Source organism: Dickeya parazeae Ech586 (assembly GCF_000025065.1).
In the GTDB taxonomy this organism is placed as follows: Bacteria; Pseudomonadota; Gammaproteobacteria; order Enterobacterales; family Enterobacteriaceae; genus Dickeya; species Dickeya zeae.
Window position 1 is genome coordinate 1,326,445 of the sequence record NC_013592.1, and the last position, 115,343, is coordinate 1,441,787.

General features: G+C 52.9%; 101 protein-coding genes and 2 tRNA genes (2 of these 103 only partly in view). 79 read left to right on the forward strand and 24 right to left on the reverse strand.

Annotation, left to right across the window (positions count from 1 at the left end; all coding sequences use genetic code 11):
* From odhB to aroG, 20 genes are all read left to right on the forward strand, one after another.
* A protein-coding gene (gene odhB / locus DD586_RS05970) for a 2-oxoglutarate dehydrogenase complex dihydrolipoyllysine-residue succinyltransferase (protein ID WP_012883909.1) crosses the window boundary here: on the forward strand, window positions 1-772 show its 3' portion. It extends 449 nt beyond the left edge of the window; the window shows 772 of its 1,221 coding nt (coding positions 450-1,221); the start codon falls outside the window, past its left edge; the stop codon is at window positions 770-772.
* A 138-nt stretch (window positions 773-910) separates the two neighbouring features.
* The gene (gene sucC, locus DD586_RS05975) at window positions 911-2,077 is read left to right on the forward strand and encodes an ADP-forming succinate--CoA ligase subunit beta (RefSeq protein ID WP_012883910.1); all 1,167 of its coding nucleotides are present in this window, start codon (window positions 911-913) and stop codon (window positions 2,075-2,077) included.
* Window positions 2,077-2,949, forward strand: coding sequence for a succinate--CoA ligase subunit alpha (gene sucD, locus DD586_RS05980; protein WP_012883911.1), 873 nt, complete (start codon window positions 2,077-2,079; stop codon window positions 2,947-2,949). Before sucC ends, sucD begins: the two co-directional genes overlap by 1 nt.
* Window positions 2,950-3,644: 695 nt before the next feature.
* Window positions 3,645-5,210, forward strand: a complete 1,566-nt coding sequence (gene cydA / locus DD586_RS05985; protein WP_012883913.1) for a cytochrome ubiquinol oxidase subunit I — start codon at window positions 3,645-3,647, stop codon at window positions 5,208-5,210.
* 12 nt (window positions 5,211-5,222) lie between these two features.
* The gene (cydB, locus tag DD586_RS05990) at window positions 5,223-6,362 is read left to right on the forward strand and encodes a cytochrome d ubiquinol oxidase subunit II (RefSeq protein ID WP_012883914.1); all 1,140 of its coding nucleotides are present in this window, start codon (window positions 5,223-5,225) and stop codon (window positions 6,360-6,362) included.
* 16 nt (window positions 6,363-6,378) lie between these two features.
* Complete coding sequence (cydX, locus tag DD586_RS21245) at window positions 6,379-6,492, forward strand: cytochrome bd-I oxidase subunit CydX (RefSeq protein WP_012883915.1); 114 nt, start codon at window positions 6,379-6,381, stop codon at window positions 6,490-6,492.
* Window positions 6,492-6,782 (forward strand): cyd operon protein YbgE, encoded by a 291-nt coding sequence (ybgE, locus tag DD586_RS05995; protein WP_012883916.1) that lies wholly within the window; start codon window positions 6,492-6,494, stop codon window positions 6,780-6,782. The genes cydX and ybgE overlap by 1 nt, the downstream gene beginning before the upstream one ends.
* A gap of 134 nt (window positions 6,783-6,916) precedes the next feature.
* Window positions 6,917-7,321, forward strand: coding sequence for a tol-pal system-associated acyl-CoA thioesterase (ybgC, locus tag DD586_RS06000; protein ID WP_012883917.1), 405 nt, complete (start codon window positions 6,917-6,919; stop codon window positions 7,319-7,321).
* Entirely contained in the window at window positions 7,318-8,004 is a 687-nt protein-coding gene (gene tolQ / locus DD586_RS06005; RefSeq protein WP_012770580.1) for a Tol-Pal system protein TolQ, read from the forward strand. Before ybgC ends, tolQ begins: the two co-directional genes overlap by 4 nt.
* 12 nt (window positions 8,005-8,016) lie before the next feature.
* On the forward strand, window positions 8,017-8,442 hold the full coding sequence (gene tolR, locus DD586_RS06010; protein WP_012883918.1) for a colicin uptake protein TolR: 426 nt from the start codon (window positions 8,017-8,019) through the stop codon (window positions 8,440-8,442).
* A gap of 77 nt (window positions 8,443-8,519) precedes the next feature.
* Entirely contained in the window at window positions 8,520-9,719 is a 1,200-nt protein-coding gene (gene tolA / locus DD586_RS06015) for a cell envelope integrity protein TolA (RefSeq protein WP_012883919.1), read from the forward strand.
* Between the two features lie 130 nt (window positions 9,720-9,849).
* Window positions 9,850-11,136: a Tol-Pal system beta propeller repeat protein TolB gene (gene tolB / locus DD586_RS06020; RefSeq protein ID WP_012883920.1), complete on the forward strand. Its 1,287-nt coding sequence runs from the start codon at window positions 9,850-9,852 to the stop codon at window positions 11,134-11,136.
* 39 nt (window positions 11,137-11,175) lie between these two features.
* Window positions 11,176-11,682, forward strand: coding sequence for a peptidoglycan-associated lipoprotein Pal (gene pal, locus DD586_RS06025; RefSeq protein WP_012883921.1), 507 nt, complete (start codon window positions 11,176-11,178; stop codon window positions 11,680-11,682).
* Between the two features lie 9 nt (window positions 11,683-11,691).
* The gene (cpoB, locus tag DD586_RS06030; RefSeq protein WP_012883922.1) at window positions 11,692-12,504 is read left to right on the forward strand and encodes a cell division protein CpoB; all 813 of its coding nucleotides are present in this window, start codon (window positions 11,692-11,694) and stop codon (window positions 12,502-12,504) included.
* A 173-nt stretch (window positions 12,505-12,677) separates the two neighbouring features.
* A tRNA-Lys gene (locus DD586_RS06035) sits at window positions 12,678-12,753 on the forward strand.
* 29 nt (window positions 12,754-12,782) lie between these two features.
* Window positions 12,783-12,858 (forward strand) — tRNA-Lys (locus DD586_RS06040).
* Window positions 12,859-13,117: 259 nt separating this feature from the next.
* Window positions 13,118-13,834, forward strand: a complete 717-nt coding sequence (locus tag DD586_RS06045) for a DUF554 domain-containing protein (protein WP_023639246.1) — start codon at window positions 13,118-13,120, stop codon at window positions 13,832-13,834.
* 202 nt (window positions 13,835-14,036) lie between these two features.
* The gene (gene nadA / locus DD586_RS06050; RefSeq protein ID WP_041164327.1) at window positions 14,037-15,083 is read left to right on the forward strand and encodes a quinolinate synthase NadA; all 1,047 of its coding nucleotides are present in this window, start codon (window positions 14,037-14,039) and stop codon (window positions 15,081-15,083) included.
* A 32-nt stretch (window positions 15,084-15,115) separates the two neighbouring features.
* Complete coding sequence (pnuC, locus tag DD586_RS06055; RefSeq protein WP_012883925.1) at window positions 15,116-15,841, forward strand: nicotinamide riboside transporter PnuC; 726 nt, start codon at window positions 15,116-15,118, stop codon at window positions 15,839-15,841.
* 303 nt (window positions 15,842-16,144) lie between these two features.
* Window positions 16,145-17,197 (forward strand): 3-deoxy-7-phosphoheptulonate synthase AroG, encoded by a 1,053-nt coding sequence (aroG, locus tag DD586_RS06060; RefSeq protein WP_012883926.1) that lies wholly within the window; start codon window positions 16,145-16,147, stop codon window positions 17,195-17,197.
* A 74-nt stretch (window positions 17,198-17,271) separates the two neighbouring features.
* On the opposite strand, the gene gpmA is transcribed toward aroG, so the two are convergent.
* From gpmA to modE, 12 genes are all read right to left on the reverse strand, one after another.
* The gene (gene gpmA / locus DD586_RS06065; protein WP_012883927.1) at window positions 17,272-18,024 is read right to left on the reverse strand and encodes a 2,3-diphosphoglycerate-dependent phosphoglycerate mutase; all 753 of its coding nucleotides are present in this window, start codon (window positions 18,022-18,024) and stop codon (window positions 17,272-17,274) included.
* 152 nt (window positions 18,025-18,176) lie between these two features.
* Entirely contained in the window at window positions 18,177-21,305 is a 3,129-nt protein-coding gene (locus tag DD586_RS06070; protein WP_012883928.1) for an efflux RND transporter permease subunit, read from the reverse strand.
* Window positions 21,302-22,813, reverse strand: coding sequence for an efflux RND transporter periplasmic adaptor subunit (locus DD586_RS06075; protein ID WP_012883929.1), 1,512 nt, complete (start codon window positions 22,811-22,813; stop codon window positions 21,302-21,304). Before DD586_RS06075 ends, DD586_RS06070 begins: the two co-directional genes overlap by 4 nt.
* Complete coding sequence (locus DD586_RS06080) at window positions 22,810-24,069, reverse strand: TolC family protein (RefSeq protein ID WP_012883930.1); 1,260 nt, start codon at window positions 24,067-24,069, stop codon at window positions 22,810-22,812. Before DD586_RS06080 ends, DD586_RS06075 begins: the two co-directional genes overlap by 4 nt.
* Window positions 24,070-24,081: 12 nt before the next feature.
* Entirely contained in the window at window positions 24,082-24,486 is a 405-nt protein-coding gene (locus tag DD586_RS06085; RefSeq protein ID WP_012883931.1) for a copper-binding protein, read from the reverse strand.
* A gap of 73 nt (window positions 24,487-24,559) precedes the next feature.
* A complete protein-coding gene (locus DD586_RS06090; protein WP_012883932.1) occupies window positions 24,560-25,015 on the reverse strand; it encodes a hypothetical protein in 456 nt (151 codons plus the stop codon).
* A 114-nt stretch (window positions 25,016-25,129) separates the two neighbouring features.
* Complete coding sequence (galM, locus tag DD586_RS06095) at window positions 25,130-26,200, reverse strand: galactose-1-epimerase (protein ID WP_012883933.1); 1,071 nt, start codon at window positions 26,198-26,200, stop codon at window positions 25,130-25,132.
* Window positions 26,190-27,341, reverse strand: a complete 1,152-nt coding sequence (gene galK, locus DD586_RS06100; protein WP_012883934.1) for a galactokinase — start codon at window positions 27,339-27,341, stop codon at window positions 26,190-26,192. The genes galM and galK overlap by 11 nt, the downstream gene beginning before the upstream one ends.
* Window positions 27,338-28,408, reverse strand: coding sequence for a galactose-1-phosphate uridylyltransferase (gene galT, locus DD586_RS06105; protein WP_012883935.1), 1,071 nt, complete (start codon window positions 28,406-28,408; stop codon window positions 27,338-27,340). The genes galK and galT overlap by 4 nt, the downstream gene beginning before the upstream one ends.
* 106 nt (window positions 28,409-28,514) lie before the next feature.
* Window positions 28,515-29,531, reverse strand: coding sequence for a UDP-glucose 4-epimerase GalE (gene galE / locus DD586_RS06110; RefSeq protein WP_012883936.1), 1,017 nt, complete (start codon window positions 29,529-29,531; stop codon window positions 28,515-28,517).
* Between the two features lie 255 nt (window positions 29,532-29,786).
* On the reverse strand, window positions 29,787-31,256 hold the full coding sequence (gene modF / locus DD586_RS06115) for a molybdate ABC transporter ATP-binding protein ModF (RefSeq protein WP_012883937.1): 1,470 nt from the start codon (window positions 31,254-31,256) through the stop codon (window positions 29,787-29,789).
* 82 nt (window positions 31,257-31,338) lie between these two features.
* Window positions 31,339-32,130 (reverse strand): molybdenum-dependent transcriptional regulator, encoded by a 792-nt coding sequence (gene modE / locus DD586_RS06120; protein ID WP_012883938.1) that lies wholly within the window; start codon window positions 32,128-32,130, stop codon window positions 31,339-31,341.
* A 196-nt stretch (window positions 32,131-32,326) separates the two neighbouring features.
* On the opposite strand from modE, the gene DD586_RS06125 reads away from it, so the two are divergent.
* The 4 genes from DD586_RS06125 (at window position 32,327) to modC (ending at window position 35,131) form a co-directional block, all read left to right on the forward strand.
* Complete coding sequence (locus tag DD586_RS06125) at window positions 32,327-32,476, forward strand: AcrZ family multidrug efflux pump-associated protein (protein ID WP_023639258.1); 150 nt, start codon at window positions 32,327-32,329, stop codon at window positions 32,474-32,476.
* 135 nt (window positions 32,477-32,611) lie between these two features.
* Complete coding sequence (gene modA, locus DD586_RS06130) at window positions 32,612-33,397, forward strand: molybdate ABC transporter substrate-binding protein (RefSeq protein WP_012883940.1); 786 nt, start codon at window positions 32,612-32,614, stop codon at window positions 33,395-33,397.
* Complete coding sequence (modB, locus tag DD586_RS06135) at window positions 33,384-34,073, forward strand: molybdate ABC transporter permease subunit (RefSeq protein WP_012883941.1); 690 nt, start codon at window positions 33,384-33,386, stop codon at window positions 34,071-34,073. Before modA ends, modB begins: the two co-directional genes overlap by 14 nt.
* Complete coding sequence (gene modC / locus DD586_RS06140) at window positions 34,073-35,131, forward strand: molybdenum ABC transporter ATP-binding protein ModC (RefSeq protein ID WP_012883942.1); 1,059 nt, start codon at window positions 34,073-34,075, stop codon at window positions 35,129-35,131. The genes modB and modC overlap by 1 nt, the downstream gene beginning before the upstream one ends.
* Window positions 35,132-35,148: 17 nt before the next feature.
* Here modC and DD586_RS06145 read toward each other — a convergent pair whose 3' ends face one another.
* Window positions 35,149-35,970 carry a pyridoxal phosphatase gene (locus tag DD586_RS06145; protein ID WP_012883943.1) on the reverse strand — a complete coding sequence of 274 codons (822 nt, stop codon included), beginning with the start codon at window positions 35,968-35,970 and terminating at the stop codon, window positions 35,149-35,151.
* Window positions 35,971-36,145: 175 nt separating this feature from the next.
* On the opposite strand from DD586_RS06145, the gene pgl reads away from it, so the two are divergent.
* Window positions 36,146-37,141, forward strand: a complete 996-nt coding sequence (gene pgl / locus DD586_RS06150) for a 6-phosphogluconolactonase (RefSeq protein WP_012883944.1) — start codon at window positions 36,146-36,148, stop codon at window positions 37,139-37,141.
* A gap of 61 nt (window positions 37,142-37,202) precedes the next feature.
* Here the strand turns inward: pgl and DD586_RS06155 are convergent, their stop codons facing one another.
* The 4 genes from DD586_RS06155 to metG all read right to left on the reverse strand — a co-directional run bounded on the left by DD586_RS06155 (window position 37,203) and on the right by metG (window position 42,514).
* Window positions 37,203-38,453, reverse strand: coding sequence for an LVIVD repeat-containing protein (locus DD586_RS06155; RefSeq protein WP_012883945.1), 1,251 nt, complete (start codon window positions 38,451-38,453; stop codon window positions 37,203-37,205).
* 24 nt (window positions 38,454-38,477) lie between these two features.
* Window positions 38,478-39,554, reverse strand: a complete 1,077-nt coding sequence (locus DD586_RS06160; RefSeq protein ID WP_012883946.1) for a sugar ABC transporter substrate-binding protein — start codon at window positions 39,552-39,554, stop codon at window positions 38,478-38,480.
* Between the two features lie 247 nt (window positions 39,555-39,801).
* On the reverse strand, window positions 39,802-40,233 hold the full coding sequence (locus DD586_RS06165) for a VirK family protein (RefSeq protein ID WP_012883947.1): 432 nt from the start codon (window positions 40,231-40,233) through the stop codon (window positions 39,802-39,804).
* A gap of 250 nt (window positions 40,234-40,483) precedes the next feature.
* Window positions 40,484-42,514 (reverse strand): methionine--tRNA ligase, encoded by a 2,031-nt coding sequence (gene metG, locus DD586_RS06170; RefSeq protein WP_012883948.1) that lies wholly within the window; start codon window positions 42,512-42,514, stop codon window positions 40,484-40,486.
* A gap of 281 nt (window positions 42,515-42,795) precedes the next feature.
* On the opposite strand from metG, the gene apbC reads away from it, so the two are divergent.
* The 4 genes from apbC to asmA all read left to right on the forward strand — a co-directional run bounded on the left by apbC (window position 42,796) and on the right by asmA (window position 47,390).
* Entirely contained in the window at window positions 42,796-43,905 is a 1,110-nt protein-coding gene (gene apbC, locus DD586_RS06175) for an iron-sulfur cluster carrier protein ApbC (RefSeq protein WP_012883950.1), read from the forward strand.
* A gap of 312 nt (window positions 43,906-44,217) precedes the next feature.
* A complete protein-coding gene (udk, locus tag DD586_RS06180; RefSeq protein ID WP_012883951.1) occupies window positions 44,218-44,859 on the forward strand; it encodes a uridine kinase in 642 nt (213 codons plus the stop codon).
* A gap of 102 nt (window positions 44,860-44,961) precedes the next feature.
* The gene (gene dcd / locus DD586_RS06185; RefSeq protein ID WP_012883952.1) at window positions 44,962-45,543 is read left to right on the forward strand and encodes a dCTP deaminase; all 582 of its coding nucleotides are present in this window, start codon (window positions 44,962-44,964) and stop codon (window positions 45,541-45,543) included.
* Window positions 45,544-45,575: 32 nt separating this feature from the next.
* The gene (asmA, locus tag DD586_RS06190; protein WP_012883953.1) at window positions 45,576-47,390 is read left to right on the forward strand and encodes an outer membrane assembly protein AsmA; all 1,815 of its coding nucleotides are present in this window, start codon (window positions 45,576-45,578) and stop codon (window positions 47,388-47,390) included.
* A 185-nt stretch (window positions 47,391-47,575) separates the two neighbouring features.
* On the opposite strand, the gene DD586_RS06195 is transcribed toward asmA, so the two are convergent.
* The gene (locus DD586_RS06195; RefSeq protein WP_012883954.1) at window positions 47,576-49,165 is read right to left on the reverse strand and encodes a TerC family protein; all 1,590 of its coding nucleotides are present in this window, start codon (window positions 49,163-49,165) and stop codon (window positions 47,576-47,578) included.
* Between the two features lie 1,454 nt (window positions 49,166-50,619).
* On the opposite strand from DD586_RS06195, the gene DD586_RS06200 reads away from it, so the two are divergent.
* The 25 genes from DD586_RS06200 to DD586_RS06320 all read left to right on the forward strand — a co-directional run bounded on the left by DD586_RS06200 (window position 50,620) and on the right by DD586_RS06320 (window position 80,040).
* Window positions 50,620-51,756, forward strand: a complete 1,137-nt coding sequence (locus DD586_RS06200; protein ID WP_012883955.1) for a polysaccharide export protein — start codon at window positions 50,620-50,622, stop codon at window positions 51,754-51,756.
* An 18-nt stretch (window positions 51,757-51,774) separates the two neighbouring features.
* Window positions 51,775-52,209, forward strand: a complete 435-nt coding sequence (locus tag DD586_RS06205; protein ID WP_012883956.1) for an arsenate reductase/protein-tyrosine-phosphatase family protein — start codon at window positions 51,775-51,777, stop codon at window positions 52,207-52,209.
* Window positions 52,210-52,225: 16 nt separating this feature from the next.
* On the forward strand, window positions 52,226-54,397 hold the full coding sequence (wzc, locus tag DD586_RS06210; RefSeq protein WP_012883957.1) for a tyrosine-protein kinase Wzc: 2,172 nt from the start codon (window positions 52,226-52,228) through the stop codon (window positions 54,395-54,397).
* Between the two features lie 207 nt (window positions 54,398-54,604).
* Window positions 54,605-55,759: a glycosyltransferase family 4 protein gene (locus tag DD586_RS06215; protein ID WP_012883958.1), complete on the forward strand. Its 1,155-nt coding sequence runs from the start codon at window positions 54,605-54,607 to the stop codon at window positions 55,757-55,759.
* Between the two features lie 290 nt (window positions 55,760-56,049).
* Window positions 56,050-57,252, forward strand: coding sequence for a glycosyltransferase (locus tag DD586_RS06220; RefSeq protein WP_012883959.1), 1,203 nt, complete (start codon window positions 56,050-56,052; stop codon window positions 57,250-57,252).
* A 328-nt stretch (window positions 57,253-57,580) separates the two neighbouring features.
* Window positions 57,581-58,438, forward strand: a complete 858-nt coding sequence (locus DD586_RS06225) for a glycosyltransferase family 4 protein (RefSeq protein ID WP_226511625.1) — start codon at window positions 57,581-57,583, stop codon at window positions 58,436-58,438.
* A 75-nt stretch (window positions 58,439-58,513) separates the two neighbouring features.
* Entirely contained in the window at window positions 58,514-59,431 is a 918-nt protein-coding gene (locus DD586_RS06230) for a glycosyltransferase family 2 protein (RefSeq protein WP_012883961.1), read from the forward strand.
* A gap of 25 nt (window positions 59,432-59,456) precedes the next feature.
* Window positions 59,457-60,863, forward strand: a complete 1,407-nt coding sequence (gene wcaJ, locus DD586_RS06235; RefSeq protein ID WP_012883962.1) for an undecaprenyl-phosphate glucose phosphotransferase — start codon at window positions 59,457-59,459, stop codon at window positions 60,861-60,863.
* A gap of 24 nt (window positions 60,864-60,887) precedes the next feature.
* A complete protein-coding gene (rffG, locus tag DD586_RS06240; protein ID WP_012883963.1) occupies window positions 60,888-61,952 on the forward strand; it encodes a dTDP-glucose 4,6-dehydratase in 1,065 nt (354 codons plus the stop codon).
* 25 nt (window positions 61,953-61,977) lie between these two features.
* Entirely contained in the window at window positions 61,978-62,847 is an 870-nt protein-coding gene (rfbA, locus tag DD586_RS06245) for a glucose-1-phosphate thymidylyltransferase RfbA (protein WP_012883964.1), read from the forward strand.
* Window position 62,848: 1 nt separating this feature from the next.
* A complete protein-coding gene (rfbC, locus tag DD586_RS06250) occupies window positions 62,849-63,385 on the forward strand; it encodes a dTDP-4-dehydrorhamnose 3,5-epimerase (RefSeq protein ID WP_012883965.1) in 537 nt (178 codons plus the stop codon).
* Complete coding sequence (rfbD, locus tag DD586_RS06255; RefSeq protein WP_012883966.1) at window positions 63,382-64,239, forward strand: dTDP-4-dehydrorhamnose reductase; 858 nt, start codon at window positions 63,382-63,384, stop codon at window positions 64,237-64,239. Before rfbC ends, rfbD begins: the two co-directional genes overlap by 4 nt.
* Window positions 64,240-64,319: 80 nt before the next feature.
* Window positions 64,320-65,240: a glycosyltransferase family 2 protein gene (locus DD586_RS06260; protein ID WP_012883967.1), complete on the forward strand. Its 921-nt coding sequence runs from the start codon at window positions 64,320-64,322 to the stop codon at window positions 65,238-65,240.
* Entirely contained in the window at window positions 65,237-66,508 is a 1,272-nt protein-coding gene (locus tag DD586_RS06265) for an oligosaccharide flippase family protein (RefSeq protein WP_012883968.1), read from the forward strand. Before DD586_RS06260 ends, DD586_RS06265 begins: the two co-directional genes overlap by 4 nt.
* A 30-nt stretch (window positions 66,509-66,538) precedes the next feature.
* On the forward strand, window positions 66,539-67,471 hold the full coding sequence (locus DD586_RS06270) for a glycosyltransferase family 2 protein (protein ID WP_228669754.1): 933 nt from the start codon (window positions 66,539-66,541) through the stop codon (window positions 67,469-67,471).
* A gap of 206 nt (window positions 67,472-67,677) precedes the next feature.
* Window positions 67,678-69,105 (forward strand): mannose-1-phosphate guanylyltransferase/mannose-6-phosphate isomerase, encoded by a 1,428-nt coding sequence (locus DD586_RS06275; protein WP_012883970.1) that lies wholly within the window; start codon window positions 67,678-67,680, stop codon window positions 69,103-69,105.
* 14 nt (window positions 69,106-69,119) lie between these two features.
* Window positions 69,120-70,493, forward strand: a complete 1,374-nt coding sequence (gene cpsG, locus DD586_RS06280; protein ID WP_012883971.1) for a phosphomannomutase CpsG — start codon at window positions 69,120-69,122, stop codon at window positions 70,491-70,493.
* A 105-nt stretch (window positions 70,494-70,598) separates the two neighbouring features.
* On the forward strand, window positions 70,599-71,606 hold the full coding sequence (locus DD586_RS06285; RefSeq protein WP_012883972.1) for an NAD-dependent epimerase: 1,008 nt from the start codon (window positions 70,599-70,601) through the stop codon (window positions 71,604-71,606).
* Window positions 71,607-71,840: 234 nt separating this feature from the next.
* Window positions 71,841-73,007: a nucleotide sugar dehydrogenase gene (locus tag DD586_RS06290; protein ID WP_012883973.1), complete on the forward strand. Its 1,167-nt coding sequence runs from the start codon at window positions 71,841-71,843 to the stop codon at window positions 73,005-73,007.
* Window positions 73,008-73,093: 86 nt separating this feature from the next.
* On the forward strand, window positions 73,094-73,993 hold the full coding sequence (locus tag DD586_RS06295) for a sugar phosphate nucleotidyltransferase (protein WP_012883974.1): 900 nt from the start codon (window positions 73,094-73,096) through the stop codon (window positions 73,991-73,993).
* A gap of 295 nt (window positions 73,994-74,288) precedes the next feature.
* Window positions 74,289-75,695 (forward strand): NADP-dependent phosphogluconate dehydrogenase, encoded by a 1,407-nt coding sequence (gndA, locus tag DD586_RS06300; protein WP_012883975.1) that lies wholly within the window; start codon window positions 74,289-74,291, stop codon window positions 75,693-75,695.
* A 376-nt stretch (window positions 75,696-76,071) separates the two neighbouring features.
* Entirely contained in the window at window positions 76,072-76,362 is a 291-nt protein-coding gene (locus tag DD586_RS06305; RefSeq protein WP_012883976.1) for a hypothetical protein, read from the forward strand.
* Between the two features lie 115 nt (window positions 76,363-76,477).
* Window positions 76,478-77,110 (forward strand): YjbF family lipoprotein, encoded by a 633-nt coding sequence (locus DD586_RS06310; protein ID WP_012883977.1) that lies wholly within the window; start codon window positions 76,478-76,480, stop codon window positions 77,108-77,110.
* A 9-nt stretch (window positions 77,111-77,119) separates the two neighbouring features.
* Window positions 77,120-77,899 (forward strand): capsule biosynthesis GfcC family protein, encoded by a 780-nt coding sequence (locus DD586_RS06315; RefSeq protein ID WP_012883978.1) that lies wholly within the window; start codon window positions 77,120-77,122, stop codon window positions 77,897-77,899.
* Entirely contained in the window at window positions 77,899-80,040 is a 2,142-nt protein-coding gene (locus DD586_RS06320; RefSeq protein WP_012883979.1) for a YjbH domain-containing protein, read from the forward strand. Before DD586_RS06315 ends, DD586_RS06320 begins: the two co-directional genes overlap by 1 nt.
* 96 nt (window positions 80,041-80,136) lie before the next feature.
* On the opposite strand, the gene DD586_RS06325 is transcribed toward DD586_RS06320, so the two are convergent.
* Window positions 80,137-81,252, reverse strand: a complete 1,116-nt coding sequence (locus DD586_RS06325; protein ID WP_228669756.1) for a hypothetical protein — start codon at window positions 81,250-81,252, stop codon at window positions 80,137-80,139.
* A gap of 355 nt (window positions 81,253-81,607) precedes the next feature.
* Between DD586_RS06325 and DD586_RS06330 the strand changes: the two genes are divergently transcribed.
* Together DD586_RS06330 and DD586_RS06335 are read left to right on the forward strand one after the other, a co-directional pair.
* Window positions 81,608-83,122, forward strand: a complete 1,515-nt coding sequence (locus tag DD586_RS06330; RefSeq protein ID WP_012883981.1) for a hypothetical protein — start codon at window positions 81,608-81,610, stop codon at window positions 83,120-83,122.
* Between the two features lie 609 nt (window positions 83,123-83,731).
* The gene (locus DD586_RS06335) at window positions 83,732-84,796 is read left to right on the forward strand and encodes a diguanylate cyclase (protein ID WP_012883983.1); all 1,065 of its coding nucleotides are present in this window, start codon (window positions 83,732-83,734) and stop codon (window positions 84,794-84,796) included.
* Window positions 84,797-84,802: 6 nt separating this feature from the next.
* Here the strand turns inward: DD586_RS06335 and DD586_RS06340 are convergent, their stop codons facing one another.
* Window positions 84,803-85,699, reverse strand: a complete 897-nt coding sequence (locus DD586_RS06340) for a GntR family transcriptional regulator (protein WP_012883984.1) — start codon at window positions 85,697-85,699, stop codon at window positions 84,803-84,805.
* 232 nt (window positions 85,700-85,931) lie between these two features.
* Here DD586_RS06340 and DD586_RS06345 point away from each other — a divergent pair, with 232 nt between their 5' ends.
* Both DD586_RS06345 and DD586_RS06350 read left to right on the forward strand, forming a co-directional pair.
* A complete protein-coding gene (locus DD586_RS06345; RefSeq protein ID WP_012883985.1) occupies window positions 85,932-86,390 on the forward strand; it encodes a hypothetical protein in 459 nt (152 codons plus the stop codon).
* A 179-nt stretch (window positions 86,391-86,569) separates the two neighbouring features.
* Window positions 86,570-87,349: an SDR family oxidoreductase gene (locus tag DD586_RS06350; protein ID WP_012883986.1), complete on the forward strand. Its 780-nt coding sequence runs from the start codon at window positions 86,570-86,572 to the stop codon at window positions 87,347-87,349.
* A gap of 64 nt (window positions 87,350-87,413) precedes the next feature.
* On the opposite strand, the gene DD586_RS06355 is transcribed toward DD586_RS06350, so the two are convergent.
* The gene (locus tag DD586_RS06355) at window positions 87,414-88,481 is read right to left on the reverse strand and encodes a VirK/YbjX family protein (protein WP_323740340.1); all 1,068 of its coding nucleotides are present in this window, start codon (window positions 88,479-88,481) and stop codon (window positions 87,414-87,416) included.
* A 275-nt stretch (window positions 88,482-88,756) separates the two neighbouring features.
* Window positions 88,757-89,242: a Dps family protein gene (locus DD586_RS06360; RefSeq protein ID WP_012883989.1), complete on the reverse strand. Its 486-nt coding sequence runs from the start codon at window positions 89,240-89,242 to the stop codon at window positions 88,757-88,759.
* A gap of 789 nt (window positions 89,243-90,031) precedes the next feature.
* Here DD586_RS06360 and DD586_RS06365 point away from each other — a divergent pair.
* Window positions 90,032-90,370 (forward strand): hypothetical protein, encoded by a 339-nt coding sequence (locus DD586_RS06365; RefSeq protein WP_012883990.1) that lies wholly within the window; start codon window positions 90,032-90,034, stop codon window positions 90,368-90,370.
* A gap of 77 nt (window positions 90,371-90,447) precedes the next feature.
* Here DD586_RS06365 and DD586_RS06370 read toward each other — a convergent pair whose 3' ends face one another.
* Window positions 90,448-91,905: an AMP nucleosidase gene (locus DD586_RS06370; protein ID WP_012883991.1), complete on the reverse strand. Its 1,458-nt coding sequence runs from the start codon at window positions 91,903-91,905 to the stop codon at window positions 90,448-90,450.
* 428 nt (window positions 91,906-92,333) lie between these two features.
* Here DD586_RS06370 and DD586_RS06375 point away from each other — a divergent pair, with 428 nt between their 5' ends.
* The 15 genes from DD586_RS06375 to DD586_RS06440 all read left to right on the forward strand — a co-directional run bounded on the left by DD586_RS06375 (window position 92,334) and on the right by DD586_RS06440 (window position 108,643).
* The gene (locus tag DD586_RS06375; protein WP_012883992.1) at window positions 92,334-92,852 is read left to right on the forward strand and encodes an Hcp family type VI secretion system effector; all 519 of its coding nucleotides are present in this window, start codon (window positions 92,334-92,336) and stop codon (window positions 92,850-92,852) included.
* A 164-nt stretch (window positions 92,853-93,016) separates the two neighbouring features.
* Window positions 93,017-95,053 (forward strand): type VI secretion system Vgr family protein, encoded by a 2,037-nt coding sequence (locus DD586_RS06380; RefSeq protein ID WP_012883993.1) that lies wholly within the window; start codon window positions 93,017-93,019, stop codon window positions 95,051-95,053.
* Between the two features lie 9 nt (window positions 95,054-95,062).
* Window positions 95,063-96,430 carry a PAAR domain-containing protein gene (locus DD586_RS06385; protein ID WP_012883994.1) on the forward strand — a complete coding sequence of 456 codons (1,368 nt, stop codon included), beginning with the start codon at window positions 95,063-95,065 and terminating at the stop codon, window positions 96,428-96,430.
* Window positions 96,430-97,209: an ankyrin repeat domain-containing protein gene (locus DD586_RS06390; RefSeq protein ID WP_012883995.1), complete on the forward strand. Its 780-nt coding sequence runs from the start codon at window positions 96,430-96,432 to the stop codon at window positions 97,207-97,209. The genes DD586_RS06385 and DD586_RS06390 overlap by 1 nt, the downstream gene beginning before the upstream one ends.
* The gene (locus DD586_RS06395) at window positions 97,206-97,970 is read left to right on the forward strand and encodes an ankyrin repeat domain-containing protein (protein WP_041164333.1); all 765 of its coding nucleotides are present in this window, start codon (window positions 97,206-97,208) and stop codon (window positions 97,968-97,970) included. The genes DD586_RS06390 and DD586_RS06395 overlap by 4 nt, the downstream gene beginning before the upstream one ends.
* Window positions 97,971-98,115: 145 nt before the next feature.
* Window positions 98,116-99,084: a DUF4123 domain-containing protein gene (locus DD586_RS06400; RefSeq protein WP_012883997.1), complete on the forward strand. Its 969-nt coding sequence runs from the start codon at window positions 98,116-98,118 to the stop codon at window positions 99,082-99,084.
* Complete coding sequence (locus tag DD586_RS06405; RefSeq protein ID WP_012883998.1) at window positions 99,081-99,998, forward strand: DUF4123 domain-containing protein; 918 nt, start codon at window positions 99,081-99,083, stop codon at window positions 99,996-99,998. The genes DD586_RS06400 and DD586_RS06405 overlap by 4 nt, the downstream gene beginning before the upstream one ends.
* A 17-nt stretch (window positions 99,999-100,015) precedes the next feature.
* Window positions 100,016-104,989, forward strand: a complete 4,974-nt coding sequence (locus DD586_RS06410) for an HNH/endonuclease VII fold putative polymorphic toxin (protein WP_012883999.1) — start codon at window positions 100,016-100,018, stop codon at window positions 104,987-104,989.
* A gap of 2 nt (window positions 104,990-104,991) precedes the next feature.
* Entirely contained in the window at window positions 104,992-105,381 is a 390-nt protein-coding gene (locus DD586_RS06415) for an Imm50 family immunity protein (protein ID WP_012884000.1), read from the forward strand.
* Window positions 105,382-105,695: 314 nt separating this feature from the next.
* Window positions 105,696-106,280 carry a hypothetical protein gene (locus tag DD586_RS06420; protein ID WP_012884001.1) on the forward strand — a complete coding sequence of 195 codons (585 nt, stop codon included), beginning with the start codon at window positions 105,696-105,698 and terminating at the stop codon, window positions 106,278-106,280.
* A 117-nt stretch (window positions 106,281-106,397) separates the two neighbouring features.
* Window positions 106,398-106,787, forward strand: a complete 390-nt coding sequence (locus DD586_RS06425; protein WP_012884002.1) for a DUF2750 domain-containing protein — start codon at window positions 106,398-106,400, stop codon at window positions 106,785-106,787.
* A 207-nt stretch (window positions 106,788-106,994) separates the two neighbouring features.
* The gene (locus DD586_RS06430; RefSeq protein ID WP_012884003.1) at window positions 106,995-107,291 is read left to right on the forward strand and encodes a hypothetical protein; all 297 of its coding nucleotides are present in this window, start codon (window positions 106,995-106,997) and stop codon (window positions 107,289-107,291) included.
* A 123-nt stretch (window positions 107,292-107,414) separates the two neighbouring features.
* On the forward strand, window positions 107,415-107,879 hold the full coding sequence (locus DD586_RS06435; protein WP_012884004.1) for an SMI1/KNR4 family protein: 465 nt from the start codon (window positions 107,415-107,417) through the stop codon (window positions 107,877-107,879).
* A gap of 127 nt (window positions 107,880-108,006) precedes the next feature.
* Window positions 108,007-108,096 (forward strand): hypothetical protein, encoded by a 90-nt coding sequence (locus DD586_RS22115; protein ID WP_228669775.1) that lies wholly within the window; start codon window positions 108,007-108,009, stop codon window positions 108,094-108,096.
* Between the two features lie 10 nt (window positions 108,097-108,106).
* Complete coding sequence (locus DD586_RS06440; RefSeq protein WP_012884005.1) at window positions 108,107-108,643, forward strand: SMI1/KNR4 family protein; 537 nt, start codon at window positions 108,107-108,109, stop codon at window positions 108,641-108,643.
* Between the two features lie 291 nt (window positions 108,644-108,934).
* Here the strand turns inward: DD586_RS06440 and DD586_RS06445 are convergent, their stop codons facing one another.
* The gene (locus tag DD586_RS06445; protein WP_012884006.1) at window positions 108,935-109,462 is read right to left on the reverse strand and encodes a DUF6882 domain-containing protein; all 528 of its coding nucleotides are present in this window, start codon (window positions 109,460-109,462) and stop codon (window positions 108,935-108,937) included.
* Window positions 109,463-109,775: 313 nt separating this feature from the next.
* Between DD586_RS06445 and DD586_RS06450 the strand changes: the two genes are divergently transcribed.
* From DD586_RS06450 to tssF, 5 genes are all read left to right on the forward strand, one after another.
* Window positions 109,776-110,933, forward strand: a complete 1,158-nt coding sequence (locus tag DD586_RS06450; protein WP_012884007.1) for a M20 aminoacylase family protein — start codon at window positions 109,776-109,778, stop codon at window positions 110,931-110,933.
* Between the two features lie 1,139 nt (window positions 110,934-112,072).
* Window positions 112,073-112,576, forward strand: a complete 504-nt coding sequence (gene tssB / locus DD586_RS06455; protein WP_012770486.1) for a type VI secretion system contractile sheath small subunit — start codon at window positions 112,073-112,075, stop codon at window positions 112,574-112,576.
* Between the two features lie 31 nt (window positions 112,577-112,607).
* Window positions 112,608-114,086 carry a type VI secretion system contractile sheath large subunit gene (gene tssC, locus DD586_RS06460; RefSeq protein WP_012884008.1) on the forward strand — a complete coding sequence of 493 codons (1,479 nt, stop codon included), beginning with the start codon at window positions 112,608-112,610 and terminating at the stop codon, window positions 114,084-114,086.
* 6 nt (window positions 114,087-114,092) lie between these two features.
* A complete protein-coding gene (gene tssE / locus DD586_RS06465) occupies window positions 114,093-114,524 on the forward strand; it encodes a type VI secretion system baseplate subunit TssE (RefSeq protein ID WP_012770484.1) in 432 nt (143 codons plus the stop codon).
* A 2-nt stretch (window positions 114,525-114,526) separates the two neighbouring features.
* Window positions 114,527-115,343 carry the 5' end (the start) of a type VI secretion system baseplate subunit TssF gene (gene tssF / locus DD586_RS06470; protein WP_012884009.1) on the forward strand. 950 nt of this gene lie beyond the right edge of the window, so 817 of the gene's 1,767 nt are visible here — the first part of the coding sequence; the start codon lies at window positions 114,527-114,529; the stop codon falls past the right edge of the window.

Here is a 115,343-nt window from a genome sequence, read left to right on the forward strand (position 1 = left end):
GGCGGGTCAGAAGCCAGCCAGCAAAGCGGTTGAAGCACCGGTGGCAGCACAACCTGTTGCCGCGCTGGGAGGTCGCAGCGAGAAACGTGTTCCGATGACCCGTCTGCGCAAGCGCGTTGCTGAGCGTCTGCTGGAAGCGAAAAACAGTACCGCTATGCTGACCACGTTCAACGAAGTCAACATGCAACCGATTATGGATCTGCGCAAGCAGTATGGCGAAGCGTTTGAAAAACGTCATGGCGTGCGTCTGGGCTTCATGTCCTTCTACATCAAAGCTGTCGTGGAAGCACTGAAGCGCTATCCGGAAGTGAATGCGTCTATTGATGGCGAAGATGTGGTCTACCATAACTATTTCGACGTCAGCATTGCGGTATCCACCCCTCGTGGTCTGGTAACGCCGGTGCTGAAAGATGTCGACTCGCTGGGTATGGCCGAGATCGAGAAGAAAATCAAAGAGCTGGCGGTGAAAGGCCGCGACGGTAAGTTGACCGTTGAAGAGCTGACGGGTGGTAACTTCACTATTACCAACGGTGGCGTGTTTGGTTCTCTGATGTCGACCCCGATTATCAACCCGCCGCAGAGCGCGATTCTGGGGATGCATGCTATCAAAGATCGCCCAATGGCAGTGAATGGCCAGGTGGTCATCCTGCCGATGATGTATCTGGCGTTGTCCTACGATCATCGCCTGATCGATGGCCGCGAATCAGTCGGTTTCCTGGTTACTGTTAAAGAAATGCTGGAAGACCCGGCTCGCTTGTTGCTGGATGTCTAACCCGTTGTAGTAAAAGGCGGCTGGCCTGCGTCCTGCCGCCTTTATTATGTGCTATGCAGGCCGTTGCCTCTGTGCGGCGGCGTTATCCACGACAGAGAGTCTCTGGACTTATCTTCAAACTTAAATGGATAGAACATCATGAACTTACATGAGTATCAGGCAAAACAGCTCTTTGCTCGGTATGGTTTACCGGCACCCACCGGTTACGCCTGCACAACACCGCGTGAAGCGGAAGAAGCTGCCTCCAAGATTGGTGCTGGCCCGTGGGTTGTTAAGTGTCAGGTGCATGCTGGCGGCCGTGGTAAGGCTGGCGGTGTGAAACTGGTGAACAGCAAAGAAGAGATTCGCGCCTTTGCTGAAAACTGGTTGGGTAAACGTCTGGTTACCTACCAAACGGACGCTAACGGTCAGCCGGTTCATCAGATTCTGGTGGAAGGTGCAACGGATATTGATAAAGAGCTTTATCTGGGTGCTGTAGTCGATCGTGGTACCCGCCGTGTGGTATTCATGGCTTCCACCGAAGGTGGTGTTGAAATTGAAAAAGTGGCCGAAGAAACGCCACATCTGATTCATAAAGTCGCTCTGGATCCCTTGACCGGGCCTCAACCGTATCAGGGACGCGAACTGGCGTTCAAGCTGGGGTTAAGCGGTAAGCAGGTTGCGCAGTTCACCAAAATCTTCATGGGGTTGGCGACACTGTTCCTGGAACGTGACCTGGCGCTGGTTGAAATCAACCCGCTGGTTATCACTAAACAAGGTGACCTGGTGTGTCTGGACGGCAAGCTGGGTGCTGACGGTAATGCCCTGTTCCGCCAGCCGGAACTGCGCGAAATGCGTGACCACTCCCAGGAAGATGCCCGTGAAGCACATGCTGCTCAGTGGGAACTGAACTATGTCGCACTGGATGGCAACATCGGTTGTATGGTGAATGGCGCTGGTCTGGCGATGGGAACCATGGACATCGTGAAGCTGCACGGTGGTTCACCGGCTAACTTCCTCGATGTGGGTGGTGGCGCGACCAAAGAACGTGTAACCGAAGCATTCAAAATCATCCTGTCTGATGACAAGGTGAAAGCGGTACTGGTCAATATTTTCGGTGGTATCGTTCGTTGTGACCTGATTGCCGACGGTATTATCGGTGCGGTAGCGGAAGTGGGCGTGAATGTTCCGGTCGTTGTGCGTCTGGAAGGCAACAATGCTGAATTGGGTGCGCAGAAACTGGCGGATAGTGGTTTGAACATCATTGCTGCGACCAGCCTGACGGATGCGGCTCAGCAAGTGGTTGCAGCAGTGGAGGGTAAATAATGTCCATTCTGATCGATAAAAACACCAAAGTCATCTGTCAGGGTTTTACCGGCAGTCAGGGTTCATTCCATTCTGAGCAGGCGATTGCCTACGGTACGCAGATGGTAGGTGGTGTAACGCCAGGTAAAGGCGGTACGGAACATCTGGGGCTGCCCGTATTTAATACGGTACGTGAAGCAGTAGAAGCCACGGGTGCGACGGCGTCTGTTATCTATGTACCGGCTCCGTTCTGTAAAGACTCCATTCTGGAAGCCATTGATGCGGGTATCCAACTGATCATCTGTATCACCGAAGGTATCCCGACGCTGGATATGCTGACGGTGAAAGTGAAGCTGGAGCAAAGCGGTGTGCGTATGATCGGTCCGAACTGCCCAGGTGTGATCACCCCAGGGGCCTGTAAGATTGGTATCATGCCAGGCCACATCCATTTGCCGGGTAAAGTGGGTATTGTATCTCGCTCCGGTACGCTGACTTATGAAGCCGTAAAACAGACTACAGATGCTGGTCTGGGTCAGTCGACTTGCGTGGGTATCGGTGGCGACCCGATTCCTGGCTCCAACTTTATCGATATTCTCAAGCTGTTCGAACAGGATCCGCAGACCGAAGCTATCGTGATGATCGGTGAAATCGGTGGTACTGCTGAAGAAGAAGCGGCAGCCTACATTAAAGAACACGTCACCAAACCGGTCGTGGGATATATTGCGGGTGTCACCGCGCCGAAAGGCAAGCGTATGGGCCATGCGGGTGCGATTATCGCTGGTGGTAAAGGTACGGCAGATGACAAATTTGCTGCGCTTGAGGCCGCGGGCGTTAAGACAGTACGCAGCCTGGCTGACATCGGCGATGCGGTAAAAGCAGTGCTGACACGTTAAGCGGAATGCACTGAATATAGTGTTTCATTACCTTCAAAGTTCGACATGTTTGGCCACCTCAGGTGGCCTTTTTTATATTTGAACCTTGTCGCAAAAATGTAGCTTCATGGGAATATATTTAATCAATCTGGCAACAATAAAATAACACATGGTGTATAAATTAAAAGTTTCCATATTTTAGATCAACCAATGCTATTTTTATTTAAAACAAAAAATACATTATTAACGGCACGCTTCAGAAACCAGACGATTACATCAGATTAACATTTAATGATGTGTAAAATAAAAGGCGATGTTTATTAACATATGGGGCGATAGTTGTTTTAGATCAAAAATCTAAACTGGATATCTGTTCGGAAATAAGATTAAATTGCGGTGGGTCAATTATGCCCTTGAGGGCCCGTAACGTGGCGATTGGCGTAAAATCAAAAAACTCAATCCGCATCACGTAAAAACCTATTTATTGTAAGGTTGTAGAGGCGTAATATAACTATACTCATATCTGAGTATAGTATTCGTAATTCTGTAATTTTTTCTTCGGCTTACTTTTCAAATGCGTCGTGATGACGTGGTGGCGCATATTGAGGCCTGTGCTAAAGCAATTGTTGTGTTCTTTAGGTTACTAACTGCCGGGTATTTAGTGGCTTGTCTGTACAGCGAGCTAAAGACCCTCCTGCGAGGAGCAAGGAGTTAAGATGTTTGATGTAGTCGAACTGTCACGTTTACAGTTTGCCTTGACCGCGATGTATCATTTCCTGTTCGTGCCTTTAACGCTGGGGATGGCGTTTTTGCTGGCGATCATGGAAACCGTGTATGTCTTGTCTGGCAAACAAATCTACAAAGATATGACCAAGTTCTGGGGCAAGTTGTTTGCGATTAACTTTGCCCTTGGTGTGTCTACCGGTCTGACCATGGAATTCCAGTTCGGTACTAACTGGTCGTATTACTCTCACTATGTCGGCGATATCTTCGGTGCACCTCTGGCAATCGAAGGATTGATGGCGTTCTTCCTGGAGTCTACCTTTGTCGGGCTGTTCTTCTTTGGCTGGGATCGACTGGGCAAAGTGCAGCACATGGCGGTAACCTGGCTGGTGGCGTTGGGGTCCAACTTGTCTGCATTGTGGATTCTGGTGGCCAACGGCTGGATGCAGAACCCAGTTGCTTCGGATTTCAACTTCGAAACCATGCGCATGGAGATGGTGAGCTTTGCTGATCTGGTATTGAACCCGGTTGCACAGGTGAAATTCGTTCACACCGTCGCGGCAGGATATTGTACCGGTGCCATGTTCATTTTGGGTATCAGCTCCTACTACCTGCTGAAAGGGCGTGATGTCGCTTTTGCCAAACGTTCCTTTGCGATTGCAGCAAGCTTTGGTATGGCGGCCGTACTGTCTGTTATCGTGCTGGGCGACGAGTCTGGTTACGAGATGGGCGACGTACAGAAAACCAAGCTGGCGGCTATCGAAGCAGAATGGGAAACCCAACCTGCACCTGCTGCGTTTACCTTGTTCGGTGTTCCGAATCAGGAAACAATGGAGAACAAGTACGCAATTCAGATCCCTTACATGCTGGGCCTGATCGCTACCCGTTCTACCGACAAGACGGTGACGGGTCTGAAAGAACTGATGGAGCAGCATGAAGTTCGTATCCGCAACGGTATGAAGGCTTACCATCTGTTGCAGCAACTGCGCTCCGGTAACACCGACCCGGCTGTACGCACTGAGTTCCTGAAAAACAAACAGGATCTTGGTTATGGTCTGTTGTTGAAACGGTATACCCCGAATGTGGCGGATGCCAGCGACGCGCAGATTAAGCAGGCGGTTAAAGATTCTATTCCGCGTGTAGCCCCACTGTACTTCTCCTTCCGCATTATGGTGGCGTGTGGCGTACTGATGCTGTTGATTATCGGCCTGTCTTTCTGGACGGTGCTGCGCAACAAGATTGGTCAGAAACGCTGGCTGCATCGCATCGCGCTGTATGGCATCCCGTTGCCGTGGATTGCTGTTGAAGCGGGTTGGTTTGTTGCGGAATACGGTCGCCAGCCGTGGGCGATTGGTGAAGTGTTGCCGACTGCTGTCGCTAACTCCTCGCTAACTGCGGGAGACATCCTGTTCTCCATGGGACTGATTTGCGGTCTGTATACGCTGTTCCTGGTGGCTGAAACATACCTGATGTTCAAGTATGCGCGTCTGGGTCCAAGCAGTCTGAAAACAGGTGCTTATCACTTCGAACAGCCGATCGCGGCTCAGGAAGTACGGTAACAGGAGTCCACTATGTTTGATTATGAAGTCTTGCGTTTTGTCTGGTGGCTGCTGATTGGTGTGCTGCTGATCGGTTTTGCCGTCACCGATGGTTTTGACATGGGCGTCGGTGTGCTGGTACGCCTGATGGGGCGTAATGATGTAGAGCGCCGCGTGATGATTAACAGTATCGCGCCGCATTGGGACGGTAACCAGGTGTGGTTGATCACGGCTGGTGGTGCGCTGTTCGCTGCCTGGCCGATGGTGTATGCCGCTGCGTTTTCCGGTTTCTACATCGCGATGATTCTGGTTCTGGCATCGTTGTATTTCCGTCCGGTCGGCTTTGACTACCGTTCGAAAATCGAAGATCCGCGCTGGCGCAATATGTGGGACTGGGGCATTTTCATCGGTAGTTTCGTTCCGCCGGTGGTTATCGGTGTCGCATTCGGTAACCTGCTACAGGGTGTTCCGTTCCATGTGGATGAGTATCTGCGCTTGTACTACACCGGTAACTTCTTCCAGTTGCTCAATCCGTTCGGCTTATTGGCAGGTATTGTCAGCCTGAGCATGATTGTGGCACAGGGGGCGACTTATCTGGTGATGCGTACTTCCGGCGACCTGCTGTTCCGTGCCAAAAAAGTCGCTCAGTTCGCTTCGTTGGCGCTGACGGTGACGTTTGCTCTGGCGGGTGTCTGGGTTGTTTATGGCATTGATGGTTATGTACTAACGTCGGTCATTAATACGGCTGGCGAGTCTAACCCGCTGCATAAAGAAGTAGCTCGTCAGGCTGGTGCCTGGTTGGTCAACTACAATAGTCACCCTGTGCTGTGGGCTATTCCGCTGCTCGGTGTGGTGTTGCCGCTGGTGACTGCGCTCATGGCGCGGGCAGGAAAGGGAGCGATGGCATTTTTGTTCTCCTCCCTTAGCATCGCCTGTGTGATCCTGACTGCTGGTATTGCCATGTTCCCGTTCATCATGCCGTCAGTGACCGTACCGAATGTCAGCCTGACCATGTGGGATGCAACCTCCAGCCTGCTGACGCTTCGAGTGATGACTGTGGTGGCGATTATCTTCGTCCCGATCGTGCTGTCTTACACCATTTGGTGTTACTACAAGATGTTCGGACGCATCACTAAAGAGCATATCGAGCAGAATTCTCATTCGTTGTACTAAGTAAGGAGCCTGATTTATGTGGTATTTTGCCTGGATATTGGGAACGCTTCTTGCTTGTTCGCTGGGCGTGATTACTGCTCTGGCACTGGAACAGAGCGAAGCAACCAAGACGAATAAAGATAAACTGTAATGATGGTTATTGATCGTCTTTACCGCTGTATGGATAAGGGCCCGTTACGGGCCCTTTCCCTGATCATGGCGTTATTACTGGCTGGATGTGTTTTCTGGGAGCCTGCGCGTTTTGCCGCTCGCACCAGCTCACTGGCAGTCTGGCAGGGAATCGTGCTGATTTGGGCGGTGTGTACGGGGGTCGTGCATGGTGTAGGGTTTCGTCCGCAGAGAATGCGCTGGCGAGCCTTCTTTTCCCCCCTTCCAGCCTTTGTGATCCTGGCCGCAGGATTGTATTACTACTTCCTGTAGGATAGCTTTTCATTCCTTTTGGTTATGGGTTGTCCGCAACCCATAATTATTTACCTTCCTGTACATAGAACCCATTCCCAACTTTATCCCTCTTGCGTATAGTAGCGGGGTTTATCGCATTACCGGGATGTAGAGTGAGTAATAAAGTGTTCCGCTGGCCAGTGCGTGTCTACTATGAAGATACAGATGCAGGTGGCGTGGTTTATCACGCGCGTTATGTGGCCTTCTATGAACGAGCCAGAACTGAAATGTTGCGCGCGCACGATTTTCATCAGCGCGTACTCATGAATGAACATATTGCCTTTGCTGTACGTAAAATGACGATTGAGTATCTTGCCCCGGCGCGTCTTGACGATTTACTGGAAGTGCAAAGCGAAATCGTTACGATACGCGGCGCTTCCCTGACATTCGCACAGCGCATTCTTGACTCGTATGGCACCCTGCTGAGCCATGCCGAGGTTTTAGTCGCATGTATCGATCCATTTCAAATGAAGCCGGTTGCGCTTCCTAAGTCTATTGTCGCGGAGTTTAAGCAGTGACTGACATGAATATTCTTGATTTGTTCCTGAAGGCTAGCCTTCTGGTTAAACTTATCATGTTAATTTTAATCGGTTTTTCCATTGCCTCTTGGGCGATTATCATTCAGCGTACCCGTATTCTGAATGCTGCGACGCGTGACGCCGAAGCGTTTGAAGACAAATTCTGGTCGGGTATTGAGCTGTCTCGCCTTTATCAGGAAAGTCAGACTCGACGTGAGAATCTGACGGGTACTGAGCAAATTTTTTATGCGGGCTTCAAGGAGTTCGCGCGGTTGCATCGGGCCAATAGCCATGCACCGGAAGCGGTGGTGGAAGGGGCCTCCCGTGCCATGCGCATTTCCTTGAACCGTGAGCTGGAAACATTGGAAACGCATATTCCTTTCCTCGGCACCGTCGGGTCTATCAGCCCGTATATCGGTTTGTTCGGTACCGTATGGGGGATTATGCATGCGTTCATCGCGCTGGGTGCGGTGAAGCAGGCGACACTACAGATGGTGGCGCCGGGTATCGCCGAAGCATTGATTGCTACCGCTATCGGTCTGTTCGCCGCAATCCCGGCCGTTATGGCATATAACCGCCTGAACCAGCGTGTGAATAAACTGGAGCAGAATTACGACAACTTCATGGAAGAGTTTATTGCTATCCTGCACCGTCAGGCTTTCTCCAGCGAAGGCAACCGTTAATCAGGAGGTGATATGGCTCGTGCGCGTAGCGGCCGCCGGTCGCTGAAATCCGAGATTAATATTGTTCCTCTGCTGGACGTGTTGTTGGTGCTGTTGTTGATCTTCATGGCAACTGCGCCAATCATCACTCAGAGCGTGGAAGTGGATCTGCCGGATGCAACCGAATCCAAGACCGTATCCAGCAACGATAATCCGCCGGTGATTGTCGAGGTATCCGGTGTAGGGCAATACAGTCTGGTGGTTGATCATAATCGTATGAATCAATTGCCTGCGGAGCAGGTGGTGGCTGAAGCTCAGTCTCGCCTGACCGCAAACCCGAAAACGGTCTTTCTGATCGGGGGTGCCAAAGATGTTCCTTATGATGAGATCATTAAGGCGCTGAATTTGTTGCATCAGGCCGGTGTCAAATCTGTCGGGTTGATGACGCAGCCGATTTGACCGGCGAGTCCGTGAATGATGACATCTGAGAAGGATAGGCATCATTTGTCTGGCAAAACTGTTTTTGGGAATCCTTTGTGTTAAAGGCAAACGAACGAAACGATAAGCTAAAGCGAGCCGTCATAATCTCGGTCGTTTTGCACGTTATTCTGATTGCGTTGCTGATTCTGAGTTCACTGAACCAGAAGATGGATGACGCCAGCGGTGGTGGTGGCGGTTCATCCATTGACGCGGTGATGGTTGACCCCAGTGCGGTGGTCGATCAATACAATCGTCAGCAACAGCAGCAGAGTGACGCCCGCCGCGCTGAGCAGCTGCGTAAAAAACAGGCAGATCAGCAGGCTGAAGAGTTGCAGGCGAAACAGGCTGCCGAACAACAGCGGCTAAAAGAACTGGAAAAAGAACGCCTGCAGGCACAAGAAGAAGCGAAACAACAAGCGCAGGAACAGGCGCAACAGCAAAAACAGGCGGAGGAAGCCGCCCAGAAAGCGAAGGAACAGCAAAAACAAGCGGAAGCGGCTGCCGCGAAAGCTAAAGCAGAAGCAGAGCAGCAGGCTAAGGCTGCCGCCGCAGCGAAGAAGCAGGCTGAAGACGAAGCGAAAAAACAGGCTGCTGCTGACGCGAAGAAGAAAGCGGAAGAAGAGGCAAAAGCTAAGGCAGCGGCAGCGGCTGCTGAAGCCAAGAAGAAAGCTGAAGACGACGCCAAGGCTAAAGCGGCTGCTGAGGCTAAGCAGAAAGCTGAAGACGATGCCAAAGCTAAGGCGGCAGAAGCTGCTAAGGAAAAAGCCGCGGCTGAAGCGGCTAAGAAAGCTGAGGCCGCTGCTGCTGCCAAGAAAGCGGCAGACGACAAGAAGAAATCTGCTGCGGCTGCTGCCAAACAGGCTGGTGAGGTTGACGACCTGCTGGGGGGGCTTGCTTCATCGAAGAATGCGCCAAAAGGTGGTGGCAATGCAGCCGGTAGTAATGCACCGGCCGGGGCAGGTAATAATAAGAAGAGCGGGGCATCAGGCGCTGCGCTGGATAGTTACGGCAGCCAGGTTCGCACCGCGATTCAGAGCAAATTTTATGACTGGGAGTCCTACAAAGGACGCACCTGTACGTTACGCATCCGACTGGCGCCTGATGGCCTGCTAATCGATGTGAAGAGTGAGGGCGGCGATGCGGCATTGTGTCAGGCGGCAATTGCTGCGGCCAAGCAGGCTCGGATACCGAAGCCACCCAGCTCTGATGTATATGAGGCTTTCAAGAACGCACCGATAGACTTTAAACCGCAGTGATCCGGTTGCCAGTTGGCGGAGTTTACGACTATGACTTCACTGGTCACCGTGCACATCGTGTTTGTTGATATGGGTTTGTTAAACGCTGCCAGGTTATCGTAGGCTCTGGAGCCGGGATAAGGGAGATGAGATGAAGCAGGCATTAAAAATTGCATTGAGTTTTCTGATGCTGTGGACGGCTGTGTTGCATGCAGAAGTCCGTATTGAAATTACTCAGGGGGTCGACTCCGCACGGCCGATCGGCGTAGTTCCGTTTAAATCGACGGGTGGCGCAGTTCCTGAAGAGATCGGTAGCATTGTTGCTGCAGATTTGCGTAACAGCGGTAAATTCAACCCTATCGATCCAAGCCGTATGCCACAACAGCCGGGTACAGCGGCTGAAGTAACGCCGTCTGCCTGGACCGCTTTGGGGATTGACGCGGTAGTCGTAGGGCAGGTGCAGCCGACAGCGGATGGCTATCTGGTTTCCTATCAACTGGTAGATACTTCCGGCAATGCAGGCAGCGTGCTGGCGCAGAACCAGTTCAAAGTGACCAAGCAGTGGCTGCGTTATGCCGCGCATACCGCCAGTGATGAAGTGTTCGAGAAGCTGACGGGCATCAAGGGTGCTTTCCGTACTCGTATTGCTTATGTGGTGCAAACCAATGGTGGCCAGTACCCGTATGAATTGCGTGTAGCGGATTACGACGGTTACAACCAATTTGTGGTTCACCGCTCTCCAGAACCGTTGATGTCACCGGCCTGGTCGCCGGATGGCAGCAAACTGGCCTATGTGACCTTCGAGAGTGGTCGCTCTGCACTGGTAGTGCAGACGTTGGCCAATGGTGATATCAGACAAATTGCCTCTTTCCCTCGTCACAATGGCGCACCGGCATTTTCGCCTGATGGGTCTAAACTGGCATTTGCTCTCTCCAAGAGCGGTAGCCTGAATCTGTATGTCATGAATCTGGGCTCTGGCCAGATTTCTCAGGTGACAGATGGTCGCAGTAATAATACTGAGCCGACCTGGTTCCCTGATAGCCAAACGCTGGCCTATACTTCTGACCAGGCCGGTCGTCCCCAGATTTATAAAATCGGTATCAACGGCGGTGCTCCTCAGCGTCTGACCTGGGAAGGCGCCCAGAATCAGGATGCTGAAATTAGCAGCGATGGTAAATTCCTGGTGATGGTCAGCTCCAATGGTGGCGCTCAGCACATCGCCAAACAGGATCTGGTAACGGGTGGCGTTCAAGTGTTAACGGACACGTTCCTGGATGAAACGCCGAGTATCGCACCCAACGGCACCATGGTAATCTACAGCTCCAAACAGGGACTGGGTTCCGTGTTGCAACTGGTTTCGACCGACGGGCGTTTTAAAGCGCGTCTTCCGGCAACCGATGGTCAGGTGAGATTCCCTACCTGGTCGCCGTATATGTAATCAAAAATATGTACAATAACCTATTTAAAGGACATAGAAATGCAATTCAATAAAGTGCTGAAAGGCCTGATGTTGGCTCTGCCGGTGCTGGCTGTTGCCGCATGTAGCTCCAACAAACACGCTAACAATGACCAGTCCTCCCTGAACGGCGGCGCGGGTATGGAAAACAGCGGTAACATGTCTTCTGCTGAGCAGGCTCGTCTGCAGATGCAGGAACTGCAGCGCAACAATATCGTTTACTTCGATCTGGACAAATATGACATTCGTCCTGACTTCGCTCAGATGCTGGATGCCCACGCTGCTTTCCTGCGTAGCAACCCGTCTTACAAAGTGACCATTGAAGGTCATGCGGACGAACGTGGTACGCCGGAATACAACATCGCACTGGGCGAGCGTCGTGCTAATGCTGTGCAGATGTATCTGCAGGGTAAAGGCGTGTCTGCCGATCAGATCTCCGTGGTTTCTTACGGTAAAGAGAAACCTGCCGTTCTGGGTCATGACGAAGCTGCATGGTCCAAGAACCGTCGTGCCGTTCTGGTATACTAAGAGAATCGCATGAGCAGTAACTTCAGACGTCACATGTTGAGTCTGTCGTTACTGGTTGGCGTAGCGGCCCCCTGGGCCGCTACTGCCCAGGCGCCAATCAGTAATGTCGGCTCAGGCTCGGTAGAAGATCGAGTCACTCAGCTGGAGCGTATCTCCAACGCTCATAGTCAGTTATTAACCCAACTTCAGCAACAACTCGCCGACACTCAGCGCGATATCGATGGCTTGCGCGGCCAAATCCAGGAAAATCAATATCAGCTGAATCAGGTCGTTGAGCGTCAAAAGCAGATCTATCAGCAAATTGATAGCCTGGGTTCTCAGAGCGGCGGTCAATCCTCTTCTGGTGCGTCATCGGCAGGTAATGCCGCGGCGTCTGCACCAGCGGCAGCAAGCGATGCAGGAGCCGCAAGTAACACTGGTACAAGTTCCGCAGCGCCAGCTATGACGGGCGATGCGAATACCGATTACAACGCAGCTGCTTCATTGGTGCTGGAAAAGAAACAGTATGATCAGGCAATTGCGGCGTTTCAGAATTTCGTTAAGCGATATCCTGATTCAACCTACCAGCCGAATGCGAATTACTGGTTAGGACAATTGTTCTACAACAAGGGTAAAAAAGACGACTCGGCGTATTATTTCGCTAACGTTGTCAAAAATTACCCTAAATCACCGAAAGCACCGGAAGCCATGTTCAAAGTTGGCCTTATTATGCAGGAAAAAGGTCAGACTGATAAAGCCAAGGCAGTCTACCAACAGGTGATAAAGAACTACCCCAATACTGATGGTGCAAAACAAGCTCAGAAGCGTTTGGATAGTTTGTGATTCCCTTTCTGGCACAAAAACTGCGCGATGTGCGTGGTTTTTGCGCTGGAGAGTTCAAGGGATAAGCAGTTGAGCTTTTTTTTCGGAAAATGTGTTGCACAGAAAAATTATATTAGTAATATATGCCGCCGTTGCCAAGGCGATGCTGAATCGCTAAAAGCAGTCGAATGTTTGGGTCGTTAGCTCAGTCGGTAGAGCAGTTGACTTTTAATCAATTGGTCGCAGGTTCGAATCCTGCACGACCCACCAAACAATCTCTGTGTAGCATATCCCGTAGCGGGTCGTTAGCTCAGTCGGTAGAGCAGTTGACTTTTAATCAATTGGTCGCAGGTTCGAATCCTGCACGACCCACCACCGCTAAATAAATCCCCCCTTTTTAATTCCGCTCGCTGTATTGCAGGTATAACACTGTCGTGCAGGTGAGAAGCTGCGTTCAGGTTCTACCTCATCCTTCCAGATGCTCTGACTGGCTTTTGTTATATCTCTTTTTGCTTCAACCCGGCTCAATCACACCGTAGCATTTGGCGTATAGTAATGGCTTCTTTTTTTACGGCTGGTGATATCCCTTCATAGTCCTGTGTGTCGAAGGATTCGCCTTGAGAGATAATTGATGATGATTGGTCCGGTTATCAATGGCGCGGCTATTTTGATTGGTGGCGCATTGGGTGTGGCGTTACGCCGCTTTATTCCTCAACGTATGCGTGATGGGTTACCGCCCGCGTTTGCGATGGTATCGATTGCTATGGGTGTGACGCTGGTGGTGAAAGTTCACCAACTCCCGGCAGTGGCGCTGGCGATTATTCTGGGGGTTGGGATTGGCGAGTTGCTGCGTCTTGAAGCCGGTGTTCAGAAAGGGGCGATAATGATAGAGCGCCTGTTGAGTCGGTTTGTACCATCGCCAGAGAACAAGTTACCCCAGGATGTGTATACCCAGAATTTTACCGCCTTGATTGTCTTGTTCTGCGCCAGTGGTACCGGTGTGGTCGGTGCCATGACGGAAGGATTGACCGGCGACTATCAACTGCTCATCATTAAATCGGCGCTCGATATTTTCACGGCACTGATTTTTGCGATTACGCTGGGTGTTGCGGTGATGTCGATAGCCATTCCTCAGGTGCTGGTACAGGCGCTGTTGTTTTTCTCTGCCAGGCTTATCATGCCGTTTATGAACGATATCACGATGGGTGACTTCGCGGCGTGCGGTGGCATTGTGATGATGGCTGTCGGATTGCGTATTGCGCAGATAAAAACCTTTGCGGTGGTTAACTTCCTGCCTGCGTTGGTGCTGATTATTCCCTTCTCCTTATATTGGCACCGCATTTTTTCCTGATGGCGTCGGGCGGCTTTTCTGGCCGCCTTGTGCATCAACTGAACTATATCTTTAATAAATTAAACACATCTGGCATTTCTGAAATTTCTTAGTGAAGAAAAAGCAGACTTTATGATGTTATTGCGATATTTTGTTTAGTATATAAAACACGTTTCTCGTAAATGACGTCGCCTTAACGCCTGCAACTGCACGGAATCCCATGATGAGCCTGTTTTTTGAACCATCCGCTATTGATTACCCTTTTCCCGCTAAACCCAGACGGCTATCCGAAGAGGAAAAGCAACAGTATCGCCACCGGATTAAACACCAACTAAAAGCACGCAATGCGGTGCTGGTGGCACACTATTACACCGACCCCGAGATTCAGGCGCTTGCCGAAGAAACCGGCGGTTGTGTTGCCGATTCACTGGAGATGGCGCGGTTTGGCCGCACTCACCCCGCGACTACACTGGTCGTCGCCGGTGTGCGGTTTATGGGGGAAACAGCAAAGATACTTAGCCCGGAAAAAACTGTCCTGATGCCAACGCTCGAAGCGGAGTGCTCGCTGGATTTAGGGTGCCCGGTCGAGGCATTCAGCGCTTTTTGCGATAGCCACCCTGATCGCACGGTAGTGGTGTACGCCAATACATCGGCGGCGGTTAAAGCCCGGGCGGATTGGGTGGTGACGTCCAGTATTGCGGTAGAGCTTATCGAACATCTGGATAGTCTGGGTGAAAAGATCATCTGGGCACCGGATCGTCATCTTGGGCACTATGTGCAAAAGCAAACGGGTGCGGATGTGCTGTGCTGGCAGGGTGCTTGCATTGTGCATGATGAATTCAAAACGCAGTCGTTAAGGCGAATGAAGGCTCTGTATCCGCAGGCGGCGGTGTTGGTTCATCCAGAGTCGCCCCAAAGCGTCGTTGAGATGGCGGATGCCGTAGGGTCGACCAGTCAACTGATTCAGGCGGCAAAGCGGTTGCCTCATCCAGAACTGATTGTCGCGACCGACCGCGGCATTTTCTACAAAATGCAGCAGGCGTGCCCGGAAAAGGTATTGCTGGAGGCGCCAACGGCTGGTGAAGGGGCTACCTGCCGCAGTTGCGCGCATTGCCCGTGGATGGCGATGAATGGGCTTGAGGCGATTGCTACGGCTCTGGAGCAGCCTCAGGTGTCCAACCATAGCATTGAGGTGGATGGCGCTATCCGTGGGCGTGCCTTGGTGCCACTGAATCGAATGCTGGAGTTTGCAGCTACACTCAGGTCATAGTCATTACCATTCAGGATCATTCAGGAGTAGAGATGGATTTTTTTAGTACCAGCAATATTCTGGTTCACATCCCGTTAGGGGCTAACGGTTATGACCTGTCATGGGTTGAAGCGTTGGGGACGTTATCCGGTCTGGTATGTATCTGGCTGGCGAGTCTGGAAAAGACCAGCAATTATTTGTTTGGGTTGGTCAATGTGTCGCTGTTTGCATTGATCTTCTTTCAGATTCAGCTATACGCCAGCCTGTTGTTGCAGATTTTCTTTCTCGCCGCCAATGTGTATGGCTGGTATGCCTGGAGCAGAACGACCGAGGACGAGGGCGCGGCGTTGCAGGTTCGCTGGTTATCGCGTCGACAGGCTCTATGGTGGAGTGTTGCGTGTGTGGCTGCGATTGTGCTGATGTCCCGATATATCGACCCATTTTTCTTCCTGTTGAGCCGTATTGCCGTGGCGGCAATGCAGAGTGTGGGGATGGATGTGTCGATGCCGACGTTGCAGCCGGATGCGTTTCCTTTCTGGGACTCAGCCATGACGGTATTGTCAGTGGCGGCTATGCTGCTGATGACCCGTAAGTATGTTGAGAACTGGCTGTTGTGGGTCATCATCGACATTATCAGCGTGGTGATTTTCGCTTATCAGGGTGTGTATGCCATGTCGTTGCAGTATATGGTGCTGACGCTGATTGCGCTGAACGGCACCTGGCTATGGATAAAAGGTGCCCGGGATAATCACTCGCAGCCGCTTGCTCGAGCGGTATAAGCGGTAATCAGACATGCGAGCGCCTGCTCGCATGTATTGTTCTTGCTCGCATGTATTGTTCTGCGCCAGAGGACCGTGGCCATTGGCTGATGCCTGTGGCTGACCTACCCAGTCTTTTTCTCACGCAACGTGAATCGTGGCCGTTACTATGGTGGAATAGCGCTGAGTATGATTTGCGCCAGGTGTTAGCTGCTTGACTTCTATTCGCCAGCCTGCAATATGAATAGCGACGTTGTTATTTTTCGTTTTTACTCCGGGTCGACAGGGGATGATCGTCTGTTGCTATGGAGACATGGACCCATTATGAATTACCAGAATGATGATTTGAGAATTAAAGAAATTAAAGAACTGCTCCCCCCCGTTGCACTGTTGGAAAAGTTTCCAGCCACTGAGCGTGCAGCACAGACCGTATTTAATGCCCGCAATGCTATTCATAAAATCCTGAAAGGCAATGATGATCGCCTGCTGGTGGTGATTGGGCCTTGTTCCATCCATGATCCGAAAGCGGCTAAAGAGTACGCGGCGCGTTTGCTGAAACTGCGTGAAGAATTGCATGGCGATTTAGAAGTCGTGATGCGCGTCTATTTTGAAAAGCCGCGTACGACGGTGGGCTGGAAGGGGCTGATTAACGATCCACACATGGATAACAGCTTCCAGATCAACGATGGCCTGCGCATCGCCCGTCAGTTACTGTTGGATATCAACGATACCGGTTTACCGGCTGCGGGTGAGTTTCTGGACATGATCACGCCGCAGTATGTGGCTGATTTGATGAGTTGGGGGGCTATCGGTGCCCGGACGACGGAATCCCAGGTGCACCGTGAGCTGGCATCCGGTTTGTCCTGCCCGGTGGGCTTTAAGAATGGTACTGATGGCACCATCAAGGTGGCGATTGACGCTATTAATGCCGCTCGTGCGCCGCACTGCTTCCTGTCGGTAACCAAGTGGGGCCATTCGGCGATCGTCAATACCAGCGGTAACCACGACTGCCATATCATTCTTCGCGGCGGTAAAGCGCCTAACTACAGCGAAGAGCATGTGCAGGCGGTGAAAGTGGGTCTGGAAAAAGCGGGCCTGCCAGCACAGGTGATGATCGATTTCAGCCACGCTAACAGCTGCAAGCAGTTCAAAAAGCAGATGGACGTGTGCGAAGACGTATGCCGTCAGGTAGCGGGTGGCGAGAAAGCGATCATGGGCGTCATGGTGGAAAGCCATCTGGTGGAAGGTAACCAGAGCCTTGAAAGCGGCGAACCGCTGGTTTATGGCAAGAGTGTTACCGATGCCTGCATCGGCTGGGATGATACCGATAGCCTGCTGCGCCAGTTGGCGGCGGCGGTACGTCAGCGTCGCGGCTGACAGCCTTTGTCCTGGCTATAAAAAACCCGGTTTTAACCGGGTTTTTTCTTTTTACATCAAGCGTATCAGACGAATTACTTCGCTTTACCCTGATTAGCGACGGCGGCTGCTTTTGCAGCGATTTCGTCGGCGTTGCCCAGGTAGTAGCGTTTGAGCGGCTTGAAGTTTTCGTCGAATTCGTAAACCAGCGGTACGGCAGTCGGGATATTCAGCTCCAGAATTTCTTCTTCGCTCATGTTATCCAGATATTTCACCAGTGCACGCAGAGAGTTACCGTGTGCAGCGATGATCACGCGCTCGCCTTTTTTGATACGCGGCAGAATGTTTTCATTCCAGTACGGTACTACGCGTTCGATGGTCAGCGCCAGGCTTTCGGTCAGCGGCAGTTCTTTGTCGCTCAGTGACGCGTAACGCGGGTCGTGGCCCGGGAAACGTTCGTCGTCACGGGTCAGTTCCGGCGGGGTGACCGCGAAGCCGCGACGCCACAGTTTCACCTGGTCGTCACCGTATTTCTCAGCGGTTTCCGCTTTGTTCAGGCCCTGCAACGCACCGTAGTGACGTTCGTTCAGTTTCCAGCATTTTTCTACTGGCAGCCATGCCTGGTCCAACTCGTCCAGCACGTTCCACAGGGTGTGAATGGCACGTTTCAGCACAGAGGTGTAGGCAAAATCAAAGCTGAAACCTTCTTCTTTCAGCAGTTTACCTGCCTGTTTGGCTTCATTGACGCCTTTTTCGGACAGATCAACATCCATCCAGCCGGTGAAGCGGTTTTCGTTGTTCCACTGGCTCTCACCATGTCGCACCAGTACCAGCTTAGTTACAGCCATAGCTTAACTCCTTCATATACTAAGATTTCTATGATAACTGCGCTCATTATAGGGCCGGAGAGCGGTTATCGGCAATCGCTAGTCACCCAGCCGCCTGATTTATATGCCGCCACAATGGCGATAAAACAAGCGGCTTTATCGTTTCAGCTTGTCTATTTCTCCACCCTATTGCGGTGGAGCAACAAAAACAGCGCCGGAATCACCAGCATCGACAGCAGCGGTGCGCTGACCATGCCGCCTATCATGGGCGCGGCAATGCGTTGCATGATTTCCGAACCGGTGCCGCCGCCCCACATGATGGGCAACAGCCCGGCCATGATGGTGGCAACCGTCATCATTTTCGGACGTACACGCAACACCGCGCCTTCACGGATAGCGGCCATCAACTGCGCGTTGCTCAGCGTTTGTCCCGGCAGGCGGTGTTTTTCCACCGCGTGGTTCAGGTACAACAGCATGATCACCCCGAACTCTGCCGCTACCCCTGCCAGTGCAATGAATCCTACCGCACCGGCGACAGATAAATTATAGCCGAGCAGATACAACAGCCAGACACCGCCGATCAGCGCAAAGGGTAGTGTACCCATAATCAGCAGCGCGTCTTTGATCTGGCCGAAAGTCACGAACAACAGGATAAAAATAATCAGCAGGGTGAAGGGGATCACCAGCTTCATGGTTTCCGTCGCGCGCTCCAGATACTCGAATTGACCAGACCAGCTGAGCGAGATGCCCTGTGGCAATGAGACCTGCTGCGCCACCTGGCGCTGCATCTCTTCCACGGCAGATTTCAGGTCACGTCCACGCAGGTCGACATAAATCCAGTCGGATAACCGACCATTTTCGCTTTTTAACATCGGTGGTCCTTCGCTGACACGGATATCGGCCAGTTCGGAGAGTACCAATCGAGCGCCGCTTTGCGTCACCACCGGTAGATTTTTTACCGCCTCGAGTGAGTCACGGATTTCTCGTGGGTAACGTACATTGATGGGGTAACGCTGGCGACCTTCCAGCGTTTCACCGATATTTTCCCCACCGATCAGTGTCGCGACCATCGACTGTAATTCCTGTACCGATACGCCGTAGCGAGCAGCCCGCCGTCGGTCGATATCAATGTCGATGTAGCGCCCGCCCGCCACGCGTTCTGCCAGCGCCGATGTCACGCCGGGCACGCCTTTTACCACGCGCTCTATCTGTGCGGCGACTTGCTCTATCGCATGTAAGTTGTCTCCGTTGACCTTGATGCCGACCGGGCTTTTTATGCCCGTCGCCAGCATGTCGATCCGGTTTCGAATGGGCGGTACCCACACATTCGCAATGCCGGGAAGGCTGACGGTGCGATCCAGCTCGGCGACCAGTTTGTCCATGGTCATACCGGGCCGCCACTGCTCTCGCGGTTTCAAACGGATGGTGGTTTCCAGCATGGTCAGCGGTGCCGGGTCGGTGGCGCTGTCAGCACGACCGGCTTTGCCGAACACGCTATCCACCTCCGGTACGGTTTTAATCAGCCTATCGGTTTGTTGCAGTAACCTTGCCGCTTCGCGTGGTGAAATACCGGGCAGGGTGGAGGGCATATACAGCAGGTCACCTTCGTCCAGCGGCGGCATAAATTCACTGCCGAGACGAGAAAGCGGATACAACGTCAGTACCAGCAGGGCCAGCGAAACCGCCAGTGTGGTTTTGGGAAAGCGTAGTACCTGCTGTAATACCGGTTGATACAACGCTATCAGCCAGCGATTGAGAGGATTAGCCTGTTCGTCGGGGATACGACCGCGTACGAAATAGCCCATTAGCACCGGCACCAGGGTGACACCAAGACCGGCAGACACCGCCATTGCATAGGTTTTGGTGAACGCCAGCGGCGAAAACAGGCGGCCTTCCTGTGCTTGTAGTGAAAACACCGGGATAAACGACAAGGTGATGATTAACAGGCTGCAAAACAGCGCTGGCCCTACCTCTGTCGCGGCTTGTGTTGCGAGTTGCCACCAGGTGGTGCTATCCGGTTCAGTGTCTGGGTGCTGATGTCGCCACTGTTCGACCACCTTGTGCATATTCTCGATCATCACAATCGCAGCATCGACCATCGCACCGATGGCGATAGCTATCCCGCCCAACGACATGATGTTAGCGTTGATACCCTGATAGCGCATGATGATGAACGCCCCCAGAATCCCCAACGGCAGGCTGATGATTGCCACCAGCGAAGACCGAAAGTGAAACAGGAACAACGAACACACCAGCGCGACCACCGCAAACTCTTCCAGCAGTTTATGGCTGAGGGTGGTAATGGCGCGTTCGATCAGCGGCGAGCGATCATACGTGGTGACGATCTCGACGCCAGCGGGCAGGCTTTGACGAATCTGTTGTAAGCGGGCATGAACGGCGCGCAGTGTTTCCAGTGCGTTTTTACCGGAGCGCATCACAATCACGCCGCCCGCGACTTCGCCTTCGCCATTAAGCTCGGCAATGCCACGGCGCATTTCCGGGCCTTGTCGTAAGGTGGCGACATCCTGCAAGAGTATTGGAATGCCGTCTCGTCGGCCTACCGGCACGTTGAGAAAGTCTTCCGCTTTTAGCAGGTATCCGGACGTTCTGACCATGTACTCAGCTTCGCCCAGTTCGATAACGGACCCACCGCTTTCCTGATTCGCTGCCCGCAGCGCATCGATCACCTGCTGGTGCGTGACGTTAAGGGCGCGCAGTCGCTCCGGGTTCAGTACCACCTGATACTGACGAACCATACCGCCGATGCTGGCGACTTCCGCCACATTGGGGACGGTTTTCAGCTCATATTTCAGCAGCCAGTCCTGAATGGCGCGCAAATCAGCCAGACTGTGTTGACCGCTGCGATCAACCAGGGCGTATTCGTAGATCCAACCGACCCCGGTAGCGTCCGGGCCTAGTGAGGCTTTCGCCTCGGCGGGCAGGGTCGATTGCACCTGACTCAGGTACTCCAGTACGCGGGAACGCGCCCAGTAAGGGTCGGTGCCATCCTCGAACAAGACGTAGACATACGCGTCGCCGAACATGGAAAAGCCGCGTACGGTTTTCGCACCGGGTACCGACAGCATGGTGGTCGTTAGCGGATAGGTGACCTGATTTTCCACCACCTGTGGTGCTTTACCGGGATAACTAACCCGGATAATCACCTGTACGTCGGAGAGGTCAGGCAGGGCATCCAACGGTGTTTTCTGCAGTGAAATGACTCCCCAGGCGGCCATCATCAGGGTGGCGATCAGCACCAGAAAGCGGTTTTTTATCGACCAGCGAATCACTGACGCGATCATTGGTGACCTCCGTGAACTGCCGTATCAACGGGCTGGATAGCGAGCAAATGCGCACCGTTATCATCCAGTCGAAAACGGAATGTCACCGTCATGCCGGGCTGGAGAGTCGCGGGCAGCGTATTACCGTCGAAGGTGAAATCCATGGTCATCGGCGGCCAGTTGAGCGCTGGCACGGCGTCGTGGGCAAGGGTGACCTGTTTGCCCTTGATGGCTTTGATGACACCTCGGGTCTGGTAGTCACTAGCGGCTGTGGCAGCGGGCGGTGTAGCCTGGTCTTGAGTGTTATCGCTAAACGCGCTGAATGCACTGCGCAGGCTGGCTTCGGAGTCGATCAGGAACTGGCCGGAAATCACGACATTATCGCCATCGGCAAGGCCGGAGCGGATTTCTGCCCAGCCATCCTGAATAATGCCTACCTCAACCGGACGTGGGGTGAAATAGCCCTTACCATCGCTCAAGAGCACCCGATTCTGTCGGCTGCTGACCAGTAGCGCTTGTTGCGGAACCATTAACGTCTGACGAGCCGTACCGGTAGCCAGCCGTACCGTCAGGTACATACCGGGTTTGAGGCGTTGCTGGCGATTATCCAGCACGACACGGGCTTTCAGCGTGCGGGTGGCTGTGTCGAGTTGCGGCAACAGTTCGGCAATACGTCCACGAAAGGTTTCACCCGGCCAACTGTCGCTGGTGGCGAGCATCTCGTCACCGATATGCAACGCTGACGCCTGTGCGGCCGGATACTCCACTTCAACCCAGATCGGGTCGAGACTGGCCAGTTCAAACAACGGCTGCGCCGGTGTTAACTGGCTGCCGCTGCGCACATCCAGCCGGTTGATGTAGCCGCTCTCTGGCGCAGTAATCGCCAGACGTGGTTGCGGTTTGCCACTACGCTCCACCTGCCGGATGACGCTTTCCGGCATGAACATCAGGGCTAGCTTTTGTCGTGCGGCCTGACTGAGCCCGGTGTCTCCCAACTGGCGTACCGCCAGATATTCCTGCTGAGCCGCGGCCCAGCTTGGGTTCCACAGTACCGCCAGCGTTTCGCCTTTCTGTACCGGCTGTTGTACCGCGCTGACGTTAAGCTGTTCCACCACGCCGCCGCTGGGGGCGACCACAGTGCGTAGCGTGCGTTCATTCAGCGCCACGGTGCCATAACCGACTGCCTGAGGTCGTAGTTCCCGGCGCTCAACCCGAGCGGTGCGTACACCAAGGTTCTGTTGCTGGCGTGGGCTGACCATCACACCGCCGTTATCCTGAACCTCATCGGCGTAGCGCGGTACCAACGGCATATCCATAAAGGGTGATTTGCCGGGTTGACTGAAGCGTTTATCCGGCACCATCGGGTCGTACCAATAGAGAACCTTACGCTCGCTGTTGGCATCGGGCGTGGTGGCATGCTTCGCTGTCGCGGTGGTGAGATGGCTACTGCGGTAGTCACCCACGGAGTAACCGGCTATGGCCGCCACCAGCGCTACGGCAATCAAACTGACAGTAAAAGTACGGTTCATTTTGCGGCGGTTCCTTGTGGCGTCAGGTAACGAAGGGTGGCCCACAGGGCCGCCATGTCACGGGCGGCGTTCTGTGCGGCGATACGGCTATCCAGCAATGCACGACGGGCTTCCAATATGCTGACCAGATCGCTGTTGCCGCTCTGATACTGGCTTTGCAGCAGTCGTATGCGCTGTTGCTGCAACGGTAGTACGTCGTCGGTTTGGCGATGCCAGCGGGACTGGGCAGCCTGATACTGTGCCAGCAGTGTGTCGAGTTGCGCCCGGTGCTCTCGTTGGACGAGGGTGACCCGGTCGCGCGCCTCCATACTGAGCGCCACATCGGCGGCGTGATCTTTGTTCTGCCTGCTGGATTGGAACAGCGGCAAATCCATGCTGATCTCGACGCCAGCCATATCGTCGAAACTGTTGCCGCGACGGCCGTAATACACTTCGACGCCGACATCCGGGATGGCTGCCACCGCAGATTGCGCCGCCCGGGCCTGTGCCAGCCGGGTTTCCTGTTCGGCCTGGGTTATTTCCGGGTGCCGGGCGATAGCAGCGTACAAGACCGCTGGTTCGGCAGGCAGGCGCTCGAAGCGCGGTAACGGCCCCTGTGTGGTGACCTCGTTGATGCCGGTCAGCCGGGTGAGCCGGGCCTGCGCGATGGCAACATCCCGCTCGGCATCTGCCAGCTTGTCTTGCATCGCCGAAAGTGTCAGCCGGGCATCCAGTACCCGGGCCGATTCTCCCCCTGCGGCCACGCCGGCTTTTTGAATGGCAATCTGACGCTGACTTTCTTGTACCAGTGCAGCGACGTCTTGCCGTGTCTGGCGAGCGAGCGCCAGTTCCAGCCAGGCCTGGGCCGTATCACGCTGCAACTGGGCACGCAGGGTGTCACTGTTGCTGCGAACCGTGTCGGCTTGCGCCTGAATGGTTTGCGCCTTACGTTCACGCTTGGTGGCGCTGACATAGGTTTGCATGATGCCGATGCGTTGCATGGTCATGCCCTCGCGTGTCAGACGACGGGTGTTATTGCCGCCAAGCGGCACGTTTTCGATGCCGTATTTCAGTTGTGGATCCGGCAGTTGTGTGGCGGAGTCGGCCATGTTTTGCAGCGCGTTCATCTGGTGCTGGTTGGCAGACAGATCGGCGGAATACTGTTCCGCCGCCTGCAGTGCGCCATCCAGATCCAATGCTGCCGCGAATGATGCGGCAGGCAGCCACAACAACATCGCCAGCCACGCGCACGAAGCGCGGAGCGTGCGTATGTGCATGGTGGTCTCCGGTCAGTTTTGCTGCGGTTTGATGTCGGTCAGGGTGTAGCCGTCAGCACGTTGCACGAAGCTGAAACGGACCGAACTGCCCGGTTGCAACGGTGTCGAGTTATCGTTTGCTGGCAGACGGAAGGTCATGGTCATCGCTGGCCAGCGCAACGCGGGAATGGCCTCATGTGCCAGCGTAACGCTGTCGGCGTTCCATTGTTTGACGATACCGGTAGCGTGGTAGACGGTTGCCGATTCGGTCGGCGCAGGTGACATAGCCATATTGCTATGCTGCATATCGCTATGCTGCATGCTGCCAGTCATCGAGTGAGACATGCCGTTCATCTCACCGGTCATGGACTGGGGCTGTTCGGCCAATAAGGGGGCAGAGAAGAGTAAGGCAGCAATGGTAATAGAAAGTGTACGCATGATAATAGCTCCATAAATACGATAAATAACAAGTCATTGCGTGAAAACGCACAGAGGTTGTTTATCGCGGAGGCTATTCTCTGAATCGGCAAAAACGAATTTCGGCGGGCGGACCGGCGACAGGTGGTGTAAACCAGCGGTTGCTGCCGATAGTAACAGGTTGCGATGGTTGCACGGGCAGCAGTTCGCTGCTGACGGGCAACGCTAGCAACGATAACGACGGTAAATCCTGGCTGGCGGTGTCAGGCTGACAGTGTTTTTCACACAGTGGGCCGACGCTCGCTGTCGTTTGAACATCATACACGGCCGACATGTCTGGCATGGCGGCGTCCGGCTGCATACGGTGGGTATCATGCTGAATATTTACGGGGGCTGCCACCGGTGCCGCGATGAAGGGGATATCGCAACGGTGGCTGGCGATAGCCAACTGAGCGTTCAGCAAGAGCCAGCATAACGCCAACATCCAGCCCCATCTGCTTTTATAGCGCAGATGCCGCAGGCTGAGTGGATGAGGGCGCGAGGCTGTCATGAAGCAATGTCCTTATAAAAAGTGCAGCCAGTGTAAAAGGCACTATCCACGCCGGACAAGCAGGAATTTGCACAGATTTGTAAAGAGCCAGCGGTGCTGGCTCTCTGGTGTGCGTCAGTCAGCCGGAGTGACGATAAATGCGTAGCGGGTCAGTGAGCGGTAGCGCTTGCCCGGTTTTAGCCAGCAGTCAGGCTGCGGCCAGTTCGGGTGGTTGGGGCTATCTGGCAGAAATTCGCTTTCCAGCGCCAGCCCGGCGTAGTTGGCATAAAGCGGCCCATCGCGTGACGGCGTGCCCGCCAGAAAGTTACCGCTGTAGAGCTGTAGCGCCGGCGCGCTGGTGTACACCAGCATCTGCACTTTGCCGTCCGCTGACCACAGGCTGGCCGCCGGGCTTTCGCTGGAACCGCCGGTACGGTGCAGCAAAAAGGCGTGGTCATAACCTTGAACCGCCTGCTGGTCGGCATCGGCCAGAAAGTCCTGTATCAAGGTTTTGCGCTGGCGAAAATCGAAACTGCTGTGTGCCACTTCCCGTAATCCATCACCGGGGATACCATCCTGATTGACCGGCAGATAGTAATCCGCCATCAGTTGCAGTTGATGGTGACGCACATCGGTTAGTTCGCCGTCGAGGTTGAAATAGGCATGATTAGTCAGGCATACCGGGCAGGGTTGATCGACCTCGGCCTGATACTCAATATCCAGCGCATTCTGATCGGTGAGTTGATAACTGACTCGTGCGGTCAGCGCACCGGGGAAGCCCTGATCACCATCCGGCGAAAATAGCTGGTAAGTAACCTGATCGTCACGTTGTTCCACGACCTGCCAGCGGCGGGCATGAAAACCGTCCGGCCCGCCATGCAACTGGTGATCGCCCTGATTAGCCAGCAAGTGAATGGGGGTGTCACCCTGATGTACGGTGGCGTTGGCGATGCGGTTGGCGTAACGCCCCACCGATGCGCCCAGATAGGCAGACTGATGCGGGTACTGATCAGGCGCACAGCCCAATAGCACTTCTCGCATCGTTCCGTCGGGCAACGGTAACTGACAAGAGAGCCAGGTGGCTCCCCAGTCCATCAGCGTTACCCGCGTACCGTGGCGATTTTGCAGTAGGGTCAGCTGAAATGGCTGACCATCTGGGGCGAGCGCCGTGTGTGGCGCTCGTGGTTCAACAGGGTCATTCGACATAACCGGCTCCTGACGAGGCGTGGCAAACGTAACAGGTCGGTTGTAATCCGGTTTTTGCCGGATACTCCCGCATCACGGCATTTTGCACCGCTGTTACTTGCTGTTGTGGGATCAACGCCACGATACAGCCACCAAATCCACCGCCAGTCATGCGTACACCACCTTCATCGCCGATCACCGCTTTGACTATCTCCACCAGCGTGTCGATAGGCGGCACCGTGATTTCGAAGTCATCCCGCATCGAGGCATGAGACGCGGCCATCAGTTCGCCCATCTGGCGCAGGTCACCCCGCGTCAGCGCATCGGCTGCCGCCAGTGTACGGGCGTTTTCGGTAATGATATGACGTGCGCGACGTGCAACGACTTCATCCAGACCGGCTGCTTTGGCAGCGAAATCGGCCTCACTGACGTCACGCAGCGCTTTAACCTGAAAATAGCGCGCGGCAGCTTCACACTGCTGGCGACGCGTATTGTACTCGCTGTCTACCAGACCACGTTTGACGTTGGAGTTGATTATCATCACCGCCACGTTGTCCGGCATCGATACCGCACGGGTTTCCAGCGAACGGCAGTCGATCAGTAACGCGTGGTTGCGTTGGCCTTGGGCTGAAATCATCTGATCCATGATGCCGCAGTTACAGCCGACGAACTGGTTTTCCGCCTCCTGGCCGTTGAGTGCCAGCGCCACATTGTCCAGTGGCAACTGGTATAACGCCTGAATGGCTTTACCGACCGCCACCTCCAGAGAGGCCGACGAACTCAGGCCAGCGCCTTGCGGCACGTTGCCGCTTATCACCAGATCTGCCCCGCCAAAGGCATCGCTACGGGTTTTCAGGTGCTTGATGACGCCGCGCACATAGTTTGCCCACTGCCACTGCGGATGATGGTCGATCGGCGCATCAAGCGAAAAGCTGTCTTGCTGGTTGTCGTAGTCCACCGCGATGACTCGGATTTGCCGGTCGTCACGTGGGGCGGCGCTGATGATGGTGGAATAGTTGATGGCACAAGGCAGCACAAAGCCGTCATTATAGTCGGTGTGCTCACCTATCAGGTTGACCCGTCCCGGCGCCTGAACGGTAAGGGTTGCCGGGTAACCGAACTGTTGCTGGAAAACCGCCTGGGTGCGTGCTGATAAGGTCATGCCTGAACTCCTGAATCACGAAGGTGACTGCTGTCACGGTAATGAATGTCACTAACGGCGCGCAGCCGTTCAGCCGCCTGCTCGGCGGTTAAATCACGCTGGGTTTCCGCCAGCATTTCATAACCCACCATGAATTTACGCACCGTGGCGGAGCGCAGCAGCGGCGGATAAAAATGGGCATGCAACTGCCAGTGTTGGTGGTCGCCGTCAGTAAAGGGCGCGCCGTGCCAGCCCATGGAATATGGGAATGAAGTCTGGAACAGGTTGTCGTAACGGCTGGTCAACTGTTTTAACGCCAGCGCCAAATCCTGACGCTGTGCTGGGGTGATGTCCGGCAGGCGCAAGGTGTGGGCTTTGGGCAGTAACAGGGTTTCGAAAGGCCAGGCTGCCCAGTAGGGGACTACCGCCAGCCAGTGTTCGGTTTCCACCACATGGCGTGCGCCGTCCTGCAATTCGCGTTGCAGGTAATCGACCAGCAGGGGAGAACCGTGCTGATGGAAATAGTCACGTTGCAGTCGGTCTTCCCGTTCCGCTTCGTTGGGCAGGAAATCGTTGGCCCATATCTGGCCATGCGGATGTGGGTTAGAACATCCCATCGCCGCGCCCTTGTTTTCAAACACCTGTACCCATGGGTAGGTTTGCCCCAGTTCGGCGCTCTGTTGTTGCCAGGTCGCGACCACCTGTTCGAGTGCGCTGAGCGGCAGTTCCGGCAGGGTTTTACTGTGGTCTGGTGAAAAACAGATGACCCGGCTGGTGCCGCGCGCACTTTGGCAGCGCATCAGCGGGTCATTGCTTTCCGGGGCTGGCGGTGTGTCTGCCATCAGTGCGGCAAAATCGTTGGTGAACACAAAGGTACCCGGATAGTCAGGGTTGGTATCGCCGGTGACCCGCACGTTGCCGGGGCAAAGAAAACAGGTGGCATCGTGCGACGGCAGCGGGTCGGATGACACGCTCTCCTGTTGCCCCTGCCACGGACGTTTGGCACGGTGTGGCGACACCAGCACCCACTGCCCGGTCAGTGGGTTGTAGCGACGATGCGGATGTTCAACGGGATCAAAATACACCATTCGGATACCTTACTTTCTTAATCTAAAAAAGAGTCGTCATCAACACAGTGGTTTTACCGTGGTTTCCGCTAAAGGAAACGAACTGCAAAACAGGGTGACGCTGCTATCAGTCTGAAAAGCCGTTTGGATGGCGGGATTGCCAGCGCCAGGTATCGGCCGCCATTTCATCCAGTGTCCGGCTGACGCGCCAGTTAAGCTCGCGCGCGGCTTTTTCCGCATCGGCCCAGTAAGCAGGCAAGTCGCCGTCGCGACGTGGTGCAAAATGGTAGGGCAACGGCTTGCCGCAGGCGCGACTAAAGGCTTCCACCACTTGCAGTACGCTGTAACCCACGCCTGCGCCCAGGTTATAAATGTGTACGCCTGCTTTTCCGTGTAGCGTATTCATGGCGGCGACATGGCCGTCTGCCAGGTCTACCACGTGGATGTAGTCGCGCACGCCGGTGCCATCAACGGTCTGATAGTCATTGCCGAAAATCGCCAGCGACTCACGACGGCCTACCGCGACCTGCGCAATGTAAGGCATCAGGTTGTTAGGCACGCCCTGCGGGTCTTCACCCATTTCACCTGACGGATGTGCGCCCACCGGGTTGAAATAGCGCAACAGCACCACGCTCCAGTCCGGTTCCGCACGCTGCAAGTCTTGCAGGATCTGCTCTACCATCAGTTTGCTGCGGCCATAAGGGCTTGCGGGGGTACCGGTGGGGAAACTTTCCTGATACGGGATTTGCGGCTGGTCGCCGTATACGGTAGCCGACGAGCTGAAAATCAGTGTTTTAACACCGGCATGCTTCATGGCTTCCACCAGCGTCAGCGTGCCGTAGACGTTGTTATCGTAATAGCTGATGGGTTCCCGTACTGACTCGCCCACTGCTTTAAGACCGGCGAAGTGGATCACCGCGCCGATATCGTGCTCAGAAAAAATCGTCTGCAACAGGCTGCGATCGCGGATATCGCCCTGATAAAACACCGGCGTCTGCCCGCTGACGTGGGTAATCGCCTGCGCCACGCTGGCTTTGCTGTTGCACAGGTTGTCGAGAATAACCGGCTGATGACCGGCGGCGATCAGTTGTACACAAGTATGGCTTCCTATGTAACCGCTACCACCTGTAACCAATACTTTCATAATGACCTCTGTTGCAGAAAACTGAGTGGAAAAATAGCACGACCATGGCAGGAAAAAGGTGATCAACGCCGTAAATAGCGATATTAGGGCTGTTGGTTCACGCCACACCTCTTCCCTGGATGATGAAAGAGCAGCATAACGCGATGTGCGCTCAGATGAAAATAGATTGCACTGGTGTGGTAGCGTTATCACTAATGTGCTTATTATTGCCTGTGAGATGACGGTTTCGCGTAGCGCGAAACCGTATATGCAAGATTAGCGGCTTTCCGTCAGGTAACGGTAGCCATCGCCGTCGGGTACGAAGGTCAGACGGTGGGTGATACAGTCCGGCGCATCTTCCGCATGGTGGGAAACAAACAGTAATTGGGTTTGTCCCTGACCGATCAAGATATCCAGCCAGCGGCGAATGAGCTGACGGTTGAGCGGGTCTAGCCCTTGTAACGGCTCATCGAGGATCAACAAGGCCGGGTGTTTGACCAGCGCCCGGACAATCAACGCCAGTCGCTGTTGTCCCCAGGACAAGGACTGGAATGGCGCATCAGCCACACTATCTGGCAGGCCGAGCAGCGACAACCATTCGGCGACCAGAAAACGCTGGCGGTCCGATACCGCCTGATAAATGCCGATGGAGTCGAAGAACCCGGAGAGAATAACGTTGCGCAGGCTGGTGCTGACGCGATACTCCAGATGCAGGCTGCTGCTGACGTAGCCGATGTGGCGTTTGATGTCCCAGATGGTTTCGCCGCTACCGCGCCGACGGCCAAATAGCGTCAGGTCATTGCTGTAGCCCTGGGGGTGATCACCGGTGACTAAGCTGAGCAGGGTGGATTTACCCGCGCCATTCGGGCCGACTATCTGCCAGTGCTGGCCGGGCAACACTTCCCAGCTTAAATCGTCCAGAATGCGGCGATCGTTATAGCTCACCACACCGTGCAACAGCCGAATGCGGGGTTGATCCGGTGGCAGCGTTGGCCGCTGAGTCGGGTCTTCCGCTTCAGGTAGCGCGGTATCGGCCAGTGTTTCGCTGTGCGCCAGTTGTGATACCAGCACATCGGACAGTACCGCTTCGCGTGGGCCTTGCCGGGTCAGCGTACAATCTGCCAGTACGCCGACCTGCCCGATAAAGGCCGGAATATCTTCAAAGCGGTTGAGAATGAGCACCAGTGCCTGACCTTGAGCCGCCAGTGACGCTAGCAAATCGGTCAACTGTGCACGTGAAGCCACATCCAGCCCGTCGAACGGTTCATCCAGAATCAGCAAGTCCGGCTGCGCCATCAACGCCTGACACAGCATGGTTTTACGGGTTTCGCCGGTAGAGAGGTATTTGAAGCGACGCGGTAATAAATGGGCGATGCCGAATTGTGTCGCCAGCTGGTGGCAGCGCCCGGCATCGCGCACACTGTCCTGAATGACTTCGGCGGTGGTACGCCCGGTATCGTCTTCGTCGACACTGAGCATATCGGTGTTGTTGCGCAGCCATTCCTGCGACACCAACTGTTGCAACTGTTCGAATGACAAGCGTGCCACGCGCTGAAAGTCGCACTGACGTTGCCCTGACAGCAACAGCAGTTCACCACTGAGCGCGCGCGCCAGCGCCGATTTTCCACTCCCGTTAGCGCCGACAAACGCCCAGCACTGTTCCTGATGCAACGTAAGTTCATCCAGACGCATCATCCGGGTATCGCTTAACCGGAACTGTGCCTGATGGATGTGCAGCAATGACATGATGATTCCCTTTACGAAATGACAGACCCTTTACGGGTAAAGGGAAGCCAGCGGCTTGTCAAGCGGCGTGGTATCAGATGTGTTAACACAGGGTAGCGATAATCACCTGGTCGGCATTAAAACTGGCATAGACCGCCATCTCCGGTTGCAGGCCTTGCCGTGTCACGTCATCGTTGGCTAAGGTGGCGCAGACGACTTCGCCGCCTTCCAGTGTCACCAGCACTTCACTTTGTGTCTGGCCGGGTTGCAGGTGGCTGATGCGGCCCGGCAACACATTGTCGTGCTCGGGGACAGAGGCGGTTTGTGGGGTAACGGCTACCCACGGCGCTTTTATTAGCGCCAACACGTCTTTACCGCCGGTGAGTTGCAGCCTGTCGGCACTCTGCTGGGTTAGGGCGGCCTGAATGCGGGTATGACCATCCGCCAGCAGAATAGACAAATGCTGTTGTACCTGCTGCTGATCACGCTCCAGAACAGTGCCGAAAAACTGATTGCGGGCGCTGGTTTGCAGTGAAAAACGGGCGATGGCCGCCAGCAGACTGTCCAGCGGCAGGGTATCATCCTGTAGCACATCGAACGCTTTTTGTTGAATCTGCCCCAACAGGTCATAGAGTTGCAGCAACCGTTCGCCGTAGCGCGTCAGCACCGCACCGCCGCCGCCTTTGCCGCCGGTGGTGCGTTCAACGATGGTCTGCTCTGAGAGCTGGTTCATTTCGTTAATGGCATCCCAGGCGCTTTTGTAGCTGATATCAGCCAGACGCGCTCCCTGACTAATGGAGCCGGTCTGCTGCACCTGCTTGAGCAGAGCGATGCGACGCGGGTCAGCAAAGAGCCGTTGCTGAAGTTTTAAGGTAAGAAGAATTTCTGCTTGCATGGTCACATCCATATCTGGGCGGCTAATCATTTGTATTGTCATCGTTTTGCGTCAAACAGGCAAACCGCACAAATGGCCGCTCTAATTCCGGCGATTCAGGTAAACTCATCGACAGCAATAGGGTTAGAATAGTCTATCCTGAATCAATCAGATGCTGGCGGCGCAACGGCCAGCGACGGTGAAAGACGAGGTCGATATGTTGGAATTGTTGAAAAGCCTGGTGTTTGCGGTGTGCATGGTGCCGGTCATGATGGCACTGATTCTGGGGGCTATTTATGGGCTGGGTGAAGTGTTCAACCTGTTTTCCGCCATCGGCCACCGCGAATCCTCCGCCGCACGCAAGTAATCCTTTCTCTGAGTTCCTGTTTTGACGAATCCGGCATTTGCCGGATTTTTTTGCTTAAGAACAATGACAACGCGGCTAAGATTCGGTATTTATCGTTATGTGATTAACTACATAACGATAATCTCTGGAGATAAAATGAAACAGCAATGGACTTACTGGCTGACCGCCGCCGCGTTGACACTGGGTATGAGTGCGAATACTGCACTGGCGCAGGAGAAGGTGACGGTGTTTGCCGCCGCTTCGTTGACCAATGCATTGCAGGATATCGCTGCGCAATACCAAAAGGAAAAACAGGTTTCTATCGTTGCATCCTATGCGTCGTCATCAACGCTGGCACGTCAGATTGAACAGGGCGCGCCTGCGGATCTGTTCATTTCCGCTGATCAGCAGTGGATGGATTATGCCCAGGGTAAACAGTTGGTTGAGAACGAAACCCGCTACACGCTGCTGGGCAATCAACTGGTGGTGATTGCACCCAAATCCGCTGAGACAAAAGGTTTTAAAATAGACGAGAAAACCGACTGGAAAGCGCTGCTGAAAGGCGGCCGTTTGTCTGTCGGTGACCCGGACCATGTACCGGCCGGTATCTACGCTAAAGAAGCCTTACAAAAATTAAACGCCTGGGACGCTTTGTCGCCGCTGATGGCGCGCGCCAATGACGTGCGTGCCGCCATGGTGTTGGTCGAACGTGAAGAAGCGCCGCTGGGGATCGTTTACGGGTCAGACGCCGTCGCCAGTACCAAAGTGAAAGTAGTCGGTATCTTCCCGGATAACACTCACAAACCGGTGGAATATCCGATGGCTATCGTTAAAGGGCATAACACGCCAGCGGTTAACGCCTTCTTTGATTACCTGAAAACGCCGCAGGCTGCCGTCGTGTTTAAACAATACGGATTTACGCCGGTTAATGCTGCTCAGTGATTACGAATGGCAGGCGGTGTCGCTGAGCCTGAAGGTTTCGCTGGTAGCGGTCAGTTGCAGTTTGCCGCTGGGTATTCTGGCCGCCTGGGTGTTGGCGCGTTGCCGCTTTGTCGGAAAATCGTTGCTGGATAGCGTGATTCACCTGCCGCTGGTGTTGCCGCCGGTGGTGATCGGCTATTTGCTGTTGATTGTCATGGGGCGCAAAGGCGTGGTGGGCAGTTGGCTTTACCACTGGTTTGGCTTTAGCTTCAGTTTTAGCTGGCATGGCGCAGCGCTGGCGTCGGCGGTCGTGGCGTTTCCGTTGATGGTGCGTGCCATTCGGCTGGCGCTGGAGGCGGTGGATACCCGGCTGGAACTGGCGGCGCGTACACTGGGTGCCGGGCGCTGGCGAGTCTTTTTCACCATTACGCTGCCGTTGACGTTGCCGGGGATTATTGTCGGCACCGTACTGGCGTTCGCGCGTTCGCTGGGGGAATTCGGTGCCACCATCACCTTTGTGTCTAATATTCCAGGCGAAACCCGCACCATTCCCAATGCCATGTATACGCTGATTGAAACGCCGGGGGCGGAAATGCAGGCCGCCCGGTTGTGTGTTATCGCCATCGGGTTGTCGCTGGTGTCACTGTTGTTGTCGGAATGGCTCACCCGCTGGAGCCGTAAACGGTTGGGGGGATAATGCTGCAACTGGATTTTACTCAGCAATTGGGAGACCTGACGCTCAGCGTCACCGCCCAGCTTCCCGCCAGTGGCATTACTGCCGTGTTCGGTGTCTCGGGGGCCGGGAAAACCTCGCTGATTAATGCCATTGTCGGCCTGACCCGGCCGGATAGCGGGCTTATTCAGCTTAATGATCGGGTACTGTCGGATCGCGCGCAAGGGGTGTTCCTGCCGCCGGAAAAGCGTCGTATCGGTTACGTGTTTCAGGATGCGAGGCTCTTCCCGCACTACCGGGTGCTGGGAAATTTACGTTACGGTATGGCCGCCTCGATGCAGGCACAGTTTGACGATATCGTGCAGTTGCTTGGTATCGGGCATTTGCTCAAACGCTACCCGTTGACCTTGTCCGGCGGTGAGAAACAGCGGGTGGCGATTGGTCGCGCGTTACTGACTGCGCCGGAACTGTTGCTGATGGACGAGCCATTGGCATCGCTGGATGCGCCGCGTAAACGCGAACTGTTGCCATATCTGGAGCGCCTGGCTCGCGAAGTCAACACGCCGATTCTGTATGTCAGCCACAGTCTGGAAGAAGTGGTGCGGCTGGCGGATAGGGTGCTGGTATTGGATAAAGGGCAGGTGAAGGCGCAAGGCTCGCTGGAAGAGGTATGGGCCAGCAACGCTCTGCGCGCCTGGTTACCACGAGAAGAGCAGAGCAGCATTTTGAAGGTGACGGTGATGGAGCATCATCCGCATTACGCGATGACGGCGCTGTCACTGGGCGAACAGCCGCTGTGGGTGGGGCGTGTTGATGCGCCGCAGGGCGATGAGCTGCGCATTCGCATCAATGCGGCTGATGTGTCACTGGTGACGCAACGTCCGGCAGTTAGCAGTATTCGTAATGTGCTGTCGGCTCGTGTGGTGGAATGCATTGAGGTCGGCGAACAGGTGGAGGTTAAGCTGGATCTCGGTGGGCACATTCTGTGGGCCCGCATCACGCCTTGGGCACGTGATGAACTGGCGCTGACGGCCGGGCAGCGCCTGTATGCTCAGGTTAAGAGCGTGTCGATCACGCCATGAGTTTGCTGGTGACGGCGTCAGGCCAGAACCCGACTGCGGATAACCTCTGCAATGCCGGGTTTTTCATGATGATCAATCACCAGATCGGCGTGAGCTTTGACATCATCGGCGCTGTTACCCATCGCGACACCCAATCCAACAGCAGACAACATGCTAATATCATTGAAGTTATCGCCAAACGCGACGACGTCGTTCATGCTGAATCCTTGCGATTCCACCCAGCGTTGCAGTAAACGGCCTTTGCTATTGCCGGTTTGGGCAATATCCACCTGATCCATCCATGACCACTCGCAGGCCAGACCTAACTCTTCTTCAACCTGTTTAGCGAAGTCATTCAATACGGCGGTATCGGTATGGTGGGTGGCGAATTTCCAGATAGAACGGCTGTGGTCAGTGGCGGTGATCAGGTCATCGACCTGGCGAAACACGGGTCGCTGAGACTCGGGAAGCTGTTCCGCCCAGGTCTGGGTACGGGTGATGTGGCCGGTAATGTGCTGGTAGAGCATCGCGTCGTCGGCGTACATCAGGCCGTGAATGGCGAATTGCTGCAAGCGTTGCAGCACGCTTTTGGCCTGTGCCGGTGTGAGCGGATTGGCGTCGTGGGTCTGCCCGGTTTGGTAATCGTAAAGGTAGGTGCCGTTGCAGCAGATAACGGGGGTATCCAGCGCCAGCGCCTGATAAAACGGGTGGATAGCCGAGTGGTGGCGACCGGTCACGATAATAACCTTGATACCGGCCTGCCGGGCCTGTGTCAGCGCCTGTAAGGATTCAGGTAAAATCGTTTTCTTTTGCGTTAACAGTGTGCCGTCCAGATCGAGGGCAATGATGCGATAGGTCATGGTATTCTCAACAGGTTATCGGGTTCACTTCTTTGGGATGGTACACTGGATGCCCTCTGAAGCGACAGAGCCTTTTTCTGTACTGATTTTGGAAGTCAGCACAGAAAAATGAAAGCCTAGCCTGAGCGTAACGAGGCGCATCTGCCGCCTCATCGGTGCCAACAAGGAGAATCGAATGCAGCAAGTGGTTTATATCGCCAGTCCGGAAAGTCAGCAGATTCATGTCTGGCAGCTCGCCGCCAGCGGGGCGCTGAGCTTGTTACAGGTGGTTGATGTCCCCGGACAGGTGCAACCGATGGTTATCGCGCCGGATAAGCGCCACCTGTATGTCGGTGTGCGTCCTGAATTTCGGGTCATCAGCTACCGGATTGATGGGCAAGGCAAACTGACCGAAGCCGGTGTGGCATCGTTACCGGGCAGCCCAACCCACTTGTCGACCGATCACGCCGGACGTTTCTTGTTCAGCGCCTCTTACAGCAATGCGTGCGTCAGCGTCAGCCCCATCGGCGATGATGGCGTGGTACAGGAACCCTGCCAGCAACTCGATGGGCTGGAAGGGTGCCATTCGACCAATATCGACCCGGCGAATCACGTATTGTGGGCCCCTTGCCTGAAAGAGGATCGCATCAGATTGTATGATGTCGGCAGTGATGGCCGTCTGAGCGATCACCAGCCTGCGGAGCAGCGTGCCGCCGCCGGTGCCGGGCCGCGTCATATGGCGTATCACCCGAACAACCGTTTCACTTATTGCATTAATGAGCTGAACAGCTCGGTGGATGTGTTCGAGCTGGATGCGCAGGGCGAAGGCAAACGGATCCAGACGCTGAATGCCATGCCAGCCGATTTCACCGGCACCTGCTGGGCGGCGGATATCCATATCACGCCGAATGGCCGTCATCTGTATACCACGGATCGTACTGCCAGCCTGATTTCCATTTTCGACGTATCCGCGCAAGACGGGACATTGACCCTGACCGGGCACCAGCCGACACAAACGCAACCACGCGGTTTTAACATCGATCATAACGGCCAGTTCCTGATCGCCGCGGGTCAGAAATCTCACCATATTGAGGTTTACGGCATTCAGCCGGACAACGGTAACCTGACGCCGCTGGCGCGCTACGCGGTGGGACAAGGGCCGATGTGGGTGTCAGTACTGGCGCTGGACTAATTACTGACAAGCAAGGTTTGTATCACGCGCTGCCGCAAGGCAGCGCGTATTCGCCCGGTGCTCAGCCGCGGTATTCGATGATCGATAACCCGGCGTTGTAATCGGTGCTGTAGATAATCCCTTGCGCGTCTACGAACACGTCACAAGACTGGATCACCTGTGGCCGCCCAGGGCGTTTATCGATCATACGGTCAGGTGCGGCAGGCACCAGCGCACCGGTCTCTTTTGGCCGGTATGGGTTGCTGATGTCATAAGCACGCACGCCAGCGTTTTGATAGGTGGCAAAAATCAGTGTTGAACTGATGAAGCTGCCCGGTCGGTTTTCATGCAGATTGTGCGGGCCGAAGTGCGCCCCTTTCTTCACATAATCGGTTTCACTGGGCTGCGGGAAGGTGGCGATGCTGACTGGGTTAGCTGGCTCGCGGATATCGAACACCCAAATCAGTTTCTCTCCGTCTTCCTGATTATCCAGCACCGCTTCGTCCAGCACGATCAGCAGGTCACGATCCGGTAATGGCAACGCCGTGTGGGTACCGCCGCCGAACGGCGGGCTCCAGTTGCGATGGCTGATGAGCTGCGGCTGGGTTCGGTCACTGACATCCAGCAGCATCAGGCCACCATCACGCCAGCTGCCGTAGGCGGTGTCGCCGCTGACAATGGCGTGGTGCAGTGCGTAGCGCTTGCCTTCCGGCCAGGTCGGCGTTTCGCCGCCAGCGGTGTGCATGCCCGGTAACCAGTAGCGACCTGCCACTTCCGGTTTGCGCGGGTCAGCGAGATCAATGGTCAGAAAGATGTAGTCGCTGTAGCCGTCCAGCAGGGCCGAAACATACGCCCAGCGTCCGCCCACGTACCAGATACGATGAATGCCGATGCCATCAAGCGGCAGGAAGCTGATTTCACGCGGCTGGTCGGGGGTAGAAATATCAAATATTCGTAGTCCGGCGCTCCAGTGTTTATCCTGCTGGCCGGTGCTGACTGTCTCCGCCACCGAGCGGGTGTAGTAGACTTTCTCTTCAGCGAAGCGCGCATCGGCGAACAGGTCGCGTGCGTTGACCACCAGCAGCAGGTCATCGTGGGTTTGCAGATGGATATTCCAGGTACCCGGTGGTGCGGCGATAAAACCGGCTGGTTTGGGATTCTTCGGGTCACGCACATCGACAATGGAGACGCCCTGCGACACCATGTGTCCGATATAGGCGTAACCACGATGCACCATGACCTGTACACCATCAGGGCGCCCGCCCTGATCGCTGTGTCCAATCAGCCGCATGTTGCGGCTGTATTCCGGCATGGGCAGGGGCGCTGATGCCATATAAGCCTCCGTTATGACAGACCTTTATTTGCTTTTGGCTTCCAGTGTAGCAAACCACGGCGCAATAAAGTCATTGGTCTGGCCCCATCCCGGGATGATTTTCGCCAGTCCTGCCACGTTGACCGGCCCAGGTTGACTGGCCAGCAGCGCCTGCGGAATGCTGGCGGCACGGAATTGGTAGGTGGCGGGTGTTGGTTCGCCGGCAATCTTGTTGGCGACCAGACGCAGGTTGACCTTACCGATCAGTTTCGGGTCTACCGCGACACTGACTTTCCATGGGCTATTGGCTTCGCGCATCAGTTGCAAATCCTGATTGGAGATGTCGATGCTGTAGAGTTTGATTTCGGTACGGCCGTTTTCTTTAAGCGCTTTGTACGCCCCCTGACTGAAGGCATCCCACGCACCCCAGATAGCGTCAATCTTACCTTTCGGGTATTTCGCCAGAATTGCGCCGACTTTATTGGCGGTATCACCTTGTACGTCGGAAGACACCGCACCGATGGACTCCAGCTCTTTAATGCCGGGGTTGTCTTTCAGCATTTGTTGGTAGGCCGTCTGACGGCGTTCCATCGGCGGGAAACCGGCTACCCACAGCTTGATGATGTTAGCTTTGCCGTTGAAATCTTTTACCAACTGACCCAGAGATTCGTTAGCCAGCGAGGCGTCATCCTGTTGGCTGACCGTCACGCCGGGAATGGTGCGATCGACGGCGGTGTCAAACACGGCCACTTTGATGCCGCTGTCGACAATGCGCTGAATAAGATCGGTGGAATAGGGCGCACGGCCTTGCGACAGAATGATGCCGTCGTATTTCTGGCTGATGGCCTGATTCACGAAATCCTGAAATTTGGCGTCGTCACCGTTGCTCAGAAAGGTACTGATTTTAAAACCCAGCTTTTTGCCTTCTTCCAGTACGCCGGAAACGAATTGGGTGGTGTTGTCATCTGAACCGAGATTGCGGATGACGGCGATGCGTATCGGCCCCTGATGGTTAGCGATGGTGGCAGGAACCGGGGCGGCGGTGGCGGGTGTTTCTGCAGCCAGCGTGGAGAAAGAAGCCGTCAGGCTCAGGGCCAACAGTGCGACAGGGAATTTCTTCATTTTTAATCCTCGGTGTTGTGAAGCAAGCTTGCTATTTATAGATATTTTATGGATATCTTTATGTCTGGATGTCTATTTTAGTGATGAGGAATCATAGCGGGTAACCTGGCGGTGTGCAAAGGGGGGGAATTATGCCTTTTGCGCTTACCTTATAACTTTTTGTTTTGTTCGGGTGGGGTGGACGGGCTATGGGTAATATCGACGAAGGAAAAAACATACCCGGCAGGCCGGGTATGTCTGACAAGGCTTATTGCACGAAGAAGCTGATATCCTGACCCAGTTTACACTGGTAGCTCAGGGTATTGCCGCGCTGTTGCAGGCCTGGCAGGTTAAACATGTAGGTGGTGAAACGCACGGTATTATCCGGCTGAACCTGATAACGCATGAACTGCTGAATCGGCGTGCCGTCATTGGCGACGGTAAAGTGCTCATCGCTAAATGACAACGTACCGTTATCAATCAGACGATAAGCGCTGATATGCAGGCCACCGCGAGTTTTACTGGCAGGGGTGCCATCCTGAGGCGTACAAGCGGATAAATCGATGGTGACGTTGACGCTGCGCCCCTGATTCAGGGCGGTGATGACATCGCTGGCACTCTTCAATGATTTGGACGCCATAGCCGGTGCGGCGGTGGCAAGCAGGGCTGCGCTCAGCAGCAACGGGGTGATACGAGACATTCGATATTCCTCCATGATCGACGATGGGTATGACGGTGTGGCCATCATATCGGTGTACAGGGACAGGCCAACTGTGCATACCGCTAGGTGCGCGAAGTGATAATCACGCCGAGACACTGTTTATCATGCCCACGGTGAAAGCGCTATGCCGTTTATCTGAAATAACGATAGGTCGGAGGTGTCAACAACGGATGTGAAATAAGGCAGGGAAGATACATCAGGCCGACGGCGCGGCCTGATGTGAGTGAGCTTACTTTATTTGCATGCCTGGCTGGGCACCGCTGTCGGGGCTTAACAGGAAAATGTCTTTCCCGCCGGGGCCAGCGGCCATCACCATGCCTTCGGAAACGCCAAAGCGCATTTTACGTGGTGCCAGATTGGCGACCAGCACAGTCAGACGACCTTCCAGCGCGGAGGGATCCGGGTAGGCAGCGCGGATGCCGGAGAACACCTGACGGGTTTGACCGCCCAGATCCAACGTCAGCCGTAGCAGCTTGTCTGAACCGTCCACCAGTTCGGCTTTCTGGATCAACGCAACGCGCATGTCGACTTTATCGAAGTCAGCAAAGTCGATGGTGTCCTGAATCGGATTGTCGGCCAACGGGCCGGATGCTGGTTTGGCTGCCGCTGCGGCTTCCTCTTTGGACGCGTCCACCATGCCTTGTACCTGCGCGATGTCGATGCGGTTGAACAACGCCTTAAACGTACCGACCCGATGATTGGTCAGCGGTTGCGACAGCGAATCCCAGCTCAGTTCCGTTTGCAGGAAGGCTTCAGCGCGCTCTGACAATGAAGGGAGTACCGGTTTCAGGTACGTCATCAGCACGCGGAACAGATTGATGCCCATCGAGCAAATGGCCTGCAAGTCGGCATCACGGCCTTCCTGTTTAGCAACTACCCAAGGCGCTTGTTCGTCCACATAGCGGTTGGCGAGATCCGCCAGTGCCATAATTTCGCGAATCGCTTTGCCGGATTCACGGCTGCTATACGCCTCGGCGATGGTGTGTGCCGCGTCGATAAAGGTTTGATACAGCGCCGGGTCGGCCAGACTATCCGCCAGTTGGCCGTCAAAGCGCTTGTTGATGAAACCGGCGTTGCGCGATGCCAGGTTGACCACTTTGTTGACGATATCGGCGTTTACACGCTGTACAAAGTCTTCCAGATTGAGGTCGATGTCATCAATACGTGACGACAGTTTAGCCGCGTAGTAATAACGCAGGCAGTCGGCATCCAAGTGCCTGAGGTAGGTGTCAGCCTTGATGAAGGTGCCGCGTGATTTGGACATCTTGGCACCGTTGACGGTCACATACCCGTGCACAAACAGGTTGGTCGGCTTGCGGAAACCACTGCCTTCCAGCATGGCTGGCCAGAACAGGCTGTGGAAATAAACGATGTCTTTGCCGATAAAGTGGTACAACTCGGTGCTGGCGTCTTTACGCCAGAATTCGTCAAAGTTGAGGTCGCCGCGTTTATCACACAGGTTTTTGAATGACCCCATGTAACCTATCGGCGCGTCCAGCCAGACGTAAAAATATTTGCCCGGTGCATCCGGTACTTCGAAACCAAAATAGGGGGCGTCGCGGGTAATATCCCACTGCTGCAACCCGGCGTCGAACCACTCCTGCATCTTGTTGGCGACCTGTTCCTGCAACGCACCGGAGCGGGTCCAGCCTTGCAGCATGTCGCTGAATGCCGGCAAGTCGAAAAAGAAGTGTTCAGATTCACGCATAACCGGTGTTGCACCTGACACGGCGGATTTCGGGTCGATCAACTCCGTGGGGCTGTAGGTTGCGCCGCACACCTCGCAGTTATCGCCGTACTGATCCGGCGCCTTGCATTTCGGGCAGGTGCCTTTTACAAAGCGATCCGGCAGGAACATGCTTTTTTCCGGGTCGAACAACTGAGAAATGGTGCGGTTTTTGATAAAACCGTTCTCCTTCAGCCGACGGTAAATCAACCCGGACAGCTCGCGGTTTTCTTCGCTGTGCGTAGAGTGATAGTTGTCGTAACTGATGTTAAACCCGGCGAAATCCTGCTGATGTTCCTGACTCACCGTCGCAATCATCTGCTCAGGCGCTACACCCATCTGCTGTGCTTTGAGCATGATCGGTGTGCCGTGGGCGTCGTCCGCACAAATAAAGTGGACCTGATTGCCGCGCATTCGCTGGTAACGGACCCAGATGTCCGCCTGAATGTGTTCGAGCATGTGGCCAAGGTGAATCGGGCCGTTAGCATAAGGCAGCGCGCACGTTACCAAAATTTTATTTGCGACTTGAGTCATAGTGGGGAACTTGCTTGTTGGTTGGTGAATAAATTAAGAAGGAGCCTTGATGTTACCCCATCGCGTCGTAATGCGTAAACCTTGCGGCGATATGGGCTGCAACAAAACCCATCCGGTGCCCTTCAATAAACCGACAGAGAGTCTCTGTGTGGACGTGCACGGAAAGCCGTTCCATCCATTTTTTCCACTTCTGCGAGCGGTGTGCGGTACACCCACGCGCAAGCGTTCTGTTATGCTAGGGGCTGCTGTTAACGACTTTAATTCAAACTCAAGGAGCCGGGATGAACGATAAACTCCCCGCGCAAAACCCCGAGATGTTGCGCGCCATGGTGAATGGCGTATTGTCCTCCTTTTCGCACCCGACGCTGAAAAATAACCTGACCACCCTCAATGCGTTGCATCATTGTGCGTTGCTGGACGATGTGTTGCATATCGAACTGACCATGCCGTTCGTCTGGCTGAGCGGGCTGGCCGATTTAAAAGACAGCGTCAGTGAGGAATTGCTGCGTTTGTGTGGCGCGCGTGAAGTGGAATGGCGTCTGACGCATAACATCGCCACGTTGCGTCGCGTTAACAATCAGGCTGGCGTGAAAGGCGTGAAAAATATTATCGCCGTCAGTTCCGGTAAAGGCGGCGTCGGGAAGTCCAGTACCGCGGTGAATATGGCGCTGGCACTGGCAGCCGAAGGGGCTAATGTCGGCATTCTGGATGCGGATATTTACGGGCCGTCTATTCCCACCATGCTGGGGGCGGCTAGCGAGCGGCCGACATCGCCAGATGGACAGCACATGGCGCCGATCATGGCGCACGGGCTTGCCACCAACTCTATCGGCTATCTGGTGACGGACGATAACGCAATGGTATGGCGTGGGCCGATGGCCAGTAAGGCGCTGCTGCAATTGTTGCAGGATACGTTGTGGCCGGACCTGGATTATCTGGTGCTGGACATGCCGCCGGGTACCGGTGATATCCAACTTACACTGGCGCAGAACGTGCCGGTGACCGGGGCGGTTGTGGTCACCACGCCACAAGACATCGCACTGGTGGATGCCATGAAAGGCATCGTGATGTTTGAGAAAGTGAAGGTGCCGGTGTTAGGTATTGTGGAAAACATGAGTGTGCACATTTGCAGCAATTGCGGTCATCTGGAGCCGATTTTTGGTACCGGCGGCGCGCAAAAACTGGCGGAAAAATACCACTGCGCCTTGCTGGGTCAGTTGCCACTGCACATTTCATTGCGTGAAGACCTGGATCGCGGCGAGCCGACGGTGGTCAGTAAGCCGGACAGTGAGTTTACCCAGTTGTATCGCGAGCTGGCAGGACAAGTAGCCGCGCAGTTGTATTGGCAGGGGGAAGTCATCCCGACGGAAATCGCGTTTCGCGCGGTGTGACCCTGATTCAGCGGATACCGTGCTGGGCGCGGTATCCGTTGCCTTTGGCATGGGCAGGCTTGCCGCCAGTCATGCCAGTGTGTGTTATCCGTCAGGGAATGACGTCTTTGTCAGCGGCCCGGCCTGCGTAATGCTGGCGTGAATCGTGCTAACTCCCTATAATTGCCCGCGTCCAGACACCCCTGACTGTGTTGCGCAATCAACCACGCCTGTTGCTGATGGTTATCCTTCGGTGCACGATCCCGTGCGAATCGCGCCTGAACCGTTCGGTGTGTCCCCCTCCTTCTTTTTGTTAATCAGGTCTTTATTGCCATGACTGATAAGTCTCGCCAGTGTGTCATCATCGGGATTGCCGGTGCGTCCGCGTCCGGAAAAAGTCTTATTGCCAGTACCCTATACCGTGAATTACGCGATCAGGTCGGCGATGAACACATTGGTGTTATTCCGGAAGACAGCTATTACAAGGATCAATCTCACCTGACCATGGAAGAGCGGGTCAAAACCAACTACGACCACCCCAGCTCGATGGATCACAGCCTGTTGCTGCACCATTTGCAGATGCTCAAGGCCGGTCAGCCGATCGCGTTGCCGCAGTACAGCTATGTGCAGCATACGCGTTTGCAGGAAACGCTGAATATGGCGCCGAAAAAGGTGATTATTCTTGAGGGCATTCTGTTGTTGACCGATGCACGACTGCGGGATGAAATGAATTTTTCCATTTTTGTCGATACCCCGCTGGATATTTGTCTGATGCGTCGTATGCGTCGCGATGTCAACGAACGGGGTCGCTCGATGGATTCGGTCATGGAGCAATACAAGAAAACCGTGCGCCCGATGTTCCTGCAATTTATCGAACCGTCCAAACAATATGCGGACATTATCGTCCCGCGCGGCGGCAAAAACCGTATCGCCATTGATATTCTGAAAGCGAAAATCAGCCAGTTCTTTGAGTAAGCTGTTCGCTGAGAAAATCCTTAAAGCAGGTGGAATCGGCGTGGTATTTCCGGCGCTGCTGTGGCAGTTTGAACACCTGCAAGAGTCTGACTGGAGAAGATGATGAGACTGTGCGACCGTGACATTGAAGCCTGGCTGGATGACGGCCGTCTGGTGATTACGCCACGCCCCCCGATTGAGCGGATTAATGGTGCGACGGTGGACGTGCGGTTAGGCAATCAGTTCCGGGTGTTTAGCGGTCATACCGCACCGTTTATTGATCTGAGCGGGCCGAAGGATGAAGTAAGCGCCGCGCTGGATCGCGTCATGAGTGATGAAATCAATCTGGCGGAGGGCGAGGCTTTTTTCCTTCATCCCGGTGAACTGGCGCTGGCGGTGACGCTGGAATCGGTGATTCTGCCGGATAATCTGGTGGGATGGTTGGATGGGCGCTCTTCGCTGGCTCGTTTGGGGCTAATGGTCCACGTGACGGCGCATCGTATCGATCCCGGCTGGCAGGGGTGCATCGTGCTGGAGTTCTACAACTCGGGGAAACTGCCGCTGGCATTGCGCCCGGGCATGATTATCGGCGCATTGAGTTTCGAGCCGCTCTCCGGCCCGGCTGCCCGGCCGTATAACCGCCGTGAAGACGCGAAATACAAGGACCAGCAGGGCGCAGTAGCAAGCCGGATCGATAAAGACTAGCTGGGCCAGGCACGACAGCGAATGAGGATGGCATGAGAAGATTGTTTACCACGCTGGTGATCCTGCTGGTGGTGCTGGCCGCAGGCATGACGGCGTTGGTGGTGCTAATCAACCCGAATGATTTTCGGGCTTATATGGTGCGTCAGGTCGAGATGCGTACCGGTTATCGGTTGAATCTGGATGGTGAACTGCGCTGGCATGTCTGGCCGCAACTGAGCATCCTGTCCGGTAATTTGTCAGTCAGTGCGCCGGGTGCTGCGACACCGGTGATCAACGCCGAAAACATGCGGCTGGATGTGAAACTCTGGCCGCTGTTGTCCCACAAGCTCGAAGTCAAACAGGTGATGTTGAAAGGCGCAGTGATTCGTTTGACGCCGGATAGCGAGGCACGTCAGGCCAGCCCGGCACCCATTGCACCAGCAGGGCCATCGGCACCGGAGGCGGATACGCCGTGGCATTTCGATATCAATCAGGTTGAAGTGGCCGACAGTGTGCTGGTATTCCAGCGTGGCAACGCACCGGCATTGAATGTTCGGGATATTAACCTGACCATGCGCAGCGATGCGTCCCGGCAGGTGCAGGTATCGCTCTCCAGCCGTTTTAATCGCGATCAGCGCGACTTGTCGTTTTCGCTCGACGCAGTACTGGATATGCAAAATTACCCGCAACAGGTCGCTGCTGATATCAGCAGCGTCAGTTACCAGTTGCAAGGTGCGGGTTTGCCAGCAGACGGTATCAGCGGTAAAGGGACGATTCGCGGCAGCTATCAGCGCCAGCCAGAGAAACTGACCGTCAACCAATTCGCACTTAGCGCCAATAACAGCCAGTTGAATGGGGCGTTATCGGCGACATTCGGCACAGTACCGGAATACGTGCTGACGTTGCAGTCAGAAAAGTTGGATCTGGATGCGTTGCTGGGGCTGGCGCACGCTGCCTCATCCGGTGATGGCGGGGACAAAACAGTCATCGCACAACCGGTGTTCTCGCACGACCAACCGCCCGAACCTTATCAGGGCTTGCGTAATTCGATTGCACGCGTAGCGGTAAACGCGGCGACGTTGATCTACCGCGGTATGACGGTTAAGGCGTTTGCCCTGAAAGGCAGTAATCAGCGTGGCAAGGTGAGCGTGACGGATTTTAGCGGTCAGATTGGCGAGGGGCGCTTTGCCATACCGGGAACCATGGATGTGTATGCTTCTCCGGTCGTCTCTATTCAACCAACGCTGATCGCTTTGCCGCTCGCTACGCTGTTGCCGGTGTTTGAGCTGCCTGACGGTCTGGATGGGAAACTGAGCCTGCAAGGGCGGCTGAGCGGTAATGATCTGTCGCGACAGGCGTTTATCTCTCAGTGGCGGGGCTCGGCATCGGTTCAGGTTGACCAACTACGGCTTTCCGGGTTGAACATCCAGCAGTTGATCCAGCAAGCGGTCGTTCGCAATAACAGCAGCGTTCAAGCCCCTAATGACTATAGCCGCTATACCGATATCCAACAGATGAGTGGTGAGGCAACGCTTAACGCAGGCAAACTGGATTTACAGTCGTTGTCCGGGCAGTCATCGGCTCTGGCGTTAGAGGGTGATGGTCAGTTTGATTTACCGGCCCAGCGCTGTGACATCAATATGAATGTGCAGGTGAAGCAAGGGTGGAAGGGGGATGACCAGTGGGTGCAGGTATTGCAGGATACCGCTATTCCATTCCGGTTGTTCGGTGAGTTCGGTAATCTGAACTACCAGTTGCAGGTCGATCAGGTACTGCGTAAACGGCTGCAGGATGAGATGAAAAAACGCCTGAATGACTGGGCGGAAAAAAATCAACCTGCCGCTAAGGCCCCGGCCACAAACCCGTAATGTGCCTGCGGCATGTTCGGTAAATACTATTTTCAGTAAATACTATTCTCGGTAAATGCTTGTTTTCAGCGAAATGGTATCTTCAACAAAATAGAATTGGATGAAACAAGAAAGGCGACTCAGGTCGCCTTTCTTGTTGTCATTACCCCCGTTGCTATGACATACCGACTGGTTCGTCGCGCGAGCTACACTTCATAATCCGGCTGTGGGTCAGCTTCAGGGATAATCAGTACCTTCATGATGCGATGACTTTCTACCGCCAGTACCCGGAACAGGGTATTGTCGATATGTACTTCATCCCCTTCCTGGGGAATCTTCTGCGCATACTCCATCAACAGACCTGCCAGCGTGTGGTATTCCCGTTTTTCATCCAGTTGCAGCGGGATGTACATCTGTAGGTCTTCGACCGGCAGGTAGCCGTTGGCGATGAGCGTGCCATCGTCGTTTTCCTGAATATCGTGGCGGGCGTCCAGCTCTTCCCCTTCCAGCGGCAGATTACCGGCAATGGTTTCCATGACGTCGCTCAGGGTGACAACGCCTTCAATAGACCCAAATTCGTCAGCCACAAAGGCGAAATGTGTGTGTGCCTCACGGAACTGTTCCAGTGCCGACAGCAGCGATAATTGCTCCGGAAATACCAGTGGCTGGCGGATCAGTGCTCGCAGGTCCAATGCCTGTCCGTGCAACTGCTGGCGTAGCAGGTCTATCACGTGCACCACACCTAGTGGCTCGCTGGACACATGGCTGTCGAACATCACCAGCCTTGTGTGCTGGTTTTTCTCCATCAACGCCGGGAAATCGGCGGGATCGCTGTTGATATCCACCTGTTCGATATCATGACGGATGGTCATGATACTGCTGACTGAACGTTGCGACATGCCAAGTACGCGCTCGATCATGCGCTGTTCCTGCTGGTTAAACACCGGCTGGCTGGCATTGCTGGTATTATCCGCTACTCGCTCGGCGGCCTGCTTGTCACGCTCCACCTCGTCGTGCCCGCCGCGCAGTAATCGCAGTACCGCTTCGGCGGTACGTTGGCGTAACGGGGTCGATGAAGAGAGAAAACGCCGCCGGTTAAATTGCGCCAACTGGTTGAGCATTTCGATCATCACTGAGAAACCGATGGCAGCGTAAAGGTAACCTTTTGGAATCAGGTAACCAAACGCGTCCGCCACCAGGCTGAAACCTATCATCAGCAGAAAACTTAGGCACAGAATCACGATGGTGGGGTGTGCATTGACGAAACGTGTCAGGGGTTTGCTGGCCAACAGCATCAGCCCGATGGCGATGGTCACTGCTGCCATCATGATAAGCAGGTGATCTGTCATCCCAACGGCGGTAATCACCGAATCCAGTGAGAATACGGCGTCCAGCACCACTATCTGGGCGACCACCGGCCAGAAGCGCGCCCCTTTACGCTGGGTTTGCTGCGCCTGATCTTTGCCTTCCAGCCGTTCGTTCAGTTCCATCGTGGCTTTGAACAGCAAAAAGAGGCCGCCTACCAGCATAATCAGGTCACGCGCGCTAAATGGGTGCCCATGAACGTTAAACAGTGGGTGAGTCAGCGAAACCAGCCAGGAGATGGAGGACAGCAGCACGAACCGCATCAACAAAGCCAGCAATAATCCGACAACTCGCGCCCGATCGCGTGATTTTTCCGGCAATTTCTCCGCCAGGATGGCGATGAAAACCAGGTTATCGATACCCAGAACCAGTTCCAGCACTACCAGGGTAGCCAGACCGGCCCACATTGTCGGATCAACGATCCATTCCATAGGCTGAGTTCACCTTTTCCTTTTTAGATTGCATGTGCATAGCGTATCAGGCGTTGCGTCGCTCAACCATAACGCGACCGACCTCGATTGATAGATATCAAATTGCCGGGCAACGATATCCTGCTTTTCTCCTGTGAGGGCGATCACAATACTTTCAGCAAGATGGAATGCATTGCAACGCATTTTGAGAAACGAGGAAAGCAGCCAAAAGGTCAAAAAATAATCTATTTCATTAAAGAGCTGCATTATATGTCGAATGCAGTAAAACGTCGGGAAAATAGCGCACTCTGCGGTCTCATCAGGTGTTTGCTAATGTGTTAACAGTATTATTATATGAAAATGAAATATTTATTAAGATGTCTCCTATATATTTATAACTTTGTTTTTAAAGGATAAAAATATCTTCTGTCATAAGAAAAATTGCATGGAATGTTAGTATTTTTCCGAAAAAAAACATCAGGGAGATATTTGTCTTGTTATAAACAAATATTTTTTACTACTCTCCGGTGTGGCGATATTGACACAACTTTAAAAATATTTAATTCGAAACTTTAGTGTCATTAATGTTTTTGCAAGCCATTTTTACGAGTCAGTTAGTGACGAGTCACAGCAATAGCTGGGCAAGTCTGGAACAACATCGAGACAGCGAGTTGGTAGCTACAAGCCAAGGGCGGTAGCGTACCTGAACTACTCTCCTGCAAGCTACGCTGGTGTTTCAGAACAAGCCCTCCATGACGTTGAAACCGTTCAGCTGCCGGATTACCGGTTAGCGATGAGCGAAACGGCAACAAGGTCGATGGGTCCACCGTGAATCCCGATGTGTGGACTGCCTGTTACTCACTTGACTGAAAGGCGATGGCGTAAGCATGTTTACCCTGACACGAAAACCTATACCGCTGGCACAACCAGCGACATTTCCCCTGACCGGCGCACTATTCGCGTCCGCGTCGCCTTGTTCTGCCCACAGCGATGTAACCGCGCGGCCTGATGAAACGGCTTGTTTTCAGTTGATTCGTTTTCAACCGATTCGTTTTCAATCGGCTCGTTTTCAGTCGACTGGCTCGCAGCTGATGTGTGTTCAACCGGCTGGTGCCCGCGCTTTCCCTCACTTTTCAAATACGATTTTCAAACACGATGTTCGGATAACAACGCCGCGTTATGCCGCCGTTTTATCCACCACGTCTCCCACGCCGGGAGTATCGCGGGTTGCCGTGCCCGACATCCAGCGGCTTATCCGCTGACATCACCGTTTTGGTTTCTTGTTGAACGTCGTTGCGATGGTGACGGCGGCTCTGGTTATAAAAATTTGACGTTGGAACAGGAGCGAAAACACATCTCATCAACTCATTACCGATCAACGCATGAGCGAAAGGCATCGGGTTGCCCGAAGCGGGATCGGTCGAGCAATGCTGCTCTTTTGTTTCTCACTTTACTAAAAAGCGATGGCATAAAGGATGTTAAAACCAACACTGAAAGTTATACCGCTGATGTTGTCGGCGACATTCCTGGCGGGTTGTACGCTGGTGCCAGGCACGCACCTTTCTACCAGTGGAAAAGAGGTCATAGAACAGCCGGATGATGATTTCAATATCAATAAGCTGGTCAATATTTACCCTATCACCCCATTACTGATAGATAAAATGCGCCTGCGGCCGGCGATTGCTCAGAATAATCCGTCGCTGGAGGAGGAACTGAAACGCTACGAATACCGCATTGGTATCGGCGATGTACTGATGGTGACCGTGTGGGATCACCCGGAATTGACAACACCGGCAGGGACTTACCGCACGGCTGCCGACACCGGTAACTGGGTTCACGCCGACGGCACCATTTTTTATCCCTATATCGGCAAGATGCGTGTCGTGGACAAAACACTGACTGAAGTGCGCGATGAAATCATGCGCCGTCTGGCGCAATACATCGAGTCACCGCAGGTAGAGGTCAGCGTGGCTGCATTCCGCTCACAAAAAGCCTATGTGACTGGGGAAGTGGAACACTCGGGGCAACAACCTATTACCAACGTACCGCTGACGATTCTGGATGCCATCAACAATGCCGGTGGGCTGAGCGAGTTTGCTGACTGGCGCAACCTGGTGCTGACGCATAACGGCAAAGATGAGCGGATTTCCCTACAGGCGCTGATGCAAAACGGGGATTTGTCCCAGAACCGCCTGTTGTACCCTGGCGACATTCTGTTTGTACCCCGTAACGATGACCTGAAAGTCTTCGTGATGGGGGAAGTGAACAAACAATCCACCCTGAAGATGGACCGCAGCGGCATGACGCTGACCGAAGCGCTGGGTAGCGCAGAAGGGATAAATCAAATGGTGGCTGATGCGACCGGCATATTTGTCATCCGTCCGCTACGCGGTACGCAAGGGCCAAAACTGGCCAACATTTATCAGCTCAACACCAAAGACGCCACCGCACTGGTGATGGGATCCGAATTCCCGTTGCAACCCTATGACGTGGTGTATGTCACCTCAGCGCCGGTCGCACGCTGGAACCGCCTGATTTCACAACTGGTACCGACCATCAGTGGGTTTAATGACCTGAGTGAAGGCAGTCTACGCGTTCGTACCTGGCCGTAATTACCGAGGGAGGTGTTGATGTTTAACCGTATTTTGGTCATTTGCGAGGGCAATATCTGCCGTTCACCAACCGGCGAGCGTTTACTCAAACAGGCCTTGCCTGAGAAAACCGTCGCATCCGCTGGCTGGCGGGCGATGGAGGGGAAACCGGCCGATGAAACGGCCAGCCTGGTCGCTGCTGAACACGGTGTGTCGCTAGGCGGACATGTTGCGCGCCAGTTGACCTCGTCGCTGTGTCGGCATTACGACCTGATTCTGGTGATGGAAAAGGCGCACATTGATGCCGTGTGCCGTTTCGCCCCAGAGGTCAGAGGGAAAACGTTGTTGTTCGGGCACTGGTTTAACCAGCAGGAGATCACCGACCCGTACCGCAAGAGCCGGGAAGCCTTTGAGTTTGTGTATACCCAACTTGAACAATCTGCCCGCCAATGGGCGCAGGCGCTGAGCCGTTAACCAGTCAGGGATTACGATGTCAGAGAGAATTGCCGTGAAAACAGCTGAAGCGGACAAGGCGGATGAAATTGACCTGGGGCGTTTACTGGGCACTGTGCTGGATCACCGCTGGCTCATTATCAGTATCACCACCATTTTTACCATGCTGGGTATTCTGTATGCGCTGTTGGCTACGCCGGTGTATCAGGCGGATGCGATGGTGCAGGTCGAACAGAACGTCAGCGATTCGCTCATGAGTGATATTTCAAAAGTGTTGCCGGATACCAAACCGCAATCAGCACCGGAAGTCGAGTTGCTCCGCTCCCGGATGGTGGTCGGGAAAACCGTACAGGATTTGGGGCTGGATACCGATGTGGAGCAGCAGTACTTCCCGCTGTTCGGCAAAGGTCTCGCTCGCCTGAAAGATGAAGAACCGGCTCGTGTTGTGGTGTCCCGCTTGTCGGTACCGGACAGCTGGCTGGATGAAAAAATGACGCTGGCTATTGGGGAGAACGGCACTTATCGCTTTAGCGCCGGTAAGGATGCGGATTTTACCGGTCACATTGGGCAAGTCGCCTCTCAGCATGGCTTTAGTTTGCTGGTAAGCAGTACCGACGCGGCACCGGGAACGGTGTTTACCGTCAGGAAAAAAAATACGCTGACGGCTATCAATGACATTCTGGCGGAATTGTCGGTGGCGGATAAGGGGAAGGATACCGGCGTATTGCAGTTAACGCTGGAAGGCAGCGATCCCGCACTGGTGAAGAAGACGCTGACCAGTATCAGCGATAACTACCTGCAACAGAATGTGGACCGCAAGTCGGAAGAGGCGGCCAGAAGCCTGGCATTTTTGAAAGAGCAACTGCCACTGGTACGGGCATCGCTGGAAACAGCGGAGGATAAACTCAATAAGTATCGTCAGCAGAAAGACTCGGTGGATTTGTCGCTGGAAGCCAAGTCAGTGCTGGATACCATCGTGGATGTCGAGTCTCAGCTCAACCAGTTGACGTTCCGCGAAGCGGAAATTTCCAAATTGTATACCCGTGAGCATCCGGCTTATCGGGCATTACTGGAAAAACGCGTCACGTTGGAAAAGGAACGGGACAGCCTGAACCGGCGGGTCAGCAGCATGCCGAAAACCCAGCAGGAAATTGTCCGTCTGACGCGGGATGTGAATGTCGGGCAGGAAGTGTATGTCCAGTTGATGAATAAGCAACAGGAGCTGAGCATCAATAAAGCCAGCACCGTCGGCAATGTGCGCATTATCGATCCCGCTGTCGTGCAGCTAAAACCTGTGAAACCCAAGAAAACGCTGGTGATTGTGCTGGCAGCGATGCTGGGCGGTGTGGCGGCGATCGGGTTTGTGTTGTTGAAAACACTGCTGCATCGCGGGATTGAAAGCCCGGAACAACTCGAAGAGCTTGGCATCAATGTATACGCCAGTGTGCCGTTGTCGGAGTGGCAACAGAAGAAAGATCGGGAATTCGCTGGCAAGAACCGCAAACGCAATGCCCGCTCTGATTCGCTGTTGGCAGTGGGTAATCCGGCCGACCTGGCGATTGAAGCGATTCGTAGTCTGCGCACCAGCCTGCACTTCGCCATGATGGAGGCGAAAAACAATGTACTGATGATTTCAGGTGCCAGCCCGGGGATCGGTAAATCCTTTATCAGTGCCAATCTGGGGGCCGTGATCGCTCAGGCGGGTCAGCGGGTGTTGATCGTCGATTGTGACATGCGCAAAGGGTATGCCCACCACCTGTTGGGGGCGACGCCTGAACGTGGGTTGTCGGATATCTTGTCCGGACAGATCGAGGCGCAGCAGGCGCTACGTACCACAGTGGTGGAAAACCTGTTTTTTATTCCGCGCGGTCAGATCCCGCCGAATCCCTCTGAACTGCTGATGCACAGTCACTTTACCGACTTCATCAACTGGGCAACCGGGCAATTCGATATCGTGCTGTTAGATACGCCGCCCATTCTGGCGGTGACCGACGCGGCGATTATCAGCCGACAGGCGGGAACCTCGCTGCTGGTAGCGCGTTTTGAAACGAATACGCCAAAAGAAGTGGAAATCAGTATCCGGCGTTTTGAGCAGAATGGGGCGCCGATCAAGGGGGTTATCCTGAATGCGGTCATCCGCCGGGCATTAAGTTATTACAGTTATGGTTATGATTCTTATCAATATTCCTATGGATCGGATAAAAAGTAGTCAGGTGCGTGCATCAGGATGACGTACGCCCTGATGACACACCGAAAGCGTCGAAAGCACCGAAGAAAGAGAGATAGAAGTGGCAGGGATGCGGCGCTTGCTGTGGTTCCTCCGACGCTGTGTCAGGGACGGGGGGAACGAGGGTGGCCCGTTTACCTGCATCAGGAATTAGGGCGGGTATAAACGATTAGAATAAGGACAGCCAATATGAAAATTATGATTATCAATACCTTATATCATCCTTATAAAGTAGGTGGCGCGGAGGTTTCCGTTAAGTTGCTGGCTGAAGCGCTGGTGCAACGCGGCCATCAGGTTCGGGTGTTATGCCTGACGCCTGACTCACAGCGCAGTGAGCAGAAAGTCAATGACGTAGAGGTGTGCTATCTGCCTTTGGCAAATCATTACTGGCCGTTCGACGGGCAACAGCGCTCTTTCGTTCAGAAGATACGCTGGCACCTGAAAGACTACTATAACCGCGATATGCGCAGGGCGGTCATGCGTGAAATTCAGGCGTTTTTGCCCGATATCGTTCACACCAACAATATTGCCGGATTTTCGGTGTCGGCCTGGTCAGCGGCGAGAGCCTGCGGGGTGAAAATTCTGCACACCAGCCGGGATTATTACCTGTTTCACCACAATGCCACCCTGTTTTCTGAAGGGCGTAATCAGGATCCTGATGCGCCAGCTATCCGCCTGATGTCAGTCATGAAAAAACGGTTGAGTCGTCTGGTCGATGGTTATGTCGGCATCAGCCAGTTTATTAGCGAGATGCATCGCGAGGCGGGTTTTTTCCCTCGTGCCCACCACTCCTTTATTTATAACACGGTACCGGCAGTCAGGAGCGGTGACGGAAGTCAGGAGAGCACCGGGCAGGCGGATGTGAGACGAATCGGCTTTATCGGCAAACTGTCGGCGGAGAAGGGATTTGATGATTTTTGCGCGCTGGCCCGGCATTACCATCATCGACCCGGCTATGCCTTTTATGCTGCAGGCCGCATCACCCAGGATAACCCACTGGTTGAAGAGGCCCGTCAGTGTGGGGTGACATTGTTGGGCTTCGTCAGTCTGGAAGATTTTATGCGACAGGTCGATGTGGTGGTGTTGCCGGTGAAATGGCACGAACCGTTCGGTCGGGTGGTGGTAGAAAGTATATTCCATGGAAAGGTGGTTCTGACCAATCGAATGGGGGCTGTGGGTGAACTGGCTGCTATGTTGCCGAACATCTATTTCATGGAGGAGACCCTGGTGGACAATGTGATGGAGCATGTTGAGCCGCTTTGTCCTGACATGCTGGCACATTTCACACCCAGCCGTGTCGCACAGGAATATGAACAGGCGTACCGCAACGTACTGGGTGCCTGAGATACCCGCTTAATACAACGCAATCCTGTGTTTCACATGAGCTGAATCAATTAGCTGTGTATTGATAGACAAAGGCAGTTTCGCTTTTGCCTATGAAATGATGAATAAAGAAAACGCATAACGTTGCACTGGCTGTCATGGTGCCGCAATCAAGAATGAGGTCTTTAACGCATTGCTTTATTTGCTCTGGGTTAGTTTGGCTATCAATTTGATTTTTAACACCATTTATTTAACACGGAGAAGACGGCTATCGTCTGTGCCGACTCCGTATTTGCCAGGGACAACGCACCATGCGAATTCTGATTATTAATACGTTATATCACCCTTATAAGGTAGGGGGAGCCGAAGTTTCCGTGCAGTTAATGGCGGAAGCGTTGGTTCAACGGCATCACCAGGTACAAGTACTGTGTCTGACGCCGGAAAAGCAGCGCAGTGAAACGGTAATTAATGGCGTTGCCGTGTGTTATGTGCCGTTAGCTAACGATTACTGGCCGTTTGATGGTGAAAAAAAGTCTTTCTGTCAGAAAATACGCTGGCATCTGAAAGATCACTACAACAGTGATATGCGTGCCACCGTGATGGAGGTCATTCGAGATTTTGCGCCGGACCTGGTTCACACTAACAATATTGCAGGATTTTCGGTGTCGGCCTGGTCGGCGGCGAAAGCCTGTGGGGTGAAAATTCTGCACACCAGTCGGGATTATTATCTGTTTCACCCAAATGCGACGCTGTTTAGCCGAGGGCAAAATCAGGATCCACGTTCTACCAGTATTCATCTGCTGTCGTGGTTGAAAAGACGTTATAGCCGACTGGTGGATGGGTATGTCGGTATTAGCCAGTTTATTTTTGAACGTCACCATCAGGCGGGATTTTTTCCTGGTGTACCGCAGTCGTTCATTTATGACATTGTGCTGCCCGCGGTTCAGGACGTTGAATCAAACACCGTAGTTTCAGACAACAGAAAGCGCGGGCGTATCGGTTTCATCGGCAAGCTGGCACAGGATAAGGGATTTGACGAATTTTGCCTGCTGGCCCGCCATTACCGTCATCATCCAGAATATGCCTTTTGTGCTGCAGGGCATATCAATCCCGGTAATCCTTTGGTGGAGGAGGCTCGCAATAGCGGGGTGACGTTACTGGGCTTTGTGAGCCTGGAAGCGTTTATGCAACAGGTGGATATTGTGGTATTGCCGGTGAAATGGCATGAACCATTCGGCCGGGTAGTGGTAGAGAGTGTGTTTTATGGAAAGATTGTACTGACTAACCGTATGGGCGCGGTCAGTGAATTATCGAGCCTATTACCGAATATTTATTTCATGGAAGAGAGCTCTCTCGAGTCAGTAATTAATAAACATGTCGAACCGATCAGTGTGGAAATACTGCATGCCTTCACGCCAGAGAAAATTGCCGGTGAATTTGAGCATGCTTATATGAAAGTACTAACACCGGGATGCCACCAGCATTGCTTATCGCCCGCCAAAGGGGAAAAATAAAACACATCAATGTATTAATCAGACAAATGCATTAACCCGATCAATGTATTAACTCGAGAAATGTATTAACTCATTGTCTTTGGATAGGGAATCCCAACAAAACATTTTATTTTATCTAAACGGTTTCACTATTTAGTGTAACCGGAAGGGGATGTCATTCATGTATGTGAATACACGTAATTTACTGGGGCACACGACCGGTGTGCAGCGTTATACCAGAAAGATTATTGATTATATTTCCACTGAGGGTGTCAGGGTGGCATCAATACAGCCTGACAGGGTTATTTACGGTATGAAGGGGCATTTATGGGAGCAATTTTCTCTGCCAATGAATATCTCTTCACGAGAAATATTATGGTCTCCTTGTAATACTGGGCCTTTATTGGTTAAAAATCAGATTGTCACTATTCACGATACCGTGCCTTTTGATCACCCTGAATGGCTGAATAAAAAATTTGTGGCCTGGTATCAATTTATGCAGCCGCGTCTGGCGAAAAAAGTAGAACACATCATCACTATTTCTGAATTTTCCCGAGAACGCATCATCCACTATTTACGGGTACCCGCGAGCAAGGTGTCAGTGATTTATAACGGTGTGGATGTGTTACAGCCAGAGGCTGACGGTAGTGAAACGGGAAAAAGTCTGCCAGTGGTGGATGGCGATTACCTGCTGTCGGTGGGTTCACTGGAGCCACGGAAAAACATTCCCCGATTAATCAAGGCATTTCTACGCTTCAGGCAGGAAAGCCACACGGACATGCGTCTGGTGATTGTAGGCAAGAAAGGCGTATCACGGGTTTTTGAGGATGACGGGACGCAAGCGTTGGCCGACAACCCGGCGGTGGTATTTACCGGCCATGTCAGCGACGAAGCGCTGGTGAGTTTATATCAGCACGCGCGTGGCTTCTGCTACCCCTCTATGTACGAAGGCTTTGGCTTGCCGCCGCTTGAGGCCATGTGCTACGGCCTGCCGGTATTGACCAGCAACACGACATCAATGAAAGAGTTGTGTGAGAAACGGGCGATCCTGGTCGACCCCTTGTCGGTGGAGTCTATCGCCGAAGGCATTCACCAACTGGTTGCAGGGCAAGGGCCGACGGGGATGCGGGAAAAGGGCGAGGCATTCGCCCGATCGCTGACCTGGAAGCAGTGTGCATCTGAAACGTTACGCGTACTGGAGCATTGAGACTCCTGCGGTGTAACCAAACCAATAGCGCTTTCGCTATTCCTGTGTGCCATTCAGATGTGCAAGAGACGCGATATGAAAGTCAACTTTGTAGTTCCGGTATATAACGGCGGCAGTATTTGGGAGCAGTGTGCGTCGGCGCTGCACGACTGTCTGGTCGCTGAAAGATTAGCACCTCAGCAGGTGCTGGTCATTGATTCGTCATCACGGGACAACTCGCTTGATGTCGCTGCCCGCTATGGTTTTCGCTGCCACTCGATTACCTCCGCCGAATTTAATCACGGCGGGACACGTAACCTCGGTGTGGAAATGAGCGACGGCGATGTCGTGGTGTTCCTGACCCAGGATGCGATTCCCCAGCCTTATTTTATTCGTGAGATTGTGTCGGCATTTGCCGATGAGCGGGTAGCAGTGGCGTATGGACGTCAGTTACCGCATGACGACGCTAACCCGTTGGCCTGTCATGCACGCAGCTTTAATTACCGTTCTCGCAGCCAGATTATGGGGATGATGAATAAGACACAGTATGGCATCAAGACTGTGTTCAGTTCGAATTCGTTTGCCGCCTACCGGGTGAAGGTGTTCCATGAATTAGGGGGATTCCCGTCCAACACTATTCTTAGTGAGGATATGTATCTGGCAGCCCAGGCGGTACTGGCGGGATATCGGGTCGCTTATGTTGCACAAGCGGCGGTCAAGCATTCACATAATTACACGCCGATAGAGGAATTTAAACGTTATTTCGATATTGGTGTTTTCCACTGTGACGAAAAATGGATTAGGGAGGCGTTTGGTGGCGCTGGTGGTGAAGGTACGCGGTTTATTTTTTCCGAGCTCAGCTATCTAATGAAAAGAAATCATTATCTGTGGATCCCCCGTGCCTGTGTGCACAATGCCCTGAAAATTGCGGGATATAAGTTAGGGCAGCATTATCAAAAAATACCTCATGGCTTAATCAGGAAACTGAGTATGCATAAAAGATTCTGGCAATAACTTCTACTCATACAGGTGAACGACTATGGTCAGGAAAAAAGAAAATGTGGTTTATGCTATTCCTTCGCTGGTATCGGTATTACAGCGTTTTTCTGATATGGCTGTAATCTTTGTCAGTGTTGTGTTGGCATGTCTGGTAACCAAAAAAGAAATATCAACAGCATCGTATTTGATTGCTTTGATCAGTTTCTCTGTTTTTCAACTGTTGGCGGGCTTTACCCATTTTTATCGCTCATGGCGTGGCGTGGCATTGTATGCCGAGATCCGCACGCTGATTATTAATTGGGGGCTCAGCATTACATTTGGTGCTGGTATTTTGTCTTTAGTACCTAACCAATATATTGGTTACCATTTTCATGCGGTCTGGTTTTTATTTACCGTGGCGGGATTTGTGATATCACGCACCCTGATTCGGGTCGTGATACAATATCTGCGGAAATTAGGTTACAACAAGGTTAATGTGGCGTTTATCGGCGCACAACCGGCCGGGGTATATCTGGCGGAGAGTATTAAACAGGCACCTTGGTTGGGGCTGAACATCATCGGCTATTTTTCTGAAAACGGTCAGTTTCAGTACAGCTATGAGCGCAATGGCATCCGCTGTCTGGGGGATGTGGAAGAACTGATCAGGCGGGCCCACAAAGGCGATCTGGACAAGATCTATATCGCCTTCTCGTTGCAGGAGGCCGATCTGATCAACCACCTGACATCAGAGCTGACGGATACCACCTGCACGGTGATGCTGGTGCCAGATATTCTGGCGTTCAACGTACTGCAGTCCCGTAGTGACATCATCAATGGCATTCCGGTGGTGTCGCTGTATGACTCGCCGATGAGCGGTGTGAACCGGTTGCTCAAGCGGTTGGAGGATATCGTGGTCGCGTCGATGATTACTGTGCTTATTTCCCCGCTGTTATTGGGTATTGCGTTGCTGGTCAAGTTGACCTCTAAAGGGCCGGTGATATTCCGGCAGACGCGTTACGGCATGGACGGCAAAGCGATAGAAGTGTGGAAATTTCGCAGTATGACGGTGATGGAAAACGGCGACACGGTTATTCAGGCCTGTAAGGGGGATAAGCGTATTACACCGGTAGGCGCGTTTTTGCGCCGCACATCGCTGGATGAACTGCCGCAGTTTATCAACGTGATTCGTGGTGAGATGTCGATTGTCGGGCCGCGACCCCATGCGGTGGCGCACAATGAACAGTATCGCAAGCTGATCAAGGGTTATATGCTGCGGCACAAAATGAAGCCCGGTATCACCGGTTGGGCGCAAATTAACGGCTGGCGTGGTGAAACCGACACGCTGGAGAAGATGGAAAAACGGGTGGAATGCGATCTATTTTATATCGAAAACTGGAGCGTCTGGCTGGATATCAAGATTATCTTTCTGACAATTTTCAAAGGATTTGTGGGCAAGTCCGCGTATTAACTCATTTCTGAAAGGTCACTATTCATGAATATTCTGGTAACGGGTGGGGCTGGGTTTATTGGTTCAGCCGTGGTGCGTCATATCATTCAGCATACGCAGGACCGGGTCATGGTGGTCGATTGCCTGACCTATGCCGGCAATCTGGCATCGTTGAAAGAGGTGGCTGCCGATCCCCGTTTTTTGTTTGAGAAAGTCAACATCTGCGACCGCGCTGCGCTGGATCGGGTGTTTACGACCTTTCAGCCGGATGCAGTGATGCATCTGGCGGCGGAGAGCCATGTTGATCGTTCTATCGATGGGCCTTCCGCCTTTATTGAAACCAATATCACCGGGACCTATACGTTGCTGGAAGCCGCTCGGCAGTACTGGTCGGCGTTACCGCAAGTACGCAAAGAAGCGTTTCGTTTTCACCATATTTCGACCGATGAAGTGTATGGCGATCTGCATGGTACTGACGATCTGTTTACCGAAACCACGCCGTATGCGCCGAGCAGCCCGTATTCCGCTTCTAAAGCGGCCAGCGATCATCTGGTGCGTGCCTGGCTGAGAACCTACGGTTTACCGACGATGGTGACCAACTGTTCCAATAACTATGGGCCGTATCATTTCCCGGAAAAACTCATCCCGCTAATGATCCTTAATGCGCTGGAAGGTAAACCGCTGCCGGTTTACGGCGAAGGCAACCAGATTCGAGATTGGTTGTTCGTCGAAGATCACGCGCGGGCGCTGTATACCGTCGTTACTACCGGCGAGGTAGGGGAAACCTACAACATTGGCGGACATAACGAACGGAAAAATATTGAGGTGGTGCAAACCATCTGTGCGTTGCTGGATGAGCTGAGACCGGAGAAGCCGAGCGGCATCCGCCATTACGCTGAGCTTATCACCCACGTGACCGACAGGCCGGGACACGATCTGCGTTACGCGATCGATGCCTCGAAGATATATCGGGAGCTCGGGTGGAAACCAAAGGAAACCTTTGAGTCCGGTATCCGTAAGACTGTGGAGTGGTATCTGGCGAACGAAACCTGGTGGCGCGGCGTTAAGGATGGCTCCTATACCGGTGAACGTTTAGGTTTACCCCTTTAATCGTATTCTCGTTAAGGAAAGTTCAATGAAAGGCATTGTACTGGCAGGCGGTTCCGGCACTCGGCTTTATCCGATTACCCGTGGGGTATCGAAGCAGCTGTTGCCCATCTACGATAAGCCGATGATTTACTATCCGATTTCGGTACTGATGCTGGCCGGGATTCGGGATATTCTGATCATTTCCACGCCAGAGGATCTGCCCGCGTATCGTCGGTTGCTGGGTAACGGTAGCCGATTCGGGCTGAATCTCTGCTATGCCGAGCAGCCGTCACCGGACGGTCTGGCACAGGCGTTTTTGATTGGCGAAACCTTTATCGACGGTGACCCCTGTGCATTGGTACTGGGCGACAACATCTTCTTTGGTCAGAGCTTTGGTAAAAAACTGGAGAGTGTCGCTGCCCGTACTGAGGGGGCGACGGTGTTCGGTTATCAGGTGATGGACCCAGAACGTTTTGGCGTAGTGGAGTTTGATGACAATAAGCAGGCTATTTCGCTGGAAGAAAAGCCGAGTAAACCGAAGTCTAACTGGGCGGTCACCGGGCTCTATTTTTATGACCGTCAGGTAGTGGAAATGGCTAAGCAGGTTAAGCCTTCTGCGCGTGGCGAACTGGAAATCACCACACTTAATGAGATGTATCTGCAACAGGGCCAGCTGAACGTGGAAGTGTTGGGGCGTGGTTTTGCCTGGCTGGATACTGGTACCCATGACAGCCTGCTGGAAGCATCCCAGTTCATCAGCACTATCGAGAAACGTCAGGGCTTCAAGGTTGCCTGCCTTGAGGAAATTGCGTTTCGCAAAGGCTGGCTGACCCGTGAGCAGGTGGCGGACGAAGCCCGTTATCTTGCTAAAACCCATTATGGCCAGTATCTGGCACAGCTACTGACAGGGGTATGATATGCAAATTTGTGATACCGCGATACAGGGCGTCAAAATTATCCAACCCAAGGTGTTTGGTGATGCCAGAGGCTTTTTTCTGGAAACGTTTGAGAAAAAACGCTATCAGGAGATGCTGGATATCGACCTGGATTTTGTTCAGGATAACCATTCCCGTTCGGCCAGAGGTGTATTGCGTGGGTTGCATTTTCAGACAGTTAACCCACAAGGAAAACTGGTACGTGTAGTGCGCGGTGAAGTGTTTGATGTCGCGGTGGATATTCGTCCTGATTCTCCCACTTACGGTCGTTGGGCTGGTGTAAACTTGTCGGAGGAGAATAAAACCCAGTTCTGGATCCCCCCCGGTTTAGCGCACGGTTTTGTGGTGCTGTCTGAACTGGCGGATTTTGAATACAAGTGTACCGACTATTATAACCCAGTGCATGAGGGTTGTTTGTTATGGAATGACCCGGACATTGGCATCGACTGGCCGATAACGTTGCCTTTGTTATCGGATAAAGATAAAAAAGGTAAAGCATTTAAGGAGTTATGGGGATGAAAGTGTTGTTAACCGGCGCTAATGGTCAATTGGGGCGCTGTTTTCAGGATCGGTTGCCGCATGGATGGTCAGTACTGGCGACGGACGCTGATTCGCTGGACATTGCTGATGAAGCGCAGGTGCAGGCGACGGTGAAGTCGTGGCAGCCGGATGCCATTGTTAACGCTGCCGCCTATACCGCAGTAGATAAGGCGGAGTCGGAGCCGGAACTGGCGGCGCGTATCAATGTGGCTGGGCCGGAATATCTGGCGCGCGCGGCTCGCCAGCAGGGGGCCCGTTTTATCCATGTCTCTACCGATTATGTGTTCGATGGAACTGCGACCCGACCGTATATCGAGACGGATACCACTCACCCGCTAGGTGTTTACGGTCAGACAAAGCTCGATGGTGAGCGGGTTGTGCTGAAGGTGAACCCGGCCGCGCAGATTGTACGCACGGCTTGGGTATTCAGCGAGTACGGCAATAACTTTGTGAAAACGATGCTGCGCCTGGGCCGGGAACGCGAGAGCCTGGGGGTGGTGGCGGATCAGCGAGGTTGTCCAACCTATGCCGGTGATATTGCCGATGCCATTATAAGTTTGTTACAGCAGCAGGCCGATGGTGGGCTGTACCATTTCTGTGGTGATGAAGAAGTATCATGGCATAAGTTTGCCAGCACTATCTTTACCCTGGCTCATGAACAGCAAGTGTTGGCCCGTGTACCGGTGGTCAACGCGATTACCACCGAGCAGTATCCGACGCCAGCGGCGCGACCGGCGTATTCCACACTGGATTGCGCCAAGATCGCCCGTCTTGGCATACCACCGTCCGCCTGGCGGGCGGCATTAAGCACTATCATTCCTAAATTACGCTGATAATCATCAGGCGCGGTAAATCCTGTGATGGATTTACCGCATATCGTTCTCGTATTTCTTCCTTATCTTCGGTAGCAGAGATGACAGGTCACGATCGGATCAGTATCGCGTTGGCCACCTATAACGGTGGGCGTTATATCAAACAGCAACTGGATTCTATCCAGCATCAGACACATCAGAACATCATGATCCATGTGTGTGATGACGGTTCCCGTGATAACACACTGGATGTAGTGCGCAGTCATGCGCTTTATCAGCAAGGTAAAATCCGCCTTTATCCTGGCGAGGGTGGCCTTGGCGCGATGAAAAACTTCCGCCGCGCGATTGCCTGCTGTGAAGACGGCTATATCGCTCTGTGCGATCAGGATGATTATTGGGTACCGGAAAAACTGGCGTTGTTGTTAAACGAGGTCAAATCCCATGAACAGGGCGGAACCAGGCCGGTGCTGGCGTTTTCCGATCTGGAAATTGTGGATACGGTATTGGAGCCGCTGTACCCCTCTTTTTATCGTGCGTCGATTAAATCGTCAGCGGCCAGCCAGCCGGAGGATTTTGTCGTCAGCAACCATATCCCGGGTTGTGCTATGTTGTTTAACCGCGCGTTGAAACAGTTGATAGAACCGATGCCGGACGATATCCGCATGCACGACTGGTGGATTGCGATGATCGCCGCTCATAGCGGTAAAATAAGCTATGTGGATCAGCCGCTGATTAAATACCGTCAGCACGGTGACAATACCGTCGGTGCGCCCGGTATTTTGCGAAAACGTCTGTTACCGGACAGCCTGTTGTGCCTGAGAAGTTACCCCACCACTCGCAAGCACAGCCACATGATGCTGAGCGCCCTGAAACACTTTTGTCAGCAGCACCAGTCTGACCATACTGATTTTCTACGCGTGATCCGTGGAGAGGCTGGAGTACGGCACAAGCTGTCATTGATGCGGCGGGCACGTAACGGCGAGCGTAAGCTGCTGAGTTGTGCAATCTGGTGGATGGTATGAGTGATAAAAAGGCAATAAAGCGCGAAGTTATCTCTCTCTACGTTATCCAGATTTCCAACATGCTGCTGCCGCTGGTGACGTTTCCCTACCTTGCCAGAGTGTTGGGGGCGGAGTTCTTCGGAAAACTCAGTTACGCCCAGTCCATCAGCTTTATCGCGCTGTTTATTGTCGATTTTGGTTTTAACTTTTCTGCTGCCCGAAAGGTCAGCGCTCATGCTGGTAATATGGCAGCGATTAATGTCCTGTATTCGAATGTGCAGTGTGCCAAGACCGTGTTATTTGTGGTGATGATGGTGGCAGGTACGGTGGTGGACCTGTTAACGGCGCAGTCGAAAATGGACGGTATCCTGTTTTTTATTGGTCTGGTGTCGTCGTTAAGTTCGTTGTTGTCAGCCGCCTGGTTATTTCAAGGGTTGGGGAAAAACTCCCACCTGGCTATCCTGAACCTGATTTTTCGCGTGTTGGCGCTGGGCCTGATTTTTTTGCTGGTGGCTTCACCGGCGGATATTTATCTGGCGGCATTGATTCAACTGCTTCCACCGGTGCTGGTCGGTCTGGTAATTCAGTGCCAGTTGAAACGTCGTGAATCGGTAAGCTGGCAGTTGTCAGGTATCAATCGACAAACCGTGATAGATGAAATGAAAGAGAGTTTTCACAACTTTTCCGCGTCGCTATTCACGCTAGGGTTCACCTATCTCAACCCAGTCGTCATCAAATTTCTGTTTGGCGATGCGGCATTGGGTCACTATGCGGTGGCGGACCGGCTGGCATCCGTATTGCGTCAGTTGTATAACCCGATTGTGCAAGGCAATTTCAGCCATATTTGCAGTTTGTACAATCAGCAGGCGCACAGCGCCATTCGGGCCCGGTTGAAGAAGGTTCTCATGATATTTTCGTTGCTGACCGGCTGCGCTTTTTTGGGCAACCTGTTGGTGGGGGCGCCGTTAATCCACTGGGTATTCGGTAAGGAGTACAATATCAATGCTCTGCTGACCATCATGATAGTCACGCAATTTGTGATTTCGTTGTCGATCATTTTGGTTAATCTGATCATTATTCCAGCCGGGTTGAGCCTTTATCTAAAACGCGTCTATTTCGTTGGGCTGTTATGCCACTTTTCCTATCTGTTTTTCTTCGCCGAATGGTGGGGGGTTTATGGCATCGCCGCTGCAGTCGGGGCGACGGAACTTATCATTACCGTACTCTTCTTTGGGATGGTGATGAAAAAGAACACGCTGGGTAATCGGATGGCAGGGTTATCCCAATAAGCTAACCCATCAATAGCTATCCCATCAATAATGGGACGACGGTATCAGCATTTAAGCATAAACAGGGATAATACCGAGTATCTGAATGGAGTCACTGTTGCAACCCTGTTTTCCCAGGAGAGAGTCATGATAAGAAATGCCATTCTGGTGGTGTTGTACAATAAAGGACTGGAATCATCGGCAACGTTACAGACGTTGATTCAACATCCATTTAAACATGTTAAGTTAACTATTCATAATAACGGGCCGTTTCGTATTTCTGAGGAAGATGCTTTTTTTCTGCGGCTGAAAACGATTTATGAGCAAGTTGAATTGGTGAATTGCCTGGAGAACAAGCCGTTAAGTCAGGTCTATAATCAATTTATCATGAGTAATCTGCAGGTGGAGCGATGGGTCATTCTGGATGATGATACCACCATAAATGAATCCTTCTGGTTCGCGGTAGAACACACCCAGGCAGATATTGAGTGCCCCAGGATTATTTCCAGTATTAATTACAAAACCTACTACCCGGTATCCCAAGGGGAGATTGTATTGAATTATCAGGAGTTGGATCCGGCAACGGCATTTTCTATTGGTTCAGGGTTGATTATTCACCGTCGGCTATGGGATGTGTTCGAGCGCTATGGACTGTCATTATTTGATGAAAACTATGCGCTGTACGGGGTTGATGTCAGTGTATTTCGTCGTATACACCGGCTGAGCGCATGTGGCGAAACCTTTTTGCTGAAAAGTAGTTGCTATCTGGAGCATGCGCTTTCTCGTTCTGAAAAGAAAGAAAGTGAATTCAGAATAACGGAAAACTTGATTGATTTGGCGGTGTCAGCGCGTCGTTATCCCCAGTTTCATTTGTATTACCATCTTGGCTGGCGGCTGTTTAAACAATTTATTCGGTTACGCTTTAAAACGGTTTTGGTTGCCATTCAGGCTTTTTTTCGTGGAAAACATCCTCGCTGCAGTTAATTTCCTTGGTTTTATTAATAAATCTATCAATGTGTCATATTAATTATTCCTGATGGCAGTCTGCATTAAGTCTGCAGGCTGAATCTGTTTTTTATTGGATAAATAGTAGTAACACCAATATACCCAACATTATTCAGGGCGCGACGTGTGCACGTCTCTGCTGCCTGAAATATGTGGGATCACCACCACATTTAGTAAGGTGTGATATGTCTAACATTATTCCTGTCATTATGGCTGGTGGCAGTGGTAGCCGACTATGGCCGCTATCCCGAGAATTATTTCCCAAACAGTTTTTATCATTGGGTGATGAGAGCCAGCATAGCTTATTGCAAAATACGCTGGTGCGTTTGCAGGGGTTGCCGCTGCTGATGCAGCAGCGACCACTGGTTATCTGCAATGAGGATCACCGTTTTCTGGTTGCCGAACAGTTGCGCGAGCAGCAACAACTGGGCAGCAATATTATTCTGGAGCCCACCGGGCGTAATACCGCGCCGGCAATTGCGCTGGCAGCCCACCTGAGCGTTAAAACCGACCCTGACAGCATATTGCTGGTATTGGCCGCCGATCATCTGATTAAGAAAACCGAGAATTTCCATCGGGCTGTTCAGCAGGCGCTGCCGTATGCCTGCGGAAACAAACTGGTAACTTTTGGTATTGTCCCGACTACGCCGGAAACCGGTTATGGCTATATCAAGACCGGTGAACCACTTACTGATGGTGGGTTTACGGTCGATGAGTTCGTGGAGAAACCCAGTCTGGCAACCGCCGAACGTTACCTGACATCGGGTAATTATTGCTGGAACAGCGGCATGTTTATGTTCCGTGCCGCCAAATACCTCGATGAACTGCAACACCATCAACCCGATATTTACGAACTGACGCGTGTGGCAATGGCACGCAGCCAGCGCGATATGGACTTTATCCGCGTGGAGCCGCGCGCGTTTAGCGATTGTCCCAATGATTCCATTGATTACGCCGTGATGGAGAAAACGCACGATGCGGTCGTTATCGCCTTTGACGCTGGCTGGAGCGATGTGGGGTCGTGGTCGTCCTTGTGGGAGGTATCGCAGAAGGATGAACAGGGCAATGTAACCGTAGGGGATGTCATCACGCTGGATAGCCACAACAACTACGTTTCTACTTCTGCACCGCTGGTGGCGACCATCGGTATTGATGACGCGATCATCGTCAACACCGGGGATGCGTTGCTGGTAGCGGCGAAAGAACGGGCGCAGGACGTCAAAAAAGTCGTAGAGCGTCTGAAAGCGCAGAACCGACATCAGTTTCGTGACCACACCGAGTCATTTCGTCCCTGGGGCAAGAGCAGCAGCATTGATGCCGGTGAGCACTATCAGGTGAAAAAACTCACCGTGCGTCCAGGGCAGGGCCTGTCGTTACAGCAACATTTTCACCGAGCGGAGCACTGGATCGTCCTATCGGGTACGGCCAGGGTTCAGGTTGATGACAACACCTATTTTCTGTCGGAAAACCAGTCCACGTTTATCCAGCCGGGGGCGGTGCATACGCTGGAAAACCCCGGTTTGATTGACCTGGTGATGATTGAGGTGCGTTCAGGGCGTTACCTGGAAGAGGACGACATCGTTCGTTTGCATGACCGTTATGGTCGGGTATAAAGGGAGAAGGGCAGATGTCCGTATTAACCTGCTTTAAAGCTTATGATATTCGCGGTGAGTTGGGAACGGAGCTCAATGAAGAGATAGCCTACCGCATTGGACGGGCCTATGCCGAGGTTATTCAACCTCAGCGCGTCGTTGTCGGGGGCGATGTTCGGCTAACCAGTGAGTCCTTGAAACACGCACTGGCCGATGGCCTGCGCGATGCCGGCGTCGATGTCTACGACATCGGTTTATCCGGTACAGAAGAAGTCTATTTTGCGACGTTTCATTTCGGGATGGACGGCGGTATTGAAGTGACCGCCAGCCATAATCCGATTAATTATAACGGCATGAAGCTGGTGCGCGCCGACTCTCAGCCTATCAGTGGCGACAGCGGACTGAAGGATATCCAACGCCTGGCGCAGGAAAACCGTTTTGCTCCCGTCAATCCTCAGCATCGTGGTCGCTATGAAACACTGGCGATATCGCAGCCGTATATCGAGCATCTGATGTCGTACATTAATCCGCGTAACCTGACGCCGATGAAGATCGTCATCAATAGTGGTAATGGTGCGGCGGGTCATGTGGTGGATGCACTGGAGGTGGAATTAGGCCGCCATGGTGCACCGGTCACCTTCGTCAAACTCCATCATCAACCTGATGGCAGTTTTCCGAATGGCATTCCTAATCCGTTACTGCAGGAGTGCCGTGCCGATACCGCCCGTGCCGTCGTTGAGCATCAGGCAGATTTTGGTGTGGCGTTTGACGGCGATTTTGACCGTTGCTTCCTGTTTGACCATCAGGGGCGCTTTATCGAAGGGTATTATATTGTTGGGTTACTGGCGGAATCGTTCCTTAATAAAGCGCCAGGTTCCACCATCATTCACGACCCACGTCTGACCTGGAACACGGTGGATATCGTGACCGACAAAGGCGGCAATCCGGTGATGTCAAAAACCGGTCATGCCTTTATCAAGGAACGGATGCGTAAGGAGGATGCCATTTATGGCGGTGAAATGAGTGCACATCACTACTTCCGCTCGTTCGCTTATTGTGACTCCGGTATGATTCCGTGGCTGCTGGTGGCGGAGTTGATTGGTGTCCGCGGACAATCGCTGTCGCAACTGGTGAGTGAACGTATGCGCGCCTATCCCGCTTCCGGTGAGATCAACTCTCTGCTGACAGACCCGGCAGCGGCTATAGCCCGTGTGCGTGCTGCGCTGGAGCCACAGGCACTGGCGGTGGATGAAACCGACGGCATCAGCCTGACATTTGCAGACTGGCGTTTCAATTTGCGCAGTTCCAACACTGAACCCGTGGTGCGGCTTAATGTCGAATCACGGCAGGATGTTCGGCTAATGGAAGAAAAAACCCGGACGATTCTGGCGCTGTTGCGTCAATGTTGAGGTGATTTCTGGCACCCTCTTGCAGTTTTCCGCGCTTAGCGGGTGCTGAATCAAGGCGGTGGATGGTATTATCTCTGCCATTCAAGTCACGTTAAGAGTTCCTGAATGAAATTTCTTGTTACCGGAGCGGCCGGCTTTATCGGCTTCTTTACCTGTCAGTCACTCTGCGCTGCCGGCCATACGGTGGTGGGGATAGACAACCTCAACAGCTACTACGAGGTATCGCTCAAGGAGGCGCGGCTGGCAAAACTGCGCACGCTGGCCGGTTTTCGTTTTGAACGCATTGATATTGCCGATAGTCAGGCAATGGCAGCGTTGTTCGCGGCGGAAAAATTTGAGCGTGTTATCCATCTTGCGGCGCAAGCCGGGGTGCGGTACTCGCTGGAAAACCCGATGGTGTATGCGGAAAGTAACCTGATAGGCCACCTGAATGTACTGGAAGGTTGTCGCCACAGTGGCGTCGGTCATCTGATTTATGCCTCTTCCAGTTCGGTATACGGACTGAACAGCAAAACACCGTTCGAAACCACCGACTCGACCGATCACCCGATTTCGCTGTATGCCGCGACCAAGAAATCCAACGAACTGATGGCGCATTCCTACTCGCACCTGTATGACCTGCCGACTACCGGGCTGCGTTTTTTCACGGTGTATGGGCCGTGGGGGCGTCCGGATATGGCGTTGTTCAAGTTTACCCGCCGTATTCTGGCTGGTGAACCGATCGATATCTACAATCAGGGCGATATGTGGCGTGATTTCACCTATGTTACCGATATCGTGGAAGGTGTGTTGCGTGTCGTCGATCAGATACCGACGCGTCAGGCTGACTGGAAAGTGGAAAGCGGCTCGCCAGCCACCAGTTCTGCACCCTACCGGCTCTACAATATTGGCAATGGTAGCCCGGTGCGGTTGATGGATTTTGTCACTGCGCTGGAGTCGGCGTTGGGGCGTGAGGCGGTGAAAAACTTCATGCCGATGCAGGCTGGCGATGTTTACCAGACCTATGCCGACACCAGTGATCTGTTCGCGGTGACAGGCTATCGGCCGCAAGTTGGGGTGAACGAAGGGGTGCGCGCCTTCGTAGACTGGTATCGGGATTTCTATCAGGCCTGAACGATATAAAGAGAAATATATACCCAAATAATTCGAGTTGCAGAAAGGCGGCGACGCAGCGAATCCCCAGGAGCTTACATAAGTAAGTGACTGGGGTGAGCGAGGAAAGCCAACGCATCTGCAGCTTGAAGTATGACGGGTATAGACGGCATTAGGCGGCGGGCATTTCCGCAGCTTTGCTATGTTCTGTGACGGGTACAGAGTGTTACCCGGTAGGATGAATGTGGACAGATGATGAAAATTGCAATTGCGGGTACCGGTTATGTTGGCTTGTCCAACGCCATGCTGCTGGCGCAGCATAATGAAGTCGTCGCGGTGGATATCGTCGCCGAAAAAGTGGACATGCTGAACAAAGGCATCTCCCCGATTGTGGATAAGGAAATCGAAGCTTATCTGCGCAACCCGGCGCTGAATTTTCGCGCCACGCTGGATGCTGAGTCCGCGTATCGGGGGGCGGAGTTCGTAATTATCGCCACGCCGACAGATTACGATCCGAAAACCAATTACTTCAACACGCGCTCGGTGGAAGCGGTGATCAGCAAGGTACTGGAAGTGAACCCAGACGCCGTTATGATCATCAAATCCACCATCCCGGTGGGTTATACCGCACAGGTTCGTGAACAGTTCGGTACCGAAAATATCATTTTCTCGCCGGAGTTCCTGCGTGAAGGCCGTGCACTGTACGATAACCTGTATCCGTCCCGTATCGTGGTGGGTGAGCGTTCTGAACGTGCCGAGCGTTTCGCTCGTCTGCTGGTCGATGGGGCCATCAAGACCAATATTCCAGTGCTGTTTACCGGGTTAACCGAAGCCGAAGCGATCAAATTGTTTGCCAACACTTATCTGGCAATGCGTGTCGCCTATTTCAATGAGCTTGATACCTATGCCCAGACACTGGGATTGGATAGCAAGCAGATTATCGAAGGCGTTGGCTTGGATCCGCGTATCGGCCAGCACTACAACAACCCATCGTTTGGTTATGGCGGTTACTGCCTGCCGAAAGACACCAAGCAACTGCTGGCTAACTATGAATCCGTGCCGAATAACCTGATTCGGGCGATTGTCGATGCCAATACCACCCGTAAGGATTTCATTGCTGATTCAGTGATTCGACGTGGTCCAAAAGTGGTGGGGATTTACCGACTGGTGATGAAGACCGGGTCTGATAATTTCCGCGCCTCCGCGATTCAAGGGGTGATGAAGCGAATCAAGGCCAAAGGTATCGATGTGGTGGTGTATGAGCCTGCGTTGAAAGAGTCGGAGTTCTTCCGTTCCCGCGTGATTCATGACCTGGAAGAATTCAAACAGATGTCTGATGTCATTCTGTCGAACCGAATGGCACCAGAATTGTCTGATGTAATGGAAAAAGTGTATACCCGCGATCTCTTTGGGGCTGATTAGGTGTATTCTGGCGCCAGAAAAATCAATGTGGCGCGGTCGTTGCCTCGTCGCGACAAACAGCAGCATGTTTTTTGAGAGAACACGAAATGACAGCATTAAAAGCGATTATCCCTGTTGCCGGCTTAGGGATGAACTTGTTGCCGGTTACCAAAGCGATTCCGAAAGAGATGCTTCCGCTGGTTGACAGGCCGGTAATCGAAAAGATTGTCAACGAATGCGTTAATGCGGGGATTAAAGAGATTGTGCTGGTCACGCACGCCTCTAAAAATGCCATTGAAAACCATTTTGATACCTCTTTCGAGCTGGAGTCGATGCTGGAAGAGCGCGCCAAACGTCAATTACTGGCGGAAGTTAAGTCCATTTGCCCGCCGGGCGTGACCATCATGAACGTGCGTCAGGGGCAGACGCTGGGCCTGGGGCACGCGGTGTCCTGCGCTCACCCGATTGTCGGCAATGCGCCGTTTGTCGTGGTGCTGCCGGATGTGGTGATGGACGACAGTTCAGCGGATCAGTCAAAAGACAATCTGGCGCTGCTGATTTCCCGTTTTGAAGAAACCGGCCACAGCCAGGTGCTGGTCAAACACCGCCCGTACGAAGTGTTGCCAGAGTACTCCATCGTGGAATGCGAGAAGCCGCTGAATCAGGCGGGCGACGCGTCGGCGATCACCTCCATGATTGAGAAACCGGAACTGGCGCCGGTGGAAGGCTCGGACCTGTCCGCGGTTGGCCGTTATGTGCTGACGGCCGAAGCCTGGCCGATTCTGGAAAACATCGTGGCGGGCGCGTGGGGTCGTATCCAACTGACCGATGCTATCGCTGAGCTTATCAAAACCCAGCAGGTGGATGCGGTTCAGATGACGGGTCGTAGTTTTAACTGCGGACGGAAGATGGGATACGTGCAAGCGTTTGTTTCCTACGGCCTGCGCAACCCAGAACTGGGTGATGCCTTTAAAACTAAAATCAAGGCGTTGCTGGAGAAATATTGATCAGCCCTTGAACACCCGATAACACACTTTGGTGTTATCGGGTTTTTTCTGACAGTAGTGATTTCTAATTGTAGTCATATGATTACCAGGGGCATTAATAGTGCGATAATGGGTTGTATTGTTTTTGTTTTCCTGATTCACCGGTAACACACCTTCTGTAGAACTCCTGCCAGCGAGCTTGTCGCACCAATAACTACCCACTCAGCCGTTAGCTGGGTTACCATGTCAGCCTGCTTTTTGTTGCCTGGGGCGCAATCAGCCGCAGGCAGGTTACCTTCAGACAGGAGTTGTTTTAATGTCCAAACAGCAAATTGGCGTTGTCGGTATGGCGGTCATGGGGCGCAATCTGGCGCTTAACATTGAAAGCCGTGGTTATACCGTTTCCGTCTTTAACCGTTCCTCAGACAAAACGGACGAAGTGATTGCCGAGAACCCAGGTAAAAAACTGGTACCGTGCTACACCGTCGAAGAGTTTGTTGAATCTCTGGAAAAACCGCGCCGTATCCTGTTGATGGTTAAAGCAGGCGAAGCGACGGATAAGACCATTGAATCGCTGAAACCGTATCTGGAAAAAGGCGACATCCTGATCGATGGCGGCAACACCTTCTATAAAGACACTATCCGCCGTAACCGTGAGCTGTCTGCTGAAGGGTTTAACTTCATCGGCACCGGCGTGTCTGGTGGTGAGGAAGGCGCGCTGAAGGGCCCGTCCATTATGCCTGGCGGTCAGAAAGAAGCCTATGAACTGGTCGCGCCGATTCTGCAGCAGATTGCCGCCCGTGCTGAAGGCGAGCCTTGCGTGACCTATATTGGCGCTGATGGTGCGGGTCATTACGTGAAAATGGTGCACAACGGCATCGAATACGGTGACATGCAGTTGATTGCGGAAGCCTATGCATTGCTGAAACAGGCGCTTGGGCTTTCCAATGACGAGCTGGCAAGCACCTTTGCTGAGTGGAACAAAGGTGAACTGAGCAGCTACCTGATTGAGATAACCGCCGATATCTTCACCAAGAAAGACGAAGAAGGTAAATACCTGGTTGATGTGATTCTCGATGAAGCGGCTAACAAAGGTACCGGTAAATGGACCAGCCAGAGCTCGCTGGATCTGGGCGAGCCGTTGTCTCTGATTACCGAATCGGTATTTGCTCGTTACTTGTCTTCGCTGAAAAACCAGCGCGTGGCTGCTTCTAAGGTGCTGAGCGGCCCGGTAGCGCAGGCGTTCACTGGCGACAAAGCCGAGTTTGTGGAAAAAGTGCGTCGTGCGTTGTATCTGGGGAAAATCGTTTCCTACGCGCAGGGTTTCTCGCAGTTGAAAGCGGCTTCTGACGAAAACAACTGGAGCCTGAACTACGGTGAAATCGCCAAGATCTTCCGTGCGGGTTGTATCATTCGTGCTCAGTTCCTGCAGAAGATCACCGATGCTTACACCGAAAACGCCGATATCGCCAATTTGCTGCTGGCACCGTACTTCCGTCAGGTAGCCGACGACTATCAGCAGGCACTGCGTGATGTGGTGTCTTATGCGGTACAGCAGGGTATCCCGACCCCGACCTTCTCTGCGGCAATCGCTTATTATGACAGCTATCGTTCTGAAGTATTACCGGCTAACCTGATTCAGGCTCAGCGCGATTATTTCGGTGCGCATACTTATAAACGTATTGATAAAGAAGGCGTATTCCATACTGAATGGTTGGAATAATATTCTGAAATATCTTCTTATCTCGAAACCGGGTAGAAATATCCGGTTTTTCTTTCTCAATATCTCATCGTAAATAACTAAGACTTTTCCGAGAATATTTCATCTCATTGTAACCAATGAGGAAAAATCAGCGCTCTTGCGACTTGTCTTATTTTCTTATCGGTCTAATCCTGCTTTTCTTATTCTTTATCTGAGTCTTGGTTCGGATACTTCCCGTATGCTGGTGATTATTTCATAAAGGATGAATTGAAATAATTACTTCATCAGTCATGGGGAAGATCCAACCTGGCTGATTAATTCAGCCAGTCGTGGGGTAGGGAATATTTTCAAATTTTCCCTGTCCTATCTCCTTAACGGGAAATAAAAGGAAATGGTAATGATGAAGAAAACGTTGGCGACCCTGGTGCTGGCTCTGGCCATCCCAGCGGGCGCACTGGCGGCTGAACAGCCGACAGTCAATGGCGGCCAGCCTACTGGAGGCGTCACCTTCCAGGGCAGCGGTATCGCGGCTGGTTCTCATGCGTTTAGTGCGGCTCATGGCCGCGGTACCGGCTATGGCTATGGGTTTGGCCGTGCCGTCGCGGCTGGCGTCGTATCTGCCTCTACCAGTACGACCTCCAGTACCGTAGGAACCAGCACCTCAACTGTGACGTCAACTCGCGGTTAATGATGGGCTATTCACCAAGGCCACTCCGGTGGCCTTTTTTCTGCTTCAGGATGTTCAGGCGAGAACCCGAACAATGAAAAGAATCCTTGAGTTAACACTGTTCAGGATACTGGTGATGTTTTGCTTCATACCGGGGCTGACAGGGTGCTCTCAGCAAATCAGTCAACTTGGGCGGGACTTTCGGCTGGCGTTGTGGGGAAGGGAAGACGTAAGCATGACGCCACAACAGGTTGCACAACTTCCCTATGCCTCGGCGTATCTGAAAGTAGGTAAGGCACCGCGTGCTTTTGTCGTACTGGCGTTTGTTGATAACCAGCAGTTGCAATGGGTGACGGAAGATAAAAACAGTGTGACGACGCGTTTTGGGCGACTGGTGAAAACGCAAGGGTGGGGAGAAGACATTCGTCATGTTACCGAACTGGAGTCAGACCCGCTGAGCCTCGGTTTGCTCAAACCCGGCACACCCAAAAACTGGCACACCGTGGTGAGTTGGTCACAGGTGCTGCGTGGCGGCTATGACCTGCAATCCGTCTTTGAGAATAAAGGTCTGGAAACCCTGACGATACTGAACACCCCGAGACAGACGGTGCGCTTTGATGAGCAGGTAACCGTTCCGGCGCTGGGCACACATTACACCAACCAATACTGGCTGGATCCGGCTTCCGGGCAGGTCATCCAAAGCTACCAGTACATGGGGCCAAACATGGCTCAGGTTCAGTTCACCGCGCTTAAGCCATACAATAGATAGGGTTATTTTATGTTGTCATTCAATCGTCTGGCTGCCCTGTTATTGCTGGTGGCCGGAACATCAGGGGCAGCGCAGTTAACGGTCAAGGTCGCGAATGAAACTCTGCCTGCCGTCGTGCAGGATGACGGTACGCGTCTGGATCAGTTCTACAGCCGGATAACGTTTGCGGACAATGTTAACTGGCAGACGGCATTACTCACCAATGAGAGCGTGACGCAGCAAGCCAAAGAAGCGGGAGAGAAATTACAGGCCCGGCTCTATCAACTGCAACTGGCCTGGCAGATTGACGGCGATGGCGACTGGGCGATAGCCGCCTGGTATATGGCGCAAGCGCTAAAACAGGTGAACGCCGTTGGCCGCATTCGCGCCAGTATCGCGCCGGACATCATCCGTTTATCACCGCGGAAGAATCGCCCGCTGGTGGGGAACTACACCCTCTATCTATCGCCGTATCGGCAACAGTTCTTCCTGTTTGGGTTAATCAGTACCGGCATTGATATCGGCACACCAAACGTGTTTAAGGACATCGACCTTAAGCCAGGCTGGTCGGTCGAGCAATACATTGGCAGGCGACGTTTCTTGCCGGGCGGTGATAACCGGGAAGGGTATCTGATCTCGGGGGACGGGCACTGGCGCAAGGTTCCACTGGCTATCTGGAATCGCCAGCACCATGAACCGGCGGCCGGAGAAACGCTGTTCATCGGTTTCGATCCTTCCATTTTGCCTGACGGCTTCTCTTCGCTGAATGCGCAGATTGCCGACTATCTTGCCAACCGGATTCCACACTAATGGCTAATAACACCATGTTGAAACTACGCTGCCTGTCACTGGCGATAGGTAGCGCATTGGGAACGTCGGCTCAGGCGGCGGATGGGGATAATAACGACGCAGTGAATCGTAGCGGTTATTACCAACCCGCTGGCGTGTCGCAGATGGATTTTGGTGGCGTGGGGTTATGGCAGATGCCGAGCGCACGTATGGCGGATACCGGTGAGTTTAGCGCCAGCTACCGTGATAATCAGGAGTATCGTCGTTACGCCATCTCACTGCAGCCGCTCGACTGGCTGGAGATGACCCTACGCTATACCGATATTCGCACCCGGCCTTACAGCACCTCGCCCTCGTTCAGCGGACATCAAACTTATAAAGACAAGAGTTTCGACGTCAAAGCGCGGCTATGGCAGGAAAGTCGTTGGTTGCCGCAGGTATCTCTGGGCTTGAGGGATATCGCCGGGACTGGCCTGTTCGATAGCGAATATCTGGTGGCCAGTAAACGCTGGGGACCGTTCGATTTCTCACTGGGGATGGGCTGGGGCAATATGGCGCAGAGCGGTAATATCGTCAACCCCGCCTGCCGGTTGTCAGCAGGATTCTGTACCCGCTCGACCTCCACCGAAACCGGGCAATTCGCGGCGAAGAATTTTTTCCACGGGCCAGCCGCGCTGTTCGCCGGGCTGGAATACCAGACGCCTTGGGACCCACTGCGAGTCAAGCTGGAATACGACAGTAACGATTATAGCCAGGAGGCCGCTGATCAGACTCGCCCCGCCTCGCAGCATATCAAACAGGATTCGCCGATTAACGTCGGCCTGGTGTATCGCGCTACCGATTGGCTGGATACCTCGCTGTCGTGGGAGCGTGGCAATACCCTGATGTGGGGCTTTACCTTGCGAACCAACTTTAATCATCTCAGGCCACAGCATCCGGATGATGAACCGCCGGTCTACCTGCCATCGAAAAATGCAGCTGGCGGCACCGACTGGCGGCGTGTCTCGCAGGAACTGGATGAGCAGGCCGGTTTTAGCGAACCAGATATTTATACTGATGGTCAGCAGGTCACGGTGGTGGCGGATCAGTATAAATATAACAACGATGCGCAGGCCAGCCGACGGGCGGCAACGGTGTTGGCGAATAACCTGCCGGAGAGTGTGGCGCAATATCATATTGTAACGCGTAGCGGCCCACTGACTACCGCCAGTACCCGTGTGGATGCGGCGGCATTTCGTCAACTGGAATCCGGCAGCACCCCGCTGGGGGTGGATGAACCAGATCCCTACCGCGTAGAGCCATTGTCGGAGCCGCGCGGCCAGCAGGTGTTGCATACCACGCCGCCGCGTTTTTCCTACGGCATTGACCCGTCGTTGCAGCAGTCGTTTGGCGGCCCGGAATCGTTTTATATGTATCAGTTGTCCGCGAATGCCAGCGCGGATTACCGCATCACGGACAACTGGCGGCTGGGCGGTACGCTGAACATCAACCTGCTCAACAACTACGATCAATTCAATTTTAAATCACCGCCGCAGGATGGCGCCGCGCTGCCTCGTGTTCGTACCCATATCCGTGAATATGTGACGTCGTCAGATGTCTTGCTGACCAATCTGCAACTGTCTCGTTACGATCACCCTGCTCGCGACTGGTATACCCAGGTCTATGGCGGTTATCTGGAAATGATGTATGCCGGGGTAGGGGGAGAAGTGCTGTATCGGCCATTTGGTAGCAACTGGGCGGTCGGGATGGATGTTAACTACGTTAAGCAACGTGACTGGGACGACCCGCAACGGCTGGGGGATTACAGCGTCACCACCGGTCACCTCACCACCTACTGGTCGTTGCCGTTTGTCAAAGGTGGGCTGGCGAAAATCAGTGTCGGGCGCTATCTGGCGGGCGATAAAGGTATCACGCTGGATCTCTCCCGCCGTTTCGACAGTGGGATAGTGGCCGGTGCTTTTGCGACCGTCACCAATGTCAGCGCCAGCGAGTACGGCGAAGGTAGTTTCACCAAGGGGATCTACTTTACGATCCCATTTGATCTGCTGTTTAGTTCGCCGACGACCCGCCGCGGCTCCATTGGCTGGGTACCGCTCACCCGAGATGGCGGCCAGATGCTGGATAGACGTGATGTGCTGTACAACATGGTTGATAGGGAATGAATGGTTGATAGGGAATAAAGCGGGCGGGTGGATAGGTGACCCGCACCGCCAGATGAGTTGTCGACACCTCTCGCAAAACGGGAGGTGTCGGCAGCATCAGGGGTGGATCCGTAGTGAAGGTGCGTATGTCAGAGGGTGCAGGACGGTGGTGGCTTGCCGACGATGCAGTGTACTGCTGACCATCATCATGGTGACGAACAGGAATAACCCCGGCGAGAAGTAGCCATAACCGCGCAGGAAAAATTCGACGGCATACCCGATCACGACCGCCATGGCGATTTTTAACAGCGTCGATTCTGTGTCCGTATTATCGCGGATACGGTTGATGGTATTGACGGCTTTTTTCAGAACCCACAGGTAACCGGCGCTCAGTAACAGGCCGACAGCACCGAATTCGCTGACGATTTTCGACGCCAGAAAACCGCCGTCGTTGCGGTTGAAATCGCTACCCGCCAGCGACTGGATGACATACCCGTATTGGCCCACACCATTGGTGCCAGCCATTTGTAGCCCCAGACCGATACCGTGACTTTCCAGCAAGGCGTTCTTCGCATCGTCCAGCCCCTGCAGGAACACCAGCGTGGTCAGGTTATCGGTATCGTCACTGATAGCCAGACGTGATCCAAAGTAGGCGATGGCGGGCAGGTCGGAGAAGTAGGTCAACATGATATAGACTGCGACGACCACGATGACGAGCACGGTTAGCATCAGCGTGACACGGCGCGCCATCCAGAAGACGAAAATCGCCATCATGCAGAACACCAGTAACGTCAGGCTAGGGAAAATCAACGCCTGCAACAGCAGGTTCCCCAGCAATACCAGGCGTTCCCGGTTTTTCATCAGAATGCCGCTGGCGCACACAAACAGGCCTACCGTCAGTGCGTAATGGCTCTCTTCGGAAAAGGGAAATACCGCTTTGGGTTTGGCCGCATAGCTGCCGATGTCAATGCGATGAATAACCGAGAGCCAGCCCAGCAATAATAGCGTATAGGTCACGGCGCGAAACACGCTAGCCAGCGTAGCGGGAGAAACCGTTAACAAGCGATTAGATAGCAGTATGGCACCAAGAAAAATAATAATCAGTGCAGGTAAGGTAAATAAAGGCTTGTAATTATCAGTCATCGCGGCGATATAACCGGACTGCGCCAGTAATATAAATACCACCATCGAGAAAAGTAAGATTTTTCCACTGGAAAATGACAGCATTTTCATATGGCGTAGGCCATAAATATAAATGGGGACGATTGCCACCATCATCCCTGGGGCCAATGAGGATTGTTGCAGAAATACAAACACAAACTGCGGTATCAGGAAAATGCAAAGCATTGTCCAGTAAAGAGGATCATGCTTTATGGTTGCTTTCAATTTTCTATTCTCCCTATCTCACTTAGCTGCTCTATTATGAGTGATGATAAAGCAGATTGAATTGAATTTTTAATTATTTTTTCAGAAGGATTATGACAGTTATTGACGTGATTGTTTATCATGGCCTTATCAATAAATGACGTTTCACCAGGTGAGTTGTTAATCTTAATGTGTTGAATTAATTGATGTTGGAGAAATGGCTATGAACAGAAGAGATTTCCTTGCCGGTAGCCTGGCATCGCTGGCAGCGACATCTGCGGCGGCATCAAAAAATAATAATACCCTTAATAATGATGCTGTTGCCTTTACCCGTGATATCAGGAATTACAATATTGATTTCTCCGGAAAGAATGATTCCACCGGGCCTTTTCAGACGCTTCTTAATGATATGTTGGAGCAATCAAAGTCGTTATCAAATGCACAGCAAAAAGTCAGATTAATGCTGCAAGGTGTTGTGCAGGTTTCCTCCACAATTAAAATTGATGCATCAAAAGTTTCTATTCATGGTCCGCTGACAATTATTTTTACCAAAAATGGTAATTTTGATAACTATGCGATTGTGGTGACCGGCAATCCGGATGTGGACGCCGCTTACAGTAATATCGTGGACAGTTTTTTTTCCGGTGTGCATTTTATTTCGGAAAAGAGAACGTTAGATCTGTTTTTTGCCTATAATCCGGAGAGCAATTCCAACCGTAATGCGTCCTGTCTGCTCAGTATTTATTCCTGCCGCTTTACCGGGTTCCGTCGGGTCTTTTCCAATGGTGCTGGCGGGTGGGGCTGGAATTGGTTTTCCTGCGGTTTTAATAACTGTGATCGCCTGCTGTACCTGACCCGTCAGCCGGATTCTTATGAGCGTTTTACGTTCATCGGCTGCATCTGGCAAAACGGCGGCTATGCGTTTGAAATCGATAACCCGGACGGTGTGGTCTACTGGCAGGCGGGCAGCTTTGATTATTGTGAAGGGATAGCGCTGATTAATGAAGGTCATGTCGAGATTAACGGCCATGTCGAGTACGTGAAGCGTAAACAACCGGTGGTTGTGCTCAGAAAAAAGAACGCCAGTTTTGTATTTAATGGTGGGGCGATTTTCGTGCGTCAGAATCCCGAACAACCCTATGTGATTTTTGATCAGGCATTTGACTATCAGACCACACTGACCAGTGTGCGTTTTGCGACCGATGGCATTAATGTCACATCCTGTGTGATCTCCAATCGACCGTGCTGGAAGAATAACCTGATTTTCACCAATCAGATGGCGGAGCTGATCGCCCTGAACGATAACGGCAGTACCGTGGTTTATCCCGGCGCAGCCAGTTGTGCCTGTCGCTACGATCCGGCGCACATCAGAGAAGACAACGGGCGGTTTGTCAAAATCGCCGCCAGCGATAACGTTCAGGTGCAGTTTCTGATACCGGTCAATGGGCATGATCAAATCGGCGTTATCTGGCAGGCGCAAACCTCCGCGACCAACAAGGTCGCCATTACCAAAGCCCTTCACGCTTATGGCGAGAATGGCCCCGGCCCGGTCATGATGGATCTGACGCGTGACGGCAAAGATTACATCCAGCGTAGTGATCAGCTACAGAAGGGCAGTTCAGGCACGCTCTGGAAGGTTCCGCGCAGCGCCTGGCTGTTTGCGCTGTCATTCAATCTTTCCTCGGCCAGTGTGGGTGATTATCTGGATATGCATGAACTGAAGCTGATCAGTTGCTGATGGCTGCGCCGGATGTAAGGAATGCGATCGTTTTACGATAGTGGGATGTAGGCAATGAAAGGTTGTGTAACTAATTGATTTTTTATTAATACCTGACTTGTTGCCTGCGAGCGGCATCCCTATGATGACACCCGTTGATAGTGAGGTGAATCATGAAAAATGTCGTCAAAATGGTCGGTTTGCTGGCATTCATTGCAAGCCTGAGCGGTTGTATCTTTCCACCCCCGTGGGGAGGACCCGGTGGCGGGCATGGCGGCCACGGTGGTTTTCATTATCAGCCCGTAAACGGAGCGGATCATCCCTGATGTCCCCGCGGCCGGTTCTCCCCCTGTGGACCGGTCGCGTATCAACACCTTTTTCAATTCCCTTCCTTATGCTTTCCCCTCTTTTAGTTTTCCCTGTCATTCAATCGTCTGATTCCATGCCGATAATGCACGCTCGCTGGTGATGCGCTTGCGCGATATTCGGGTTATCTCGCTGTTATTCGAAACATTACATGGACTCACTCTGTTTTAAGCAAAATTGTCTCTTAAATGAAGCGCTCTGAACGGGAATTTGGAATAATGTCGGCATGTCCCCATGATAATGATTATAAAAAGGAGAATGGGCATGAGTTCGGCATTTGTCTCTACACCGGCTGAACGTGATCGACGCCGCTCGGGACTGGCGTTTGCCAGACGTGTTTATGTTCCTCGCCTGATGGGATTGGGGCTGGGTTTTTTTTACGTTGCCGCTGTTTTGTATGACCTGATCCAACCTATGTGGGTGTGGGGTGTATTGTTTTTCAACGGTTTTCTCTGGCCACATCTGGCGTTGTGGCTAGCCAGCCGGGCAGATGACCCGATGCGGTTCGAGCAGGGCAATCTGCGATTTGATGCCTTCATGGGGGGTGTCTGGATTGGCATGATGGGCCTGAATTCTCTGCCGTCCGTGCTGATCATCTCGATGATGGGGATGAACAATATTGCTGCCGGTGGGTTGCGGCTTTTTGTACAGGGACTGGCTATTCAACTGATCACCGTGGTGGCAATCCTCTGTCTGGTTCATCGGCCGATTGTGTTTGCGACGACGCCTGAGCAGATCTACTTTTGCCTGCCGATGTTACTTATCTATCCCATTTTGGTGGGGCTGGTCACCTATCGTACTGCCATCAAGCTGGCTGAACATAAACGTCAGTTGCGGGAGATCAGCCAACTTGATGGCATGACCCGGTTGTACAACCGACATCATTGGGAGCAGTTGCTAAAAAGCGAGTTTGAACTGTGTGTGCACTGCCCGCAGGTGGCGACACTGGCACTACTGGATATCGATCATTTCAAGCGTATTAACGACAGTTTCGGCCATCATGTTGGAGATGACGTGATTTTATTGCTGAGCAGAGGTATTAAATCGACGTTGCGGCAATCAGACATCACTGGCCGTTTTGGCGGTGATGAGTTCGGCATGGTGCTGCCACAGACGGCGACTGCTGAAGCTGAACATATTATCCAGCAACTACGCGAATATCTGCACGGCATACAACTGCACCAGGCTCCGGCATTGCAGGTCAGCATTAGTGTTGGGCTGGTCGAGTTTCATCCCGGCATGGAGGATTACCGGGTCTGGCTGAAAGCGGCGGATACTGCGCTGTATCAGGCTAAGGATAATGGCCGCGGTTGTACGGTCTGTGCCTGAACCGTATTACAGCGGCATGAACAGTGTGGGGGTAACCGCTTTGCGTCGCGCTTGTTCCAGATGCGTACGCATAAAGTCGGCGGCACTTAACCGATCGCCTTGCTCCAGATAGTGGATAATTTGCAGATGCTCCTGCGCCTGATGCTTGCGCTGAGGGCGGAATCTTTCCTTGCGGTACTCTACCAGCCGTCGCAATCGCGCCAGATGGCGAATGGTTTGCAGCAAAAAACGGTTGCCTGAGCAGACGGCCAGCGTGTCATGGAACCCGGAGCTGGCATCAAACATTTCCATGGCTGTCATCGTCAGGTAGCCGTCTTCGGCCAGATACTCCTGTTGTTTACGACAATGCGCCAGCATGGGCGGTGTAATATGAAACGTCGTGGACAGCAAACCCGCCGGTTCGATGATGGCGCGCAGCGCGTAGCTTTCTTCGTACGCTTCTACGGAGTCGATCACCGGCAGTGTGCGCCAGCCCTGACCCGCCATATGCTCCATCCAGCCTTCCTGCTGACAGCGCAGCAGCACTTTACGCAACACCGGACGGGTAACGCTGAATTCGAGCATCAACTCCATTTCTGAAAATTGTTCCGGCAGTTGGCGGGTGATACGCCGCTCCGCCAACTGGCGATAGAGCGGGTCTTCGGCTTGCTCCAGGACTTCAGCCACCAACTCACCCAATTGAGAAGCATGTTGCGCCAGAAAAAAACCACGATTGCGATCATACGTCACCATGCCTTTATCCATCAGGTAGTGCATCGCCTGTTTAACCGGTGTGCGCGAGGTATTGAGTGCCTGCGCCAATGCTGACTCGACCAGATGATGCCCCACCGTGAGTTGTTCGCGTCTGACATAACTGATGACATCACGCACGATGCGTGCCTGCAACGGAGTGAGGGTTGTCATGGTTCCTTACCTGCCTGAATAACCAGTCGGTGATTATACCTGTTCCCCATCAGGCTGGCAGTGTCATGCGACAAATTGTCTTTTATCGCCTTTAAAAGCGCTCCTGAACTGCAGATTCGATTTTTTTGGCTTTCTGATTGGTGTTGTTATTTCATTGATTGTCTTTTTTGCATATAAAATGCAATATGATAACAAGATAAACATCCAGTGAAATAGGAAGAGACGAGCAGTGATGCTATCCACACATCCTTTACTGATTACCGGTCATCCGTTTGAATGGTTAGCTATTCCCGGCCTGGGGCGGGTAGCCTGTACTTTTCTGCGGCATCAGCCACCCCTCATCGTGGTATCCGCCGATGCGTTGATGTATCTGGACGTGTCTGCCGGGGAGACGCCGCTGGGGGTATGGGAAACGGTGCGTATTTTTGGCGCGGTAGCGCTATCGCGTTATATCGGAGAAAGCGCGCAGCATAGCCAACTGGTGGTGATCGACAGCCAGACGGATGACGAGGATTGTACGCTACGGTTTGCCGTGCTCGGGCAACACGGATGGCGGCGTGGTGTTGCCGCTTCGGTTGAACGGGCTATTAATCAGGCGGCTTTGCAACCGGATACGATTGCCTGCGACGCGCTTCCTGTACAAGTACCGGCGACATTTACCGTGATTCACCGCTATGCGCTACATGGCTAAGTAGTGATATTTCTGAGTAGTGATATTTATCGTGTCGGTATCACTGTGAGTAAAAATGGAATAATCATATCCATTTATCCATCTTTATCCTCTATTGGCATCCGGATAGGATCTCCTGCAAGAGGTCAGGTCGCTGCAAGCCTTGCCTGTTTTCATCCCGATACAACAGGAGAACCGCAATGCAACAATACATCCAGCAAGAACCCATCCAACAAGAACCCCACACCCAGGATGCCAATGTGGCGATTGTCACGGGGGCGTCGCGGGGTATCGGCAGAGCGATCGCGCTCAAGCTGGCACAACAAGGTTGGCGAGTGGTGGTGAATTTCGCCCGGCAACGCCAGCAGGCCGATGACGTGGTCAGTCGGATTCACGATATGGGGGGAAGCGCGCTGGCAATTCAGGCGCAGGTGGATGAACCCGAGCAGGTGGCGTCGCTGTTTTTGCAGACGAAAGCGCAATTCGGACGCATTGATGCGGTGATCAACAGCGCCGGTGTGATGGCGAATACACCGATTGCGGATGGCGATGTGGCGCAGTTCGACAATATGATGGCGACCAATCTGCGTGGTGCATTCATTATGCTGGGGGAGGCGGCCCGGCAGGTGGAAAACGGCGGGCGAATTATCGCATTGTCGACCAGCGTGATTGCCCGATCGTTGCCCGGTTATGGCCCTTATATCGCGTCTAAGGCGGGGGTTGAAGGGTTAGTGCGCGTGCTGGCGAACGAACTGCGCGGCCGCGAGATTACGGTGAATGCGGTAGCGCCAGGACCGGTGGCGACGGAGCTGTTTTTTAACGGTAAAACCGAGGCGCAGGTAGCCGCGATTACAGCCATGACACCGTTGGAAAGGCTGGGAGAACCGGAAGATATCGCCAATATCGTGGCTTTTCTGGTTGGGCCGGAAGGAGGCTGGATCAACGGTCAGGTGGTTCGTAGCAATGGCGGGTTTGCGTAATCGGTATGGCATACCGGGGAACAGGATTTTCCCCGGTAATGGTTTTCCCCGGTATCGGCGGACGTTAACTGGCGATGCGATGTAACGTGTCTGATGACGCGATATGACCCAGATTGTGTTGGATTTGGGTGTTGATATCATCGAGTAACTGATAACGGCGTTGGTACTGGGCTCGCTTCTTGCTGGGTAATTCTTCCAGCGTTTTGCGCGTAATCGTCAGTGGAAGCTGATACAACCCCTGCGCGTTTTTGCTTGCGTTAACAGAAAGCCAGAATTCGCTGTAACTGGAAAAGCGAACTTTATTTTTACGGTAGCTGTAACGCAGGTTCTGATACACATGATTTTCATCACCTACTGCCAGAATACGGTTGATACCGGTGAGCGCCGCAACAGTCAGTAAGCACTCCAGCAACAGACGTTTGGGAAATAACCCAAAGCAGGCTTTTGACGCGTCTTTGGTCAGTTCACGCGTTTGTTCATGGCCTTTTCCCTGCAAACCGCCGATCATGATGGTGGGTTGATTCTGGTCGCGTATCACTGAAAACGTCAGCGATGCCAATACCACATCGTTGTAGCGAATACGCAGCGTGGCTTCCCCCTCTTTGTCATAGCGCGAGGTACTGCAAATCAGCGAAAAATTTTCGCCGTTCTTACCGGAAAAACGTGCCAGACAGTAGTCATCCAGGCTAAGCAACGCCTGTTTCAGAAACGGGTTAGCCAGTTGTTCCACAAACGTATAATGGGCGCAAATAGCATCAGCGCGCTCGGCTGCACAGAGTGTGGAAGACAGATACGGGCGATGAATTTTGGTTGGTAACATCGGCCGAATTATTACCGCTTTCTGCATCGCAGGAATCTTAATAATATTATTTAGATAGCGCAGTGTAATCGATGGCATTAATAATGATCGTAATAAAAATTTGGCTTTTATATCCGTTTTTCGCCAGATTTTTTCAGAGAGGAAGTTACCGTTTAGTAGATGAACAAATAATGACAGTGCAGATATATTTTCCATGAACATTCCCCTATGAAAACGTGCTAAAAATAACCACAGGGGAGCGGATGCCCGATAACAATGCATTACCGTAATACTCAAGCTCAAGAACCCTGTTATGCTAACAGGCGATATCATCAAAACTCGCACTGTATATGGCTGGGGATTATAGTGATGGTGAAAAAAATAAAAATCATAACCCCCTGGCTGTTGAGTATTGATTTAGCGAAAATAATAAATGCCAGCTTATTATCGTTCTGTTTGGGGTTGATTTAAACTTTATATCCGAAGGTGCGTTACGATGGGCGATCGGCAAAGAGTAAATGCCATCTTAGCAATGGGATAATCACTACAGCATAAATGGGTGACCCCGCCCTCATTGGACGGGGTAATTATGAGCCATCAGGCTCGCATTATTTCAGGTAGGCGTTGTACATCCAGATTTGTTTTTCTTGCTCCTGGATGTAATCCGTCATCAGTGACGCGGTGCCTTCGTCACTGGCTTCTGCCGCCAGTGGCAGGATTTCCCGCTGTTGTTGCAACAGCACGGCGTAGCCCGCCAGCAACCCTTCCAGCGTTTTCTTGCCATCAGTAGCGTTGACGTCTTCTTTGATATCCGCCACTTTCAGATAGTCGCTATACGCATGCAACGGCTGTCCGCCCAGCGCCAGAATACGTTCTGCCAGTTCATCGATTTTCAGCAGCAGTTCGTTGTAGATTTCCTCAAACTTGGCATGAAGTTCGAAGAAGGCTGCGCCGGAAATATTCCAGTGATAGCCGCGTACATTCATGTAAAGAATCTGGTAGTTAGCCAGCAAGGTGTTCAGTTTGAGGGAAATTTTCTCAGACTGCTGTACATCAAGACCAATCGGACTTTTTTTCTTCTTACTGCCTGACATATAACGCTCTCCTTTGTGTCAATCGCGTATGCATTCGCTATGAACAACCGTCCGGCATGTGCTCACTTAGAGCCTATCCCATTAGGGCTATTTCACTGGCCATTTTGGCCCTGGGCAGTGCTCGAAATCCTCACGTACTACGTGTACGCTGCGGTTTACTCGCTGCTTCCCGAGTCCAAACTGGCTGCGCCAATAACACCTACTGGGATAGGCTCTTACCGGGCAACATGACAGCCTTCCCATCATAGACCATAAGTCTTACCCATCTTTACCGGCTGGGCACAACGGGCCGACTCTCATTTGTAAACCTGATTATCATTTGTAACCCTGACTGCCCATTTGCAAAACCTGACTGCCACGGGCAATGCCTGACAATCATTTATAAAACGATTCTGTGAATAAACGTTTGCGGCGCATCAATATTTCTGTATGGCATCCCATTTTGATAACCGAAGGGACCTGTTGGGAGGGGAAGCGCACTGGTAGGTTATCCCTTCGTGGTATGAGTAAAAAAGCATATACCTTTGTACAGAATATGTTCTGGCCACAATGTGGCTCCTCATCCCTCATGAGAGGGTAATTGATTTCCGGGAATGTAAAATACATTGTTTTTTATCAATGCATTCATCATTTACCCATTGAGGGTTATAGGTTTATATCCATATATTTTTCTTCCCCGACTGATTGTATTATTCGCGCCGAGATATTCATCCAGGGATTGTCGGGGTGTTGTATGGCAACCCGAATGATTTAAGGTCGATTAGAATGAAATTTATCGGATTTTAGAAAATGAGGGTCAATCCTTTTACGGCGTCATGGAGTCGAAACGGTAATCTTTTGTGTCATGGTCATTGGATCATTCATTATCTGGAGCACGAATTTGAGTTGCCAGAGAAATATCGCGATCAGCATTTAGGAACGCTGGGGATTTATTCGGTGATTGATCCTGAAGATGAGCTTTACCGGGATGGGCTGGATGAAGACGACTGGATACTGAAAAACGTCGACTGGCTGGCGGACTGTTTTGAACAGCATCAGGTACCGATTGAGGAAGACTATTTTCGCTTTTTCTATCAGGCGGTGAATCCGCATGACTGGCGTTGCACCAGTTGTGCCGGGTGCATGTAATACGCCATAACATCAATATATATCCGGGCCGGTAATCCGCGCTAACCGCTCCCGTGGGCCGGGAGCGGTCTTGGGTATTACCGGAAAGGTGGCTCGTTGAAGGTGCGCAGTTTGCGCGAATGTAGGTGTTCTGCCTCAGCGCGCAGCAGGTCTACCGCACGGATACCAATCTGCAAATGCTCGGAAATTGCGCCTTCATAGAAGCGGTTTGCTTGTCCGGGTAGCTTAATCTCCCCATGCAGCGGCTTGTCTGACACGCACAGCAAGGTGCCGTATGGCACACGAAAGCGATACCCTTGTGCGGCAATAGTCGCGCTTTCCATATCGACCGCGACTGCCCGGCTGAGGTTGAAACGCAACGCCGAGGCGGAATAACGTAACTCCCAGTTACGGTCGTCGGTGGTCACCACAGTGCCAGTGCGCAGGCGCTGTTTCACTTCTTCACCCGGCATGCCGCTGACCTGTTTGGTGGCATCGTACAACGCGCGCTGTACTTCGGCGATGCTGGGGATCGGGATATCCGGCGGCAGTACTGAATCCAACACATGGTCATCGCGCAGGTAAGCGTGCGCCAGCACATAATCGCCGATGCTCTGACTTTCCCGCAGGCCGCCACAATGGCCGATCATCAGCCAGGCGTGTGGCCGTAATACCGCCAGATGGTCACAGATGGTTTTTGCATTCGACGGCCCAACGCCGATATTCACCAGCGTAATGCCCCGTCCTTCGCGTGAGATGAGGTGATAGGCGGGCATCTGGTGGTTTTTCCATGCCAAATCCGACACCGCCTGCTGGGGGTTTTCCGTATCGGCGGTGATCAGTGCGCCACCTGCGCAGGCTAGCGCCTGATACGGGCTGGCGGGATCGGTAATTTGGTCGCAGGCCCAGCGTACGAACTCATCGACGTATCGGGTGTAGTTGGTAAACAACACGAACGGCTGGAAGTGCTCGGCGCGGGTGCCGGTATAGTGGCGCAGGCGAGCCAGCGAGAAATCAGTACGCAGCGCATCGAAATGCGACAACGGGAAATGATCGAGTGTCTGCAACAAACCATCGGCGGTTTCATCACCGATCAGTGCCAGCGACGGGGTAGGGAAATGCTGCGCCAGTGCGACACTCATCGAACGGTCCAGCTTTAGGTTCGCGCCATCGATCACATACGGATATGGGATCTCCTTGTCTGACGGGACCACGTCGATAGTTGCTGAATAATCGTTCTCCAAAATAGCCAGTTGCTCTGCCAGATAGTGGCGGAACAACTGTGGTCGAGTGACCGTGGTGCGGTAACTGCCGCCGTGGGTAAGGCGACCATAAGCGCGGGTCTTGCTGTGTTTTTGCGACAACCCATCCCAACTGATACGCAGTTCCGGGTAAACAAACAGCCCATTGGCGCGAGCCTCGGCATCTGGCGGAGTACCGTGAGTAATAAAATCACCGATTGCGGTGCGCAGCGCTTTGACTGAGCGCTCATACAGCGCTTCCAACTGGTCGAGCGCTTCGCTGGCGGATAAGCCAGCGCCAGGTGCATAACTCATCTTCACTCCTTTACTTGTGGCGATTGATGCAATGGCGGATGCCATACCGTGGGCTCATTGTGGCACAGCGCACATCACGGCACGATGGGAGAAAAGTGAATTTGAAAAGTCAGGGCTGGCGTTTTTGCAGGACAGTTAAGTGTGATTCATGTCACGAAAAATGACTGTGTTATCGTTCTGTTTTTAATCTGTTGCAGAATAAATGCAAAATCTGCGCAATTTCTTGCTCACTTTCCAGCATAAATCCCTGTTTGCGCAATGGATGCCGTTTTTTCGGGAAGTCTGCGCAATTTTTTGCTCAAATTTGACTTAGGGAAAATGACGATATTGTTTTTCCCTTTAAAAACAATACAATAAAAATTGGCATAGTCATTGCTTTATGAACGGGTGAAGTCACATCTAATCGTTCAACAACAAGGAGCAAGACTATGCCAACTCCATGCTATATCAGCATCGAAGGTAAAACCCAGGGCAACATCACTGCCGGTGCCTTCACCTCCGACTCCGTCGGCAACATCTACGTGCAGGGTCACGAAGACGAGATGCTGGTGCAGGAATTCAAACACATCGTCACCGTACCGACCGACCCGCAGTCCGGCCAGCCTGCCGGTCAGCGCGTGCACAAACCGTTCAAGTTCACCGTCGCGCTGAACAAAGCCGTCCCGCTGCTGTATAACGCGCTGGCCTCCGGCGAAATGCTGCCGACCGTGACCCTGAAGTGGTACCGCACCTCTGTCGAAGGCAAGCAGGAGCATTTCTTCACCACCAAACTGACCGACGCCACCATCGTCGACATCAACAACCAGATGCCGCACTGCCAGGACCCGTCCAAGCAGGATTACACCCAGCTGATCGAAGTGTCGCTGGCGTACCGCAAAATCGACTGGGAACACACCGTGGCCGGGACTTCCGGCTCTGACGACTGGCGCGCGCCGATCGAAGCGTAATGGCCATCAGCCCGGACTCCGGTCCGGGTTTTTCTGTTTTTGTCTGCGCTGAGCGATGGTGCCCCCATCGCTGAGTGCAGGCGTACTCATCGTGATAAATGCACTGACACACGGCATAAACCGGGTGTGCGGTAGCTATGGAGCCGGGGAAAGGAGGAAGCAGGGTGGCCAACAGTACAGGATTGCAGTTTACCGTGAAAATCGGCGCATTGGCGGACACGACCTTCGCGGTGGTGGATTTTGAACTCAGTGAAGCGCTGAACCAGCCGTTTGCGCTGTCGCTGAGCCTTGCCAGCAGTCAGGCGGATATTGACTTCGGCGCGGTGCTGGACCAGCCATGCGAGCTGCTGGTGTGGTACGAAGGCGAACTGCAGCGCCGGGTCAGCGGTATCGTCAGCCGCTTTGCCCAGGGCGACACCGGTTTTCGCCGCACCCGCTATCAGGCCGAGGTGCGCCCGGCGCTGTGGCGGCTCGGTCTGCGTACCAACGCCCGCATCTTCCAGACCAAAAAACCGGATGAGATCATCACCGAACTGTTGCAGGAAGCCGGTATCAGCGACTTTGCCTTTGCCCTGCGCCACGAGCATGCGGCACGTGAGTACTGCGTGCAGTACCGCGAAAGCGACCTGGCGTTCATCAACCGGCTGGCGGCAGAAGAAGGGATGTTCTACTACCACGAGTTTGAGGCCGGGAAACACCGGGTGGTGTTTGCCGATGACGCCGGTGCGCTGACCAAAGGCCCCGAGCTGTTCTTCAATCTCGCCACGCAAGGGCTGAGCGAAGGGGCGTATGTGCGCCGTTTCCGTTATGCCGAGGCGGTGAGCACCGCTGAGGTGGAACTGAAGGATTACAGCTTCAAAACCCCGGCGTATGGCCTGTCGCACAAGAAAACCAGCAACGAACTGGCGCACCAGCGTGAATCCTACCAGCACTTCGATTATCCCGGCCGCTTCAAGCAGGACCCGAGCGGCAAGGCCTTTACCGGCTACCGGCTGGACGCGCTGCGTGCCGGGGCGATGACCGGCAGTGGCGAATCCAACGCCGCCGAACTGAGGCCGGGTGGCACCTTTACCCTGACCGAGCACCCGAACCCGGCGTTTAACCTGGCCTGGCAGGTGGTGGCGGTGACCCACAGCGGCCAGCAGCCGCAGGCGCTGGAAGAGGAAAGCGGTGGCGAGCCGACCACCATTAGCAACAGCTTCGAAGTGGTGAAAGCCACCACCACCTGGCGGGCGGCCATGCCGTACAAGCCGATGGTGGACGGCCCGCAGATTGCCATGGTTGTCGGCCCGGCGGGGGAAGAGATTTACTGTGATAAATTTGGCCGGGTGAAGCTGCAGTTCCCGTGGGACCGCTACGGTGCCAGCGACGACCAGAGCTCCTGCTGGGTACGCGTCAGTCAGGGCTGGGCCGGTGGCCAGTACGGCTTGATCGCCATTCCGCGCATCGGTCATGAAGTGGTGGTGAGCTTTCTGGAAGGCGACCCGGACCAGCCGATTATCACCGGTCGCACCTTTCATGCGACTAACCCGACGCCGTATGTCTTACCGGAGCATAAAACCCGCACCACCTTGCGTACCGATACGCACAAAGGCAGCGGATTCAACGAGCTGCGGTTTGAAGATGAAGCGACCCGGGAGCAAATCTACCTGCACGCGCAAAAAGACATGGATGCGGTGATTAACAACATTCATCGCCAGAGTGTCGGGTTGGATCAGCATCTGAGCGTAGCGAATGACCAGTTCCAGCGGGTCGATCGTCATAGCCATCGCACCATCGGACAGGATGACTTTGAGCAGATTGGTCAGGATCATCACCAGTCAATCGGGCGTCATTTCGTGCAACGCATCACCCAGTCGTTCAAGCGCTTTATTGGTGGCGGCGAGATTACCCGTATTGACGGCAGCCGCCAGACCACGTTGTCCGGTTCGGAAGAGACCTTAATTGGCGCACATCAGCGTGTGCTGGTCAATACCGACAGTTACCTCAAAGCGGCGGATATCGTGCTGGAAGCCGGACAATCGCTGACCATTAAAGCGCCCGGCGGGTTTATTAAGATTGACGGCGCGGGTGTCACCATTTCCGGCACGCTGGTGAAAATTAACGACGGTGGTTCCGCCGGGGCGGGTACGGCGCCAGTGTCCATCGAACCCGAGTCCCCCACCAGACCGACGCTGCCCGATGCGCCGGACCGGCGTTAAGGAGTCATCATGCCAGGAGCTGCACGTTTAGGAGACAGTTGTGCTGGTCACGGCTGCTTTCCCGCTACCCCGGTCATTGCGGGCAGTGGCGATGTGATTATCAATGGCAAACCGGCGGCGCGTAAAGGCGACGCGGTGTTACTGCACGCCTGTCCCTGCCCGAACATGCCGCACGGTGTGCACAGTCGGGCGATTTCCGCCGGTTCCGGTACAGTGATTATCAACGGTAAGCTGGCCGCCCGTATCGGTGATGCCATTGGTTGCGGTGGGTCAGTGGCGGCAGGAAGTGGGGATGTGATTATTGGCGACACACCTTACCAGTCACCGGTGAAATCTTGTGCGGAACAGTCAGCAAAAAATCGGGCCCCACTGTTGGCGCTCACGCCGATGTTGCTGCCCGCCATGATGGAGTGGGCCGCGACTGCCGAACTACCGGTGCTGGATGAAGCGCTGACCGTATTACAGCGTAAAGATCGCTATCTGGCGCGGGCCAAACTGGCACAACAGGCATCGGCTATGCCGGGCCTGAAAGACGCCGCCACCCGACTGGCGTTTAATAACGACAGCATCTTGCGTGCTGAGGCGGCGCAGTATGTTTATCCAGTGGATGAATTTCGACGTAAAGTAAGGGCTGTTTTACCAAAGCCTCCTGTTGGACTGGATCTTATTGACTTAAAAAGCGTTAAAGGATTAGCAGAAGAAGATTTCTTTGATAATAAAACAGGTTTTGGTTCTGCATTATTTAAATCATCTATTAATGGCGAAACGATGCTCACGTACCGAGGAACCAATAATGCAGTTACTGGTGTGAAAGATTGGGCTACGAATGGAAGTCAAGGAATAGGTTTAGAAACTGCACAGTATAATCAGGCAATGTTCTTAGCCAAACAAGTAAAAGATGTTATGTCTAAGTCTTCGCCAATAATCGTGGGGCACTCTTTGGGTGGTGGGCTTGCTTCCGCTGCGGTCAGTGCAACTAAGCTACCAGGTTATACTTTTAATGCAGCTGGATTGCATGCCAATACGGTGGCAAAAGGGGCGGACATGGCCACGACCAACTCCCTGATTAAGACACAAGCTGTGGATGGCGAGATCCTGACAATGGTGCAAACCTATGGCAAAGCGGCCATTCCCGGTCTACTGTCAGGGGCTGGTGCGTTGGTTGGGGGAGGCGTTGGCGCGGCGATAGGGGGCGTTGTCGGTGTTGCTGCGTTGCTGAGTGGCGGGCTTCCCAAAGCAGCGGGAGAAATGATGCCTTTACCTGCCTCCGGTGGATCACCGTTAGCACGCCATGGTATGGATCAGGTGATTGCCGGTATAGAAAAAGAGAAAAAAGACGATATTGGGAAAATTACCAGCTCGCTTAAGGGGGCATAATGCGATGGTTACAGAAAATAAAATGGATTGCTGTATTTTTTGCGGGAATATTGACCGCCTGTCAGGCAGGGGGGCGCAGTATGCAGGCCAGTGAGTTGTTCCAGCCGCCGATGGCGACATTACTGCAAACTATCCGCAAAGGTGATGAAGCGGAAGCCTGGCGTCAGCTTGCTCAGGGGTTGAACTTAAATATTCAAGGCAAGGAAGGAATTACGCCGCTACTGTGGCTTATTTATGAAACGCAAGATAAGAATGCGGTACGGCTGGCGTTAAAACTGGGTGCTGACCCGAATTATAAAGATGGTTTTGGAGATAGTGCGGTCAATACCGTTTCTGGTGCAAAAGATCCTGAATGGTTAAAAATGATGCTTGATTCAGGGGGAAATCCAAATGCTATAGATAGAAGAGGGCAGCCAGCGTTATTTAGTGCTATAGGTGAAGATCGTTGGTCTGATATTAAACTACTGGTAGAAAGAGGTGCTGATATTAATTTGGTTGATAAGCACAATATCAACAGTGCGCACTATGCGGCTTATCTGAATAAATATGAAATCGTTTATTGGTTAGTTGAGCACGGAGTAAAAATCGATAATTATTCAGATACTGGGAGTAGTCTGGCATGGCGAGTTCATGACAGCCTGTCGACAATCGACCATCAAAATACGGCTTATCAATGGGCCGTGAAAGTCAAACAGCAATTACAACAACGTGGCATTAAATTCCCTCCTTTATCTCCGGCAGAGATTCAGGATAAGTGGGAAAAAGGAGAGTCTCTTTGAGATGGTGGTACTGGCTGCTGGCTTGCCTGCCGCTGTTAACCGCCTGTCAGGCAGGAGGGCAGAATATGCAGGCCAGTGAGTTTTTTAAACCACCGATGGTGAATGTATTATCCAGTATCCAGAAAGGTGATGAAGCCGCAGCCCGACAACAGCTGGCGCAGGGGGTAAACCTGAACGTATTGGGTGCTGAAGGGATTACCCCTCTACTGTGGCTGATGATGCAGCAGGATCAGGCCGGTGCCAGACTGGCGTTAAAGCTGGGGGCAGATCCTAATTTTCGAACGGGGACAGGCACGACAGCTGTCAATATGGCCGCTGGTGCGAAATCACCTGAATGGTTGAAAATGATGCTTGATGCCGGTGGTGATCCTAATTCCCTCGATCACAACAAGGTACCTGCCTTATTTAGTGCGATTAATGAAGAACGTTGGGCTGATATCAAATTATTGGTCGAGCGTGGTGCAGACGTGAATTTGACTGATGGTCAAAAAACGACGAGCGCACATTACGCTGCTTATATTAATCAATATGAAATCGCATATTGGCTAATAGAGCACGGCGCTAATATTAATACGTATTCTGCGACAGGAGCGAGTCTGGCATGGACGGTAGAAGACAGTTTATCGCTTATGGATCATCGGTCACCACATTATCCCTGGGCGCTGAAAGTAAAACAGTTATTACAACAACGTGGCATCAAATTCCCCCCTTTATCTCCCGCAGAAGTACGGGAACGTCGTGCTAAAGGAGAACTGTTTTAAATAAGCATTACTGGTCATTTCGTCTTTCAATCGTAATACCGTGTTTTTCCGCCATCGTGGGGAATTTCCTCTGACGATGTGGGTCACTATTGTTCATTCAGTTTTTTCCTTATTTAAATACCGATTAATAACTCCAGTGAACATCATGCCAATAACGGGCTATACCCTGTTTGAACTCAGTCAGCATTGCGCGCAGCCACTCTATGCCATTGTCGACCCGATGCATTATCCGGCATTGCCGGATTTCTGGCGTGCCTTTCAGCCACGGGCGGCGCAGATATGGCATCCCTTGCGTTTTGATGGTGCCGGTGACGACTGGCAGAACTGGGCACCCATGGTAGTGCAGGTGGAAGAAGGCGAGCCGGGAGAAACCCTGTTGCACTGGCTGGCGGACACACAACCGGCGCGCCATCAAGGGGTGATGCTGATGCATAGCGATCAACCCCTGAGTCGTGTGGTTGATTTCTGGCAACAACGCCTGCGCTGCCGTTATCCGGATGGCACGCTGGCACTGCTGCGCAGCTATGCGGCGGATGTGCTTCAACTCTGGTGGCAAACGCTGAATCACGACGAACAGGCAGCGTTTATGGGGCAACTGAACAGCCTCTATCTGCCACTGAAAGAGGATGAGCCGGAGGCACCTTGCCGCTATCAGGTGCTAACGAAACCGGATGATACGCCGTTGAAGCCGACATCGCTGCCTGATGATTACCTGATCACGCTGAATCGCTACCAATTCTATCTGTTATCCAACGACAACCGCTTACACCGGCTGGCAAATGAACTGTTTCTGCATGTCAGTGCGCTGTACTGGGCCGAGCTGGATGTCGAGGTGGTAAAACGCCGCTTTCTCAGCGGTATTGCGCTGGCACAAGCGTGGTACCCACAAGCCTCGGAAGCGGAATGTGAAGCCTGGTCGGCTCACCGTTGGGTGATTGGCAGCGAGTTTTATCACCACCCGGTTTTTATACACCTGCTTGAGCGTTATTCACTGGGCGACAGCATTCGGATTTTCAAATCCGACTCGGCCCGGGTGGGCGATGTTCGCCTTCATTATCACCGGCCCGGCTGGATGCGGGACGAATTACCGGATACGACGGAGGTTATGCCGTGAGTCTGTCTCACTCTTTTTTGACGCTGCAACCGGAAACCGAAGCCGACTGGCTGGCGCGGCTCAACGCTGGAGGATGTTTTGTGATGGCTGAGGCGGCACTCAACGACGCTGTGCCCTGGCTGGCGGAACGATGGGGGGGCAGCCTGGAACAGACCCGGCTGTATTGGGGGGAGGCCGGGCGGGTGCACGCGTCGGTCTCGCCTTATTGCATTCCCGTTCACTCTACCAACTGGGCGCAGGTGCGCGAGCACGTACTAACGCAGGAAGGATGGGGCATCGGTGTGCAACTGGCGTGGTTTATGCAGGCCTACTCGCCGCTCGATCAACTGCGGGAACTGGTGAAACACCTGCGTCAATGGAGCCTGGTTGCTACGCAGGAAGGCGACAGCGCGATTCTGCGCGTCAGTGACTGGCAGGTGGTTCAGCCGTTGTTGTTCGCCAGTACGGTGCAGGAAGCCACCGCGCTGTACGGGCCGATCGCCACATTTTGCGCGCTAGCGCCAGACGGCAACCTGCAAAGTCTGAGCCTGACGGAGCGCGTCGCACACCATCTGCCGGAGACCTTGCCGCGCACGCTCAGTGAGGCGCAGTGGCAGGCGCTGCTGGCTCCCTCGCTGCGCAATACGCTGGAAGGCTACATGGCGCACCTGCGAGCACATCATGCGCGCTGGCAGGACAGCGACGACGACAGCTTGCTGGATTTCACCCACCAGCAAACCGAACAAGCCCGTATTCAGGGGTTCAACAACGACCGCGATATCGTGCGTTATCTGGCGCTGGCCACCGAACTGACGCCTGACTTCATTCAGCAGCCATGGGCACAAACCATTTTGTCGCAGCCGGAGTATATCGGCGCACAAAACCGGATGGATCGCCTGTACCAGGCGGCAATTGACCAACTGGACGACGCATAATCTAACAGGACGTTTTCATGAGCGAGAATAAAAAAGCAACGCTGATGTCGAGCGAAGAAGCCGCCAGTCAGAATTTTTCCACCGATAACAAAATCTCGGGTGGGTGCGCCAAATGCGGCTGCGAAGTGCTGATTCATTACCACTATGACTCGGGAAAACCGGTGCCAAACGCACCGTTTGTGTTGATTGACAGCAATCAGACTGAAATTCACGGTAAAACCGATGCCAACGGGCTGTGCAAAATCTACGACATGGGGTGTGACACCTTCACGCTGATGCTGGATGAAGGCTCGGACGACTTTACCCCCCGTGAAACCGTCGAAAACAACCCGGTATTACAGTCTAACCCGGCGTATGCCACGCTGGCGGGTGAGTATTTCACGCTGTTTTTGTTGCTGCGTAAGCAAGGTCTGGTGAGCTATGACGCTGACGACAGTAGCGATCGCCATGTGGATGTGGACGGTGCCGGGCTGTTTACCTCCATTCCCAAAGAGTACCGCCAATCCTATGACCGCTTCTGGGAGCTGGATAAACGGGTCAATCGCGGTAGTCGCGAGCTTAAACGGGCGGTCAATAAAATCCACCACAGTCTGGCGGCAGAAGTGGCTGACAAAGGCGGGGAGGATAATGCGGCGCTGATGCTATTTTGCGAAATCGCGCTGGGATTTATTCCCGTAGTCGGGCAGGCCATGGATGTGTACGCGATTGGTGAGTGGAGCTGGCAGTCGTATAAAGAACCGGCAAAGCTGGAAGACCCGCTGCATCTCGCCGAAGGCGCGCTCTGTGCTATCGGCGTGATCCCGGGGCTGGGCGATGCGTTGAAGGTCAGCGGACGGGCGATTATCCGCGCGCTCAAAAAATCCACCCCCAAAGAACTGCAATTTGCCATCAAAACTATCCGCAGCCTGTCTGACGGCAACCTGGTCAAAGGGTTGACCAAACTGCGTTCTGAACTGCGACATTACGGCGCACAGGCCAAAGCGCTGTTGCTGAAAATTCATGCGGCGCTCAAACAAGTGCTGGCCGAATCAACGTTGAAGAACAACTGGATCGTATCGCTGATGAAAGACAGCTTCAGCGCCATGATCACCGCGCTGGAAAAGCTGATCGCCAAATACGACAACGCGCTGGCGTACATTGAAGCCAAATTCGATGAATTTATCGGCAAAGTTGTCACCCGTGTGACCGGCACCCCCCGGCCGAAAGGCAGCATCGCTAAAGCCACCGCTGTGCCTAAAGCCCCCACGCACGCAGAAAGCCAGCCTGCTAAACCTTCGGCACAGGGTGAGAGTAAAGCGACTCCGGCAGCGAAACCGAAAGAAGCCGCCAGTAAGAAAAAAACGCGTCAGTCATCGGAAGGGATGGAAGACATCAACGCCGGGAGTAATAAGGGCGAGCATCCGGATAACACCTCACAGAAGAAAAAAGCCGGGGAGGACGACAAGGCGTGCAGCGCCAACAGCAAACACTGCCAGAGTGAGGGCGAGCCGGTGGATATGGCGACCGGCTATGTGGTGGATTGGCGCACCGATTTCACACTCGGTGGCCTGTTGCCGCTGGTGATGAAGCGCTATTACCGCTCTGGCGGCGAGCGCAAGCCGGGCCTGCTGGGGGCATTGTGGCGCAGCAACTGGGACATGAGCCTGACGCTGGAAAGTGGTGTCGCCACGCTGACCGACGGTGAATTCAACCAGGCGGTATTTGTGCTGCCTGAAGAGGGGGAGCAGAGCCGGGCGGCGTCCAACCCGTCATGGCGGCTGAGCCGCCAGCAAGGGCAACTGGTGTTACAGCACGTAGACGGGCTGCGTTACCGCTTTGAGCACGCGTTGGGGCTGCACCTGTGCCTGACTGCGATCGAAGACCGGTCGGGCAATCGCATCACCTTGTTGTGGGATCGTTCCGAACTGTGCTGGGTTAGCCTGCCGGATGGGCGTCTGATCCACGTGGAAACACAACGGCGGCGGATAACCAGGCTGACGCTGTGCGACGAGCACCGCCAGCCGCTGAAAACACTGGTCAGTTATCAGTATGATGCGCAAGGCTATTTGCTGAACGTGCGAGCGGGGGAAGGGCGCAATTTCGACTATCAGTACTCGCCGCAGGGTTGGCTGCTGCGCTGGTCAGATTTGGCGCACACCTGGGTTGAGCACGAGTACGACGCCGAGGGGCGCTCGCGGCGTGACCGCACGGCGGGCGGGTTCTGGCCGGGCGAGTTTCGTTATGACGATGACGCCTTCACCAGCCATTACCACAGCGGGTTTGGTGGCGTCACCACCTATGTCCGCGATGCGCGCAACAACATTCTGCTGCGCCGGGAGCCGGACGGCGGGGAATACCGTTTCGAGTGGGTGGATAACCAGCTGGTGGCGGAGAGTGACCCGCTGGGCGGGCGCACCGAATATCAGCGCAACGACTGGGGACAGGTGACGGCGGTGACCCTGCCGGACGGGGCCACGCATCGCTATGACTACGATGATGATGGCCAGTTGCTGGCCTATACCGACCCGATGGGCAGCACCTGGCGTTATACCCGCGATGCGGCAGGGCGGGTGGAAACAGCGAGCGACCCGGAAGGGCGGACGTGGCAGCACCGCTATTCATCGCAGGGGCTGTTATCTGGCGTGACCGGGCCGGACGGCCGGGTGCAGCGTTATCACTACAACCGTCGCGGGCTGCTGGAGCGTCTGGAGGCGGAAGGCACCTCGCCGGTGACCTTTTTCTACGACGGCCATGACCGGCTGACGGAGCGGCACATTGCGCATGAGCAGGGCGTGCAGGTGCGGCGTTGGGTGTACGAAGGCGGTCGTGAGACACCGGAGAAGGTGATTTACGAAGACGGCAGCGAAACCCGGTTTGGTTACGACGGGGAAGGGAACCTGACGTCGGTGACGGATGCGCTGGGCCAGCGTTACCAGTTCCGCTACGGCGCGTTCGACAACCTGCTGGAGGCGACGGACCCGCTGGGGGCGAGCGTCCGCTATCATTATAATGCGGAGTCAGAATTCGCCGGGGTGACCAACAGCCAGGGTCAGACGTGGCAGTACCGGTTTGACACGGCGGGTCGGCTCAGCGAGGAGCGGCATTACGACGGCCGGGTGTACCGCTATGACTATGACGTGGCCGGGCAACTGGTGAGCCGACAGGCACCGGACGGCAGCCGACTGGTGTACGGGTATGACGCGGGTGGTCGGCTGAGCGCGATTGAGGCGGTGCGGGCCGATGGGGCCAGCGAAGGCACGACGACCTTTGCGTATGACCTGTCGGGTCGGCTGCTGAAGGCGGCGAGCCCGGACGCGGTGGTGGAGTATGCGTACAACCGTGCCGGACAGGTGGTGAGTGAAACGGTCAACGGCGAGGCGGTGGCGTCGGGGTATGACGCGGCGGGGCAACGCAGTGCGGTGTCGGGGCTGCTGGCGTCGCTGAGCCTGGGGTGGCAGGGTGGTCGGCTGACGACGCTGGGCATCGGTTCGCACCAGCCGCTGACGTTCAGCCACACGGCGTCGGGAGAAGAGCGGCAGCGCAGCAACGGGGCGGGCTTCGCGCTGCGGCACGAGTGGAGTGCCACCGGGCTGTTGTCGCGTCAGGCGCTGGAGGGTGTGAGCGGGGTGCTGGAGCGGCGTTACCAGTACGACGAGCTGGACCGTCTGACGGGCATCAGCGACAGCCACTGGGGCGAGCAGGCGTTGCGGCTGAACGGTACGGGTCAGGTGGTGGCGGAGCGGCGCGAGCAGGGTCGGCAGCAACAGGCGCGGCTGTTTGGTTACGACAGCGAGCAGAACCTGTGCGAGGTATCGGCGATAGTGCCGGACGGGGCAGGCAGGCTGTCGACGGCCAATGCGGTGGTGCAGGCCTCTTCGGGGTATGATGCGGCAGGGCGGGTGGTGATGCGTGGCGACAGCCGGTATCAGTACGACGCCTGCGGTCGGCTGGTGAACAAACGGGAAAGCCGCGCCGGTTTCCGGCCACGGGAAACGCAGTTCGAGTGGGACGCGCAGGACCGGCTGGTGCGGGTGAGGCTGCCGGACGGGGCGCGGTGGCGGTACCGTTACGACGCGTTTGGACGTCGAATCAGCAAGGTGCGCGAGGGTCAGGAGCCGTCGGCGCAGGCGGTAGCGCGGGTGGCGTACCGGTGGGACGGCGACCAGCTGTCGGGCCAGACGCAGTACCGTGCTGACGGGAGTGTGGCGCGGGCGGTGCAGTGGGTGTACGAGCCGGGGAGTTTCCGGCCGCTGGCACAGGTAGAGGAGAAGGGCGAGCGCACGCAACTGCACTACATCGTGACGGACCTGACGGGAACGGCGCGGGAGCTGTGCAGCGAGACGGGCGAGGTACACTGGCGGGGCGAGCAGGGGCTGTGGGGTGCGCACCGGGAAGAGAAAATCCCGATCCCGTTACGACGCTGGCTGGGCGATGCGGCGAACGAGGAGGTGTACTGCGAGCTGCGTTATCAGGGGCAGGTGTACGACGCGGAAACGGGGCTGTATTATAACCGGCATCGGTACTACGACCCGACACTGGGGCAGTATATCTCGGCGGACCCGATAGGTTTACAGGGTGGTATCCGGTCTCAAGCCTACGTTCATAATCCATTAGAGTGGATTGACCCGTTTGGGTTGAGTGGGTGTCCCGGTGAGAAAAACAAAAAAACCACATATGAAGGTGAAAGTCGTCGTGATGCATTTAGGCAAGCTAAACGGGATGCTGGAATACCAATGAGTCAACAACCCCGTAGTGTAACCCGGCCAGATCTTCTTGATGGTGAAGGTAAGAAAATATTAAATGGTAGTGGACAACCAATTAAAACTAGACAATATGAATTTGTTAATAATAAAGGCGAAAAAATATTTATACAGGAACATAGTTTGGGTCATACAAAAGCTACGCCTTTACACGGGGCAGATCCGCATTTCAATGTTAGACCTTCTGATAACTTGAATACAGGTAGTGTTCCTGGAACGCATGGGCATTACAATTTTCTTAGAGGATACTAATTATGTGGTTTGAACATGCTATAGGTAAAGAAAAAATAAAATTCATGTTCGATAATGAACTAAGTATTCAACGTATTGAAGTTAATAGTTTTTCACTGGAACGGTTTTCAGACTTAAAACTCCACTTTTTTTGTAATGAAATTCCCAGAAAATACCCTGTGAAATGGAGGGGGGAGGGATTTAATGCTCTTAGTGTAGTAGTCGTTTTTGGTGATGTAACTCAATTAAATATTGTTGGTTCGAGGGTCGGTTTTTTTTGTTCTCCGCTAATAAACTCTTCAAATGGCTATTCTGAGATAACGATAAAAAATAGTGATCTTGACTTTTATTGTCGATCGAGATTTTTAACCATAGAAAGCATTACGCCATATATTGATGATCGATGGGACTAATTATTATAAGTGATTAAGCTAAAAAGCCGGAAGTGATCCAACGATCCTTCTGGCTTTTTTCTATTTAGCTGCCAGCGTGATTACGCTAGTATCGCCCCGGCAGGAATAATATTCCTGCCGGGGTAGTATCAGCCATTGCGGTACAGGCTGATACGGAAACGCCCTGCTATTAAAACCGGGCTGTGCCAGTGAGTCACCGGTCAGGGCAGTGCGAGTTCGCCTGGATTCTAATAGAAATAAACTTGGCGAGTGAAAAGCAACTATAGGGATATGTGCCACAAAACCTGGTAAGAAGATCACAGTAGGAATGAACGATGGAAAAATCATTAAAATTGATGAGTAGTGAATTTTATTTTGGGAGAATAAATTTCGATTCTTTCAGTTCATCTGTGGGGTGGAAAGGTTTTTTTGAAAGAAAAGAGTCCTTTTCATTTTATCTCGTTGATGATGCTATACGTCTTGCTCATAACTTTTTCTCTCCACACTGGAACGGCTTTTTTGCATTGTCGGCATTATCTTTCGATGATGACAGGGAGTCTGATGAGAATGTGATTAATAAGTATAAGAGTATATATGAGGATCTAAAATCAAAAGGTTATTTAAAGATTTTATCTGATAACTTTGAACGTTATCTATGTGGTGATATCCCTTTGGTTGCATCTGATGTCAGTATACATTTTGATGCGGAGAATTTTATGAATGTTTGCAGAATAATGATGGCTCATGGAGGTGTACTCGGGCAGGTGTTTTTTATGATTAATTTAGAACTCGGAGTGGTTATATATCCACATGAAGAAACCGGTTTTGGCTGCATTTCTTTAAATGATAGTGATATTGGTGTTGATTTTTTGAATTATGTATCGAAGAATGATAAGTTTAATGTATTCATTAATGATTGATTTTTTCTAAATATCTATAATTGAAGAAGAAATTCTTGGTTTTTCTGCTAGCTTTACGGTTTTATGGAGGGAGTAAACCTGAGGCAACTGGTACGGCTGGACGCAAGGGAGGGAGCAATGAGTCTATCGGCTAAAGAAATAGAATTAATGTCAATAAAAGGTAATGAGGATAGATATATCTATTTCATCAAGCGGGTTGCCGATAATGAGTTTACATGGGTGCTTGATAACGATGGTTTTGCTTTAAGTAGTGATGATGCTGGTAATGACTTTATCGTGTTTTGGCCTGCCAAGGAGTATGCGGAGGCTTGTGCAGTAGACGTTTGGTCTAATTATAAGGCGAAAGAAATCGAGCTGGATTATATTATTGATGAACTTTTGTCAAATCTGTCTGATGATGGTCTAAATATTGGTATTTTTATGGTTCCATCAACAACTGATACACCAATTGTAAGTGCAGATAAGTTATTGGAAGATCTACAAAACGAGTGTGAAAAATATAACTGATCTCTACTAGAAAAAAGCCGGAAGCGATCCAACGATCTATAAAAATGGCCAACCTGTAACAAATGGGAAATCATGGAAGGTTCAGGATATGGGAGAGGTTATTGGTGCAAGCGAAGGTAAACCGAGTCAGTGGATAAGAGTTGAATAAAGTGGCGGGACGATTCATGGACATCCGATTTCACAGAGAGAATATCAAAGGCTAATCAAATGATTGATATAGATTTTTCAATTAAAGGTGGCAATGTGACATTTGATGATTTTCCTATTAAGGACGGAGAGCCGCTAAGGGTTTATATCGATGATTTAAAAGAGGATATGCTTCAAGTTGAATTCCCGAAAGGATATATATTAGATGTTGGGTGGCGACCTTCTTTTGAAATTAATGGAAAGTTCTACGTGGTTTTAATTAAAGACTATGATTGGGAAAATCCAATATATTCTGAATCGGCACGTGACCTGAAAGAGTTAAAAAATAAAATCCAAAAAGCATTGGGGGAAATATAAAAAAGCTAGAGGTGATCTAAAGATCCTTCCAGCTTGCTCCTATTTGACTATCTGTATTATTAAGGCAGCATTACTCTTCGTTCAATGTGAAGGTTTATGGCGGCTATCAGATGACACTGAGCATTGACTCCCACGAGTTATGGAGTTAATTTTCCTCATGATTATGTTGATTTTTTGACGAAGTATAATGGCATGTTTATCGATGCAGGATCTTATTGCACGATACCTTTTTCAAAAGTAGATAACGGTGATATAGATTTCCAAGAAGTGTATGGGATTAATGCAATAAATCCTGGGTTTGATTTGCTCAGGGCTAATGACATTAGGGATGAAGTTATGGTTTTTGATAATCCACTTGTTATTGGTGCTGACCCCGGTGGTAATCCATTCTTGATGAATTGTAATTCAAGTGATAGTGCTGTTTATTATTGGGATAGGGCGCATATACATTCTGATGATGGCTTTGATTATCAGGAGGTAAATGAAAAAGGGAATTTTTATAAAATTTCCGACACTTTTACTGATTTTTATAATGCTATTATGTTAAATGTTGGTGGTGATGTAAATATAATAAAAGAACGACTTTGATGGTGGAAAAAAGCCGGAAGTGATCCAGCGATCTTTCCGGCTTTTTTCTATTTAACTGTCAGCGCGATTACGCTAGCATCGCCCCGGTTCAGCCCGAATAATGACCTGAACGGGTGGTGATACATTAATCCACCATCATGTTGAACAGGGGCGTTACGCGATACCTGTTCCAGGGAAAACGCATGTAGGAAGTGGTGGTATTTGGCATACGAAATAATGAGGTTTTTATGCTACTAGATTTATCAGAAATAGAATCTAAATTATATGAGAAGTTTTCTCCGTTTGGTGGGGAAATGGATGACTTGATCATGAAGGCTGGAGGGGGTTCTATTGATGATGTTATTGATTTAGAAAAGAAGCTAAATGTTAAGTTACATGATAAATTTAAGAATTTCGTTTTGAAGTATGATTTAGGTAACTTCTCCCTTGGTAGCTTTATTTTTGGTGATGATGGTGATTATCTGGGGAAGATTTTTGAGTTAAATAGTGAGAATGATTTCACTCAGTGGTGGGGGAAGGGGGCTCGCCCTGAAAATTTACTTCTTGTAACCTATAATGATCCTTATTCTATTTTGTTAGATCTGAATAGTGGAAAGGTTTATGCGATTACAAGTGAGACTGATTTAAATGAGATGAAACATATATCATCTGATTTTTTTCTTTTTTGTAGAGGTGTGAGTACTATGTTTTTAAATAAGCCTAATCCTATCGATGTGGAAAAATTAGTAGGAAGTGAAAATAAATTTTTTTGGCCTAGCTTATAGATAATAACCGGACGCGATCTCAAGATCCTTCCGGCTTTTTTATTTATCGGTTAGTGTTATTGCGCCAGCATAGCACCCGACTCAGCCTGGATCATGATCCGACCGTGCAGCGCTTCAATGCTGAACGGGGAGAGTAAGCCGCTTTGGTTAAGCCAGTCGCCTGCCAGCGTCAGTTCACCGTTGTCACCAGCCCAGTCTGCGCGTTATTGGTAGCCTTTTCCCGATAGTCATGCCTGGCTGGCGGAGTGACACATTGCCCACTCAATATCCGCAAAAGTGCCATGGATGCACTTAATCCTTTCTGTTTATGGTTACAGAACCATAGACCATAAATACATCGGTCGAACCTGACGAACCACGGTAACCCCCCTGGCCCTCATTGAGGTAACAAGCAAGGGCAGTAAATTCCCAGGCTTCATCCATCGAGGCTGTGATTTTATGTGTGGTGAGTTCGGCCTTCCCGTATTGTTCACCAAAGCGGCGTACGCCCCTGGCAAACTCTCCCAGTGAGTCGCTGACTGATGGATGCTCCCATCCCCATAACCAGGTGCCATCTTCCGTGTTGTAAGTGCCGATGACTTGCACGGGGGCAGTTATCACCATCTTCTTTTCGTTATTCGTGAAGGTGATTATCCCGGCATCAAGATCAACTGCCCATGAGGCCACATCAAGACCCCACATCTCCACGGCGGCTTGTGTACGCAATTGCATCTCGTTATTTGCGCGTTCAATCGTCAGGTGGGGGTCTGCAAGCGCGACGGTGTCGCTAGTGGCACCGGTTTCTTTGCCGCCAAAAAGCGTCTTTAAGAACTTGATCATTGATACTCTCCTGGTTTCTCATTTGGCGTGAATTGGCGTTTGCGCTATTGGCGCTGGCATTATCCGATTTTTACTATCGATTTTTACTATCCGATTTTTCGCTCTTCTTCTCCAGCCATCTTCATACAGCATGATATTTCCCTTACAGCGAATATGCCCGTGCCTTATACCCAAAACATCATTATTGCGCGGTAGATAATCTTTGCCGGTAGGGAGGGCTGGGGTAGAGTAGATTATTCCCTGAGCGCCGCTCTGGATGGGAAAATAAACACCAAAGCAGGTGGCTGAGGTGTGAATGAATAAGGAGAGACGTATGAGCATTGCTCCAGCGCTGATTACACGGGCCATTGAATGGCGCCGCACTCTGCATGCCAGCCCGGAATTGGGGTATCAGGAACACCAGACATCCCAGATGGTGGCTGAATTACTGACCCAGTTTGGTTTTCAGGTTCATACTGGACTGGCGGGAACGGGGGTGGTAGGAACGCTGGAGAATGGGCCGGGGCCGGTCATTGGGTTGCGTGCCGATATGGATGCGCTGCCGGTCACCGAGCTGGGCAATCTTCCTTATCAGTCCCGACATCCCGGTGTGATGCATGCCTGCGGCCATGACGGTCATACGGCTATGCTGTTGGCGGCCGCCTGCCACCTTGGTGAGACGTGTCGTTTTCGCGGTACGGTACACGTCATATTCCAGCCAGCGGAAGAAAACCTGGGGGGCGCGCGTCGTATGGTAGAAGAAGGGCTGTTTACGCGTTTCCCAATGGACGACATTTATGCATTGCATAATTGGCCGGGGCTACCTGTCGGGCATGTCGGGTTGAGTAGCGGGGCGATGATGGCCTCTCTGGATTCGTTCGAAATTATCCTGACGGGAAAAAGCTGCCACGCGGCGATGCCGGAAAACGGCGCAGACCCGATTATGGCGGCTTCTCAACTGGTGCTGTCGTTACAAACCATTCCCTCCCGTCGTCTGTCGCCCCAGTCGTCTGCGGTGATCAGCATCACGCAGATTGCCGGGGGCGAAGCTATTAATGTGATCCCGGAAAAAGTCGTGCTGCGTGGTACGCTGCGTTGCTTGCAAGCCTCGGTGCGTGATCAGGTCAAGGCGTTCATTGCCCAATTCGTGGCGCAAATTCCAGAGACATTCGGTGTTACCGGTACTATCACCTATTATCCCGGCTACCCGGTTACCCACAATAACGCACAGGTCGCACAAACCGTGCGGGAGGTGGCCGAAATAACATGTGGCGTCGACCAGGTGCATTGGGATATTGCGCCATCAATGGCTTCCGAAGATTTTGCCTGCATGCTTGAGCATTGCCCCGGTGCCTATTTTTGGTTAGGTGCTGATGGGGATACGCCGTCTCACCCGTTGCATAATGCCTGCTATGATTTCAATGATGCGCTCATTCCACACGGCGTTGCGATGTGGGTGGCGTTGGTGGAAAAACGCTTGCCGATTAGCTAAGAACCTATCCCACCAGGGCTATTTCACTGGCCATTTTGGCCCTGGGCAGTGCTCGAACTCCTCACGTACTCCGTGTCGTTCTGCCTGACGGCAGTGAAATCCCTGACGATACCCGTCACTGCTAACGGCCCTTGTTGGAATGGGCCGTTTTTTTGTGCTTTTTTCATGGGTTGTTGGATCAGACGAGTGTTGGACCTGACGAGTTGTGGGGCCAGGCGATAGGCCGACTCAGGGCACTTGTGGAAACGGTCTATCGTGGACAACAGACTGTGTTGTTAAGCAATGCTACAGGTTATGACATCATGTGAGTAATTTAAGGCAGGTAATGGAAACTATTTTTCCACAAAGTGATTATTTATTTTCTGCTTGTCTTAAATTGCAATAACGGAAAATAAAACAGCCATTCTTCCCCATGAGTATTGTCAGTTTATGTAATGTTACCCGATTTTTTACTGATGAAGTGTCCTGTGCGGTGGTTAGCCTATTTGTCACGTTTTTAAATTGAAAAACACATCAGGTTTTTATTTGTTTTTCATGCCATAAGTAGTGATGAAATGTTCTCTGATAGGGTGTTATAGCATGAAAATAATCGGTTTTTTTGATTCGATAATATCACACATTAAAAATAGGCTTATTCTTAAAATTGATTAGCATAGTAATTGTTTTTAAATCTAACGGAATTAGAGAGGCCAAAAATACCCGCTTTTTAGAAAATTGTAATCTGGAATTATGCCTGTGATTTGGTGGGTTTATTTCGTGTTTTGGTACTAATATTTTTTATTAACTTATTGTTTTTTAAGTGTTTTTATTTATTTTGGAGCTTTAGAATATTAAAAATATATTGGCGTTGACCACGCGTTAGCGTTATGTGTATGATTGGCTAACGAAGCAGAAATATATCTACACATTTTGAATACAGTTCTGTCGTTTTTATTTGGCTTAGTGATTCCATACGGTTTAAGAATGCGGTGAGTGAATGCGCCGAGGCGGCGGGTTCTATTTCGTGCATATCGTCGGTCGAAAAACAAATAGTGTATTTGTTCGCTGAACAGCCCGGTCTGTCATGGATTCTGGCGGGTTTTCAGTAGGATTCGACCTTATTTTCTCGGGCCAGGGTGCCCTCACGTTGGTATTGACATATGGCAAAAGGAACTGACGGTGCATCTGTCGCACCAAAGGAACGTATTAATATCAAATATGTCCCGGCCACTGGTGGTCAGCAGGCGGAAATTGAACTTCCGCTCACGTTGATGGTGGTGGGAAATATGAAAGGACGCACAGAAGAGACGCCGATTGAAGAACGTCAGACGGTGTCTATCGATAAGAATAATTTCACTTCGGTCATGAAAGAGGCCAACCTGGAGCTGAATTTCAGCGTACCTAATCGTCTGGAAGAAGACAGCCAGGATGACCTTCCCGTCAAACTCAGCATTGCTTCGCTGAATGATTTCTCTCCCGATCGTATCGCACAGCAAGTGCCGGAACTGCGCAAATTGCTGGAATTGCGAGAAGCACTGGTCGCCTTGAAAGGGCCGCTGGGTAATATTCCCGCTTTCCGTAATCGCCTGCAGGACCTGTTGTCCAGCGAAGAAGCCAGAGAGCAGCTGCTCAAAGAGCTGGATCTGGTGAAACCCGCCGAATAATTGATTGTCACTGACGAGAAGGGAAACAAACATGTCAATGGTTGAAGAACAGGCCCAGACAAGCGCGGCCGGTGGTTCATCATCGCTGCTTGAAGAGATCATGGCGCAGGCGCGCATTACCCCGGTGGATGAAGGTTATAACGTCGCCAAACAGGGTATTGCCGCACTGGTGGCAAACATTCTGGATAGCGGCAACGCAGCCGAGCCGGTGAACAAAGCGCTGGTCGACAGCATGATCGTTGAGCTGGACAAAAAACTCAGCAAACAAATCGACGTGATTCTGCATGCTCAGGAGCTACAGGAACTGGAATCCTCCTGGCGTTCACTGAAGCTGCTGATTGATCGCACCGATTTCCGTGAAAACATCAAAATCCTGCTGCTGCACGCGACCAAAGACGAGCTGCTGGAAGACTTTGAGTTTGCACCGGAAATTACCCAATCCGGTTTCTATAAACACGTGTATTCCAGCGGCTACGGCCAGTTCGGTGGCCAGCCGATCGGCGGGGTGATTGGCGATTATGCGCTGACCCAAAGCTCGCCGGACATCAAGCTGATGCAGTATGTCAGCGCGGTAGGTGCGATGGCGCATGCTCCGTTTATCTCCTCCGTTGCACCGACTTTCTTCGGTGTAGACAGCTTTACCGACCTGCCGTCGATCAAAGACCTGAAGTCGGTGTTTGAAGGCCCGACCTATACCAAATGGCGCTCAATGCGTGAGTCGGAAGATGCCCGTTATCTGGGGCTGACAGCGCCGCGTTTCCTGGCCCGTTTGCCGTATGACCCGGTAGAAAACCCCATCAAAGGGTTTAACTACAAGGAAGACATCAGCGCCAGTCACGAAAACTATTTGTGGGGCAACACCGCGTATCTGATGGGCACCGCCATTACCGATAGCTTCGCCAAGTACCGCTGGTGCCCGAACATTATCGGCCCGCAGAGCGGCGGCGCTATTACCGATCTGCCGGTGCATGTGTATGAAGCGATGGGCCAGTTGCAGGCCAAGATCCCGACCGAGGTGTTGATCACCGACCGTCGTGAATACGAAATGGCCGAAGAAGGTTTCATCACGCTGACCATGCGCAAAGACAGCGATAACGCGGCGTTTTTCTCTGCCAACTCGGTGCAGAAACCCAAGGTGTTCGCCAATACCAAAGAAGGTAAAGAGGCGGAAACCAACTACAAACTGGGTACGCAGCTGCCGTACATGTTCATCATCAACCGTCTGGCGCACTACATCAAAGTGTTGCAGCGCGAGCAGATCGGTTCCTGGAAAGAGCGTCAGGATCTGGAGCGCGAGCTGAATAACTGGATCAAGCAGTACGTTGCTGATCAGGAAAACCCGCCAGCTGATGTCCGCAGCCGTCGTCCGCTGCGTGCGGCACAAATCAAAGTGCTGGACGTGGAAGGCGAACCGGGCTGGTACCAGGTGACCATGGCAGTGCGTCCACACTTCAAGTACATGGGGGCGAACTTTGAACTGTCCCTGGTTGGTCGTCTGGATAAGGAATAACGACTGATGCCGTCGCTCTCTGCCTGGGAGCGGGGATCTGCGGCCAGCCTGTTTGATCGCATCCGGGGAGAGGAGCGTCGCTCCTCCCCCGAAACGGAATTAGAAGACTTGATCGCGTCGGTGAAACGCCAGCTTGATCAAGTGCTGAATACGCGTCCCGGCAGTTGTCGCAGCGCACCTGAGCTTGGCGTGATTGATTTTAATGACGCTACGCAGGGCGGCGCGGATATCCGGGGCAAAATCCGTGAGGCGATCCGGCAGTGTATCTGTCGCTTTGAACCGCGCATTGTCCATGTGGACGTCAGTGCATCGGACTATCTGTCCAATCCGCTGGAGATGTCGTTTCAGGTCACCGCCCATGTGCGGCTGGAAGAACTGGAACAGGTCACCTCCTTCAATATTCATATGGACAGCCACCGCCATTACAGAATGATGTGATTATGTCGCTGGAACATTTCTTCAGGGATGAACTCGCTTATTTGCGTCTGCAAGGACGTGAATTTGCCAATGCACACCCTGAACTTACCCGATTTTTGTCAGAACAGACCACGGATCCGGATGTCGAGCGATTGCTGGAAGGGTTCGCCTTTCTGACGGGTAGCCTGCGGGCGAAGATCGAGGATGAATTTCCGGAGCTGACTCACGGCCTGCTGGGCATGCTGTGGCCGAACTATTTGCGCCCGGTACCCAGCATGACCATCATGCAATTTTCGGTGCTGCCCGGTGCTATCGCGCAACCGGCGTTTGTAGCGCGTGGCTGCGAGCTGGACAGCCTGCCAATAGACGATGTGGTCTGCCATTTCCAAACCTGCCACGACGCCTGGATCTACCCGGCGGATATCCGCCAGATCAACGCGCAAAGCGGCAACGACATGTCCGCCATCACGCTGGATATTGGTCTGCACGGGCCGGTGGCGCTGGGGGATTTGCAGCTGGATAAACTGCGCTTCTTCCTGGGTGGCGACCGCTATACTGCCTACGAACTCTATTTCTGGATAGCCAGCCAGCTGTCACACATTGAGCTGGAAGTGGACGGGAAACGCTTTCGTCAGGAGGCGAGTGTACTCAAAACCGTCGGCTTTGAGCGTGAAGACGCGATGCTGCCGTATCCCGGTAATGTGTATTCCGGCTACCGTATCCTTCAGGAGTATTTCTGTTTTCCGGAAAGTTTCCTGTTCTTTCAGTTGTCCGGTGCCAGTTGGCCTGATCAGCCGCTGATGGTGACGGATTTCAAACTGCATTTCTGCTTTGACCGGC

What these genes read in the sequence shown, in the direction of transcription:
- galM (WP_012883933.1), bottom strand. Translation starts at nt 26,200, where the DNA reads ATGTCGAATGACCCTGTTGAACCACGAGCGCCACACACGGCGCTCGCC.
- DD586_RS06320 (WP_012883979.1), top strand. Translation starts at nt 77,899, where the DNA reads ATGGCTAATAACACCATGTTGAAACTACGCTGCCTGTCACTGGCGATA.
- modF (WP_012883937.1), bottom strand. Translation starts at nt 31,256, where the DNA reads ATGTCATTGCTGCACATCCATCAGGCACAGTTCCGGTTAAGCGATACC.
- DD586_RS06385 (WP_012883994.1), top strand. Translation starts at nt 95,063, where the DNA reads ATGCCAGGAGCTGCACGTTTAGGAGACAGTTGTGCTGGTCACGGCTGC.
- DD586_RS06145 (WP_012883943.1), bottom strand. Translation starts at nt 35,970, where the DNA reads ATGACCTATCGCATCATTGCCCTCGATCTGGACGGCACACTGTTAACG.
- DD586_RS06085 (WP_012883931.1), bottom strand. Translation starts at nt 24,486, where the DNA reads ATGCGTACACTTTCTATTACCATTGCTGCCTTACTCTTCTCTGCCCCC.
- DD586_RS06370 (WP_012883991.1), bottom strand. Translation starts at nt 91,905, where the DNA reads ATGAGTTATGCACCTGGCGCTGGCTTATCCGCCAGCGAAGCGCTCGAC.
- ybgE (WP_012883916.1), top strand. Translation starts at nt 6,492, where the DNA reads ATGATGGTTATTGATCGTCTTTACCGCTGTATGGATAAGGGCCCGTTA.
- cydX (WP_012883915.1), top strand. Translation starts at nt 6,379, where the DNA reads ATGTGGTATTTTGCCTGGATATTGGGAACGCTTCTTGCTTGTTCGCTG.
- modA (WP_012883940.1), top strand. Translation starts at nt 32,612, where the DNA reads ATGAAACAGCAATGGACTTACTGGCTGACCGCCGCCGCGTTGACACTG.
- nadA (WP_041164327.1), top strand. Translation starts at nt 14,037, where the DNA reads ATGAGCCTGTTTTTTGAACCATCCGCTATTGATTACCCTTTTCCCGCT.
- gndA (WP_012883975.1), top strand. Translation starts at nt 74,289, where the DNA reads ATGTCCAAACAGCAAATTGGCGTTGTCGGTATGGCGGTCATGGGGCGC.
- galT (WP_012883935.1), bottom strand. Translation starts at nt 28,408, where the DNA reads ATGGTGTATTTTGATCCCGTTGAACATCCGCATCGTCGCTACAACCCA.
- DD586_RS06225 (WP_226511625.1), top strand. Translation starts at nt 57,581, where the DNA reads ATGAATATCTCTTCACGAGAAATATTATGGTCTCCTTGTAATACTGGG.
- rfbC (WP_012883965.1), top strand. Translation starts at nt 62,849, where the DNA reads ATGCAAATTTGTGATACCGCGATACAGGGCGTCAAAATTATCCAACCC.
- DD586_RS06350 (WP_012883986.1), top strand. Translation starts at nt 86,570, where the DNA reads ATGCAACAATACATCCAGCAAGAACCCATCCAACAAGAACCCCACACC.
- DD586_RS06155 (WP_012883945.1), bottom strand. Translation starts at nt 38,453, where the DNA reads ATGGCATCAGCGCCCCTGCCCATGCCGGAATACAGCCGCAACATGCGG.
- dcd (WP_012883952.1), top strand. Translation starts at nt 44,962, where the DNA reads ATGAGACTGTGCGACCGTGACATTGAAGCCTGGCTGGATGACGGCCGT.
- DD586_RS06200 (WP_012883955.1), top strand. Translation starts at nt 50,620, where the DNA reads ATGTTAAAACCAACACTGAAAGTTATACCGCTGATGTTGTCGGCGACA.
- rfbD (WP_012883966.1), top strand. Translation starts at nt 63,382, where the DNA reads ATGAAAGTGTTGTTAACCGGCGCTAATGGTCAATTGGGGCGCTGTTTT.
- galE (WP_012883936.1), bottom strand. Translation starts at nt 29,531, where the DNA reads ATGAAAGTATTGGTTACAGGTGGTAGCGGTTACATAGGAAGCCATACT.
- DD586_RS06070 (WP_012883928.1), bottom strand. Translation starts at nt 21,305, where the DNA reads ATGATCGCGTCAGTGATTCGCTGGTCGATAAAAAACCGCTTTCTGGTG.
- wzc (WP_012883957.1), top strand. Translation starts at nt 52,226, where the DNA reads ATGTCAGAGAGAATTGCCGTGAAAACAGCTGAAGCGGACAAGGCGGAT.
- galK (WP_012883934.1), bottom strand. Translation starts at nt 27,341, where the DNA reads ATGACCTTATCAGCACGCACCCAGGCGGTTTTCCAGCAACAGTTCGGT.
- DD586_RS06415 (WP_012884000.1), top strand. Translation starts at nt 104,992, where the DNA reads ATGTGGTTTGAACATGCTATAGGTAAAGAAAAAATAAAATTCATGTTC.
- DD586_RS06430 (WP_012884003.1), top strand. Translation starts at nt 106,995, where the DNA reads ATGATTGATATAGATTTTTCAATTAAAGGTGGCAATGTGACATTTGAT.
- tolB (WP_012883920.1), top strand. Translation starts at nt 9,850, where the DNA reads ATGAAGCAGGCATTAAAAATTGCATTGAGTTTTCTGATGCTGTGGACG.
- cydB (WP_012883914.1), top strand. Translation starts at nt 5,223, where the DNA reads ATGTTTGATTATGAAGTCTTGCGTTTTGTCTGGTGGCTGCTGATTGGT.
- DD586_RS06275 (WP_012883970.1), top strand. Translation starts at nt 67,678, where the DNA reads ATGTCTAACATTATTCCTGTCATTATGGCTGGTGGCAGTGGTAGCCGA.
- pnuC (WP_012883925.1), top strand. Translation starts at nt 15,116, where the DNA reads ATGGATTTTTTTAGTACCAGCAATATTCTGGTTCACATCCCGTTAGGG.
- rffG (WP_012883963.1), top strand. Translation starts at nt 60,888, where the DNA reads ATGAATATTCTGGTAACGGGTGGGGCTGGGTTTATTGGTTCAGCCGTG.
- modB (WP_012883941.1), top strand. Translation starts at nt 33,384, where the DNA reads ATGCTGCTCAGTGATTACGAATGGCAGGCGGTGTCGCTGAGCCTGAAG.
- DD586_RS06450 (WP_012884007.1), top strand. Translation starts at nt 109,776, where the DNA reads ATGAGCATTGCTCCAGCGCTGATTACACGGGCCATTGAATGGCGCCGC.
- DD586_RS06285 (WP_012883972.1), top strand. Translation starts at nt 70,599, where the DNA reads ATGAAATTTCTTGTTACCGGAGCGGCCGGCTTTATCGGCTTCTTTACC.
- DD586_RS06335 (WP_012883983.1), top strand. Translation starts at nt 83,732, where the DNA reads ATGAGTTCGGCATTTGTCTCTACACCGGCTGAACGTGATCGACGCCGC.
- DD586_RS06340 (WP_012883984.1), bottom strand. Translation starts at nt 85,699, where the DNA reads ATGACAACCCTCACTCCGTTGCAGGCACGCATCGTGCGTGATGTCATC.
- tssE (WP_012770484.1), top strand. Translation starts at nt 114,093, where the DNA reads ATGCCGTCGCTCTCTGCCTGGGAGCGGGGATCTGCGGCCAGCCTGTTT.
- DD586_RS06330 (WP_012883981.1), top strand. Translation starts at nt 81,608, where the DNA reads ATGAACAGAAGAGATTTCCTTGCCGGTAGCCTGGCATCGCTGGCAGCG.
- gpmA (WP_012883927.1), bottom strand. Translation starts at nt 18,024, where the DNA reads ATGGCTGTAACTAAGCTGGTACTGGTGCGACATGGTGAGAGCCAGTGG.
- DD586_RS06355 (WP_323740340.1), bottom strand. Translation starts at nt 88,481, where the DNA reads ATGATATCGCCTGTTAGCATAACAGGGTTCTTGAGCTTGAGTATTACG.
- DD586_RS06345 (WP_012883985.1), top strand. Translation starts at nt 85,932, where the DNA reads ATGCTATCCACACATCCTTTACTGATTACCGGTCATCCGTTTGAATGG.
- DD586_RS06075 (WP_012883929.1), bottom strand. Translation starts at nt 22,813, where the DNA reads ATGAACCGTACTTTTACTGTCAGTTTGATTGCCGTAGCGCTGGTGGCG.
- DD586_RS06325 (WP_228669756.1), bottom strand. Translation starts at nt 81,252, where the DNA reads ATGAAAATGCTGTCATTTTCCAGTGGAAAAATCTTACTTTTCTCGATG.
- modC (WP_012883942.1), top strand. Translation starts at nt 34,073, where the DNA reads ATGCTGCAACTGGATTTTACTCAGCAATTGGGAGACCTGACGCTCAGC.
- DD586_RS06310 (WP_012883977.1), top strand. Translation starts at nt 76,478, where the DNA reads ATGTTTTGCTTCATACCGGGGCTGACAGGGTGCTCTCAGCAAATCAGT.
- sucD (WP_012883911.1), top strand. Translation starts at nt 2,077, where the DNA reads ATGTCCATTCTGATCGATAAAAACACCAAAGTCATCTGTCAGGGTTTT.
- DD586_RS06295 (WP_012883974.1), top strand. Translation starts at nt 73,094, where the DNA reads ATGACAGCATTAAAAGCGATTATCCCTGTTGCCGGCTTAGGGATGAAC.
- pal (WP_012883921.1), top strand. Translation starts at nt 11,176, where the DNA reads ATGCAATTCAATAAAGTGCTGAAAGGCCTGATGTTGGCTCTGCCGGTG.
- tolR (WP_012883918.1), top strand. Translation starts at nt 8,017, where the DNA reads ATGGCTCGTGCGCGTAGCGGCCGCCGGTCGCTGAAATCCGAGATTAAT.
- DD586_RS06205 (WP_012883956.1), top strand. Translation starts at nt 51,775, where the DNA reads ATGTTTAACCGTATTTTGGTCATTTGCGAGGGCAATATCTGCCGTTCA.
- DD586_RS06265 (WP_012883968.1), top strand. Translation starts at nt 65,237, where the DNA reads ATGAGTGATAAAAAGGCAATAAAGCGCGAAGTTATCTCTCTCTACGTT.
- DD586_RS06230 (WP_012883961.1), top strand. Translation starts at nt 58,514, where the DNA reads ATGAAAGTCAACTTTGTAGTTCCGGTATATAACGGCGGCAGTATTTGG.
- DD586_RS06220 (WP_012883959.1), top strand. Translation starts at nt 56,050, where the DNA reads ATGCGAATTCTGATTATTAATACGTTATATCACCCTTATAAGGTAGGG.
- metG (WP_012883948.1), bottom strand. Translation starts at nt 42,514, where the DNA reads ATGACTCAAGTCGCAAATAAAATTTTGGTAACGTGCGCGCTGCCTTAT.
- rfbA (WP_012883964.1), top strand. Translation starts at nt 61,978, where the DNA reads ATGAAAGGCATTGTACTGGCAGGCGGTTCCGGCACTCGGCTTTATCCG.
- tssC (WP_012884008.1), top strand. Translation starts at nt 112,608, where the DNA reads ATGTCAATGGTTGAAGAACAGGCCCAGACAAGCGCGGCCGGTGGTTCA.
- DD586_RS06290 (WP_012883973.1), top strand. Translation starts at nt 71,841, where the DNA reads ATGAAAATTGCAATTGCGGGTACCGGTTATGTTGGCTTGTCCAACGCC.
- sucC (WP_012883910.1), top strand. Translation starts at nt 911, where the DNA reads ATGAACTTACATGAGTATCAGGCAAAACAGCTCTTTGCTCGGTATGGT.
- wcaJ (WP_012883962.1), top strand. Translation starts at nt 59,457, where the DNA reads ATGGTCAGGAAAAAAGAAAATGTGGTTTATGCTATTCCTTCGCTGGTA.
- asmA (WP_012883953.1), top strand. Translation starts at nt 45,576, where the DNA reads ATGAGAAGATTGTTTACCACGCTGGTGATCCTGCTGGTGGTGCTGGCC.
- DD586_RS06440 (WP_012884005.1), top strand. Translation starts at nt 108,107, where the DNA reads ATGCTACTAGATTTATCAGAAATAGAATCTAAATTATATGAGAAGTTT.
- DD586_RS06125 (WP_023639258.1), top strand. Translation starts at nt 32,327, where the DNA reads ATGTTGGAATTGTTGAAAAGCCTGGTGTTTGCGGTGTGCATGGTGCCG.
- DD586_RS06365 (WP_012883990.1), top strand. Translation starts at nt 90,032, where the DNA reads ATGAGGGTCAATCCTTTTACGGCGTCATGGAGTCGAAACGGTAATCTT.
- DD586_RS06315 (WP_012883978.1), top strand. Translation starts at nt 77,120, where the DNA reads ATGTTGTCATTCAATCGTCTGGCTGCCCTGTTATTGCTGGTGGCCGGA.
- DD586_RS06420 (WP_012884001.1), top strand. Translation starts at nt 105,696, where the DNA reads ATGGAAAAATCATTAAAATTGATGAGTAGTGAATTTTATTTTGGGAGA.
- DD586_RS06165 (WP_012883947.1), bottom strand. Translation starts at nt 40,233, where the DNA reads ATGTCTCGTATCACCCCGTTGCTGCTGAGCGCAGCCCTGCTTGCCACC.
- DD586_RS06260 (WP_012883967.1), top strand. Translation starts at nt 64,320, where the DNA reads ATGACAGGTCACGATCGGATCAGTATCGCGTTGGCCACCTATAACGGT.
- DD586_RS06445 (WP_012884006.1), bottom strand. Translation starts at nt 109,462, where the DNA reads ATGATCAAGTTCTTAAAGACGCTTTTTGGCGGCAAAGAAACCGGTGCC.
- DD586_RS06410 (WP_012883999.1), top strand. Translation starts at nt 100,016, where the DNA reads ATGAGCGAGAATAAAAAAGCAACGCTGATGTCGAGCGAAGAAGCCGCC.
- DD586_RS06270 (WP_228669754.1), top strand. Translation starts at nt 66,539, where the DNA reads ATGGGACGACGGTATCAGCATTTAAGCATAAACAGGGATAATACCGAG.
- DD586_RS06160 (WP_012883946.1), bottom strand. Translation starts at nt 39,554, where the DNA reads ATGAAGAAATTCCCTGTCGCACTGTTGGCCCTGAGCCTGACGGCTTCT.
- DD586_RS06425 (WP_012884002.1), top strand. Translation starts at nt 106,398, where the DNA reads ATGAGTCTATCGGCTAAAGAAATAGAATTAATGTCAATAAAAGGTAAT.
- cpoB (WP_012883922.1), top strand. Translation starts at nt 11,692, where the DNA reads ATGAGCAGTAACTTCAGACGTCACATGTTGAGTCTGTCGTTACTGGTT.
- cpsG (WP_012883971.1), top strand. Translation starts at nt 69,120, where the DNA reads ATGTCCGTATTAACCTGCTTTAAAGCTTATGATATTCGCGGTGAGTTG.
- udk (WP_012883951.1), top strand. Translation starts at nt 44,218, where the DNA reads ATGACTGATAAGTCTCGCCAGTGTGTCATCATCGGGATTGCCGGTGCG.
- DD586_RS06305 (WP_012883976.1), top strand. Translation starts at nt 76,072, where the DNA reads ATGATGAAGAAAACGTTGGCGACCCTGGTGCTGGCTCTGGCCATCCCA.
- DD586_RS06375 (WP_012883992.1), top strand. Translation starts at nt 92,334, where the DNA reads ATGCCAACTCCATGCTATATCAGCATCGAAGGTAAAACCCAGGGCAAC.
- modE (WP_012883938.1), bottom strand. Translation starts at nt 32,130, where the DNA reads ATGCAAGCAGAAATTCTTCTTACCTTAAAACTTCAGCAACGGCTCTTT.
- DD586_RS06090 (WP_012883932.1), bottom strand. Translation starts at nt 25,015, where the DNA reads ATGACAGCCTCGCGCCCTCATCCACTCAGCCTGCGGCATCTGCGCTAT.
- DD586_RS06360 (WP_012883989.1), bottom strand. Translation starts at nt 89,242, where the DNA reads ATGTCAGGCAGTAAGAAGAAAAAAAGTCCGATTGGTCTTGATGTACAG.
- DD586_RS06400 (WP_012883997.1), top strand. Translation starts at nt 98,116, where the DNA reads ATGCCAATAACGGGCTATACCCTGTTTGAACTCAGTCAGCATTGCGCG.
- tssB (WP_012770486.1), top strand. Translation starts at nt 112,073, where the DNA reads ATGGCAAAAGGAACTGACGGTGCATCTGTCGCACCAAAGGAACGTATT.
- DD586_RS06080 (WP_012883930.1), bottom strand. Translation starts at nt 24,069, where the DNA reads ATGCACATACGCACGCTCCGCGCTTCGTGCGCGTGGCTGGCGATGTTG.
- DD586_RS06195 (WP_012883954.1), bottom strand. Translation starts at nt 49,165, where the DNA reads ATGGAATGGATCGTTGATCCGACAATGTGGGCCGGTCTGGCTACCCTG.
- DD586_RS06390 (WP_012883995.1), top strand. Translation starts at nt 96,430, where the DNA reads ATGCGATGGTTACAGAAAATAAAATGGATTGCTGTATTTTTTGCGGGA.
- DD586_RS06215 (WP_012883958.1), top strand. Translation starts at nt 54,605, where the DNA reads ATGAAAATTATGATTATCAATACCTTATATCATCCTTATAAAGTAGGT.
- DD586_RS06045 (WP_023639246.1), top strand. Translation starts at nt 13,118, where the DNA reads ATGATTGGTCCGGTTATCAATGGCGCGGCTATTTTGATTGGTGGCGCA.
- cydA (WP_012883913.1), top strand. Translation starts at nt 3,645, where the DNA reads ATGTTTGATGTAGTCGAACTGTCACGTTTACAGTTTGCCTTGACCGCG.
- aroG (WP_012883926.1), top strand. Translation starts at nt 16,145, where the DNA reads ATGAATTACCAGAATGATGATTTGAGAATTAAAGAAATTAAAGAACTG.
- pgl (WP_012883944.1), top strand. Translation starts at nt 36,146, where the DNA reads ATGCAGCAAGTGGTTTATATCGCCAGTCCGGAAAGTCAGCAGATTCAT.
- apbC (WP_012883950.1), top strand. Translation starts at nt 42,796, where the DNA reads ATGAACGATAAACTCCCCGCGCAAAACCCCGAGATGTTGCGCGCCATG.